Below are 89,945 nucleotides of genomic sequence, written 5' to 3' on the forward strand. Positions count from 1 at the left end.
GGGGTGCGGGGGGGTTCGGGTATCCCGGGGGGCCCCGAAAACCCCCCCCGCCCCGCCGACGTTGATCTTGACGTTGCCGTCGACGTGGATCAGAGAATCGGCGCAGTCACGGCCACAAAGTGGCAGACGCTGCCGCCGATGACGAACAGGTGCCAGATCGCGTGCGAATAGGGGATCGACTCGCGGTGGTAGAAGTAGGTGCCCAGCGTGTAGGACAGGCCGCCAGCGAGCAGCCAGCCCAGTGTCCAGGCGTCCAGCGACGCCCACATCGGCTTGATCGCCACCAGCACCATCCAGCCCATCGCGATGTAGATCAGCGTGGACAGCAGCTTGAAGCGACCGGTGTAGAACAGTTTGAACACCACGCCGAACAGCGCCAGCGCCCAGATCGCGGTGAACATGCCCCAGCCCCACGGGCCGCGCAGGCCGATGAGGGTGAACGGGGTGTAGGTGCCGGCGATCAGCAGGTAGATCGCGCAGTGGTCGAACACTTTCAGCCGGCCCTTGGCGATCGGGTGCTGAATGGCGTGGTAGAGCGTGGAGGCGGTGTACAGCAGCAGCAGGGCCACGCCGAACACAATCGCGCTGGCCAGTTGCCAGCCGTCACCATAGATGGCGGCCAGCGTGATCAGCACCGCGCTGGCGGCGAGTGCGGCGACCGCGCCGAGCCCGTGGGTCAGGGCGCTGGCGATTTCTTCACGTACGGAAACGACTGAGGTCATGGCGATGATCGGGTGCGCGGGGAGGGGGAGCCCGCTCCCCCCTATCATCGCCGCGATGGCGCGCGCTTGCACGCACGCCTGTTCAGCCGTTCGATCAGGCGACCGAGACGCTGTGCGCCGCTTCGCGCGTGGCGGCGAAGCGAACGTCCGGCGCGCGCTCCTGCGCCAGCTGCAGATTGACCCGGGTCGGGGCCAGGTATACCAGCTGGCCGGCGGCATCGATGCCCAGGTTGCTGGCGTTCTTCTCGCGGAATTCTTCCAGCTTCTTTTCGTCGCTGCAGGTGACCCACCGCGCGGTGGTCACGCTGACCGGCTCGAACGTGGCCTCCACACCGTACTCGTCCTTGAGACGATAGGCCGCCACATCGAACTGCAGCACGCCGACCGCCCCCAGGATCAGGTCGTTGCTCATCAGCGGACGGAAGAACTGGGTTGCGCCTTCTTCGGACAACTGCGCCAGACCCTTCTGCAACTGCTTGAGCTTCAGCGGGTCGCGCAGGCGCGCGCGGCGGAACAGCTCCGGCGCGAAGTTCGGAATGCCGGTGAAGCTCACCGCTTCGCCTTCGGTGAACGTATCGCCGATGGAAATGGTGCCGTGGTTGTGGATGCCGATCACATCGCCAGGCCAGGCCTCGGCGGCGATCTCGCGATCGCTGGCCATGAAGGTCAGCGCATTGGCCAGCTTCATTTCCTTGCCGCTGCGCACGTGGAAGGTCTTCATGCCGGCCACGAATCGGCCCGAACACACCCGCATGAAGGCCACGCGGTCGCGGTGCTGCGGGTCCATGTTGGCCTGGATCTTGAACACGAACCCGGTCAGCTTGTTTTCCTGCGGTGCGATCACCCGGCCGGTGGTCGCGCGCGGCTGCGGCGACGGGGCGTGCTCGACAAAGAAGTCCAGCAGTGGCTGCACGCCGAAATTGTTCACGCCCGAGCCGAAGAACACCGGGGTCTGCTTGCCGGCCAGGTAGGCCTCCACGTCGAACGGATGGCTGGCGCCCTGCACCAGCTCCAGTTCGTCGCGCAGGTCGGCCAGCATGCGTTCGCCGATCTTCTCGGCCAGGCCCGGCGAGTCGATCGACGGGAAGATGGTCGAATCCTGGCGGGTGAAGTTGCGGCCCTGCTCGTAGAGGTGCACTTCGCCGCTGATCAGGTGGACCACGCCCTTGAGGCGCTGGCCCATGCCGATCGGCCAGGTGACCGGCGCGCACTGGATGCCCAGCACGCTTTCCACTTCATCCAGCAGGTCGATCGGCTCCTTGCCTTCGCGGTCGAGCTTGTTGATGAAGGTCATGATCGGCGTGTCGCGCAGGCGGCACACTTCCATCAGCTTGATGGTGCGCTCTTCCACGCCCTTGGCCACGTCGATGACCATCAACGCCGAGTCCACCGCGGTCAGCACGCGGTAGGTGTCCTCGCCGAAGTCGGCGTGGCCGGGGGTGTCGAGCAGGTTGACGATCTTGCCTTCGTAGGGGAACTGCATCACCGACGAGGTGACCGAGATGCCGCGCTCCTTTTCCAGCGCCATCCAGTCCGACGTGGCATGGCGCGCGGCCTTGCGCCCCTTGACCGAGCCGGCCATCTGGATCGCACCGCCGAACAGCAGGAGCTTTTCGGTCAGCGTGGTCTTGCCGGCGTCAGGATGGGAAATGATGGCGAAGGTGCGGCGGCGCGCAGCTTCGGTAGCGACTTCGGACATGGCGTGACGCGCCCGCCCGGGGCGCTTTTCAAAGAGATAAGCCGCCGATTATACCGGGCCGCCGGGGTTGGCGGGTCAGGGCGCGGCCCCGTCGCCGCCCGGGGCCACCTCACGGGCGAACTGCAGCTCGCCCTGGGGCGCCACGATGCGCACCGGAATCGAACGCAGCTGCATGCCGGTATTGGCCTGGACCACGAAGTGCAGGTGCGGGGCCGTGCTGTAGCCGGTGTTGCCCGATACGCCGATGCGCTGGCCGGCCTCCACCCGCTGGCCGCTTCGGACCAGCACCCCATTGGCCTGCAGGTGGGCATAGACCGCCATGCTGCCGTCTTCATGCAGCACCCGGATGAAGTTGGCGCGGTCCCGGTCGCGCGCCGGGTCCTGGCCGTTGTCGTGGAAATTGCCCTGCACCTGCATCACCTTGCCGGCACGTGCGGCCAGCACCGGCGTGCCCTCGGGAAGGGCGAAATCGACCGCATCGCGGTTCTCCGCGTCGGTGTGGCTGAAACGCCCCTGGGGCGCCTGGGTTACCTGGAAGCGCTTGGCATCGAACGGCAGCTGGTAGGCCACGTCCATCGGCCGGGCCGCCGGATCGCCCGGTACCGCATCCAGCAGCAGGTTCAGCCGCTGGGTGTCCGGCGGCAACTGCAGACGCGTCACCACCACGCTGGCCGAGCCGGGCAGGACGGTCTGCATCGGCAGCCCGGGCAGCGCCACGGCGCCCGCATCCTGGCGCAGCGCCACCTGCACCGGGCCGGCGAGGTGGTTGTCGACCCGGGCCTGCCAGCGGCTGGCGCCGCCTTCCAGCTTCACCGAGGCCAGCGCGCCGGCGCTTGCGCCCTGCGGCACCCCGGTGGGCTGGACCATGCCCCAGCCCGAGCGCCAGTCCGGCGGCGCGGCCCCGGCCAGCAGGGGGCATGGCAGCAACAGCAGCAGCACGATCCGTCGCATGGTGTCGATCCTATTGAGGTGCGCGGACTCTACGCAATGTGGTCCGTTCAGGAAAGACGGGGCCCAATGCCCTGATGAGAAAAAACTATATCGCTTCATCCCGATGAAGGGATTGACATGCGCTGTGGGGGCTGGCATCGTGGCTCCACCATCGAGACCGGCAGAGGGACAGGCCCTTTGAAGCCGGGGCAGCCCGCAGGCGCGCAAGCGACCTGCGTAGGTGCCAAATCCTGCGGGGACCGTGGCGTCCACCGAAAGATGGTTCGACCCATGCACTGTGCGTGCATCTCGAACGCGAGCTCCGCGAAAGCTCGATGGCCGATTTCCTTCCTGGGATACCGCCATGCGTTTCGCCACCGCTTCAGCGCTCGCCACCGACACCTTCGCCCCTGTCAGCGTGCCCGTCATCGACGGCCGCAACGCCGTGCGCGGCGATATCGCCGCGGTGCTGTCGATGCGCCACGGGGGCGTGCGCCCGGTGCGTCTGCGCTACGAACTGGTCGGACGCGAGGATGCGCCGGTGGTGGTGCTGGCCGGTGGCATCTCGGCCCATCGCCACGTGGCTGCCAATGCCGAGTTCCCCGAGAAGGGCTGGGCCGACGGCCTGGTGGCGGCGGGCCGCACCCTGGACCCGGCCACGCTGCGCATCCTGGCGTTCGACTTCATCGGTGCCGACGGCGCGCTGGACCTGCCGATCGACACCGCCGACCAGGCCGATGCGCTGGCGCTGCTGCTCGACCAGCTCGGCATCGCGCAGCTGCAGTGTTTCGTCGGCTATTCCTACGGCGCCCTGGTCGGACAGCAGTTCGCGGTGCGGCACCGGCAGCGACTGCAGCGGCTGGTCGCGGTGAGCGGCGCGCATCGCCCGCACCCGTACGCCGCGGCGTGGCGCGCGCTGCAGCGCCGTGCGGTCGCCCTGGGGCAGCTGCAGTGCGCTGAAAGCCACGGGCTGTCGCTGGCCCGGCAGTTCGCCATGCTCAGCTACCGCACGCCGGAAGAATTCGGCGAGCGCTTCGATGCCGCACCGGAGGTGGTCAATGGCCGCGTGCGCGTGGCCGCCGAGGACTACCTGGATGCGGCCGGCGCACAGTACGTGGCGCGCACGCCGGTAAACGCCTACCTGCGCCTGTCCGAATCGATCGACCTGCACCGCGTCGACCCCACCGCCCTCCAGGTACCGACCGTGGTCGTCGCCGTCGAAGGGGACCGGCTGGTGCCACTGGCCGACTGCGTCGGCCTGGTCGAAGGGCTGGGCCCGCGCGGCAGCCTGCGCGTGCTGCGCTCGCCCTACGGCCACGACGCCTTCCTCAAAGAAACCGATCGCATCGACGCGATCCTCGCCAACGCCATCCGTTCCCCGGGAGAAACCGCATGAGTCTGTCCGCTGGTACCGAACCGTCCTGTAGCCGCGTCACCGCTGCGGTACGCGCCGGCATTGACCGTGATACCGCCCACGGCGCGGTGACCCCGCCGATCGTGTTGTCCTCCAATTTCAGCTTCGACGGTTTCGGCAACAAGCGTCAGTACGATTACACGCGCAGCGGCAATCCGACCCGCGACCTGCTGGGTGAGGCACTGGCCGAACTCGAAGGCGGCGCAGGGGGCGTGATCACCTCCACCGGCATGGGAGCGATCAACCTGGTGCTCAACGCGCTGCTGCAGCCGGGCGATACGCTGGTGGTGCCGCATGATGCGTACGGCGGCAGCTGGCGGCTGTTCAACGCCCTGGCGAAGAAGGGCCATTTCGGGCTGATCACCGCCGACCTCACGGATCCGCGCTCGCTGGCCGATGCGCTGGCGCAGTCGCCGACGCTGGTGCTGATCGAAACCCCGTCCAACCCGCTGCTGCGCATCACCGACCTGCGCTTCGTCATCGACGCCGCGCACAGGGCCGGCGCCAAGGTGGTGGTGGACAACACCTTTCTGTCGCCGGCGCTGCAGCAGCCGATCGCATTCGGCGCCGATCTGGTGCTGCACTCGACCACCAAGTACATCAATGGGCACAGCGACGTGGTGGGGGGGGCGGTGATTGCGCGCGATCCGGCGGTGCATGAGCAACTGGTGTGGTGGGCCAATGCGCTCGGGCTGACCGGCTCGCCGTTCGATGCCTTCCTGACCCTTCGCGGGCTGCGTACCCTCGGCGCGCGCCTGCGCGCGCACCAGGAGAACACCGCCGCAGTGGTCGATCTGCTGGCCGCCAGCGATGCGGTTGCCCAGGTGTACTACCCCGGGCTGGCGGACCATCCGGGGCACGCGATCGCCGCGCGCCAGCAGAGCGGTTTCGGCGCGATGCTGTCCTTCGAGCTGGCGTCCTGCGCCGGCGATGATCCACACGCGGCCGTGCGCGCCTTCGTCGACGGCCTGCGCTGTTTCACCCTGGCCGAATCGCTGGGCGGGGTCGAAAGCCTGGTCGCGCATCCGGCCACCATGACCCACGCCGCGATGACGCCGGAGGCGCGTGCGCATGCAGGGATCAGTGAAGGGCTGCTGCGCCTGTCGGTGGGCATCGAATCGCCCGAGGACCTCGTGGCCGACCTGCAGGCCGGGCTGGAACGCGCGCAGGCGGTGATCAACCTGCAGGCCCGGACGGCACACCGCAAACAGGTGGATGCATGAGCGCGGTCCTGACGTTGGCCCCGGCCACGGCGCGACGTCTGGCGCTGCTCGGCACCGGCACCGTCGGCACTGCGTTCGTGCAGCGCTACCAGTCGTTGCTGGCACGCGGCGTGGCACTGCCGCAGTTCTCCTGGCTGGCCAATTCGCGGACGGCGCGCGCCTGTGGGCACGCGCCGGAACAGGAGCTGCAGCTGGCCAACCTGGCTGCCCGTACCGCGCCGGCGTTGCAGCCCTGGGCGGACACCGACGGCCTGCAGCGCGGCGATGTGGTGGTGGATGCCACCGCCAGCGACGAGGTGGCCAACCGGCATGAGCAATGGCTGGCTCGCGGCGTGCATGTGGTAACCGCCAACAAGCTCGGCCAGGGCGCGCAGCTCGCGCGGGCGCAGGCCATCGCCGACAGCCGCCAGGGCAGCGACGCGCAGTACGGCGACAGCGCCACGGTAGGCGCGGGCCTGCCGCTGCTGAGCAGCCTGCGCGCGCTGGTGGCCGGGGGGGACCGCATCCACCGCGTGGAAGGCGTGCTGTCCGGATCGCTGGCCTGGCTGTTCCATCACTACGATGGCCAACGCGCGTTCTCCGATTGGGTGCGCGAGGCCGCCCGCGCCGGGTACACCGAGCCGGACCCGCGCGTGGACCTGTCCGGTGAGGACGTACGCCGCAAGCTGCTGATCCTGGCCCGGGCCAGTGGCATCGCGCTGTGCGCCGGGCAGGTGCGGGTGGCCTCGCTGGTGCCGGACGCGCTGGCCGCGTTGCCGGCCGACGCGGCGCTGGGCGCGTTGTCGCAGCTTGATGCGCCGCTGCTGCAGTACTGGCACCAGGCACAGACACAGGGTGGCTGCCTGCGCTTCGTCGGCGGCTTCGACCACGACGGCGCGTCGGTGGGGCTGCGCATCCTGCCGCTCGACCACCCGTTGGCGGGCGGGGCGCAGACCGACAACCGGGTGGCGATCCACAGCGACCGTTATCAGCAGCAGCCGCTGCTGATCCAGGGTCCGGGTGCGGGCGCCGGCGTCACCGCGGCGGCGCTGCTCGACGACGTGCTGGCGATCGTACGGCGCTGATCATTGCCACCCCAGGCGTGGCCAGCCGACCAACGGCCGGCCCCTACCTGCCTGGGTTTTGCAGGGCGTTCAACAGGGCGGCGTTGAACCGTTCCGGGTCCTGCACCTGTGGCGAATGGCCGAGGTCGTCGAACGTCACCAGCGTCGCGCCGGGGATCGCAGCGGCGGCGGCCCTGCCCAGCGTCGGGTAGTCGCCCAGCGTGGCCTTCAACGCCGGCGGTGCGAGGTCCCGGCCGATGGCGGTGCGGTCGGTCTGGCCGATGAACAGCGTGGTGGGCACGGCGATGCGCGGCAGCTCGTATACCACCGGCTGATTGAACACCATGTCCGAGGTGAGTGCCTGGCTCCAGGCCACCGCTTCCTTCCCCGCACCGTCATACATGCGCGATTGCATGCGCACCCACTGTTCGTACTGCGGTTTCCACTGGCCGTTGTAGTACACCTCCCGCTGGTACGCCCTGATACTGTCGGCGCTGGTCTTGAGTTCGTTGGCATACCACGCATCCACACTGCGCCACGGCACGCCTTTGGCCTTCCAGTCTTCCAACCCGATTGGATTGACCAGCGCGAGGTGGCGCAACTGCTGCGGATACATCAGGGCATAGCGCGCGGCGAGCATGCCGCCCATCGAATGGCCCACCAAGTCCACCTTGGCCGCGTCGAGGCCGAGGTGGGCCAGCAGCGCGTGGGTGTTGGCGGCGAGCTGTCCGAACGAATACTGGTAGCGCTCGGGCTTGCTGGATTTGCAGAAGCCGATCTGGTCCGGTGCGATCACCCGGTAGCCGGCGGCGGTGAGCGCGGCGATGCTGTCTTTCCAGGTTGCCGCGCAGAAGTTCTTGCCGTGCAGCAGCACCACCGTACCGGCGAACGCGGTTCCTGCCGGCGGAACATCCAGATACGCCATCTCCAGCGGCTGCCGTTGCGATCCGAGCGGGAAGATCTTCACCGGATACGGGTAGTCGAAGCCTTCCAGTCGCGGGCCATAGGTCTCGGCGGCGAAGGTGGTCAGCGGGAGGCAGGCGAGCAGGGCGGCGGCCAGGATGCGCATGGCGGTCTCCGGAAGGGAAACCCGGACTTTACCGGAGGTGCCGCGCACGTGCCGCGACACCATGACCGGTGCAGCCGACCGTGGGTCGGCGGCCGCGGATCAGCACTCGATGACGTTGACCGCCAGGCCGCCGCGGCTGGTTTCCTTGTACTTGTCCTGCATGTCGCGGCCGGTGTCGCGCATGGTCTTGATGACCTTGTCCAGCGATACCTTGTGCTTGCCGTCGCCACGCATGGCCATGCGGCTGGCGTTGATCGCCTTGACCGCGCCCATCGCGTTGCGCTCGATGCAGGGGATCTGCACCAGGCCACCGATCGGGTCGCAGGTCAGGCCGAGGTTGTGCTCCATGCCGATCTCGGCGGCATTCTCGATCTGGCTGGGGTTGCCGCCGAGTGCGGCAACCAGGCCGCCGGCGGCCATCGAGCAGGCCACGCCCACCTCGCCCTGGCAACCGACTTCGGCGCCGGAGATCGAGGCGTTTTCCTTGTACAGGATGCCGATCGCGGCGGAGGTCAGCAGGAAGTCGAACACGCGCTGTTCATTGGCGCCGGGGCAGAAGCGATCGAAGTAGTGCAGCACGGCCGGCAGCACGCCGGCAGCGCCGTTGGTCGGGGCGGTGACCACACGGCCGCCGGCTGCGTTTTCCTCGTTGACCGCCAGCGCGTACAGGTTCACCCAGTCCAGCGTGGTCAGCGGATCGCGCATGGCCGCTTCAGGCTTGGACGACAGTTCGCGATACAGCGCCGGAGCACGGCGTGAGACATGCAGGCCACCGGGCAGGGTGCCTTCCTGGCGGATGCCGCGTGCCACGCAGCTCTGCATGGCATTCCAGATTTCGCGCAGCTGATCGCGGATCTCGTCCTCGGTACGCCAGCACTTCTCGTTCTCGAACATCATCTGGGCGATGCTCAGGCCACTGCGCGCGGTCTGCGCCAGCAGCTCGTCGCCGCTCTTGAACGGATACGGCAGCGGCGTTTCATCGGGCACGATGCGATCGTCGGCGGCGTCGTCCTGGTTGACCACGAAGCCGCCGCCCACCGAGTAGTAGTCGCGGGTGGCGATGACCTGTTCCTGCGCGTCGTACGCGGTGAAGCGCATGCCGTTGGTGTGATAGGGCAGCTTCTGGCGCTTGTTCAGGCCGAGGTCGCGCTTTTCGTCGAACACGATCTCATGCTGGCCCATCAGCTTCAGGCGCTTGGTGGTGCGGATGCGCTCCAGCGTTTCCGGAATGATGTCCGGATCGATCAGGTTCGGGCGCTGGCCTTCCAGCCCGAGCAGCACCGCTTTGTCGGTGCCGTGGCCGCGACCGGTGAGGGCCAGCGAGCCGTAGACGTCGGCCCGGATGCGCACCACGTCCTGCAGATGCCCCGGGTCGAGCAGCCAGCGGTGCACGAAACGCTCGGCAGCCTTCATCGGTCCTACGGTATGCGAGGAACTCGGGCCAATGCCGATCTTGAACACATCGAACGTGCTGACTGCCATGATTGCCAAACTGCGGGTATCGGATGGAGCGCCATTCTATGCTGTCGCGGGCGCCAGCCATGATTGCGGCGCAACATTTTCCAAGGCGGGTGGGCCGGTGTTTACCTTGTACCAGCGTGATGACTGCCACTTGTGCGACCAGGCCCTGGCGGTGCTGGCGCAGGCCCGGGTGGGCGATCTGGACAGTGTGTTCATCGACGACGATGCGGCGCTGGAGGCCCGTTACGGGCTGCGCGTGCCGGTGCTGCGCGATGCGCAGGGCCGCGAGCTGGACTGGCCGTTCGATGTGGCGGCGCTGCGGGCCTGGATGGGCTGACGCCTGCAGGGCGCCGGCTGGTGGCCGGCGCCCTGCAGGCGATCGATGGGGCGGGGGCCGGCACCGGCCGGCGCGGTCGCCCGCGTTACTTTGCTTTCAGGACGACCTTGGTGCTGATCGCGGTTTCGTTGGGGATGGTCTTGGTGTCGGCCCAGTCGCCGCCGCCCACGCCGAAGTCCAGGCGCTTGACCGTGGCCTTGCCGGTGAGTACCGGCTGGGCGCCCGGGGTCCAGGTGAAGGTCAGCGTGACCGGCTTGCTGACGCCGCGCAGTTCCAGCGTGCCGTCGGCGGCGAACTGGTTGTTGCCCAGTGCGCGGAACCTGCTGGCGCTGTACTTGGCCTGGGCGAACTTGCCGACGTTGAAGAAGTCGGCGCCCTGCAGCGTGGAGTCGCGGTCGCTGTTGCCGCTCTTGGCGCCGGCCAGCGGAATGGTCACTTCCAGGTGCGAGCCGTCCAGCTTGGCCGGATCGAAGCTGAGCCTGGTGTCGAAGCCCGGGAAGCTGCCGGTGAAGACTTCGCCGTCGTATTTGGTGGCAAACACCAGGACCGAACCAGGCGCCTGCACGTACTCGGCGGCAAGGGCCGGGGCGGCGGCCATCAGACCGGCCAGGGCGGCGGCGACCGCTGCGGGGGTGGTGAGCTTGATGTTCATTCTCAATCCTTCTGGGGGGAGGCGAGCCAGCGCTGCGGCATCATGCGCGCAAGGGTGGCATCGCGTTGGTAAAGATGGTGGTAAAGCGCGGCGCCGGCATGGGCCAACACCACGGCGATCAGCAGCCAGAAGCCCCACTCGTGGATGGCATGGGAGATCTGGGTGACCTGCGCGTCCGGCGCGCTGAGCTTGGGCACGTTGACCAGGCCGAACCAGCGGAACGGGCGCAGTCCACTGGCCGAGTCGTACAGCCAGCCCGACAGCGGGATGGCGAACATCAGCACATACAGCAGCCAATGGGTGGTCGAGGCGATGCGCTCCTGCCAGGTCGGTGTGCCGGGCACCGGCCCCGGCGCGCCGGCATACAGTCGCCAGCCCAGGCGGACCACCACCAGTGCCAGCACGGTAATGCCGATCGACTTGTGCATCGTGTAGATCCAGAAGTACTTCGGCGTCTTCGGGAACTCGCCCATCGTCAGGCCGACGATGCCCAGGGCGAGGATCAGCACGGCGATCAACCAGTGCAGGGTCATGCTGACGCCGCCCCAGCGGGCAGCGGTGTTCTTGGCGGTCATGGCGTGGTCTCCTGGACCGGCTGAGGGGATGGGGAATCGGAGTGCGGTGTGGTCGGCGGAGTTCCCGCATCCTCGACGGACGGTGTGTCCTGCGGATCGGCGGCAGTGCGGTCGCGCACCGCCTCGGCCTCGATGCGCAGCTGCACCTCATCGCCGATCATCGACGGCCAGCCATCCACGCCGAATGCGCTGCGGCTGAGCGTGGCGGTGGCCGAGAAACCGGCGGTGCGCCGGAACGGCGGCAGCGGGTGGCGCTTGAGTGCGTTGAGCGTGACCGCCAGCGTGACTTCGCGGCTGACCCCGTGCAGGGTCAGCTGGCCGATGACGTTGGCGTGGGTGGCGTCGATCCGCTCGACCCGCGTGGACACGAAGCGGGCCTCGGGAAAGCGCTCGGCATCGAGCAGGCTGCGCGCCAGCGTGGCCTTGTTCCATTTGTCGTCGCCCAGGTCCAGGCGCTGCAGCGGCACGCTGACGTTGAGCGTTGCCCCGGCCCAGTCCTGCGGATCGAACACGAGTACGCCCTCGCTGCCGGAGATGGTGCCCAGCGCATGCGAGAAGCCGGCGTGTTCGATCGCAAACAGCACCCGTGTGTGGACCGGGTCCAGGCGGTAGCTGTCGGCGGCAAGCGCCAGGCCGGGGGCGGAGAACAGCAGCAGGGCAAGGGTCAGGCGCAGGGACATGGCCGGGCTCCATCGGAATCTGTGCCGATCATACGCACAGGTCTGCGCAGCCATGCAGGCTCATGGCTGCAACAGTTCGTGGTGCCGGTGTGAACGCGCCCGGCGCCGGTTCCGTGCGGGGGCCGGGCGCAGGAGAAAGCGTGTTCCATGCGACAATCCGCGCCTACACGGAGATCGGAATGGCGATGAGCGCGCGCGTCTGGCGGGCTGGCATCGTGGTGTTGGTGCTGTGGCTGTGTGCAGTGCCGGCCGCGTCGTGGGCCACAGGGACATCGGCAGAAACACCGCGCATGCGCCGCTTCGGTGCCGCCGAAGGCATGCCCTCGCGCATGGTGCTGGCGCTGGCCCAGGACCGCCAGGGATACGTATGGGCGGCCACCGATGACGGACTTGCACGCCTGGACGGTGTGGGGCTGCGTGTCTGGCGCCACGATCCGGCCGATCCCGATTCGATTCCGGGCAACGAAGTGGAGACCCTGCTGGTCGACCCGCTGGACCGCGTGTGGGTAGGGACCAACGGGGTGGGCCTGAGCATGCTGGGGCCGGAGCGCCGCCGCTTCGAACGCTTCGCCGATGTGAACGCACGCTGCGAGGGACAGTTCTGGTCGCTGGCCTATGCGGCGCGGTCGTTGTGGATCGGCACCAACCAGCACGGCATCTGCCGGCGCGGCGAAGATGGCCGGCTGATCCGCTACCAGGCCGATCCGGGCGACCCACGCACGCTGCCGGACAACACCATCTATACGCTGCTGACCGACCCGCAGGGACGGGTATGGGTGGGCACCGGCAGTGGCGTGGCGCGCTGGGAAGGCGATCATTTCACCCGCATCGCGCCGGCGTTGCTGGGCGGCAAGAGCGTGTTCCGCCTCACCCGCGAACCGGATGGCACGGTCTGGGCCGGCACCGAGGGCGGGCTGTTCCGGATCGGCGCCGATGACGTGGTCACCCCCGCGCCGTGGACGTTGAGCGCCGACGTGCGCGCGGCCAGCGTGATCCACGACCGCAACGGTGGCTACTGGCTGGGCACGGCCGATGGCCTGTACCGGGGCAACGACCGCGCCCTGCGCCTGCTGGCCGGTGATGCGGGCAGCGGCTTCCTGACGGCCCGCAGTGGGGTGCTGGACCTGCTGCAGGACCACGAGGGCGGGCTGTGGGTGGCCATGCTGACCCAGGGCCTGGCGTACCTGCCGCCGGACTGGAAGCGCTTTTCCAGCTGGTACCAGCTGGACGGCAAGCCGCTGGACAGCGCCTACCTGCTCGGCGTGGCCGCCGCCGGCGAAGCGTTCTACATCGCCGGCGCGCATGGCCTGTACCGGTTGGACGAGGTGGGGCGATTGAGCCAGATCGCCGACGACGCCCGGATCGGGGTAGGCGCGGCATGGTCGGTATTGCCGCGCGCCGATGGCGCGCTGTGGATCGGCCGGGCCGGGCGCCTGAGCCTGTACCAGCCACGCACCGGTGCGTTGCGCGAGTGGAAGATCGGCGGAGGATCGGATGTCCGCCAGCGTATCGACCTGATCCGCCAGGCGCCCGATGGGGAGCTGTGGCTGTCGATCATGAACTACGGAATCCAGCGCCGCGCCGCCGACGGCCGCGTGCTCGATACCATCCGCATCGACCAGGGCCGCGGGCTCACCGAGAACCCGGTCGAGCAGATGGTGTTCGACCCGCGCGGGCAGCTGTGGGTGGTGGGCGACATGGGGCTGCTGCGCTGGCGCAATGATCGGTTCGAGCAGGTGCCGGGCATTTCCCGCGGCAGCATCTACGACATTGCCTGGGACGGCCCGGACCACCTGTGGCTGGCCCGCAAGGGCGCGCTGGAGCGCTATGCGTGGGATGGCTTGAGCATGACCCTGCGCGAACGGGTCGGCGCGGCCCAGGGCCTGCCGCCGGTATCGATGGGCGGCGTGGTGGTGGGGCGCGATGGCCAGGTCTGGGCGACCACCCCGCGCGGCCTGGTGTCCTGGCATCCGCGCCTGCGGCGTGCGCGCCTGTACGGCGAGCGTGATGGTCTGCCCGATGCGGAGTTCAGCGGCCGGCCGCCGGTGCGCAACAGCAAGGGCCAGGTGCTGGCGGTGACCGCCACCGGTCTGGTGGGGTTCGATCCGGATGCGCCGGACATCGTGCTGCCGCCGTCGCAGCTGGTGATCGACAACGTGCAGGTGCGTCGCGACGATGCCGAAGGCCAGCAGACCCTGCCGATCAATGCGCCGATCACGCTGGGCCCGCTGGATCGTGACCTGATCATTTCCGCGCGGTTGTTGTCCTTCGCCAATCCCCAGGGCAACCGGTATCGCTACCGGGTCGCGGGTTATGACCAGAACTGGGTGATGCAGGCCGCCGATGGCGAGCGCCTGTTGTCGCGTCTGCCTGCCGGACAGTACGCCATCGATGTGCAGGCGGCGACGCCGCACGGCGACTGGACCCCCACGCGCACGCTCACCGTGCAGGTCAACCCGCCGTGGTGGCGCAGCAACTGGGCCATCGTCTGTTACGTGCTTGGCACGGTGCTGTCCATCGCCGCCATCGCCCACGTGGCCCGGGTTCGCCTGCGCCGGCGCCAGCAATGGCAGTTGACCCTGCACAAGCAGCAGCTGGCCGAACAGGCCTCGCAGGCCAAGAGCCGCTTCCTGGCCACGCTCGGGCACGAAGTGCGCACGCCGATGACCGGCGTGCTGGGCATGAGCGAACTGCTGCTCTCCACGCCGCTGGACGAGATCCAGCGCGGCTACGCCGCCTCCATCCAGCATGCCGGCACGCACCTGCTGCGGCTGGTCAATGATGCGCTTGACCTGGCCCGCATCGAAGCAGGCCGGCTGGAGCTGGACATCCGCCCGTTCGATCTGATGACGCTGCTTGAGCAGGTGGAAGCCTTGATGGAGCCGATGGCCCACCACCGTGGCCTGGCCTTCGAGCGCAGTTTCAATCTGCCCGGGCCCGTCCAGGTCAGCGGCGATGAAATGCGGATCCGCCAGATCCTGATGAACCTGCTCGGCAACGCCATCAAGTTCACCGAGCAGGGCCACGTCGGGCTGGGCATCGAGTTGGTCGACGACGGCCACGGCGTGGTCTTCGAGGTCTCCGATACCGGACCAGGCATCAGCGAGGAACAGCAGCAGCGCCTGTTCCACCGTTTCGAACAGGCCGACGGGCCGCGCACCGCATCGCGCTACGGCGGCAGCGGGCTGGGGCTGGCGATCTGCCAGGAACTGGCGGTGGCGATGGGCGGGCGGATCGGCATCGACAGCCGCCCGGGCCAGGGCGCGCGTTTCAGTGTGCACCTGCCGCTGCCGTGGACGCTGCAGCGCAGCCGCCATGTGGGGGACGCGACGGACGACACGCGCGCGGCGCTGCCGCCGCTGCGCATCCTGCTGGTGGAAGACGATGCGACCGTCGCCGATGTCATCACCGGCCTGCTGCGCACGCGCGGGCATGAGGTGGTGCATGTGCTGCATGGGCTGGCGGCGCTGTCGGAAGTGGCCTCGGGCCGTTTCGACATCGGGCTGCTGGATCTGGACCTGCCGGCGCTGGACGGCATCGCGATCGCTTCGCAGCTGCGCGCGATGGGCTACGAGCTGCCGCTGATCGCGGTGACCGCGCGATCGGATGCCTACGCCGAGCAGCAGGTACTGGCCTCGGGATTCGACGGCTTCCTGCGCAAGCCGGTGACGGGCGACATGCTGGTGGAGGCCATCGCGCAGGCGCGGATGGCGCGGCAACCTGTGCACTGAGTCCTGCATCGATTGATGGCGCGCGCCTATTCGGCGGAAGTGATCTGAACCTTGATTGCTCGGAACGTGAACTGACGTCGGCTGCAGGCGCGTAGCGATGCTCCCGGTCCCGTAGCGTGCACGCGATGACACTCCTTCTTCCCCGTTAGGCCGTGGCGGCCCGCGCTGCGGAGGCCACCGCGTTCCTCCACGGATGTCGCCTGCTGCTGATGCTGGCCTGGCTGGCCTGGCCCCTGCGGGGCGATGCACAAGGGGGGATGCGCCCGGTGCCGCAACTGCAGGATGCGACCACCGGCTTGCCTGCCCGCGAGGTGCGCGACGTGGTGGAGGACGCGCTCGGCGACGTGTGGCTGGCCACCGAGCTGGGAGTGCTGCGCTTCGACGGGCGCCGCTATCGGCTGCAGCCGACAGCGCGCGGGATGTCGGAGACGGCGTGGGTACGGTTGCATGTCGATCCGCGCGGCCGACTGTGGGGCCTGACCGCTTCGCGACAGCTGATGGCCTGGTCGGACGACCGTGAACGGGTTGACCGCCATCCCGCGCCGCGCGCGCCGGGCGCCGCGCGCCCGCTGCGGATCGATCATCTGTCCAGTGACGTACTCGGCCTGTGGGTGGGCAGTGCCTCCGACGGGGCCTACGTGTGGCGCGATGCCGCCGGCTGGGTACGCGCGCGCGGCCTGCCGTCGCCGCAGATCACCGCACTGGCGCGTGATCGGGATGGGGGCATGTGGGTCGGGACCGCGAAGGGGTTGGCCTATGGTCGTTCGGCGCAGCTGACACCGGTCGCGGCATGGCCGTCCACACCGGTGGTGGGTCTGACCGCCGATCCGCGCGGCGGGGTCTGGGTGACCACCGCAGGGGCCGCCTTCCATCTTGCCCATCCCGATGCCGTGCCCACGCGCACCCACGCGACCGCCGCCCGCGCGCTGCTGCGGGGGGACGCCGGCGAGACCTGGTGGCAGCAGGCTGATGGGCTGGTGCTGACGCAGGCCGCCGAGGTGCGACGGGTTGCATTGCCATCCCCTCCAGGGCTGCCTGCGCCAGTGATTCGGCAGATGCAGGAAGACCGCAACGGCGGCGTGTGGCTGCGCAGCGACGACCATCGGCTGTGGCGCCTGCCGCCGCGCTGGCAGCAGTTCACCGCGCTGGCGTCGGGCGCGGGCCTGCGCGACCCCTACGCGGGCGCGCTGGCGGCGTCAAAGGATGGCCGGATCTGGGTGGCCGGCAGCCACGGCAACCTGCAGCTCCTCGACCCGCGTACCGGTGTGGCGGGGCGCCCGGTGCCGTTCACCGGTGAGCTGGACGAGGCACGCACGCTGGGCATGGCCGAGGATGCGCAGGGCAGGGTCTGGATCGCGACAGGCTCGCGGCTGTTGCGCTACACCCCTTCACACCGGCACTGGCGGCGCTGGTCATTGCCGGTCGACGCCGGGACGGGGCCGCTGGCGGTAACGGTGTGCCGCGATGGCGCGGTGTGGATCGTCGCCAACGACCACGTGCAGCGCCGCGATGCGGACGGTGTGGTGCGGCTGCGAGGCACGCCGGCGGCGCTGGGTTGGATGCCGCCGGCGTCGGCGGTCCCGCTGCTGTGCGCGCGCGATGGCACCCTGTGGGCGGGCGACCGCGGCGGGCTGCGTCGCTGGCTGCCGGCGCAGGAGCGCTTCACACGTGTGTCCGGCGGTCTATCAGGCCGTGTCTCGGCGTTGGCCGAGGATGCGCACGGGCATCTGTGGACCAGCGGTCCCGGCGCGTTGCAGCGCTACCGCTGGGATGGCCAGCGGCTGCACCCGACGCAGCGCTTCGATGCGGCTCAGGGGTATCCGCAGCTGGACGCGCAGGCGCTGGCCGTGGACGGGGCAGGAAGGGCGTGGAGCGGCAGCGCGCGGGGCCTGGTGCGTGCCGATCCGGATACCGGGCGGATCCGCCTGTTCGACACGGGCGACGGCGTGCCCGTGCAGCAGGTCATGCCCCAGCGCCTGCGCACGCTGTCCGATGGCACGCTGGTGGCGGCCGTGCGCGAAGGCGGCGTGCTGCTGTTCGATCCGGCCCGTCTGCGCGATCCGTCACGACGGCGCGGGCTGCACATCGACGCGGTCAGCGTGCACCGGGGGCACGCAATGGTCCCGTTGCCGGTGGCCGGCACCGTGCGGTTGCACGCGAGTGACCGCAACGTACGGGTTGCCGTGCGCCTGGCCGGCAATGCCGATCCCATGCGCGTGCGCTACCGTTTCGCACTGCGTGGCGCGGGCAACGACAGCGTGGATACCGGTCACCTCGGCCAGCGCATGTTCGCGCGGCTTCCGCCGGGCCGGCATGTCCTCGACGTGCAGGCGCTGCCAGATGACGGGAGTGCCGCGTCGCACACCTCCCTTGTGCTGGACGTCGCCCCCGGCGCCGGGCAGGCAATGCGCGGGCGGCTGGCCATCGCCGCGGTGCTTGGCGCGGCCACCGTGCTAGGCACACGTGCGTACCGCCGCCATGCAAGGCGGCGGCTGCGCGCCCGGCGTGGCGAGGAACAGCGGCAACGGGCGGCGCAGGCATCGCGGGCGCGCACCGACATGCTGCTGCGGTTGGGCCGGGATGTGCGGGTGCCGATGAGTGCGGTGCTCGGCTGGAGCGACGCGCTGCAGCACGCGCCGCTGACCGATGCGCAGCGCGACCAGGTGCGCAGCCTGCATCGCGCCGGTGAACACCTGATGCAGCTGATGGACGACGCGCTGGATGTCGCGCAGGTGGAGGCCGGAACCCCGCACCTGCAGTGTGTGGCGTTCGATCTGCCCGCGCTGCTGGACGATCTGCAGGCCCTGCTGCAACCGGTGGCGCAGGCGCGCGGCGTGTCGCTGCGCTGGCAGGTGGACCCGGCAGCCCGCCGCGGTTTCCTCGGCGATCCCGCACGCCTGCGTCAGATCCTGCTCAATCTGCTTGGCAACGCGTTGAAGTTCACGGCGCGTGGGCAGGTGGTGCTGGAGGCGGCGTACACCGGCACTGCGGACGGTGTGTGCCTGCGCGTGATCGATACGGGTCCGGGTCTGGACCCGGTGCAGCAGCGACGCATCTTCCAGCGCTTCGAGCAGGCCGACGGGGAGCGCACGGCGGCGCGCCACGGGGGGACCGGCCTGGGTCTGGCGATCTCGCGGCAGCTGGCCCAGGCGATGGGGGGCGACATCACGCTGGCGAGCGTGGTCGGGGAGGGGAGCTGCTTCACCCTGCAACTGCCCATGCCGCCGGTCCGCATGCCTGCCGACGCCGGCGATGTCGGGCAGCCCGCGCAGCGGCACGCACGCGCGCTGCGGCTGCTGGTGGTGGCGCCAGCCGTCGCCGACGTGATTGCCGCCTTGCTGCGGCACCTTGGCCATCACGTGCAGGTCGTCGACGGCCGGGCGCCGGAGCGGCCGAGGGCCGCGCCGGCATGGGACGTCATCGTGGTCGACCCGGCGCTCGGCGACGCCGCCGGCAGCGTCGGCCTGCGGCTGGCCACGCAATGGCCCGGCGTCCCCCGCCTGGCATTGAGCGCCTGCAGCGCCCCGCAGGCGGCGCGCCTGGCGGAGGCGGGTGGCTACGCCGCCTTCCTGCGGCTGCCTGTGACCGCAAGGCATCTGGCCACGGCATTGCAGCAGTGCGTGGACCGGTGATGAAGGGCCTGGTGCGGCTGTGCCTTGTCCTGCTCTGGGGGCACCTGGTCGTGCCGGGCGCGTGGGCTCACACGCCCGATGCGGTACAGGTTTCCATGCGTCAGGGACTGCCATCGGACCGTGTCTACCAGATCGTGGAGGATCGGCAGGGCTACCGCTGGTTTGCAACCTCCGATGGACTGGCGCGCCACGATGGACGGCGCTTCCGGCTGTGGCGCATTGAACAGGGGCTGCCCGACAACGACATCACCAGCGTGGCGCTGGATGCGCAGGACCAGCTGTGGGCCGGCACGGCCAGCGGCCATCTGCTGCATCTTTCCGCCGACGGCCGCCACCTGCGTCGCGTGGAGGGCGCGCGCGCGCTGGCCGCCAGTGCGATCACCACGCTGCTGCCCCTGCCAGACGGTTCGCTCTGGTTCGGCACGCGCGATGCCGGTCTGTATCGACGCACTGCCGACGGGCGGTTGCAGCGCTTCCTGCCGGGTCCGGCAGGGGCAGGATTGCCGTCTCCCCGCGTGCGTGCCCTTGCGCGCGGTGCGGATGGCACCGTGTGGATCGGCACTGCAGGGGGCCTGGCACGCTGGCGCGGGGAGGCCTTTCTGCCCACCCGCGCAGCGGACCGGGCAGTCCATGCGTTGGCCCCGGCGGGTGCGCACATGTGGGTCGGCGACGCCGGCGGTGTGCAGCGACGCACCGCGACGGAGGCAGTCGCCGCGTCTGCGTCCGTGCCGGGCCTGCGCCTGCTCGGTGTCACGCGCGATGGCGCGCGCTGGCTTGCGCAGGGCCCGCACGTGTGGCGCGAAGACCCGCAGACCGGCGTGCGGCGCGAGGTGGCGCTGACGGCGTCGGACGGACGGACACGCCCCCGTATCGTGGGCATGCACGAGGATCGCGATGGCGGCGTGTGGCTGCTTGCCGCCCAGTTGGGGGTCTGGCGGCTGCGGCCGGACTGGCGTGCGTTCCGCACCATCGCGGGTGCGCCGGGCCAGGACGCGGCACTGCCGGCGGCATGGACCAGTGGACGGGACGGCGGCGCATGGTGGGCACGCACCGACGGTGGGCTGCACTGGATCGACGCGACGGCCGCGCCGCGCTCCCGCCGGGTGGTGCGTGATGCGACTCCACGCGGGGCAGGCCGGCGTGCCGTTGTTGAAGACAGCCACGGCCAGGTGTGGATGGCGGGGCCGGGCCGGTTGACCCGCTGGGACCCGCGCAGCCGCGCAGTGCGTCGCTGGACGGTGCCGGTCCAGCCGCAGGGCGCCGAGCGGGTGCTTCGCAGTTGCGGAGCCGGGGAGCTCTGGCACCTGGACGGCGATTGGCTGCAGCAGCGCGATCGACGGGGACGCCTGCGTGGTCGCTGGTCGCGCAGCGCGGCAGGCCTGCCGGCAGCAGTGGATGCGGCAGCGATGCAATGCGGGGCCGACGGCGCACTCTGGGTGGCGTCGGCGACGCGGGTGTACCGCTGGGCGGCGGAACGCCAGCGGTTGGAGCCGGTGCCGGGCGTGGGCGGAGAGGCGGTGACGGCCTTGCATGTGGATGCGCAGGGCCGGGTGTGGGTGGCCGGGCGCTCGGCCGTGACCGGCTACCGCTGGCAGGGCGGCCGTCTCATCGCCGAGACACGACGGCCGCTCGACCCCGATGCAGGTCCCGTGCGTGGATTGGCCCGTGATGCCGGTGGCGGACTGTGGGCAACCACGGCACGCGGACTGCTGCGGCTGGGCCACGACGGGGCGGCGCCGCGCGTGCTCACGCCGGCCGATGGCCTGCCAGCTGCGGCAATGCGCAGCGGCCGGATACTGCGCGCCGGCCACCATCTGCTGCTGCCACTGGACACGGCCGGCGGGGCAGTGCTGGTGGAGGTGGCGGCGCTGCAGGCACCCCGCGCCGATCCGATACCGGTGCTGGATCGTGTACAGGTGCGTCGCCACGGCGTGCTGGCAGAGCTGCCGGCGGTCTCGCCCGTGCGGCTGCAGCCGGGCGACCGCGATCTGCGGGTGCAGGTGCGCGTGCTGGCCAGCGACGGGCGCCGCCGCGATTACCGCATCCGCATGGCAGGGCAGCGCGCCGGGTGGATCAGCGTCGGACGGCCGGGCATCCGCGAGTTTCCGACGTTGGCATCGGGACGTCATCGTGTGTTCTACCAGGCGCGCAGCGACGGCGGGCCGTGGTCGGCCGTGCAGGTACTGGAGGTGGACATGGCTCCCTCCACGCTGGAACGCACCGACGTCCGCGCCGGCCTGGCTGCCGGCGGCACCGTGCTGGTTGTGGCACTGGCCGGCGGCGGCGTGCGCCGGTGTCGGCAGCGGCGCCGCGAGGCGGCTGCGACGCGTCGCCAGGCGGCCGACGAACGGGCGGGGCGGGCCAAGGCAGACTACCTGGCAACGCTGGGCCACGAACTGCGGACCCCGTTGACCGGCGTGCTGGGCATGAGCGAGCTGCTGCTCGATGGCCGGCTTGGCCCTGTCGAGCAGGACCGGGTGCGGCGCATCCACCGGGCAGGGCGGCAACTGCTGGAAATCGTGAACCGCACGCTGGATACCGCCCGGCTGGAGGCGGGAAGGCCGAACCTGCATCCCCGCGTGTTTGCGCCGCTGGCAGTGTTGCAGCGGGTGGTCACTACCCAGGTGCTCCCGCTGTGCCAGCGTGGGCAGGCATTGGCGGCATGCCTGCGGGTGGGGCCCACCCAGGTCGGGTGCGGTGATCCGGAGCGCATGGCCGAGGCCGTCGTGCTGGCCCTGCAGGCCTTGTCCAGCGGTACCGATGCGCGGCAACTGCTGCTGCACGCCGACCCGTTGCCCGGGCACGCCGGCGTCCGCGTGGAACTGGCCGCGCATCTGCGCGGTGGGCGCAGGACGACAACGGCGACGTTGCCCCTGCCTTCGCCCACGTGCGAGGCGCTGCAGACCGCCCTGTCGCCGGCACGCCTGCGGGTGGAGGCGATGGGCGGGCATATCACCGTGGCCCCTGCCGTCGATGGTTGGCGGGTGCTGGTGCATCTGCCGATGGCCGGTGGCCTGCGGCACCGGAACCTGGACCTCGCCGATGATGGTGGCGGGCGGTCGCCGGTGCTGCTGGTGATGCAGGACACCGCCGCTGCCCGCAGGTTGATGGCCGGTCTGCGCGCGCACGGCCGGCACGTGCTGCATGCGGCGCACGCGCTGGCCGCCCTGCCGGTACTGTCGCGGGGGCCGGTGGAGGCACTGCTGGTGGAGCGCACACTGCCGGGGGTCGACGGCCTGGCGCTGCTCGGTCTGGTGCGCGAGCGACCCGGCGACGGGCCGGCCTGGCTGCTGGACCCGGCGCCGACTGCGGCGCTGTCGTGGCAGGCGCGGCAGGCCGGTGCCGCCGGCGTGGTGCCGCTGCCACTCGGCGCTGCGGCGATCGAGACGGTGCTGCAGGCCGGGCCGGAGGCGACGCCATGAGTCGGGCGGTTTAGTATGTGGGCCGCTGCCCGGGGACCGGGACGGATGCATGCCCACCCGTGGCGGGCGCTGCGAATCGACGGACAGACTCGGGAGATCCATTGGTGTTGCGTCTGTTGTGGTTGCTCCTCATCACCGTGGGCCTGGGCTGCGCCGGCGTGGCCGCCGCGCAACCGGTACCGCCGACGCCCCGCCAGGTGACGGTGTTCGACGGCCTGCCGTCGAACACCGTCAACCGCATGGCCGAGGATCGCTACGGCTACCTGTGGATCGCCACCAACGACGGCCTGGCCCGCTTCGACGGGCGCAACTACCGCATCTGGCGTGCCGAGGATGGGCTGCGCGACAACCATATCTGGACGGTGCATGTGGATCCGCGCAACCGGCTCTGGATCGGTACCGAGCACGCCGGCCTGGTGATGATGTCGGCCGATCGCCGCGAGCTGCGTTTCCACGACCGCCAGAACCATCCCGAGATCGGCAGCAACACGATCTGGAGCGTGGCGTCCACGCCGGATGGCGCGATCTGGTTCGGGACGTTCGAAGGCGGCCTGCATCGCATGGACCGCGATGGCACGATCACCCGCTACATGCCCGAGCGGCACAATCCGCGCAGCCTGCCCTCCGCGTCGGTGGGCAACCTGGCCACCACGCCGGACGGCACCCTGTGGGTCGGCACCAAGGCGGGGCTGGCGCGCTGGACCGGCCACGATTTCGAGCGCGTGCCCGACGCTCTGTTACCGCTGGCGATGATCAATGGGCTCACCCCCGAGTCCGACGGCAGCCTGTGGATCAATACCAACGCCGGGGTCGTGGTGCGACGTCCGGACGGCCGGTTCGAACCGGCGCCCTGGAAGGTCTCCGCGGGTGACCAGATCCTGGGCATGATGCTGCGCGACGAACAGGGCGGGTATTGGCTGGACACCCGCTCGGGCCTTGGTCGCGCCTTTGACAATCAGTTCCAGCAGGTGCCGCTGTACAGCGCGGTGGCGCGCGGGCAGGTGCGGCCGAACTGGACGGGCGCCTATGAAGACCGCGAAGGCGGCATCTGGATGGCCAGCACCAATGGCGGCTTGTGGCATCTGTTGCCGCGCTGGTGGCAGTTCTCGGTGTTGTCGCGCCTGGAGGATGATCCGGCATCGTTGCGCAATGCCTATGCGCTTGGCATGGCCGCTGCCGCCGATGGCGGGGTGTGGACGGTGGGCACGCACGGGGCGCTGGATAAATTCGATCCGGTGAGCGGTCAGATCGAACAGCACAAAACCTGGGTGGATGGGACCCAGTGGCTGCAGTCGGTGGTCGAGGACCCGCGCGGGCAGGTCTGGATCGGTTCGTGGGACGCGTTGACGCGCTACGACCCCAAGGACGGACGCATGCGCCGCTGGGGGCGCGATGCCGCCGTTGACGCCTCGATGGAGGGCGCGATCGAAGCGCTGATCCTGTGCGATGGCAACCGGCTCTGGGTCATGGCCTCCAACGGCCTGCAGCAGCGTGATCTGGATGGCCACGTGCTCAACCAGATCCCGCTGGGCCATGCGGGCATGGCGCCCGGGCAGATGACCCAGGACATCCGCTGCGGCCCCGGCGATCACCTGTGGCAGGCCACCAACCAGGGGCTGATGCGGTGGGTCCCGATGCGCCGTCGTTTCGAACCGGTACCGGGCGGCCCCACCGGCGGTGTGTATGCGATGGCTTGGGCCGCCGACGGCTCGGTGTGGCTGTCCGAAGAGGGCCGCCTGAGCCAGTACCGCTGGCAGGACGAACGGCTGGTGCCCGTCGCGCAGATCGGCGCCGAGCGCGGCTATCCGGAAGTGTCCGCCTCGGGCCTGGTGGTCGATGCGCAGGGCGTGGTGTGGGCGGCCAGCGCGCGCGGCCTGGTGCGCGCCGATCCGCACAGCGAGAACGTGCGCCTGTATGGCGTGCATGACGGTCTGCCCAGCCAGGAATTCCGTCGCCGCACACTGACCATGACGGCCAGCGGCCGGATTGCCGGCGGCACCCCGGCCGGTGTGGTGGTGTTCGACCCGGCGCAGGTGAAGCCCTCCACCCGGCGCGCGCCGCTGGTGATCGAACGGGTGGAGGTACGCCGCGGCGAACGCGTGATCGACCTGACCCATCTGAACCCCCTGGAGATCGCCGATGGCGACCGTGACCTGCGCATCGTGGCGCGGCTGCTGTCCTTCGCCGATTCGTCCTCCAATACCTACCGTTACCGCCTGGCCGGCTACGACCCGGACTGGGTCGAAGTGGGGCCGGCCGGCGAGCGTCTGTTCTCGCGGCTGTCGCCGGGGCGTTACCGGCTGGAAGTGCAGGCCCGGTCGGCCGACCACATCTGGTCGCGGGTGCAGGTGCTCGAGTTCCGGGTGCTGCCACCGTGGTGGCGGAGCCTGTCAGGCCTGTTGCTGTTGACCTCGCTGGTGCTGCTGTCGTTGAGCCTGTTCGCCTGGTTGTACCGGCGGCGGCTGCAACGTCGGCATGCCTATCAGCTGGCGCTGCACAAGCAGGAACTGGCCGAACAGGCGTCGATGGCCAAGACCCGCTTCCTGGCCAACCTCGGGCACGAGGTGCGCACGCCGATGACCGGTGTGCTGGGCATGAGCGAGCTGCTGCTTGCCTCGCCGCTGGACCCGAAACAGCGCAGCTACACCGAATCGATCCGCCACGCCGGCGAGCACCTGCTGCACCTGGTCAACGACGCGCTGGATCTGGCGCGGATCGAGTCCGGCCGGCTGGAACTGCAGACGCAGCCGTTCCCGCTGGACCAGCTGGTGCACGACGTCTGCACGCTGATGAGCGCACTGGCCGAACAGAAGCAACTGCGTTTCATGGTGGACAATGCGTTGCCGCCGGGCACCTGGGCGGTGGGCGATGAAATGCGCGTGCGCCAGATCCTGCTCAACCTGCTCGGCAACGCGGTCAAGTTCACCAGCCACGGCCATGTCAGCCTGCATCTGCGCGCGATCGCGCCCGACCGCGGTGTGTACATCGAAGTGGCCGACACCGGGCCGGGCATCAGTGTCGAACAGCAGCAGCGTCTGTTCAAACGATTCGAGCAGGCCGATGGCGCGCGCACGGCCGCACAGTACGGCGGCAGCGGGTTGGGGCTGGCGATCTGCCGGGAACTCGCACTGGCCATGCAGGGCCAGGTGGACGTGGAGAGCCAGCTCGGCAGTGGTACCCGTTTCAGCGTGACCCTGCCGCTGCCGTTGCAGCACGGCGCCGCCGTCGATGCTTCACCGGGCGCGGCGGCGGTGGCCACGCTGCCGCCGTTGCGCATCCTGCTGGTGGAAGATGACACCACCGTGGCCGACGTGGTGACCGGCTTGCTCGGTGCGCGCGGCCACGAGGTGATCCATGCCGCGCACGCGCTGGCCGCCCTGCGCGAGGTGATGGATACCCCCTTCGACGTGGCGCTGCTGGATCTGGATCTGCCCGGGCTGAGCGGCATCGAACTGGCCGAGCAGTTCCGCAATCAGGGCTACGAGATGCCGATCATCGCGGTGACCGCGCGCACCGATCCGGCGATCGAGGCGCAGGTACGCCAGGCCGGGTTCAAGGACTTCCTGCGCAAGCCGGTGACCGGCGATCTGCTGGTCGCCGCAATCGCCCGCGCGCTGGGGCCCTGGCCGCCGCCCGTGTGAGGGGCGCTACTCGGCCACTTCTTCAACATCGCGCGGTGAAGGGCGCGTATCGGGAAGCTGCCAGAAGATCAGCGTGGAGGTCAGCGTGATCGCACCCACGCAGACGAAGGTGGCATGCAGCGCGGCGGTGGCGCCGTGTGCGACGTCGAGGTGGCCGAACGCGGCCAGCAGGCTGCCGGCCGCCGCAGCGCCGAAGCCGGTGGCGAGCATCATCACCATCGACAGCAGGCTGTTGCCGGGGCTGGCGAATTCGCGGTCGAGATCGCGCAGGGTCACGGTGTTCATGACGGTGAACTGCAGCGAGTTGACCGCGCCGAATACCGCCAGCTGCACCACGCGCAGCCACGTCGGCTGCCCGGGGGTCATGACAATGAAACTGGCCATTGCCAGGCCGACCAGCACAGTGTTGACCATCAGCACACGCCGGTAGCCGAACCGTTCGACCAGTTTGACGGCATAGCGCTTGGAGACCATGCCGGCGGCGGCCACCGGAATCATCAACAGGCCGGCATTCATCGGGCTCATGCCCATGCCGACCTGCAGGAGCAGGGGTATCAGCAGCGGCATGGCGCTGCTGCCGATGCGCGAGAACAGGTTGCCGAGGATGCCGATGCGATAGCTGGGCACATGGAACAGGGCCAGCGAGAACAGCGGCGCGGTGGAGTTGGCCGCGTGCAGCCAGTAACCGACCAGCGCGGCCAGGCCGGCCACCGTCATCAGCATGACCAGCGCATGCGGCGTGCCCATGCCGGAGATGCCGTCCAGCGCGAGCGACAGCACCACCATGCCGAACGCAAGCATGAGGTAGCCGGGCAGGTCGAAGCGGGTGCGGTGCTCGGCGTAATGGTCGGGCATGATCTTCATGGCGGCGATGAAGCCGATCACGCCGATCGGCAGATTGATCAGGAACACCCAGTGCCAGGAGGCGACCTCGACCAGCCACCCGCCGAGGGTGGGCCCGATCAGCGGGCCGATCAGCGCGGGGATGGCGATGAAGCTCATGGCGCGCAGGAAGTCGTCGCGCGGAACCGAACGCATCACGGCAAGGCGGCCGACCGGCAGCAGCATCGCGCCACCAACGCCCTGCAGGACACGCGCGCCCACCAGTTGGTGCAGCGTCTGGGCGAGGGCGCAGGCCAGCGAGCCGAGGGTGAACAGGATGATGGCGACGAGGAACGTGCGGCGCGTGCCGAAGCGGTCGGCGATCCAGCCGGAGGCGGGAATGAAGGTGGCCACCGCCAGCGCGTAGCTGAACACCACCGACTGCATCTGCAGGGGGCTTTCGCCGAGGCTGCGCGCCATCGCCGGCAGGGCGGTATTGACGATGGTCGAATCCAGCATCTGCATGAAGATCGCCAGCGATACCAGCCACAACAGGGGCCGTATCGAAGCGTAGCTGCCGGTCGTCATCGTGCGTGCCTTCCTCAACGAGGCACACATGATCGCCGATGCTGGATCAAGAAACGGTGGAGCCGCGTCGTCGGACCGGGAGGCGCCGGTCTCCCGCCGCGGGGACCCAGCTGTGGCGCGCAGTGCCGGGTGCTGCCCGGCATCTGCCCCTCAGCGCCGGCTCAACCGATGCACCGCGTCCACCAGCACGCCGACATGGTCGGGGTTCATGTCCGGCGACATGCCATGCCCCAGGTTGAACACGTGGCCCTCGCGCGAGCCGCCGTTGCCCTCGGCATAGCTGTCGAGCACGCGGCCGGCGGCACGCTCGATGGCCGCCGGGTTGCCGTAAAGGGTGGCGGGGTCGAGATTGCCCTGCAGTGCGACGCGACCACCGGTGCGGGCCACGGCGTCGGACAGGTCCAGGGTCCAGTCCACACCGAGTGCATCGGCGCCGGTGTCGGCCAGTGCGCCCAGGTGCAGGCCGGTGCCCTTGCCGAACAGGATCAGCGGGGTGCGCTGGTCGCCCTGGCCGCGCTCGAGCGCCTGCGCGATGCGGGTCAGGTAGCGCAGCGAGAACTCGCGGTACATCGAGGGGCTGAGCACGCCGCCCCAGGTGTCGAAGACCTGCAGGACCTGGGCGCCGGCGGCGCGCTGGGCCGCCAGGTAGGCGATCACCGCATCGGTGACCACCGACAGCAGCTGGTGCAGAGCGGCCGGCTCGTTCAACGCCATCGCCTTGATCCGGGCGAAGTCCTTGCTGCCACCGCCCTCGACCATGTAGCAGGCCAGCGTCCACGGGCTGCCGGAGAAACCGATCAGCGGGACCTTGCCATCGAGTTCGCGGCGGATCACGCGCACTGCGTCCATCACGTAGCGCAGTTCGGTCTCCATGTCCGGCACCGCCAGCCGGGCGATGGCGGCGGCATCGCGTACGGGGTGACGGAACCTGGGGCCTTCGCCATCGACGAAGTACAGCTCCAGGCCCATCGCATCGGGAATGGTGAGGATGTCCGAGAACAGGATCGCCGCGTCCAGATCGAAACGGCGCAGCGGCTGCAGGGTGACTTCGCAGGCGATGTCGGGCGTCTTGGCCATCGCCAGGAAGCTGCCGGCCTTGGCGCGGGTGGCGCGGTACTCCGGCAGGTAGCGGCCGGCCTGGCGCATCAACCAGATGGGGGTGCAGTCCACCGGTTCGCGGCGCAGGGCACGCAGCAGTCGGTCATGGCGGGAGGGGCTGGTCACGGAACGCTTCCTTGGAATCTGGTGGCGCAGGGCCGAACGAAAGGGGGCTGGCGGCGCGGTGGCCGCCTAGCGCGGCGGGTCGCCGGGGCCGCGGGTGAGGGTGTAGCCGCGGTGGAGGTGCGCATCGCGCGCTTTCTCGAAGGCGGCCTGCGCCAGGTCTTCCTGCAGGAACAGCTCGCGGCGCAGTTGCCCGCGCCCGCCGATGGAGCCGGACTCGTGCAGCAGCTCCCAGCCGCCGAACAGGTCCGGCTGCAGGGTGAGCTGTAGGTAGCGGGCCGGGTCGGCACCGCGGGCGAGTTGGTGCAGGAAAACGCGCATGTGCCGATTGTAGCCGCGAACGCCGGAGGCGGCCGTGGACGCCGCCCCGGGTGCGGCAGACGGTCGCAGCCTCAGCCGGCGGCAAGCACGCGCAGCACGTCGGCTTCGTCGACGTCGGCCACGACCTCGGCGCGGCCGATGCCACGCCACAGCACCAGACGCAGGCGGCCGGCGATGTTCTTCTTGTCCAGCCGCATCCGCGCCAGCAGGGCGTCGGGCGCCAGTCCCGGCGGAATCGTCACCGGCAGTTCGTAGCGCGCCAGCAGATCGCGCATCTGCACGGTGTCGGCCTCGGTACTCATGCCCAGCTGGGCCGACAGGCGTGCGGCCAGTACCATGCCCACCGCGACTGCTTCGCCGTGGTTGAGGTTGTCATTGCCCGGTGCGCCGTAGCCCTGTTCGGTTTCGATGGCGTGGCCGAAAGTGTGGCCGAGGTTGAGCAGCGCGCGCTCGCCTTTTTCCAGCGGATCGCGGGCGACGATCTCGGCCTTGTGCTCGCAGCTGCGTGCGATCGCCTGGGCCAGCGCGGTGTCATCACCGGCCAGCAGCGCGGCGTGCTCGGCCTGCAGCCACTGGAAGAACAGCGGGTCGCCGATCGCGCCGTACTTGATCACTTCGGCGAGGCCGGCACGCAGCTCGCGCGGGGGCAGCGTACGCAGGGCGGCGGTATCGGCGATCACCGCGCGCGGCGGGTGAAAGGCGCCCACCAGGTTCTTGCCTTCGGGAATGTCCACGGCGGTCTTGCCGCCGACCGAGGAATCGACCATCGCCAGCAGCGAGGTCGGCAACTGCACACAGTCCACGCCCCGCATCCAGCAGGCCGCCGCGAAGCCGGCGAGGTCGCCGGCGACGCCGCCGCCGAGCGCCATCACGCAGGCATCGCGGGTGGCGCCGAGCGCGGCGAGTGCGGTGAGCGCCGCGCCGAAATTGTCCAGGGTCTTGGAGGCTTCGCCGGCCGGCAGCACGAGCGTGCCGATCAGCAGGTCCGGGCGGGCGTCGAGCAGGGCGGTCTTTACCCCGTCAAGGTACAACGGCGCCACGGACGAATCGCTGAGCAGCAGCACATGGCGGCCACGGACGTGGCGGGCCAGCAGGGCACCCTGGCCGAGCAGGCCCGGGCCGATATGGATGGTGTAAGGCGAGTCGCCGCCGACGGCGACGGTGCGGGGAGCGGGGGTCATGCGGGGGTGTCCTGTCGCTGCCATTGCGCGGCCAGGCGCAGCACCAGCTGCGCGGTGGCCTCGGCGGGGGTGTAGAGATCGGTATCCAGGGTGAGGTCGGCCAGCCCGCGGTACAGCGGGTCGCGCAGGGCGGCCATCTCGTGCAGCACCTGTTCGCGGTCCGGGCGCTGCAGCAGCGGGCGGCCGCGGTCACGCGCCAGGCGTTCAAGCTGGGCCGGCACGCTGACCCGCAGGTACACCACAAAGCCGCGCCGGGCGATGGCCGCGCGGTTGTCCGGGTCCAGCACGGCGCCGCCGCCGGTGGACACCAGCTGGTTGCGGCCGGTCAGCAGTGCCTGCAGCACCTGGCGTTCGTGCTGGCGGAAGCCGGCTTCGCCGGCGTGCTCGAACAGGGCCGGAATGCTGGCGCCGGTGGCCTCGACAATGGCCTGGTCGGCGTCGACGAAGTCCAGCGTGAAGCGCTCCGCCAGGCGGCGCCCGATGCAGGTTTTGCCGGCACCCATCGGGCCGATCAGGATCAGGTTCGGAGCGGGATTCATTACCCGCGATCCTAACATCTCCGTGCCACGGCCTTTACGCGCCGGCCCGCATGGTGGGCTGCGCGGAATGTCCCGCGCGCAGCCGGAGCCTGTCCATGTCAGTGGCCAAAATCATCGAGATCAATGCCTCCTCCAAGACCAGCGTCGAGGACGCCGTCCGCAGCGGCCTGAAGAAGGTATCCGAGACGGTGAAGGGCATCCAGGGCGCCTGGATCAACGAGACCAAGGTGGTCACCGACGGCGACGGCACCATCACCGAATGGCGGGTCAACCTGCGGGTGACGTTCCTGGTGAGCTGAGAGGCGCTGCCGGCACGACGCGGCGCTGCTCGTCCAGCGTGATCACCCGGTCGGCCAGGGCCGGCAGCGTGCGCAGCGCCTGCCGGCTGACCCGTTCGTAGTACTGCACGAACCGCTCCAGCTGGGCGCGGCTCATGCTGCTGCGACCGGGCTGGGCGGCCTGCAGGTTCTGTTCCTGCTGCCAGCGCCAGCGCGGGACCACCGAGAAATCCGGCGGCTGCAGGAACCACAGCCGGTTGCAGCGCTGCCACAGGGCCGGATAGTCCCTGGCCAGCGCCTCGTTGCACCAGCGCCGCCAGCGCCCGTCCGGGTCGGCCTCGCGCTCGAGCGCGTTGAGCGGTGCCGCCAGTGCGGCCCCGGTCTCGGGTGGCGTGCCGAGAAACCAGCCTTCGAACACCAGCAGGTCCAGTGGGCCTGCCAGACGTGGCCATGCCCACGCCGGCTCGCGCTCGTCGGCCAGCTTGTCGAAGCGGGGCAGGGTGACCGGCCCGCCGGTGGCGACCGCATCGAGCGTGGCGTGGGCCAGAGGCAGATCGTGGGTGCCGGGCGGACCACGGGTCAGCAGCAGCGGGTGCACCTGCCGTGCCAGGCGCTGACGCTGCGCCCGGGTCAGGTAGACATCATCGATGGAGAGCATCGCCGCGCGCAGGCCACGCGCCTCCGCCAGGGCCACCACCTGGGCGGCCAGCGTCGATTTGCCGCTCCCCTGCAGCCCGCTGATCGCCAATACTGGACGGGCCGCACCACACCCCAGTGCATCGTCCAGCGCCTGCGCGACCAGCGTATCTGGAAATCCTTTTGTGGCGGGCATGTACGCAGGTGCGGGCATGCAGCGACAATAAACCCAAACCGCGCGACAAGAAAACCGCCATGACCGATCTGTATGCCGAAGCGTTGTCCACCTTTGCCGGGCTGTTCGAAGAAGCCAAGGCAAGCCGCGAAGTCGAACCCAATGCCATGACGGTGGCCACCGCCGGCGCCGGCGGGCGGCCATCGGCGCGTACCGTGCTGCTCAAGGCGTTCGATGCGCGTGGCTTCGTGTTCTACACCCACCTGGCCAGCCACAAGGGCCGGGAACTGCAGGAGAACCCGCATGCGGCCCTGCTGTTCCTGTGGCGCAGCCTGCGCGAGGCCGGCATCCAGGTGCGCATCGAAGGTGCGGTGGAGCAGGTGGCCGACGCGGAGGCCGATGCCTACTTCGCGTCGCGTCCGCGCATGAGCCAGATCGGTGCATGGGCCTCGCTGCAGTCGCAGACCCTGGCGTCGCGCGAGGCATTCGATGCGCGCGTGGCGGAGATCGAGGCGCGCTTCGACGGCCAGGACGTGCCGCGTCCGGCGGGTTGGAGCGGTCTGCGCGTAGTGCCGCAGCGCATCGAGTTCTGGTACGGCGCGCAGTTCCGCCTGCATGAGCGCTGGTGCTATGAGATCGACGCATCCGGCCAGTGGAGCAAGCGGCTGCTGTTCCCGTGAGTGCGCCTGCGCCCGTGATCCGGCAGGCGGTGCCCGCCGACGCGGCGGCATGGGCGCGGCTGAGGCTGGGGCTGTGGCCCGACGCCGACGACCCGGTTGATGCGTTGGCGCTGTCGCTGGCCGACACCGACGGGGCGGTGCTGCTGGCGTGTACGGCCGACGGCGAGGCGATCGGTTTTGCCGAGGTGCGGCTGCGCCGCGACTACGTCAACGGCACCGACAGCTCGCCGGTTGGCTTTCTCGAAGGCTGGTACGTGCAGCCGGGCTGGCAGGGCCAGGGCACGGGACGCACGCTGCTCGATGCGGCGGCGGCCTGGACGCGCGCGGCCGGCTGCAGCGAACTGGCCTCGGACAGCGCGCTGGACGCGGTGGCCGCGCATGCGGCGCATCGCGCGTGCGGATTCGAGGAAACCGAGCGCGTGGTGTACTTCCGCATGGCGCTGCAGCCGCTGCCCTGACGCGCGTACCGCGTGGCCGCTAGACGATCGCGGCGGCGCGCAGCCATCGCCACAGCGTGGTGCGCGAAACGCCGAGCTGCGCGCACGCCTGCTCGCGGTTGCCCCCGCACGCGGCGAGGACCTGCTGCAGCGTGACGGCGTCCGGCCGGGCGGCGGCGGCCGCCCCCACCCCCGACGGCGGCGTATCGACCCGGGCAGGCGCGGGCGCGCGGGGCAATCCGTCCAGTTCCGGCACCCACTGCAGCATCTGCGCCAACGACAGGTCGCCTGGCCGGTGCTGCCAGTGGATGCGCAGCCGGTCGACCACGTTGCGCAGTTCCCGCACGTTGCCCGGCCACGGCGCCTCGCCCAGCCGCTGCAGCGCTGCCACAGAAAGGGGCGAGGCGGTCTGGCCGAGCTGCCGGAAGAAGTGGGCCACCAGCAGCGGAATGTCCTCGCTGCGTTCGCGCAGGGTGGGCAGGGCGATCCGCAGCGCCGCCAGCCGGAAGTACAGATCGCGGCGGAAGCGCTGCGCCTCCACCAGCGATTCCAGGCTTTGCAGCGTGGCGGCCACCACACGCACATCCACCGGCGTAGGTTCGGTCGCACCGACGCGCAGCACTTCGCGCTCTTCCAGCACCCGCAGCAGGCGGGTCTGCAGCGGCAGTGGCAGCTCGCCGATCTCGTCCAGGAACAGCGTGCCGCCCTCGGCCGCTTCGACCAGGCCCACGCGCCCACCCCGGCGCGCGCCGGTGAAGGCGCCTTCGGTATAGCCGAACAGCTCGGCCTCCAGCAGCGATTCACTGATCGCCCCGCAGTTGAGCGCCACGAAGCGGCCGCGCCGGCCGCTGGCGGCGTGCAGCTGGCGCGCCACCAGTTCCTTGCCGGTGCCAGTGGCGCCAGTGACCAGCACGGTGCTGTCGTGCGGGGCGTACAGCGCGATGCGATCGCGTACCTGCTGCATCGGCGGACTGTCGCCGAGCAGGGCGTGGTCGGCATCGCGGTGCCGGGCCGGCGGCCGGCGCCGCGGCGACGGGGCACCGGACCGGGCCAGGGTCTGGGTCAGTTCCAGCGCATGCTCGAATGCCTGCCGCACCGAATCGGCCGAGTACAGCAGCACGCCCGGCAGGCCCACCTGCTCGGCATGATCGATGGCCATGCCGGTGCCGACGATCACCTCGATGCCGTTGGCGCGCATGTCGGCGATGCAGTCGCGGGCGTCTTCACGGGTGACAAAGCGGCGGTGTTCGATGTCCAGCCCGAAGCTGTGCTGGAAGCTGCCGAAGGTGGGCACGTCGGTGGCATGGGTGACCAGGCCGATGCGCGGTGCGATGCGCCGCGCGCGCGCCAGCGCTTCCATCAGGTCGAAGCCGTTGGCCTGGATCGGCACCAGCGGCACCTCCAGCCGGCTGCGCAGGTACGCCGCGTTGGAGCCGCCGGCGATCACGACATCGCAGTGCTCGCGACGCAGCCGCTGGCCGATCACGTCCACCGCTTCCTCGAAGCCGAGGTTGATCGGCACGATCCGTGCGCGGCGGTCGAATTCGGGAATCACATCGCCGAGCAGGCCGGTCAGGCGGGAGACGCTCACCGTCCAGATCACCGGCAGGTGGCCGGGGTCCGGGTCGGGCAGGCGAGGGCGCGGCAGGATGACGGACATGGCGTTGTTTCAATGTTTCGGTTCCATCCATGTTACATGTGTTTCATTGGACGGGCATGAAACGTCGCTGCCGTGGTCCAGTCTCAATGAATTCATGGGGTTGCGACTTGGCACGGCCCTTGCGCCTGTCCTCCCGTCACTCACGATGGAATGCCACATGAGCTCCTCTGTTTCCTCCGCGGGCAGCCGCTTCCGCGCTGCGCTGGCCGCCGAATCGCCCCTGCAGGTGATCGGCGCGATCAACGCCAACCACGCCCTGCTGGCCCAGCGTGCCGGCTACCGGGCCATCTATCTGTCCGGCGGCGGCGTTGCCGCAGGCTCGCTGGGCCTGCCGGACCTGGGCATCAACACCCTGGAAGACGTGCTGATCGACGTGCGCCGCATCACCGACGTCTGCGACCTGCCGCTGATGGTGGACATCGACACCGGCTTCGGCCCCAGCGCGTTCAACATCGCGCGCACCGTAAAGTCGCTGATCAAGGCAGGTGCGGCCGCCTGCCATATTGAAGACCAGGTCGGCGCCAAGCGCTGTGGTCACCGTCCCGGCAAGGAAATCGTCACGCAGGGCGAGATGGTTGACCGCGTGAAGGCCGCCGCCGATGCCAAGACCGATCCGGATTTCTTCCTGATCGCGCGTACCGACGCCATCCAGGTGGACGGCGTGGACGCGGCGATCGAGCGCGCCATCGCCTGCGTGGAGGCCGGTGCCGATGGCATCTTCGCCGAGGCCGCCTATGACCTGGACACCTACCGCCGCTTCGTCGATGCGGTGAAGGTGCCGGTGCTGGCCAACATCACCGAGTTCGGCAAGACCCCGCTGTTCAGCCGCGATGAACTGGCCTCGGCCGGCGTGGCAATCCAGCTGTTCCCGCTGTCCGCGTTCCGCGCCGCCAACAAGGCCGCCGAGAACGTGTATGAGACCATCCGTCGGGAAGGCCACCAGCGCAACGTGGTCGACGCGATGCAGACGCGCGAGGAACTGTACGACCGTATCGGCTACCACGCCTTCGAGCAGCAGCTCGATGCGCTGTTCGCCGCCAAGAAGTAAGACCGAAGCACTGTTTTCCTGGAGGGATCATGAGCGAAGCAACCACCGCCCCCGGCTTCAAGCCGAAAAAGTCCGTCGCCCTGTCGGGCACCGCCGCCGGCAACACCGCACTGTGCACCGTTGGCCGCAGTGGCAATGACCTGCACTACCGCGGCTACGACATCCTGGACCTGGCCAACACCAGTGAGTTCGAGGAGATCGCCCACCTGCTGGTGCACGGCAAGCTGCCCACGCGCGCCGAACTGGTCGCCTACAAGGCCAAGCTGAAGTCGCTGCGCGGCATCCCGGCCGCGGTCAAGGCTGCGCTGGAAGAGCTGCCGCCGTCGGCGCACCCGATGGACGTGATGCGCACCGGCGTGTCGGTGCTCGGCTGCGTGTCGCCGGAGAAGGACGACCACAACCACCCGGGCGCGCGCGACATCGCCGACAAGCTGATGGCCTGCCTGGGCTCGATGCTGCTGTACTGGTACCACTGGAGCCACAACGGCCGCGCCATCGACGTGGAAACCGACGATGACTCCATCGGCGGCCACTTCCTGCACCTGCTGCACGGCGAGAAGCCGCAGGATTCGTGGGTCAAGGCGATGCACACCTCGCTGATCCTGTACGCGGAGCACGAGTTCAACGCGTCCACGTTCGCCTGCCGCGTCATCGCCGGCACCGGCAGCGACATGTACAGCTGCATCACCGGCGGCATCGGCGCGCTGCGCGGCCCCAAGCATGGCGGTGCCAACGAAGTCGCCTTCGAAGTGCAGAAGCGCTATGACTCGCCCGACGATGCAGAAGCCGACATCAAGGCGCGCGTCGAGCGCAAGGAAGTGGTCATCGGCTTCGGCCACCCGGTCTACACCGTCAGCGATCCGCGCAACAATGTGATCAAGGACGTGGCGCGTGAGCTGTCGACCGAGCAGCAGAACCTGAAGATGTTCGACATCGCCGAGCGGCTGGAAACGGTGATGTGGGACATCAAGAAGATGTTCCCGAATCTGGACTGGTTCAGCGCGGTGAGCTACCACATGATGGGCGTGCCGACGGCGATGTTCACCCCGCTGTTCGTCATCGCACGCACCTCCGGCTGGAGCGCGCACATCATCGAGCAGCGCGTCGACGGCAAGATCATCCGGCCGAGCGCCAACTACACCGGGCCGGAAGACCAGGCCTTCGTGCCGATCGACCAGCGCAGGTAAGACCGACGTACCGCACCCGTTCGCGGGTGCCTTGCGGAACAGGCCGGCGCGATGCCGGTCTGCTCCGTTGCGGCGTCGCACCTCCTTTTCTGCCGGTGTCACGACGCCCCGGCCCGCCAACAAGCAGCTATCGCCAGCCATGAACAGCAACTACCGCAAGACCCTTCCCGGCACCTCGCTGGATTATTTCGATACCCGTGCCGCCATCGACGCGCTGCAGCCCGGCGCCTACGCCACGCTGCCGTACACCTCGCGCGTGCTGGCCGAGAACCTGGTGCGCCGCTGCGACCCGGCCACGCTGGACGCCTCGCTGCGCCAGCTGATCGAGCGCCGCCAGGACCTGGATTTCCCGTGGTATCCGGCGCGCGTGGTCTGCCATGACATTCTCGGCCAGACCGCGCTGGTCGATCTGGCCGGCCTGCGCGATGCCATCGCCGATGCCGGGGGTGACCCGGCCCAGATCAACCCGGTGGTACCGACCCAGCTGATCGTCGATCATTCGCTGGCGGTGGAGTACCCGGGCTTCGACAAGGCTGCCTTCGCAAAGAACCGCGCCGTCGAAGACCGTCGCAATGAGGACCGGTTCCACTTCATCAACTGGACCAAAAAGGCGTTCAAGAACGTCGACGTGATTCCGCCGGGCAACGGCATCATGCACCAGATCAATCTGGAGAAGATGTCGCCGGTGATCCAGGTGCGCGAGGGCGTGGCCTTCCCGGATACCTGCGTCGGCACCGACAGCCATACCCCGCATGTCGATGCGCTGGGCGTGATCGCGATCGGCGTGGGCGGCCTGGAAGCGGAGAACGTGATGCTCGGCCGCGCCTCGTGGATGCGCCTGCCCGACATCATCGGCGTGGAACTGACTGGCCGCCCGCAGCCCGGCATCACCTGCACCGACATCGTGCTGGCGTTGACCGAGTTCCTGCGCAGGGAGCGCGTGGTCGGCGCCTGGATCGAGTTCTACGGCGAGGGTGCAACGGCACTGACCATTGGCGACCGCGCCACCATCTCCAACATGACCCCGGAGTTCGGCGCCACCGCGGCGATGTTCTCCATCGACCAGCAGACCCTGGACTACCTGCGCCTGACCGGCCGCGAAGAAGCCCAGGTGCAGCTGGTGGAAACCTATGCCAAGGCCACCGGCCTGTGGTCGGACGATCTGGCCCAGGTCGAGTATCCGCGCGTGCTGCAGTTCGATCTGTCCAGCGTGGTTCGCAACATGGCTGGCCCGTCCAATCCGCACAAGCGCGTGGCGACCACCGATCTGGCCGCGCGCGGCATCGCCGATGAAGCCAAGCTGGCCTCGGGCAAGGTCGAGCAGGAACAGGGCCTGATGCCCGACGGCGCGGTCATCATCGCGGCCATCACCAGCTGCACCAACACCAGCAACCCGCGCAACGTGATTGCTGCTGCGCTGCTGGCGCGCAATGCAAACCGTGCCGGTCTGGCCCGCAAACCGTGGGTCAAAAGCTCGCTGGCGCCCGGTTCCAAAGCCGTGCAGCTGTACCTGGAGGAGGCCGGCCTGCTCGGCGACCTGGAGCAGATGGGCTTTGGAATCGTCGCCTTCGCCTGCACCACCTGCAACGGCATGAGCGGTGCGCTTGATCCGAAGATCCAGCAGGAAGTGATCGACCGCGACCTGTATGCCACGGCGGTGCTGTCGGGCAACCGCAACTTCGACGGCCGCATCCATCCGTACGCCAAGCAGGCGTTCCTGGCCTCGCCGCCGCTGGTGGTGGCCTACGCCATTGCCGGCACTGTGCGCTTCGACATTGAAAAGGATGCGCTCGGCCATGACGCCGATGGCAACCCGATCACGCTGAAGGACCTGTGGCCCAGCGATGCCGAGATCGACGCGGTGGTGGCCGCCAGCGTCAAGCCGGAACAGTTCCGCCAGGTCTACGACCCGATGTTCACCTTCAAGGTGGAGCACGGCGCGCCGATCAGCCCGCTGTATGACTGGCGTCCGCAGAGCACCTACATCCGCCGTCCGCCGTACTGGGAAGGCGCGCTGGCCGGCGAGCGTCCGCTGCGTGGCATGCGTCCGCTGGCGGTGCTGGGCGACAACATCACCACCGACCATCTGTCCCCGTCCAATGCGATCCTGGCCAGCAGTGCGGCCGGCGAGTACCTGGCGAAGATGGGCCTGCCGGAAGAGGACTTCAACTCCTACGCCACCCACCGTGGCGATCACCTCACCGCGCAGCGCGCCACCTTCGCCAACCCCAAGCTGATCAACGAGATGGTTGTGGTCGATGGGCAGGTGAAACAGGGCTCGCTGGCGCGCGTGGAGCCGGAGGGCGAGGTGACCCGCATGTGGGAAGCGATCGAAACCTACATGGCGCGCAAGCAGCCGCTGATCATCATCGCCGGTGCCGACTACGGCCAGGGCAGCTCGCGCGACTGGGCCGCCAAGGGCGTGCGCCTGGCCGGTGTGGAGGCCATCGTCGCCGAGGGTTTCGAGCGCATCCATCGTACCAACCTGATCGGGATGGGCGTGTTGCCGTTGGAGTTCAAGGAAGGCGTCAACCGCAGAACGCTGGGCATCGACGGCACTGAAACCTTCGATGTGATCGGCGAACGCGTGCCGCGTGCCGAGCTGACGCTTGTCATCCACCGCCGCAGCGGTGAGCAGCTCAATGTGCCGGTCACCTGCCGCCTGGACACGGCCGAGGAAGTGTCCATCTACGAAGCGGGCGGCGTGCTGCAGCGCTTCGCCCAGGACTTCCTGGAATCCTCGCAGGTCGCCTGATCCACCCGCCTCACGACGGCCCGGCGACGGGCCGTCTTCCTACCAGGACTTCTCATGGCGTTTCTTCCCCAGCTCCGTATTCCCGCCACCTACATGCGCGGTGGCACCAGCAAGGGCGTGTTCTTCCGCCTGCAGGATCTGCCCGTCGCCGCACAGACGCCGGGGGCGGACCGCGATGCGCTGCTGATGCGCGTGATCGGTTCGCCCGACCCCTATGGCAAGCACACCGACGGCATGGGCGGCGCCACCTCCAGCACCAGCAAGTGCGTGATCATTGCCGCGCCGTCGGTGCCTGACCACGACGTCGACTATCTGTATGGCCAGGTCTCGATCGATGCCGCGTTCGTTGACTGGAGCGGGAACTGCGGCAACCTCAGCACCGCGGTCGGCCCGTTTGCGATCAGCAACGGCTTCATCGATCCGGCGCGTGTGCCGCGCGACGGCATCTGCACGGTCCGCATCTGGCAGGCCAACATCGGCAAGACCATCCTGGCGCACGTACCGATGGCAGGGGGGGAAGTGCAGGAGACTGGCGATTTCGAGCTGGACGGGGTGACGTTCCCGGCGGCCGAGATCCAGCTCGAGTTTCTTGATCCGTCCGACGATGGCGAAGGCGATGGCGGATCGATGTTCCCGACCGGCAACCTGGTCGATACCCTCGATGTGCCCGGCGTGGGCCGCTTCGAGGTGACCATGATCACCGCCGGCATTCCCACCCTCTTCCTCAACGCGGCCGACCTGGGCTACACCGGCACCGAGCTGCAGCCGGCGATCAATGAGGACAAGGCCGCGCTGGCACGGTTCGAAGCGATCCGCGCGCACGGTGCGGTACGCATGGGCCTGATCGACAGCGTCGAGCAGGCGGCCACGCGCCAGCACACGCCCAAGGTCGCCTTCGTCGCACCCGCGCAGGACTACGTGTCCTCCAGCGGCAGGCGGATCGCGGCCGGCGACATCGATCTGCACGCGCGCGCGCTGTCGATGGGCAAGCTGCACCACGCGATGATGGGCACGGCCGCGGTTGCCATCGGCACTGCCGCGGCGATTCCCGGCACACTGGTCAACCGCGCCGCCGGCGGCGGCACGCGCGAGGCGGTCACCTTCGGCCATCCGTCCGGCACGCTGCGCGTGGGCGCCCAGGCGGCCTGCGTTGACGGCCAGTGGACAGTCACCAAGGCCATCATGAGCCGCAGTGCGCGCGTGCTGATGGAAGGTGCGGTGCGCGTCCCCGTGTAAACCGCATCGCCTACCCACGTCGAGCGGGGCTCCGCCCCGCTGCCACAGCAGGAGCGACACCATGTCCAGCGGCAGCCCCCCGTCCAACGAGCGCGTCGCCTGGGACGCGGTGATGACCGACATCGTCGACTACGTGCGCGAGTACCCGGTGGAATCGCCCCTTGCGTACACGACCGCGCGGCACTGCCTGATCGATACCCTGGGCTGCGGGCTGGCGGCGCTGTCGTTTCCGGCCTGCAGCAGACTGCTCGGGCCGCTGGCGCCGGGAACCCGGGTGGTCCACGGGGCCAGGGTGCCGGGTACCCGGTTCGAGCTGGACCCGGTGCAGGCCGCCTTCAACATCGGGGCGATGGTGCGCTGGCTGGATTTCAACGACACCTGGCTGGCCGCCGAGTGGGGCCATCCCTCGGACAATCTCGGCGGCATCCTGGCCACTGCCGACTGGCTTAGCCGCAATGCCGAGGCACTGCGTCGCCCCCCGTTGACCATGCGCGACGTGCTCGTGTCGATGATCAAGGCGCATGAAATCCAGGGCTGCCTCGCACTGGAAAATGCCTTCAACCGGGTCGGACTGGACCACGTGGTGCTGGTCAAGGTCGCCTCCACTGCCGTGGTCGCGCACCTGCTCGGGCTGGACCGCGAACGCATGCTCAACGCGGTGTCGCTGGCCTGGGTGGACGGACAGGCCCTGCGCACGTACCGGCATGCGCCGAACACCGGTTCACGCAAAAGCTGGGCGGCCGGCGACGCCACCAGCCGCGCGGTGCGCCTGGCGCTGATGGCGGCCACGGGCGAGATGGGCTATCCCAGTGCCCTGACCGCGCCGACGTGGGGGTTCTACGACGTGTCTTTCGGCGGGCAGCCGTTCCGCTTCCAGCGTCCCTACGGCAGCTATGTGATGGAGAACGTGCTGTTCAAAATCAGCTACCCGGCCGAGTTCCACGGCCAGACGGCGGTGGAAGCGGCCATGCAGGTGCACGCCCGGATGCGGGCGGCCGGCAGGCGCAGTGAGGACATTGAGCGGATCACCCTGCGCACCCAGCAGGCCTGCCTGCGGATCATCGACAAGCCCGGGCCGCTGCACAATCCGGCCGACCGCGACCACTGCGTGCAGTACATGGTCGCCATCGCGCTGATCTTCGGCCGGCTGGTTGCCGAGGACTACGAGGACGACGTCGCCGCCGATCCACGCATCGACCCGCTGCGCGCGCGCATCGCCTGCGTGGAGGAGCCGCGCTTCACCGCCGACTACCTGGACCCGGACAAGCGCAGTATCGCCAACGCGCTGCACGTGACCTTCAAGGACGGCACCACGCTGGAGGAGACGGTCGAGTATCCGCTTGGCCACGCCCGCCGCCGCGCCGAAGGCATTCCGCTGCTGGAGGACAAATTCCGCCGGCACCTGGCCGGCCTCTTCCCGACGGTGCAGCAGCGCCGCATCCTGGACGCCTCGCTCGACCCGGTGGTGCTGGAGGCGATGCCCGTCCACGAGTACGTGGACCTTTACGTGGCGTAGTGCCCGGCGCTGCCCGGCAGGGGGGCGGACCGCGGCGCCGGCAACCTGACCGCAAGGCTCGGTGCCTATAATGGCCTCCTTGATCAAGGAGTGACGTCATGGCTAGCCGCAGTCGGGTCGGGCAATGGGGCTGGAAGGGAATCGCGGGTCTGGCGCTTGCCGCCGGCCTGGTACTGGGCGTCGGGGGCTGCAAGCGCAACGACAGCGGCCAGCTGCCGGCCCCTTCCGGGGCGCCGATCGCGGCCAAGGCCGAGACCGTTGCCGGGTTTACCCTGGTGCGCGCCTTCCCGGACCAGAAGAGCGACGGCCTGTCGCTGGCGCTGGAGTTCTCGCGCCCGCTGGTCGGCACCCAGGACTTCGACACGCTGGTCCGCTTTGCCGAGAAAGTCGGCACCGACGAGAGCAGCTGGACCCTGTCCGATGACGGCAAGACCCTGCGCTACCCCTTCGTGGAGGCGGCCAAGGAGTACACCGTGATCGTCTCGCCGGACCTGCTCGCCGCCGACGGCAGCCGGATCGGCAAGGAGCTGCGACAGAAGGTGTTCAGCGGCGAACTGTCGCCGGCTGCCGGCTTCGCCTCGCAGGGCAGCGTGCTGCCCGCGCGCGACAGCCGTGGCCTGCCGGTGGTGTCGGTGAACGTGCCGGAAGTGGACGTCGAATTCCTGCGCGTGCGCGAGAAGGAGCTGCCGAACTTCTTCAGCCAGTACCAGCGCGGCGGCCGCCGAGGCAGCTGGGAACTGGACAGCGAATACGGCGACAAGACCCCGATGTCCAAGCTGGCCGAGCCGGTGTACGTGAACCGTTTCGTGCTGGGCGGCAAGCAGAACGAGCGGGTGCTCACCTACCTGCCCACCCAGGACATCAAGGAACTGCAGGCCCCGGGTCTGTACTTTGCGGTGATGAAGCGTAGCGGCTCGTTCGACAGCGAGTTCGATACCGCGTTCTTCACGGTCAGTGACATCGGCCTGCACACGCGTGCCTACAAGGACACGCTGTTCGTCCATACCGCCTCCCTGCAGAGCGGCGCGTCGCTCAAGAAGATCGAACTGCGCGTGCTCGATGGCAAGGGTGAGGTGGTGCTCAAGGGCGCGACCGACGGCAATGGCAACGCGCTGCTGAAGTACACGCTGGATGCCAGCCACGTGCTGATCGCCAGCAGCGGCGGCGACACCACCATGCTGCCGTTCAACCAGCCGGCGCTGGACCTGAGCGAGTTCGCCGTCGCCGGGCGCGACAACGCCTGGTTCGACGTGTTCGCCTGGTCCGGCCGCGACCTCTACCGCCCCGGCGAGACGGTGCGCATTTCCGCGCTGCTGCGCGACAACGACGGCAAGCCGGTCGGCGGCCCGGGCAAGGCCGCCCAGCCGGTGTTCCTGCGGCTGAAGCAGCCGGACGGCAAGACCTTCCGCGAAACCCGGCTGCAGCCGGGCGAGCAGGGCTACGTCAGCTTTGAACAGACCATTCCGGCCGAAGCGCCGACCGGGCGCTGGCAGGTGGAGTTCCGCACCAACCCCGCCAGCAAGGAAGCCATCCAGGGCATGACGCTGCGCATCGAGGAGTTCCTGCCCGAGCGCATGAAGCTGGACCTGGACAGCGCGCAGAAGACCCTCAAGCCGGGCGAACCGCTCAAGCTGATGGCCGACGCCGCCTACCTGTATGGCGCGCCGGCCGACGGCAACCGCTTCACCGCGCGGCTGGCGGTGGCCGCCGAACAGTCGCCGGTGGAATCGCTGCCCGGCTACTTCTTCGGCGACCCGACGATGGAACTGCCGCGCGAAGCGCGCGATGTGATCGACACCGAGTTCCCGGCCGACGGCAAACTGCGCCAGGACGTGGTGCTGCCGGCCGAGGTCAAGGCGACCGCCCCGGTGGCCGTGGTGGTGTCCGGCAGCGTGTACGAGACCGGTGGCCGCACCGTCACCCGCACCCTCAAGCGGGTGATGTGGCCGGCCCCGGTACTGGTCGGCGTGCGCCCGTTGTTCAAGCCCGAGGACGGCGCCGACGCCAACAGCAACGCGCGCTTCGAACTGATGCGCGTGGATGCGGCCGGCAAGGCACAGCCGGCCAAGGGCCTGAAAGCCACGCTGGTGCGCGAGCTGCGCGACTACCACTGGAGCTTCAACGACAACCGCTGGGACTACGACTTCACCCGCCGCTTCGAGAACAAGGAAACCCGCACCCTCGACGCCGGCACGGCCGCCACCACGGTCGATTTCCCGGTGGAGTGGGGCGAGTACCGGCTGGACGTGTTCGATCCGGCCACCGGCCTGACCAGCCGCTACCCGTTCCGTGCCGGCTGGAGCTGGAATGACGACAACCGTGGTCTGGATGCACGTCCCGACAAAGTCAAACTGGCCCTGGACAAGACCGCCTACAAGGCCGGTGACACCGTGCGCGTCACCGTCACCCCGCCGCACGCCGGCAAGGGTGTGCTGATGGTGGAAAGCGACAAGATGCTCTACGTGCAGGACATCGATGCCAAGCCGGGCAGCACCTTCGACATCCCGGTGACGGCGGAATGGGAACGCCACGACATCTACATCACCGCCCTGGTGTTCCGCGGCGGCAGTGCGCCGAGCAAGATCACCCCGGCCCGCGCGGTGGGGGTGGTGCATGTGCCGATGGACCGCAAGGCCCGACAGATCGCCGTGGGCCTGTCCGCGCCCAAGCAGATGCGTCCCGAGCAGACCCTGCCGGTGACCGTGAGCGCTCCGCAGCTGGCCGGCAAGGTCGCGCATGTCACCGTTTCGGCGGTGGATGTGGGCATCCTCAACATCACCCGCTTCCCGGTACCCGACGCCGCCGCGCACTTCTTCGCGCAGCGCCGCCTGGGCGTGGATGCTTACGACATCTACAGCCGTGTGATCGAAAGCTTCGACGGCGCCAGCGGCAAGCTGAAATTCGGCGGCGACATGGCGCTGGCGGCGATGCCACAGGCCAAGCGGCCCACCGCGCGCGTGCAGACCGTGGACCTGTTCTCCGGCCCGGTGAAGCTCGATGCCAAGGGTATTGCCCGGGTTGCGCTGAAGGTGCCGGACTTCAACGGCACCCTGCGCATCTCCGCGCTGGTGTATTCGGACGACCAGTACGGCAAGCGCGACATGGAAACGGTGGTGCGCGCGCCGATCCTGGCCGAGGCCAGCATGCCGCGCGTGCTCGCACCCGGCGATACCAGTACAGTGACCCTGGATGTGCAGAACTTCACCGGCAAGCCGGGCGAGTTCAAGGTGCAGGTCGATGGAATCGGGCCGCTGACGCTGGGCGAGCCTACCCGCGCGCTGACCCTGGCCGTCGATGCCAAGCGCACCTTGAGCTTCCCGCTCACCGCGCGCGAGGGCTATACGGTGGCCAAGGTGCGGGTGCGCGTGGACGGCAACGGTTTCAAGGTGGATCGTCGCTACGACCTGCCGGTGCGTGCCGCATGGCCGCAGGTACTGCGCGCGCAGACCCGCACGCTCGATCCGCTGGCGGCGGTGAGCATGGACGCCAGCCTGGCCGATGGCCTGATGAACGACTCGGTGACCGCGCGCATGCTGGTCAGCGCCTTGCCGCCGATTCCGTTCGCCAGTGCGCTCAACGGCGCACTCAACTACCCCTACGGCTGTGCCGAGCAGACCACCAGCAAGGGCTATGCGGCACTGATGCTGGATGAGGCCACCTCGGCCATGCTCGGCGCCGATGGCCTGGATGCCAAGACCCGCCGCGAGCGCATGGAAGGGGCGTTCGGCCGGCTGGCCTCGATGCAGGTGGCCAACGGCAACTTCTCGATGTGGGGCGACGACGGGTACGTCAATCCGTGGCTCACTCCGTACATCGCCGAGTTCCTGCTCGATGCCAAAGACGCGGGCTTTGCGGTACCGGACACGGTGCTGCAGAAGGCGCTCAACCGCCTCAGCGAGGACCTGCTGTCCGGCGGCAACCAGTTCTACGGCGAGGACCGCCGCGAGAACCTGAAGTTTGCCAACCAGGCGTACTCGGGCTATGTGCTGGCCCGCGTCAACCGCGCTCCGCTGGGCACGCTGCGCGCGCTGTATGACAACGAGCGCAGCAAGTCGCTGACCGGGCTGTCGCTGGTTCACCTCGGCATCGCGCTGTCGCTGCAGGGCGACCACAAGCGCGGCGATGCCGCGATCGCGGCCGGCTTCGCCAAGAGCGCGGGTGACCGTCCGGCCTACTTCGGCGACTACGGCAGCGCCGTCCGCGACGACGCCCTGATGATCGCGCTGCTGCACGAACGCAAGCTGTCCAAGCCGGCGTACGACGCGCGGGCCATCGACCTGGGCCGCGCGCTCGATGCACGCCGCAACAGCGGCTATATGTGGCTGAGCACGCAGGAACAGGTGGCGCTGGCGCGCATGGGCAAGGCGCTGGCGGCCAACCAGAAGAAGCTGGTGTCCGGTGAGCTGGCGATCGGCGGTGAGAGCGAGGCCATCTCCGCGCGCCGCATGTTCGGCCGCAGCGTCGACTACGCCGCACTGGCCAAGGGCGTGCGCTTCACCCCGCAGGGCGAGCCGCCGATGTTCGCCAGCCTGGAAGTGGCCGGCATCCCGCGCAACCCGCCCGAGCCGGACAGCCGTACGCTTGGCGTGGAGCGCAGCTGGTACACCACCGACGGCAAGCCGTGGACGCCGCGTGCGCTGAAGGAGGGCGAGGCGCTGATCGTGCGGGTCAGCGTGACCCCGAACGTGGACATGCCCGACGCGCTGCTCACCGACCTGCTGCCGGCCGGCCTGGAGATCGAGAACTTCAACCTGGGCGATGCCAAGCAGTGGGCCGACGTGGTGGTCGACGGGCTGAGCGTGAACGACCGCGGCGATGCGGCCAACGTCAAGCATGAGGAGTTCCGCGATGACCGCTATGTGGCCGCGCTCAAACTCTCGCGCGGCAGCACGGCCAAGGTGTTCTACCTGGTGCGTGCGGTCACCCCGGGCACCTACCGCGTGCCGCCGCCGCTGGTGGAGGACATGTACCGTCCCGACCTGCGCGGCGTGGGCCGCAGCAACCCGACCACGCTGACCGTGGTGCAGCCATAGCCACTGGCCGGGTCGCCGCCCGCGCGGCGGCCCGGCGGTCCGTGTCGTTGATGCCATGACCTTTTCCTTCCTTTCCCGTCTGCGCCGCCAGTTGCGGCCGCTGTGGCCGTGGCTGCGCTGGGGCACGGCGGGCGCGCTGGCACTGCTGCTGGCGCTGGACCTGGCGTTCCCGCCGCCGCTGCCACGCCAGCGCGATACCAGCACACTGGTGGTCGCGCGTGACGGGACGCCGCTGCGTGCCTTCGCCGACGCCGAAGGCGTGTGGCGCTATCCGGCCTCCGCCGACAGTGTGTCGCCGCTGTACCTGCAGGCGCTGCTCGGTTACGAGGACCGCTGGTTCTGGCGCCATCCCGGCGTCAACCCGTGGGCGATGCTGCGCGCCGGCAGGCAATGGGTGGTCGAGCGCCGGATCGTCTCCGGCGGTTCCACTCTCACCATGCAGGTGGCGCGCATCCTCGACCCGCATACCCGTACCCCGTGGGGCAAGGCCAAGCAGCTGCTGCGCGCGGTGCAGCTGGAGGTGCACCTGAGCAAGGCGCAGATCCTGGCGCTGTACCTGGAGCGCGCGCCTTACGGCGGCACCATCGAAGGCGTCGAAGCGGCGAGCTGGGCCTACCTGGGCAAGCCGGCCTCGGCGCTGTCGCATGCCGAGGCGGCGCTGCTCGCGGTGTTGCCGCAGTCGCCCAGCCGGCTGCGGCCGGACCGCCATCCCGAGGCGGCGCAGGCTGCACGCGACAAGGTCCTCACGCGCATGGCCGACCTCGGCGTGTGGTCGCGTGAGGAGGTGGACGATGCGCGGATCGAGCCGGTGGTGACCCGCGCGCTGCAGCCGCCGCTGCACGCCGCCTTGCTCGCGCAGCGGCTGCGGTCGGCGCAGCCGCGCGCGGCGCGGATCCAGAGCACGCTGGACATCGGCCTGCAGCGCACGCTCGAAGAACGCGTGTCCTCCTATTTCTCGCAGCTGCCCGAGCGCACCTCGGCGGCATTGCTGGTGGTCGACAACCGCACCCTCGAAGCGCGCGCCTACGTCGGTTCGGTGGCATTCGGCGACAAACAACGGCTCGGCCACGTGGACATGGTGGCGGCCTGGCGTTCGCCCGGCTCCACGCTCAAACCGTTCCTGTACGGGATGGCGCTGGACGATGGGCTGATCCACTCCGAGAGCCTGATGGTCGATGCGCCGCAGGGCTTCGGCGGCTACCGTCCGGGCAACTTCGATGCCGCCTTCAACGGCCCGGTCAGTTCGGCTACCGCACTGCGGCTGTCACTGAACGTGCCCGCCGTGGACCTGCTGGACCGGGTGGGGCCGGCACGCTTTGCCGCGCGGCTGTCGCATGCCGGCATCACCCTGCGCTTTCCGCGCGGCAGCAGCCCGAACCTGTCGCTGATCCTGGGCGGCACCGGCGCACGGCTGGAAGACCTGGTGGGCGCGTTCGCCGCATTCAACCGCAATGGCATCGCCGGGCGGGTGCGCTACACCGCCGACGATGCGGTGATCGAGCGGCGGCTGATGTCGCCGGGCGCGGCGTGGATCACCCGCGAGGTGCTTGAATCCAATCCGCGCCCCGGCTACGGCACCGGCACCTTCGATGTCACCGGCCGGCCGCGCGTGGCCTGGAAGACCGGCACCAGCTATGGATACCGCGACGCGTGGGCGATTGGCAGCACGCGGCACTACACGGTGGGCGTGTGGGTCGGGCGGCCTGACGGCACCCCGCTGCCCGGCCAGTACGGCGCGGTCACCGCGTTGCCGCTTATGTTCGAAGTGATCGACAGCCTGCCGCGCCAGAGCGGCGATGCCAGCGCGGCGCCGATGCCGGCCAGCGTGACCCGCACCGACATCTGCTGGCCGACCGGTGAGCTGGCGGACGGTACGCCGCCTGACCTGTGCCAGCGTCGCCTGCAGGCGTTCGTGCTGGACGGGGTGGTGCCGCCGACGTTTGCCGAGCGTGATGCGCGGCTCTGGCAACCCGGGCGGCAGCGCTTCGAGGTGGACGCGCGCACCGGCCTGCGGCTGTCGCCTGACTGCAGCGCACCGCATGTGGCCGAAGCGCGCGAGATCGCCCGCTGGCCGGCGCTGGTATCGCCGTGGCTGCCGTTGGCGCAGCGCCGCGCCGCGCAGTTGCCCGCGCTGTCCCCGGACTGCCGCGACGACGGCCGGCAGAGCGGCGGCAGCCTGCACATCGAAGGGCTCAACGACCGTGCGACGCTGGCACGGGCACCCAACGCCGAGCACGGTGTGCGCCTGCAGCTGCGTGCGCTCGGGACAGATGGCAGCATCGACTGGCTGCTGGATGACCGCTGGATCGCGCGCACCGAAGGCGCGCGCCTGTTCCAGCGGGATTTTGACGACGTCGGCGACCACACCCTGACCGCACTCGCCACGGATGGCGCCTGGACCCAGGTGCGCTTCCGCATCCTGCGCTGAGCGCAGCGCAGCGCAGGTGGGTGTCGGCCGCCGGCCGGCCGCCAGTGCTACTCGCCGATCCAGCCTTCCAGCAGGTCGGCGAATTCGTCAGCGTGCTCCTCTTCCTGCGCCAGGATCTCTTCCAGGATGCGCTTGGTCGTGGTGTCCTTGTCGCCGACGAAGTTGATCATCTCGCGATAGCTGTCGATCGCGATGCGCTCGGCGATCAGGTTCTCACGGACCATGTCGCGCAGATCGGTGCCTTCCTTGTACTCGGCGTGCGAGCGCGCGGTCAGCGTGTCCGGATTGAGGTCCGGTTCCCCGCCCAGCTGCACGATGCGCTCGGCCAGCTTGCCGGCATGCGCCTGCTCCTGCTGGGCATGTTCAAGGAACTCGGCCTTCACCGCATCGGCGAGCATGCCCTTGGCCATGAAGTAGTGGCGGTAGTAGCGCAGCACGCACACATATTCGGTGGCCAGGGCGTCGTTGAGCAGCTTGATCACCGCCTTGCGATCGGCGCTGTAGGTGTCGGTGATGGCGCCGTCTTCGATGTCCTTGCGGGCACGCGCACGCAGGGTGGCGGTGTCGCTGATGCCGGCCGGACGTCGGGTGCCGGCGGCGGAAGAAGGGGCGGGGCGGGCATTCTTGGCTGGCTTTGACATGGCTGGCCGGGTTCCTCTGTTGCGTGGGTTCAGCGGGAAAGGTGCTCCAGCACGTACTGCGCGGAGGACACCTCGAATGTGCCGGGTTCTTCGATGAAGGTCTGGCGCACGACGCGGTCTTCGACGTACAGCGCGAAGCGGCGCGAGCGCAGGCCCATGCAGGAACTGCTGGCGTCCATCTCCAGACCCAGGGCGCGGGTGAATTCGCCGTTGCCGTCCGACAGCATCTGCAGGCCATCGGGAACCTGTTGGCTTTCGCCCCAGGCCTTCATCACGAACGGGTCGTTGACGGCCATGCAGAACACATCGATGCCGAGGTGGCGGAAATCGGCGAAGTGCTCGATGTAGCCGGGCAGGTGGCGGGCCGAGCAGGTGGGCGTGAAGGCCCCCGGCACGGCAAACAGCACCGCCTTGCGCCCGTCGAACAGGGCGTGGGTGTCGATGGTCTCCATGCCCTCGCGGATGCGCTTGAGGGTCACTTCGGGGATGCGATCGCCTACGTGGATGGTCATGCGGGCTCCTTGTACATCGGCAGGGTAGGGCGGGCGATGGAAGGGCGGCGTCAAAACGTTGAAAACGCGCCGCCCAGCCCCATTCTGGCCCTCGTCGATGGCGCTGGCATTGCGCAGGATCAAGCCGCGGGCCCGGGGGTGACGGGCGGAAGCGTCGCCAACCGCTAGAATTGGCCGGACGGTGCCCGCCTGCGTGGGCGACCGAACTTATTCGAGGTGTCTGGATGGAATTCAAGGATTATTACGCCACGCTCGGTGTGGAACCGACCGCGGGCGACGCGGAGATCAAGACCGCCTACCGGCGGCTGGCGCGCAAGTACCACCCCGACGTCAGCAAGGAGGCCGGCGCGGAAGAGAAGTTCAAGGCCGTCAACGAGGCCTATGAGGCCCTGCGCGACCCGCAGAAGCGCGCCGCCTACGACCAGCTCAAGGCGCAGGGCTATCGCCCGGGCGAGGAGTTCCACGCACCGCCGAACTATGGCGGTGGCCAGGGCTTTGATTTCGAGGAGGTGTTCGGCGGTGGCGCCGGCGGTGGCGGCTTCAGCGACTTCTTCGAAAGCCTGTTCGCGCGCCAGCGCGGCGGTGGCGGTGGCGGGCGCTCCAGCGGTTTCGCCGGCGCCGGCGCTGGCCCGCAGCCGCTGCGCGACACCCGCGCCAAACTCTCCGTGCCGCTGGAAGCGGCTTATGCCGGCGACTCGCTGCGCATCAACGTCAACGGCCGCCAGCTGGACGTGCGCGTCCCCAAGGGCATCCGTCCCGGCCAGGTGATCCGTCTGACCGGGCAGGGCAACGGCGGTGGCAACCTGCTGCTGGAAGTGGAGTACGCCGAACACCCGCAGTTCGAGGTGGACGGACGCAACGTGCTCTACACCCTGCAGGTGACGCCGTGGCAGGCGGCGCTGGGCACCAGCATCAGCGTCCCGACCCTGGGCGGTGCGGTGGAACTGAAGGTGCCGGCCGATTCGGATGCGGGGCGCAAGCTGCGCCTGCGTGGCCGCGGCCTGCCCGGCACGCCGGACGGGGACCAGATCGTGGAACTGGAGATCGTCGCGCCGGCCCCGACCGAAGAAGCGCAGAAAAAGGCCTACAAGGCGCTGGCCAAGGCCTTCGGCGAGAAGATCTGAACGACGCCCGGTGGGTGCCGACCGCAGGTCGGCACGCGGGTCAAAGAGCCGGCGGTTCCTGGCTGCTGAACACCCGCTCCAGCACCTCGGACAGCTCGTCCTCGGAGAACGGCTTGGTGATGTAGGCCTTGGCGCCCTGCCGCATGCCCCACATGCGGTCGGTGTCCTGGTCCTTGGTGGTCACCAGGATCACCGGGATATGCTTGGTGGCCGCATCGCGCGACAGCGTGCGGGTCGCCTGGAAGCCGTTGAGGTTGGGCATCACCACGTCCATCAGGACCAGGTCGGGCAGTTCGGCCTTGGCCGCTTCCACACCGGCCGCACCATCGGTGGCGGTCAGGATCTCGTGACCGAGCTTCTCGACGATGCGCTGTATCCCCAACAGCTGCGACGGTGAATCGTCGACGATCAGAATGCGTGCCATGTTGTTCCCCATGTGATGCGCGCAGTGTAGTGCGCGCCTCGCATCGGCGTGAAGCATCCGGCGCACCGTCCGTCGCCCGGCTGGCGCGCTCAGTCGATTCGTACCACCGTACGCCCGTGCCCTCCGCCGGCCAGGAGCCGTTCGAACACCCCAGGCAGGCCGTCCAGGCCCACTTCGCCGGTGCAGATGCGCTCCAGGTGGCGTGGCCGCCACTCGCTGCCGAGCTTGTCCCACACCTTCTCGCGCAGCACCCGCGGCGCGCTGGAGGAGGACACGCCCAGCAGCGACACGCCGCGGATGATGAAGGGCATCACCGTCATGTCCAGCGCAGGGCTGGCGGCGAGTCCGGCACTGACCACGCTGCCGTACGGCGCGGTCTGCGCCAGCAGGCTGGCCAGCATCGGGCCGCCGGCGTTGTCCAGGCCGCCACCGAAGCGCGCCGATTCCATCGGCCGGGTGGTGGCCAGCGCCTCGCGCGGCAGCACCTCACGCGCCCCCAGGCCGCGCAGGTAGTCGGCCTGCCCGGCCTTGCCGCTGATGGCATGCACCTCGAATCCGGCCTGGCTGAAGATGTCCACCGCCAGCGAGCCCACGCCGCCGGTGGCGCCGGTGACCGCCAGCGGCCCCAGTTCGGGCGTCAGCCGGTTGTCGAGCATGCGCAGCAGCGCCAACGCGGCAGTGAAACCGGCCGTGCCCAGGATCATCGCCTCGCGCGGGGTCAGGCCGGCCGGCTGGGCGATCACCGCGCTGGAGGCCAGCCGGACATACTGGCTGTAGCCGCCATCGCGGGTCTCGCTCAGCCCGCAGCCGGTGGCCAGCACCGCATCGCCTTCGCGCCAGGCCGGGTCGGTGGAGGCGACCACCGTGCCGGCCACATCGATCCCGCCCACCAGCGGAAAGCGTCGCAGGATCCGCCCCGTGCCGGTGCCGGCCAGGGCGTCCTTGTAGTTGACCGAGGACCAGCCGGCCCGGATCACCACCTCGCCGGGCGCCAGGTCGTCCAGTCCGATCTGCTCCATCCCGGCCCGATGGCCGCCGTCGGCGGCCTGATGGATGCGGAATGCGTCGAAGGGGGCGGAAGGGAGCATGGCCGGGACCTGGCGGGGAAGGGAGGCACACACCTTACCCGCTGGCAGCGGGGGCGGGGCCGGTGCAAGGCTGCATGAATCGCATCCCGCGCCACCTTCCCCCTTCCAATCCTGCCGGTCAGCCCCATCTAGTAGAATCGGATGAGATACACCGGTTGACGTTGCGGGAGTGGCCCGCAGGCAGCCTTACCTTGATGGAGCGTGCATGGCCTGGAATACACCCGGCGGCAACAAGGGCGGACAAGGCCCCGACGATAATCGACGCGGGCCGTTCAAGCCGCGCGGCGGCGGCAATGGCGGTGGTTGGGGCGGATTGCCCGGACCGCTGAAGGAGATGTTCGATGGGAACATCCTGCGCTGGGTCGCGGTGGCGGTGGTGCTGCTGCTGCTGTTCTCCAGTTTCCAGCTGATCGGCGAACAGCAACGTGGCGTGGTGCTGCGTTTCGGCCAGTTCTCGCGGATCCTGGGTCCTGGCCCGAACTTCAAGCTGCCGTGGCCGATCGAATCGGTGACCAAGGTCAATGCCACCCAGATCAAGACCTTCAGCAGCCAGGTGCCGGTGCTGACCCGTGACGAGAACATCGTCAACGTCTCGGTCAACGTGCAGTACCGCATCGCCGATCCGCAGAAGTACCTGTTCGGTTCGGTCTCGGCCGACCAGGTGCTGGAGCAGTCGGCGCAGAGCGCGGTGCGCGAGCAGGTGGGCCGTGCCGACCTCAATACCGTGCTGAACAACCGCGGTCCGCTGGCCGTGGTCGCCGAAGAGCGTCTGCAGTCGGCGCTGAAGGCCTACCAGACCGGCCTGGTCGTGACCGGGCTGACCCTGCCCGACGCGCGCCCGCCGGAAGAAGTGAAGCCGGCGTTCGACGAGGTCAACGGCGCGCAGCAGGTCAAGGAACGCCTGATCAACGAAGCCCAGGCCTATGCGGCCAAGGTCGTGCCCGAAGCGCGCGGCCAGGCCTCGCGTGCCCGCACCACCGCCGAAGGCTACAAGCAGGCGGTGGTGTCCAAGGCGCAGGGTGATGCCGACCGCTTCAGCCTGCTGCAGGTGCAGTACAAGGACGCCCCGGAAGTCACCCGCAAGCGGCTGTGGCTGGAAACGGTGGAGCAGGTGCTCTCGCAGAACCGCAAGATCATCGGTGGCGATGGCCGCCAGCTGATCTACGTGCCGATGCCGGGTGATGCCCGCGCCGGTGCCGCCGGCGCCGCCCCGGCGGTGACCCCGGAAGTGATGCTGCCGTCGTTGCCGGCCAGCACGCCGGTGGATGGGGCGCGCGATGCCGAGCGCCCGACCACCCGACCCACCGGACGACCGACCGGTCGTGAAGGAGCCAGCCGATGAAGAGTTCACTGTGGATCGGGTTGGCCGTGGCCGCCCTGCTGGGCCTGTTGGGGTCGGTGTATGTGGTCCGTGAGGACCAGACCGCGATGGTGTTGAACCTGGGCAAGGTGGTCCGTGCGGACATCAAGCCGGGCCTGCACTTCAAGGTGCCGCTGGTGGAATCGGTACGCGTGTTCGACCGCCGCTTCCAGGTGCTGGACACCGCGCCGGCGCGTTACTTCACCGCCGAGCAGAAGGACGTCAGCGTCGACTTCTTCGCCATCGGCCGCATTTCCGACGTGCGCAACTACTACCGCGCCACCGGTGGCGATGCCGCCCTGGCCAATGCGCGCCTGGCACCGATCATCACCGACTCGCTGCGCAACCAGATCAACTCGCGCACCCTGCAGCAGCTGGTGTCGGGTGATCGCAGCGAACTGATCGCCAACCAGTTGACCGGCATCAACAAGGCGGTCAAGGAACTGGGCATGGAAATCATCGACCTGCGCATCAAGCAGATCGACCTGCCCACCGACAGCCAGGTGATCAACGATGTGTACGAGCGCATGCGCGCCCAGCGCAAGCAGGAAGCGGCCAAGCTGCGCGCCGAGGGTGAGGAGCAGTCGCTGACCATCCGTGCCCAGGCCGACCGCGACAGCACCGTGCTGGTGGCCGAAGCCGAGCGCGATGCCCAGCAGCTGCGCGGTGCCGGTGACGCCGAAGCCGCCCGCATCTACGGCAAGGCCGGTTCGGCCGACCCGTCGTTCTACGCCTTCTACCGCAGCCTGGAGGCCTACCGCGGCTCCATGACCGACGGCAATGGCGTGATCGTGCTCGACAAGAACGATCCGTTCCTGCAGTACCTCAAGAGCGATCGCTGAGGCCGCAGACGGCAGCAACCCACGGGGACCCGGTGCAGACCGGGTCCCCGTTTCATTTGTGATGGTGTGGAGTTCTTCATGAAAGACCTGTTCTCGGCGCTGTGCCTGGTGGCCGTGTTCGAAGGCCTGTTCCTGTTCGTCGCGCCCCGTGCCTGGAAGCGCATGGCCGAGCAGCTGCTGATGCTGCGCAGCAGCGCCCTGCGGACCTGGGGCGGGGTGATCCTGCTGGCCGGCCTCACCACGCTGTGGTGGCTGAAGCATTGAGACGGCCCGGCCCCCGGATGGCGGGCCTGACCGGACGGTGAAGCCGCGTGCCGCCGGGGTGGCACCGGACCCCGGAAACCCGGATAATGCACAAAAGCCGGACGGGCCTCCCCGTTCGGCTTTTTCTGTGTCTGGGCCTTCCATCGCCGGCCGCTCCCCGTTTGGAGCCGCCATCACCGCGCTGGCCAGCCCCGCCACGGTCTACCCGTCCGCGGCCCCGATGGCCGCAACACATTGAGGAGCCCGTCATGGGTCAGTCTGTCGTAGTGCTTGGTGCCCAGTGGGGCGATGAAGGCAAAGGCAAGATCGTCGATCTGCTCACCGAGGAAATCGGCGCCGTCGTGCGTTTCCAGGGCGGTCACAATGCCGGCCACACCCTGGTCATCAACGGCAAGAAGACCGTCCTGCACCTGATCCCGTCGGGCATCCTGCGTGCCGATGCACTGTGCCTGATCGGCAACGGCGTGGTGATCTCGCCGGCCGCGCTGCAGAAGGAAATCGCCGAGCTGGAAACCTCCGGCGTTGAAGTGCGTTCGCGCCTGAAGATCTCCCCGGCCGCGCCGCTGATCATGCCGTACCACATCGCCCTGGACCAGGCGCGCGAACGCGCTGCCGGCGGCAAGGCGATCGGCACCACCGGCCGCGGCATCGGCCCGGCATACGAAGACAAGGTGGCGCGTCGCGGCATCCGCATCGCCGACCTGCACTATCCCAAGCAGCTTGAAGAGCTCCTGCGCACCGCGCTGGACTACCACAACTTCGTGCTGACCAAGTACCTCAACACCGACGCGATCGACTTCCAGAAGACCTACGACGAAGCCCTGGCCTTCGGCGAGTACGTCGAGCCGATGAAGTCCGACGTCGCCGGCATCCTGCACGACCTGCGCAAGCAGGGTAAGCGCGTGCTGTTCGAAGGCGCCCAGGGCGCGCTGCTGGACATCGACCACGGCACCTACCCGTACGTCACCAGCTCCAACACCACCGTTGGCGGCGCACTCGCCGGTGCCGGCGTGGGGGCCGATGCGATCGACTACGTGCTGGGCATCGCCAAGGCCTACGCCACCCGCGTCGGCGGCGGCCCGTTCCCGACCGAGCTGGACGATGAGATCGGCCAGGGCATCCGCGACCGTGGTGCCGAGTACGGCGCCTCGACCGGCCGTCCGCGTCGCTGCGGCTGGATGGACATCGTCGCGCTCAAGCGCGCCGTGGCCATCAACGGCATCAGCGGCCTGTGCATCACCAAGCTCGACGTGCTCGATGGCATGGAGAAGCTGAAGGTCTGCATCGCGTACGAATACCGCGGCAAGCGCACCGAGTACGCGCCGCTGGACGCCCAGGGCTGGGAAGAGTGCACCCCGGTGTACCTGGAGTTCCCGGGCTGGACCGAGAACACCCACGGCATCACCAACTGGGACGACCTGCCGCCGGCGGCCCGTGCCTACCTGCGCGCGCTGGAAGAGCTGGCCGGTTGCCCGATCAGCATCGTCTCCACCGGCCCGGATCGTGACCACACGATGGTCCTGCAGGACCCGTTCGCCTGAGCGGACCGCCGGTCCCGGGCCATGCCCGGCGCCCGGCCGGGTGGCTGACACGGCCCCAATGAAAGAGCCCCGCGCAAGCGGGGCTTTTTCGTGGGTCAAGGTGAATCGGACCCATCCCGGCCCGCGCTCGCCGGTCAAGAACGCGCCGGTCAGCGCCGATAACCGGGCACTCCCCCCGGTTTGGATCGATATCATGGATTTCTTGAGGAACGTCAGCGTCGTCTGGCGTCTAGGTATGGGCTTTGGCCTGTTGTTGCTGCTGGTGGCCGCCGTCGTGGCTACCGGCGCCACCGGCAGCGTGGTGCAGAAGCGCGCGATGCAGGACGTGGCCGAGGTCAGCGTGGCCAAGGTCCGGCTGCTGTCGGACATGCTCGACGCGAACAACCAGATGATGGTCGTGCGCCGTGAAATGCTGATCCGCCAGGGTGAAGCGCGCGAGGCCGACGAGGCCCGCATCGCCGACCTGGTCAAGCGCTACGAAACCAGTTGGACCGCCTACCAGGCGCTGCCGGGCGATGCCGAGGGCAAGCAGATCGGCGAGGAGATCGCCGCCCGGCGCGCCACCGCCCGTCCATTGAACAAGCAGACCAGCGAGCTGATGCAGCAGGGCGACTTCCCGGCCGCCGTCGCGTTGACGCTTGGCGCGGTGCAGGATGCAGCCAACGGCTGGAACAAGGCCCTGGCCAATGGCGTGGCCTACGAAGAAACCCAGAGCCGCGAGGCCGCCGCCGAGGCGATCCGGCTGGGTGAGCGCACCCTGCTGCAGCTGCTGGTGCTCGGCGGTGTGGCGCTGCTGGTCGGCATTGCGGCCTCCGTGCTGATCGGGCGCAGCCTGACCGGCCCGCTGGCCCGGGCAGTGGGCCTGGCCGAGCGCATGGCCAGGGGCGAGCTGGACCAGGACTTCCGCCTGGGCGGCCGCGACGAACTGACCCAGCTGGGCGAGGCGATGGCCAGCGTGCGCCACAACGTGCAGGCGGCGATCACCGCGCAGCTCGACATGGCGGGTCAGCACGAGGCCGGTGCGATCAGCTACCGCATGGACGAAGCGGCGTTCCCCGGCGACTACGGGCGCATGGTGCATGCCACCAACGAACTGGTTGCCTCGCACGTGGCGGTCGAGTTCCACATGGTCGAGGTGATGCAACGCTATGCGATCGGCGACCTGAGCCGCGACCTCGACAGCTACCCCGGCGAGAAGGCGGTACTGACCCGCACGATGGCCACGGTCAAGCACAGCCTGGAAGCGATCAATGCCGAGATCGACCTGCTGGCCCAGGCCGCCAGCGCGGGCGATTTCTCGGTGCGCGGCAATGAGGCGGCCTTCCAGTTCCAGTTCCGCGCAATGGTGGCCAACCTCAACGGCATGATGGCCAGTTCGCAGGCCAGCATCGCCGATCTCTCGGCTGTGCTGCGCGCGATCTCCGTCGGCGATCTGACCTCGCGCATGGACGGCCACTACGAAGGCGTGTTCGCGCAGATGCGCGACGATGCCAACGTTACTGCCGCGCAGCTGACCGGCATCGTAGGCAAGATCCAGCTCGCGGCGGGCAGCATCAACGATGCCGCCCAGGAACTGGCTGCCGGCCACAACGACCTGTCGCGCCGCACCGAGCAGCAGGCCGCCAATCTGGAAGAGGCGGCCGCCTCGATGGAGGAGCTGACCTCCACCGTGCGCCAGAATGCCGAGCTTGCCAGCCAGGCCGACCACGAGGCGCACGCCGCCGGCGCGGCGGTGAAGGCCACCGAGCAGGCCATCGCGCAGATGGCGGCGGTGATGGGCGAGATCGACCAGTCGTCCGCACGCATCTCCGAGATCTCCTCGGTGATCGACGGCATCGCCTTCCAGACCAACATCCTGGCCCTGAACGCGGCAGTCGAAGCGGCCCGCGCCGGCGAAAACGGCCGCGGTTTCGCCGTGGTGGCCAGCGAAGTACGCACCCTGGCCCAGCGCGCCGGCGTCGCCGCCAAGGAGATCAAGGACCTGATCGACGACGCCAGCGCCAAGGTCAAGACCGGCCTGAGCGTCACCGTGGAATCCGAAGCGGCGATCACCCGCCTGACCCAGGCCAGCTCGCGCACCAATCAGTTGATGAGCGACATCGCCGCCGCCACCAAGGAACAGGCGGCCGGCATCGAACAGGTCAACCAGGTGGTGGTGCAGATGGACCAGGTGACGCAGCAGAATGCCGCGCTGGTCGAAGAAGCCACCGCGGCCAGCCGTTCGCTGGAACAGCAGGCCAGCACCCTCACCGACGCGGTGGCGGTGTTCAAGCTGGACACGGGCAGCCTCGCACCGATGCGCCAGGTCGCCTGATCCGACGGGCGTGCATGCGCGGCACCGCAGGACGGTGTCGCGCAAGCAGTGTGTTGACCGCACGGCGGAACGGCTGGCGGAGTTCCCTTTCGCCGCCCGGTTCCAGTACCGTGGCAGGCTCCGCCACCGCGCCAGACTGTGCATGATCATCCGCCCCATGACGCCCGACGACGTCCACGCCGCCAGCGCCATCTGCCTGCAGGCGTTTACCATCGCCGTCGCGCCATCGCTGTCTGCGCAGGGGGTCGCCACGTTCGGTGGGGTCGCTTCGGCCGAGGCATTCACCGCACGCCTGCAGGGCGACAACGTCATCCTGGTCGCGGTCGACGAGGGCAAGGTGCGTGGCGTGGCCGAGCTCAAGGAAGGGCGGCACGTGGCGATGCTGTTCGTGGCGCCGGACTGCCAGCAGCGCGGTGTCGGTCGTGCATTGATGACGGCGCTGTTGACGCATGCGCGTGCGCCGTTGATCACGGTCAGCGCGTCGCTGCCCTCGGTGCCTGCCTATGCCCGCTATGGCTTCGTCTGTGCGGGCGACGTCGCCACGGCATCGGGTCTGGTTTACCAGCCCATGCACACACCGCACCACATCGCGGCACCGGTGGGCTGATCCGGATGCGGACGCTTGCGCTGCTGGAGGGCGGCTGCGCCCTCTGTGGACACGTGTTCGCGCATCCGGCGCTGGGTGACCATGCTTATGGCGAGGCACTCCTGTGCAGTGCCGACGGCCATCACGTCGTGGTGGCCAGTGCGTTCGACCCGGTGCCACAGCGCGTGGCGGCCCTGTTGCCGGCCGGCGCGGACGCACGGTTCTGGCCGGTGCTGGCCGCGCTGGCCGACCCGGTCGGGGGCCAGCCGCTGGTGCACGGCCTGCGTTGCCCGCAGTGTGGCGGAGCGCAGCTGCGCTACCACGACGGCCATCGCCGCGGGACGCAGGCGGTGGCCAACGCGGGATTCGTCGCCGCGACGGCCTTGACCGACCTGGATCTGCAGGCGGCCATCGAGCACCACCTCGCGGCGTAGCGCAGGCTACCCACGGCAGGGCTTTTCAGCGATGCTCTGCGCAGGACAGGGGGCAACATGGACAACAGGGATCAAGGCCGCACCGAGGACAACGTGCCGGCGATCGCGCCATCGGGCGGACACCCCGGTGCCGCGCCAGTGGAGGGGGCACCCACCGACTGGTCGGTGCTGCCCGTGGTACGGGGCAGCGAGGACTCGGTGGTCATGGTGCTGTGGCGGCTGCTGCGGCAGGAACCGGCCTTGATCGTCAGCGCCGGTTACGTGCTGCTGTCGCTGCTCGGCCTGTGGTCGAGCTATTTCTTCTACCTGCGCTTCGAGCTGTCGATCCTCGACTACCTGCAGATCAGCGATTTCCTTGTGGCCGGGCTGCGTGATCCCGCCTACGCCGCGATCCTCGGCGGCGGCATCGCGCTGGCCATTGTGGTGGGCTGGCCGGACACCCTGCGTCGGCGCAACCCGGCGAAGGTGGACGCGCTGCGCGCGCGCCATTGGGGCTGGCGCCTGCTGTTTTCGCGTTCGCCGCTGACCAGTTGGGACATCTCCGGCGTGCGCCCGCTGACCGGACTGTGCATGGCCGTCGCATTGTTCATGGCGCTGGGCGCGGCGATTTATTCGCTGGACAAGGCCGAAGGCATCCGCACCGAAGGGCAGGGCAACAGGGTGACCGTTCATCTCACTGGCGACGTGGCACCGCTGCAGGGTGACGCACGCCTGCTCGGCAGCAGCAGCGCGTTCGTGTTCCTGTGGTGGCCGCAGCAGCATCGCGCGGAGGCCGTGCCGATCTCGGCGATCAAGCGCCTGCAGGCGGCCGTGGTGGCGCCCAAGGCCGTTGCCGCGCCCAAACCGGCGCCTGCGGCGCGATGAGCGCGCCAGGTTCGCATCGTTCACGGCCGCCGTTGTGGGGGTGGCTGGATGGACTGGGCAAGGTGCTGGTGGTGCTGCTGCCGGCCGCGTATCTGCTGGGGCGCACCTGCGAGGCGGCGTACTGGGCTGGCCTGGGGCTTGGCGACGGTCTGGTGGATCGCGGCGTCGAAGCGCTGGTGTATCGCGGGTTCGAGGTGGTCTGGTATACGGCCGCCGAGAGCATGAAGCTGCTTCCGGATACCGGCCTGTCGATGCCCTTGCCGGTGCTGCTGGTTGTCGCTGCGGTGCTGGGAGTGGTCCTCGGCATCGGCACCCTCATTTGCGTTGCTTGGCTGGTGCGGGTCCGCCGCCAGCCCTGGCTGCGTCGCCAACGGGCGCGGCTGCGGATTGCGCGGCGCAGGCTGCGGCGTGAGGTCCGCGGCGAACGCTGGCTGAGCCGGCGTGAGTTCGGCCGGGTGATGGTCGTTACAGATACGCTGGATCGCCGCGTCAGGTGGTTCGGTCTGCTGCTCGTCGGATGGGTGGTGCTGGTGCTGGCTCCGATATGGGGCCACGTGGCAGGCACGCAGCTGGCCCGGCAGACCGACCAGCGCTATCGCCTGTGGAGCGCGCCGGACAACCAGCAGCGGGCGTTCACCCTGGTCCATCTGAAAACGCCGCCGCACCCCGCGCAGGACGCCATGCTGCTCGAGTGCGGCACCCGCTGGTGCGTGTACTTCAACGGCATGGACTTCGTGGCCGTGGCCCCGGAGCAGATCGAACGACTGCAGGGCTGCCTGCGCATCGAAGCGCTGTCGGCCGGCGGGCTGGCGTGCAACAACAAGGCACTGCCCGCACCGCGGTGATCCGTGCTGCGACGACGGCACCCCGCCGTCGCAGCGACATCCTGCGCTAGGCCAGCGTGCGCACCTTGGGTTCGCGCGCCCACTGGCGGGTAGCGGCAACGGCGATGAAGCCGGCCGCATCTTCGGCTTCGACCACGCCGGCATCGTTGCCCACGCGCGCGGCCTTCAACAGCGCTTGGGCCCCTTCATCGGCGGCGATGGCTTTCAGGTGGGCCCAGGCGTCGGCCACGAAGTCGATGGCCGCCGATTCCCTGGTCAGTCGCTTGGCCGCGTCGGCGCTGAGCACCACCGCCACGGCGTCGAACACCACCGAGGGCGTGCCGGCGAGCTGGCCATCGGCCGGCTGCACCTTGCCATCGCTGAGCGCGCCGCCGCCGATCTTGGGGGCGACCAGTTTGACGCTGGCCCCGGCCTTGGCCGCTGCCTTGCGCAGGGCATTGATTACTCCGGCATCCGATCCGGCATCGAACAGGATGCCGATGCAGCGTCCCTTGAGGGTGTCCCGGGTCCGGCCGATCACGCGCACTTCCGGCGCCGCGGGAAGGTCCTGCGCCGGCGTCGCCGTGGCGGCCGGGTCGGGCAGGGCCGGCATCGCCAGGCCCGCTGCCACCCGCTTGGCCAGGCCCTCATCGATGTTGCGCAGGTGGCTCACCGTGCGCTCGCGGATGCGCGCCGTCTCCACCTTGGACAGTTCGAACACCAGCGCCGAGGCCAGGTGTGCCTGCTCCGGTGCCTCCAGGCTGCGGAAGAACATCCGAGCCTGGCTGTAATGGTCGGCAAAGCTCTCGGCTCGCACGCGGCCCTTGCGGCCATCGTCGGGCGCGGTGGCGTGGCTGGGGAACCCGTCGGCGCTTTCGCGCGGGCTGTCGTCCTGCAGCGAGCTCGGCTCGTACGCCACCCGGCCTTTGGGCACGTCCATCTGCATATGCCCGTCGCGCTGGTGGTTGGCAAAGGGGCATTTGGGGGTGTTGATCGGAATCTGGTGGAAGTTCGGCCCACCCAGCCGGCTCAGCTGCGTATCCAGGTAGGAGAACAGGCGACCCTGCAGCAGCGGATCGTTGCTGAAATCGATCCCCGGCGGTACGTTTGCCGGGCAGTACGCCACCTGCTCGGTTTCGGCGAAGAAGTTGTCCGGCCAACGGTCCAGCACCATCCGGCCGACCACCGTCAACGGTACCAGCGATTCGGGAATGATCTTGGTCGGGTCCAGGTGGTCGAACGGGAACGCATCGGCCTCCTCCTCGGTGAACAGCTGCACGGCCAGTTCCCACTCGGGGAAGTCGCCGGCGCTGATCGACTCGAACAGGTCGCGCCGGTGGAAGTCGTTGTCCGCGCCCTGCAGCTTCACGGCTTCGTCCCACACGGTGGACTGCAGTCCCAGCTTGGGACGCCAGTGGAATTTGACGAAGGTGGATTCGCCGGCGTCGTTGAGCAGGCGGAAGCTGTGGATGCCGAAGCCCTCGATCATGCGCAGCGAGCGTGGAATGGCACGGTCGCTCATGGCCCACATGACCATGTGCATCGATTCGGGCATCAGCGAGATGAAATCCCAGAACGTGTCGTGCGCGCTCGCTGCCTGGGGAAAGGCGCGATCCGGTTCCATCTTCACCGCATGGATCAGGTCGGGGAACTTGATCGCATCCTGGATGAAGAACACCGGGATATTGTTGCCGACCAGGTCCCAATTGCCTTCGCGGGTGTAGAACTTGACCGCGAAACCGCGTACGTCGCGCGGCGTATCCACCGAGCCGGCGCCACCGGCCACGGTGGAGAAGCGGGTGAACACGGGGGTGCGCACACCGACCTCGCTCAACACCCGTGCGCGCGTGTAGTCGCCCAGCGAGCGGGTCAGCTCGAAGTAGCCGTGGGCCGCACTGCCGCGGGCGTGCACGATGCGTTCGGGAATGCGCTCGTGGTCGAAGTGGGTGATCTTCTCGCGCAGGATGAAGTCTTCCAGCAGCGTCGGCCCGCGCGGCGTGGCGCGCAGGGAATTCTGGTTGTCGGCCACCGGGATGCCCTGCGCGGTGGTCAACTGGGGATGGCCGCCCCCCGCGCGCTGGTGGAGTTCGTCGCCTGTACCGCGCGCGTCGGTGGAGGCAGGGGCGGGCTTGCGGGGCTTGCTGGTGGCCATGAGGGCTCTCCGGGCTGGCGGGGTGGCAACACCTCACACTGGCAACCCGGGCGTTAACCAGCGGTGCGAAAATGGCCGGCAGCATGCACCTGCGCTTCACGCGACGGGTATCCTTGGCGCGTGTTCCTTCCCAGCCTGCCGTGCCATGCGCGTTGAACCCGCCGACATCGAAGCCCTCTTCGACGCGATCCCGGACGTGTTGTTCTTCATGAAGGACCGCCAGGGCCGCTACACGCACATCAACCAGACGATGCTGCGCCGGCTGGGCCTGAAGTCGCGCAAGGAGGTGATCGGCCGGACCGCCGCGGAAATCTACCCGACCGGGCTGGGCGCCGACTACGCCTCCCAGGACGCGCAGGTGCTGGCCGGCAAGGTGATCGAGAACCTGATGGAACTGCACCTGTTCGCCAACCGCGAGCCGGGCTGGTGCCTGACCTGCAAGCGCCCGCTGCTGGTCGAGGGCCAGGTGCAGGGGCTGATCGGGATTTCGCGCGACCTGGGCCAGAAGGACAGCCTGGGCACCCAGTACGAGCAGCTGCGCCTGGCGCTGGCGCATCTGAACGCGCACTACGCCGAGAATGTACGCATGCAGACGCTGCTGGACATCACCGGGTTCTCGCTGTCCAAGCTGGAGCGGACCTTCCGCAAAGTGTTCCAGATGACCCCGCAGCAGGTGCTGACCCGCCTGCGCATCCAGATGGCGGTCCATCTGCTGCATGGTCCGGACACCATCGCCAGCATCGGCCAGGCCTGTGGCTTCACCGACCAGAGCGCGTTCACGCGCAAGTTCAAGGCCGAGGTCGGGGTATCGCCGCGTGGCTACCGCGCCCAGATCGGCGAACGCGCCGAGGCCTGAGCGCGGCCCCGGCCGACCCGGCCTTCCGGCCTATCCCGTCATGCCGCCGGACGCGGTATCGTGTCGCACTCGTTGCCCGCCAAGCGATTCCGATGCCCGCATCTCCGACTCCGGCTCCTGCCGCTTCTCCCGCCAACGCCCGCCTGGGCCACGCGCTCAAACCCCGCCAGCTGATCATGATGGGCTTGGGCAGCGCGATCGGCGCGGGTCTGTTCCTCGGCTCCGGCGTGGGCGTGCAGGCCGCCGGGCCGGCAGTACTGCTGTCCTACCTGGTCGCCGGCGCGCTGGTGATCATCGTGATGAACGCGCTGGGCGAAATGGCGGCGGCCAAGCCGACCAGCGGCGCGTTCTCGGTGTACGCCGCCGATGCGATGGGCGCCACCGCCGGCGCCACGGTGGGCTGGTTGTGGTGGGTGCAGCTGGTGATCGTGATCGCCGCCGAGGCGGTTGGCGCGGCGGGCCTGCTGGCCACGGTGTGGCCAGTGATTTCGGTGCCGATGGCGGCGCTGGCCTTCATGGTGTTTTTCACCGCGATCAACCTGCTGGGGGTGAAGAACTTCGGCGAGTTCGAGTTCTGGTTCGCGATCCTCAAAGTGGTGGCGATCGTGGCGTTCATCCTGATCGGCGCGGCGCTGCTGCTGGGCTGGCTGCCCGATGTGACGTCGCCGGGCCTGAGCAATTTCACCGCGCACGGTGGCTTTGCGCCCACGGGGCTGGCCGGCGTCGGCGCGGCCCTGCTGGTGGTGGTGTTCGCCTTCGGCGGCACCGAGATCGTGGCGGTGGCCGCAGCGGAAACCGAAGACCCCGAGCGCAGCATCGCGCGCGCGATCCGCACCGTGGCCTGGCGCATCCTGGTGTTCTACATCGGCTCGCTGAGCGTGATCATCGCCGTGGTGCCGTGGACCAGCGAGCTGCTCAAGTCGCCGTTCGCGGCGGTGCTGGAGGTGGCCAGGATTCCCGGTGCGGCCACCGCCATCACCCTGATCGCGGTGATCGCGCTGCTGTCCGCGCTCAATGCCAATCTGTATGGCGCCTCGCGCATGATGTTCTCGCTGGCGCAGCGCCGCGAAGCGCCGGCCGTGCTCGGGTGGACCGATCCGCGCCAGGTCCCCATCATCGCGGTGCTGGCCAGCGTGCTGTTCGGCTTTGCGGCCACGGTGATGGAACTGCTGTTCCCGGAGCGGGTGCTGCCGGTGCTGCTCAACATCGTTGGCTCGACCTGCCTGCTGGTGTGGACGATCTCGTTGCTGTCGCAGTTGATCCTGCGCCACCGCGCCAACCGTGATGGCACCCGCCTGCCGTTCCGCATGGCCGGCTATCCCTACCTGACCGTGCTCGGCCTGGGCGTGCTGGCGCTGATCTTCGGCCTGCTGCTGTCCGAAGCGCACACCCGCCTGCAGTTCCTCTCGATGGCGGCGCTGACCGCAGTGATCGCGATCACCAGTGAAGTGGCGCGCCGCGTGCGGGCCAACCGTCCGGGCGATTGACCGGCACCACGAGGCATCTCCCAACAAAAAACGGCCCGCTTGCGCGGGCCGTTTTTCATTGCGTCAGGGCAGGGAGGTTCAGACCTCCACGCCCTCGTCTTCCTTGTAGGCATCGACCGGGATGCAGGCGCACATCACGTTCTTGTCGCCGTAGACGTTATCCACGCGTGCCACCGGCGGCCAGTACTTCTGCTGGCGCAGGCTGGCCAGCGGGAAGGCCGCCAGCTCGCGCGGGTAGGCATGGGCCCACTCGCTGGCCGAGACCGCCGTGGCGGTGTGCGGCGCATTCTTGAGCGGGTTGTCCTCGCGGTCCAGGCGGCCGTCTTCGATCGCGGCGATTTCTTCACGGATCTGGATCATCGCGTTGATGAAGCGATCCAGTTCGTGCAGCGATTCGCTTTCGGTCGGCTCCACCATCAGCGTGCCGGCGACCGGGAAGCTCAGGGTCGGGGCGTGGAAGCCGAAGTCGATCAGGCGCTTGGCCACGTCCTCGGCGGCGATGCCGGAGGTCTTCTCCAGCGGACGCACGTCCAGGATGCACTCATGCGCCACCAGCCCGTTGCGGCCGGTGTACAGGGTCTTGAAGTGCGGGGCCAGACGCTTGGCGATGTAATTGGCGTTGAGCAGCGCGACCTGGGTCGCCTTGCGCAGGCCGGCGGTGCCCATCAGGGTGATGTACATCCAGCTGATCGGCAGGATCGAGGCGCTGCCGAAGCTGGCCGCGCTGACCATGCCCACATCGCCTTCGCCGCCCAGCACCTTGGGCAGGAACGGCGCCAGGTGCGATTTGACCGCGCACGGGCCCACGCCCGGGCCGCCGCCGCCGTGCGGAATGCAGAAGGTCTTGTGCAGATTCAGGTGCGACACGTCCGAGCCCCACTTGCCGGGCTTGGCCACGCCCACCAGGGCGTTCATGTTGGCACCGTCGGTGTACACCTGGCCGCCGTGCTTGTGGATGATCTCGCAGATCTCGACCACTTCCTCCTCGAACACGCCATGCGTGGACGGGTAGGTGATCATCAGCGCGGCCAGGCGGTCGCTGTACTTCTCGGCGTTGACGCGGATGTCCTCGACGTCGACGTTGCCGTTGGCATCGGTCTTGGTCACCACGACCTTCATGCCGCACATCTGCGCCGAGGCCGGGTTGGTGCCGTGCGCCGAATCGGGGATCAGGCACACGTCGCGGTGGTCGTCGCCGCGCGAGCGGTGGTAGGCGCGGATCGCCAGCAGGCCGGCGTACTCGCCCTGCGCGCCGGAGTTCGGCTGCAGGCTGACGGCGTCGTAGCCGGTGCACTCCACCAGCATCGCTTCCAGGCCGTCGATGAGTTCCTTGTAGCCGGTGGCCTGGTCGGCCGGGGCCAGCGGATGGATGTTGGCGAACTCCGGCCAGGTCACCGGGATCATCTCGGCGGTGGCGTTGAGCTTCATGGTGCAGCTGCCCAGCGGGATCATGGTGCGATCCATCGCCAGGTCCTTGTCCGCCAGCGAACGCAGGTAGCGCAGCAGTTCGTGTTCGCTGTGGTGGGTGTTGAACACCGGGTGGGTCAGGAAGGCGCTGGTGCGCACCAGGCCGGCCGGCAGCGCGTCGGCGGTGGTGGCGTCGAGCGCGTCCACATCGACGTTCACACCGAACAGTTGGCCGAGCGCGACGATGTCGGCACGGGTGGCGGTTTCATCCAGGCTGATGCCGACCGCTTCGCTGTCGATCGCGCGCAGGTTGATGCGTGCGGCGGCCGCCTTGGCGTGGATCGCCCCGGCGTCGATGTCCTTGATGTGCAGCGTATCGAAGAAGTGCTCGCCGACGTTGACGCCGGCGCCGCGCAGCGCGGCCGCCAGGATGCTGGCCAGCCGATGCGTGCGGCGGGCGATGCGGGTCAGGCCGTCCGGGCCGTGGTACACGGCATACATCGAGGCCATCACGGCCAGCAGCACCTGCGCGGTACAGATGTTCGAAGTGGCCTTCTCGCGACGGATGTGCTGCTCGCGGGTCTGCAGGGTCAGGCGGTAGGCGGCATTGCCCTGCGCATCGACCGACACACCGATCAGGCGGCCCGGCATCGAGCGCTTGTACGCATCGCGGCAGGCCATGAAGGCGGCATGCGGGCCACCAAAACCGAACGGCACGCCGAAGCGCTGCGAGTTGCCGACCACGATGTCCGCGCCCCATTCGCCGGGGGCGGCGATCAGGGTCAGGGCGAGCAGGTCGGTGGCCACCGCCACCAGGCCGCCACGGGCGTGCACGGCATCGGCCAGCGCCTTGTGGTCGCCGATATGGCCGAAGGTATCCGGGTACTGCAGCAGCACGCCGTAGGCCTCCGCCTCCAGCGCCTCGGCCGGAGTGCCCACGCGCAGCACGATGCCGAGCGGTTCGGCGCGCGTGCGCAGCAGCTCCAGCGTCTGCGGGTGCACGGCGTCGTGCACGAAGAAGGTGTCGGACTTCGACTTGGCCGAGCGCTTGGCCAGCGTCATCGCTTCAGCCGCGGCGGTGGCTTCGTCGAGCAGCGAGGCGTTGGCGATTTCCATGCCGGTCAGGTCGGCGCACAGCGTCTGGAAGTTGATCAGCGCTTCCATGCGGCCCTGCGAGATTTCGGCCTGGTACGGGGTGTAGGCGGTGTACCACGCCGGATTTTCCAGCACGTTGCGCAGGATCACGTTCGGAGTCAGCGTGCCGTAGTAGCCCTGGCCGATGAAGGTGCGGAACACCTGGTTCTTGTCGGCGATGGCGCGGATCTTGGCCAGTGCCTGCACTTCGGTCAGCGAATCGGGCAGGGCCAGCGGTGCCGGCGACTTGATCCCGGCCGGGACGATCGCATCGGTCAGCGCATCCAGCGACGCGTGGCCGACCACGTCGAGCATCTGCGCGATCTCGGCGTCGTTCGGGCCAATGTGGCGTTCGACGAACGCGTGGCTGTGTTCAAGCTCGCGCAGGGAAGGGGTGTTGTTGGACATGGCTGGCATCTCGGAGAGTGGGCACGCACGTTCGGAAGGCGGCCGGGCCGTGGCGCGAACAGGCGCGAGCCACCGGACCCTGCGGTCTTCCTGGGTGCCCCTCTGTCCTTTTGCCTGAGAGTTTAAAAGCGCGCATCTGCGTGCTCCGTGCCCCTTCGGCGCCGGCACTCGCCGGTCTCTCCAGAGTTGTGGTGCGGGTGGTATCGGGCCTGAGCGATTACGGGCGTTGCGCCTTCGGCAGCGGCTGGCCCAAAACGACCGTCCGCTTCTCCCACCATGTAGCCAGGCGATTATAGCCCAGCGGCCTGATCCGCTGCGTCCCTACGCCACATGAATACGGGGTGGTATGGGCGCCCGATCAGGGCCGTGGCGATGGTGCCCGGCCACACAAAGGCCTATCATCACCGGATCCTCGTATTCATCTGGCGCCGCCCGTTCCGGGCTGGCGCCCGCCGTGCGTTTGCGCATGGCCCAGACGGAAGACCGCATGACGCCCGCCTCGCCCTCGACCCGCCGCCTGGCCCTGCTGCTCGCAGGCCTGGCGATGTTCGGTCCGTTCTCGATCGATACCATCTTCCCGGCCTTCCTGCTGCTGGGTGAACGCATGCAGGTGGACCAGGTCGCCGTGCAGCAGACCATCAGCGTGTACCTGCTTTTCTACGGCCTGATGAGCCTGGCGCACGGCCCGCTGTCGGATGCGTTCGGTCGCAGGCGGGTGATCATCGGCGGGCTGGTGCTGTTCATCGCCGCGTCGGTCGGCTGCGCGCTGTCGCGCGACATGCCCACGCTGCTGGTGTTCCGCGCCCTGCAGGGTGTGACCGCCGGCGTCGGCGTGATCGTGGGCCGCGCGGTGATCCGCGACCTGTACCACGGTGCCGATGCGCAGCGCCTGATGAGCCAGGTGTCGATGATCTTCGGTGTGGCCCCGGCGATCGCGCCGATCATCGGCGGCTGGATCCTGCTCGGCGGCGGCGACTGGCCGCTGATCTTCTGGTTCCTGGTGGTGTTCGCGGTGGTGCTGCTGCTGGCCACCGGCAAGTGGCTGCCCGAAACCCATCCGGTACAGGCGCGCACGCCGCTGTCGATGCGCGCCCTGCTGCGCAGCTATGCGCGCATGGGCTCGCACCCGCGGTTGCTGCGGCTGGCGGCGGCGGGTGCGTTCAACTTCTCCGGCATCTTTCTCTACATCGCCTCGGCGCCGGTGTTTGTGATGCACCACCTGAAGCTGGGCGAGGGCGGGTTCGCCTGGCTGTTCATTCCCACCATCGGCGGCATGACGATGGGGTCGTTCCTGTCCGGGCGCATGGCCGGCCGGGTGGTGGCGCAGCGGCAGATCGCGATCGGCTTCGGCCTGTGCGCGCTGTCGGCGCTGCTCAACCTGGGCTACGTGCTGTCGGTGCCGCAGATCGCGCTGCCGTGGGCAGTGCTGCCGATCTTCCTCGGTGGCGTCGGCATGGCGCTGATCTTCCCCATTCTGGCGCTGGCGGTGCTGGACATGTATCCGCAGCAGCGCGGCCTGGCCTCGTCGATGCAGATGTTCATCCAGCTGATGATCAACACCGTCGTCGCCGGCGTGGTGTCGCCCCTGCTCAGCGGCAATCCGCTGCATCTGGCATTGGGCTATGCGGGCTTCTTCGCCATCGGTGCCACATTCTGGTACTGGGAGCGGCACTGCGAGCGCCGCGACGAGGCCCTGCTGCCGCCGGGCTGACGCCTGCGGCACGCCGCGGCGGCGCAGGGCAACCTCGCCCCGCGGCTGGCTGCCCCCCCAATACCGGCCAGGGCATGCCCTGGGGGCCGCTTGCGGCCGGTACGGTATCCTGTGCACTTTCACGCAGTCCGGAAGTCCCCCGATGTCGACCACCTCCAAACTGCGCCGCGACATCCGCCGGCGCCGCGAAACCCAGGCCGCCAACCGCGAGCAGGCCCAGGCCTCCCCGGTCGAGCCGCATGCCGAACTGCGTGACCAGCAGCGCACGCTGCTGGCCGGGATCGTGCGCCGTGATGGCGAGTGGGTGCTGGGCATGGATGGCCGCATCGCCGGGCAGACCGCCAGCGCGGCGCGCGTACTGGCGCTGATCATGCAGGCGGCTGAACTGCACGAGCGCCAAGGCACCCCTGTGCGGCTGGTGTACTCGGACGCGTTGAAGGATGCCGCCCATGCCGAGGCCAAGGCCGACGGCAAGGATTTCGACCAGTACAAGGTGGACTTCGCCGCCAGTCTGAAGGCATCCGCGCAGGCCTGAGCAACGGCAGACACAACGCGCGCGCTGGACGGTTCCCCGCGCAGCGGCGCATGGGCGGGCGCCGGGCGGCGATGCCCTTGCCGACGAATGTCCCACCGTCTGCGGTACCCCGGAACGGCGCCGCTGTCAGGTGTAACCGGCAGACAGACCCCCCGAAAAAAACCGGCCTTGCGGCCGGTTCTTTTTTTATCGCATTACTGCTCAGTGGGCGGCGGGAGCCGTTGCTGCCGGCTTGGCCGCGGCGGTGGCCGCAGGGACCTGCCAACCGCACATCTGGCCCTGGTTCTGCTGCTTGAGCCACTCGTTGACCGGGCTGAAGTACTCGATCATCGGGCCGGCATCGAGCTTGTCGCCGCCGGTGATTTCCTTCAGCGTGGCCTGCCACGGCTGGCTGGCGCCCTTGCTCAGCATCGCCCAGAACTTCTGACCGGCTTCCTTGTTGCCGTAGAAGCTGCACTGGTGCAGCGGACCCGTGTAGCCGGCCGCGTCGCACAGGCCCTTGTAGAACTGGAACTGCAGGATGCGCGCCAGGAAGTAGCGGGTGTACGGCGTGTTGCCCGGCACGTGGTACTTGGCGCCCGGATCGAAGAACTCCTCGCCGCGTGCGCTGGCCGGGGCCACGCCCTGGTACTTGGCCTTCAGATCCCACCAGGCCTGGTTGTAGTGGTCCGGGGTGATCGAGCCGTCGAAGACGCCCCAGCGCCAGCGGTCGATCATCAGCCCGAACGGCAGGAACGACACGCCGCTCAGCGCCATGCGCATCTGCGCATTGATGGTCGCCTCGCGGCTTTCCTGCGGCTTGTCGACCAGGCCGATCGAGTTGAGGTACTGCGGGGTCATCGCCAGCACGATGGTGTCGCCGATCGCTTCATGGAAGCCATCGTTGGCACCGCCCTGGAACAGCGGCGGCAGCGGGTTGTAGGCCAGGTCGTAATAGATGTGGCCCAGCTCGTGGTAGATCGTGGTGAAGGTCTCTTCGTTCGGCTTGATGCACATCTTGGTGCGCACATCGCCGTCCATGTTCATGTCCCACGCGCTGGCATGGCAGACCACATCACGGTCCAGCGGCTTGATGAACTGGGTCTTGTCCCAGTACGACTTCGGCAGCGCCGGCATGCCCAGCGACACGTAGAAGTCCTGCGCGCGTTCGGTCATCTGCTTGGCGGTCCGCAGTTCGGCCTCACGCTGCGCCTTGAACTGCGCTTCGGCGCTGGCGCCGTTGCCACCGGCCTTGGCCAGCGCGCCGCTCAGGTTGGTCTGGTACTGCTTTTCCAGCGCCGCAGTGATGTCCAGGCTGCCCGCGCCCGGGTAGGGTTCCAGCTGGTCCCACAGGTTGGACCAGTCCTGCTGCCACATGTTGCCGAGCAGGTGCGCGGCGATCAGGCCGCCGTCCACTTCGGCCTTGTCCTTGCCGTAGGTCGTGTCCAGCTTGGTACGGGCGTAGCAGTGCAGCTGCTCGTACATCGGTTTGACCTGCTCCCACAGCCGGTCGGTTTCCGGGCCGATCTGCTCCGGCGGCATGTCATAGCCGCTGCGCCACATCTGGCCCGCATCGGCGAAGCCCATTTCCTTGGCGCCTTCGTTGACCAGACCGACGAAGCGCTGGTAATCGGCACGCATCGGCTTGGTGGTGCTGTGCCAGCCCTGCCAGGCATCCAGCTGCAGGGTGTAGTCGCGGCTGCGCGCCAGCACCTGTTCCAGATCGCCCAGCTGGCGGCAGCTCGCCGGGTCGGCGTCGTCGGTGCAGTACTTGCCCGCGCCGTACGCGCCTTCCATGCGGCTGGCGATGCGGGTCAGCTCGGCCAGCTTGGCCGGGTCTCGCGGAGCCGGCATCGAGGTCATCAGCTTGAGCAGGTGGATGGCGCGCTTGCTGTCCTCGGACATCGGCTGGCCGTCGAATGCCGCCGCCTGCGTGATCCAGCCGTTGAGCACGGTCAGCCAGCGCTCGTTGGCCTTGGCCGCCACCCGCTCGGAGTCGTCGTTGATGTAGGTCGAGGACAGCCATTGCGCCGAGGTCATTTCCGGGTACATGGCCTTGTACTCGGCGTTGACCCGGGCGACGAACTGGTCCGCGGTCTCGGACGGGGTAGCGGTACCCGCCGCCGGCGAATCGGCCGGGGACGGTTCCTTCTGGCAGGCCGCCAGCGTCAGTGCGGCAGCACCGACAGCCAGGGCCAGCAGGAGCGGGCGGTGGTTCACGGGGACATCCTTGGGTGGTGACAGACCGGCGAAGGCTAGTGAAGCGCCCGCCGCACCGCAAGGGGCAGGGCAACAACGCCCACTGCGCGGGGCGCTCTGCCTGCCGGGGCAGACCGGCCGCGCCGTGCGTTACGCCTCGCACCCCGCAAACAGATCCCGCTGCCGCTCATACAGCGTGGTCCTGACCTGCATCAGGCCCAGCACCGAGGGAAACAGGTTGTCATGATCGGTGTAGGCCGTGGCGCGCCGGCGCACGCAGGCCAGGTCCAGCCCACGATTGGCAGCGAACCCGGGCGAGAACCACATCGTCATCGGCACCCGGGTCTGCTCCTGCGGGGCGATCGCGTAGGGCACGCCATGCAGGTACAGGCCCTTCTCGCCCAGCGACTCGCCATGATCGGACACGTAGATCATCGCGGTGTCGTAGTCGTCCATGCCCTGCAGCGTACCGATCGTGCGCGACAGCAGGTGATCGGTGTAGAGCAGCGCGTTGTCGTAGCTGTTGGTGATCTGCTCACGGCTGCACCTGCCCAGGTCCGGCGTGTCGCAGGTGGGCGTGAAGTGGCGGAACCGCGCCGGGTAGCGCTCGTAGTAGCTGGGCCCGTGGTTGCCCAGCTGGTGCAGCACCACCACCCGGTCGCCCGGCCTGGCACGTACCTGCGCCGCCAGGTCGTCGATCAGGATCTCGTCCATGCAGCGGCCGTTCGCGCACAGGGTCGGATGCCTGGCATCGTCCAGTGCCTGCATCTCCAGGCCCTCGCAGACGCCCTTGCAGCCGGACTGGTTGTCGCGCCAGAGCACGCCGATGCCGGCGCGATCCAGTACATGCAGCAGCGACTGGTGCGCGCGGATCTTCTTTTCGTCGTAGTCGTGACGGCCATAGGGCGAGAACAGACAGGGCAGCGATACCTCGGTGCTGGTGCCGCAGGCATGCATGTCCGGGAAGTTGATGACGTTGGTCTGCGCCAGTTGCGGTGTGGTCTGCCTGGCGTAGCCGTTGAGGCCCCAGTTCTGCGCACGTGCGGTTTCACCCATCACGATCACCAGCAGCCGCGGCCGGCTGCCGGCCGCGCGCGGTGTGGCCTTGGCATCGGTGCCGATCGGCAGCTTCGGCGCGCGCTGGATCGGGTTGTCGCCGCGCAGCGCCTTGGGCAGGCCGAGCAGGATGTTGCCCGGCGTGGCCAAGTAGCGCACTTCACGCTGGTTGCGCATCAGGGCCGACATTTCCTGGAACGACAGCATGGCCCCGCCAAATGCCACCAGCGCCGACAGCAGCAGGAAACCGGCGCGCCACAGCAGCGTGCGGCCCCAGCCGCGACGGATCAGCTGCACCCGCCACACCACCACCATCGGCAACACCGCCAGCAGCAGCACAGGCGGCAGCATCGCCGGGGTCATCAGCTCGCGGCTCTCCTTGTGGTCGGTGGCCAGCACGTTGCGCAGCATGTCCGCATCCAGATAGATGTGGTAGCTGCCCATGTAGTGCGCGGCCAGCGCCGTGCAGAGCAGCAGCACGCTGACCACCCCCTTGGCATTCCAGCGCCAGACCAGCAGTCCCATCAACAGGCAGTGTGCGCCGACCAGGAACAACAGCAGCGACAGGGCGAAGCGCAGGCTGCCCGGGTGGGTGGCCATCGCGCTGTGCCAGAACAGGCCATTGCAGGCGACTGCGAAGAACAGGCTGGTCGCCGCGATCAGGGTCTCGGTTGACCACTGCGGGCGCCAGGCCAGCAGCTGTGACAGGGCCGGAAAGCGCTGCGCGCGCGACACCGATGCACTCATGCCCGCTCTCCTTGCAGTTGCAGCGTGCCGCGCGCCTGGCGGCGTGCGGCGATGGCCTGGACACCCTGGTAGAGACCCAGTGACACCATCCAGCAGGTGGTCACAGTCCACAGGTCGTGCGAGAGAAAGTGCGCGCCCCGCAGTTGCTGCGACAGGCCGAATGTCGCGCCGGCCACCAGTCCCACCGACAGACCACGCCACCGCCACGCCGGGCGGACCATCAGCGCGAAGAAGTACAGCGCCACCCAGGCGAAGCCGGCGCTGGAATGACCGGCAGGAAAGCAGATGCCACGCGCCATGTCGTGCGGCCGTGAAGCGAACAGGCCGATGTACTCGCGGGCGCCGCCGTAGCGGGCCAGGTCCCACGGGCAATCCATGTTGGTCAATGACTTCAGCAGCGACACCGCGCCCGTGCCGAGCGCCACCGCCAGCACCAGGTACAGCAGTGGCCAGCGCCAGCGTGCCAGGCGCGGTTGGCGCCAGGCGTGGAAGCACGCCACGATCGCGATCAGCGCGGCCAGGCTGCTGGCCCACTTGCCGCCGCGATGCACCAGGTGGCTGGTGACCCACGCGTTCTGCAGAGCCCATTGCTGGCCCTCCAGCCGATAGAACTGGTCGGCCAGCCACTGGTCGCCACCGGCCCCCATCAGGACCGCGCTGACGAGCAGGGCGGCCAGCAGCGGGGACCACAGATGGCGGCGCAGGAATCCGACCGCCGCGGGCGCGGCGGCAAGGGGGTGCGGCACGGAAGCGGGGAACGCAGAGGACATGGGCGCGGGAGCCGGTGAATGATCCGGCGTCATGGTCATCAGCGCAGTGTCGGAGCGGGGTCGGAGCAATGTTGGCCCAGGGTTAAACGGCGGCCGGATGCGTCATCGGTTCAGTCCGTGTCCGGGTCGGCAGCATCACTGGGCAGGTGCGCGGTGCAGTCGCTGCGCCACGCGGTACCCGGCAACAGCTGCCAGCGGTTGCGGTTGCTGCTGCCGATCTCGATCACCTGGGCACGATCCACGCACGGGCTCATCGCCTCGTCCAGCACCAGCACCCAGCGGGTCTGTGGCGCCTGCGCGAGCCACGGGCCGGCGTCCTGCCACTGCTGGTCCCAGGGCCGCTTGAAACCGAACACGGCGGCCTTGCGATCGGCCTGCAGCAGGTTCTGCTCGCGCCAGGCCACCAGACCCAGTTCGGCGTCCGGTCCGATCCGCTGGCCGACCCGCTGCATCAGCGCCGAGGCCGAGCTGTACGGGTCCAGCGTCGGCATCAGGCCCCAGCCATACAGGTTCCAGAGCAGGACCGCGGTGACCACCACCAGCAGGCCGGCGCGGCGCTGGCGCAGCCACACCACCAGAACCGCCAGCACCACGCCGAAGCCGAGCAGCCAGTTGCCCAGCACCGGCAGCAGGCTGTCGGGCATGTCACGCCGGGCCAGTTGCGCGTGCGCCCACGGGCTGCCGCCGTGCAGGTTCACGGCGATGTACAGCGCGCCCACTGCCAGCAGCGCCACGTAGGCCAGCAGGAGCCAGCGCACCCCGGCCCGGCGCAGCAGGCCGGGCAGCAGCGGCGCGGCGGCCACGCACAGCAGCGGCAGCATCGGGAAGATGTAGACCTCGCGCTTGCCCGGGCTGGCGCTGAAGAACACCAGCACCAGCAGGCACCAGCCCAGCAGCAGCCAGTAGCGGCCGTCCAGCCGCTTCAGGCGCCGCCACCAGCCCGGCAGCAGGGCCGGCAGCAGCAGGCTGCCGGGCAGCCACAACGTCGCCATCACCTGCAGGTAATACCAGGCCGGCTGCACGTGGTGCCACGCATTGGCGTAGCGGGTGCCGGTCTGCTTGAACAGCAGCTCACGCGCATAGGCGTGCAGGCTCGGGTCGGGGTCGCTCAGCAGCGCGATGCCCAGGGGCGCCAGCCACACCGCCGTGCCCAGCAGAAAGGCGGGCAGCAGCCACCACAGCGTACGTGCCGGCACGGCCGGCCGGTCCAGCGCCCGGCCGCGCCAGCGCCACACCGCCCACGGCAGCAGCACCAGCAGCGGCAGAAAGCCCACGCCCTTGGTCACCGTGCCCACGCCGGCGGCAATGCCGGCGATCCACAGTGCGGTCAGGTTGCGGCCTTCCAGCAGATGGCGCAGCAGACCCCACATGGCCAGGGTGGTCATCGCCACCAGCACCATATCGATCTGCGCGCGCTTGGCCATCAGCCCGAACTGCAGGCAGCTGAACAAGGCGAGCACGGCCCACCACGCGACGCGGCGGTTCCACAGGCGCCGGGTCAGGTCCCAGGTCAGCCACAGCGTCAGCAGTGCCGCCAGCAGCGACGGGACCAGGAAGGCCAGGTTCCAGCCGCCGAACACCTGGTGACTGGCGGCCTGCATCCACATGAACACCGGTGGCTTCTCGGCGTACAGCTCGTTGCCCCGGTGCGGCAGCAGCCACTGCCCGGTATCGACCATTGCGCGGGCGGCCAGCACGAAGCGCGGTTCATCCGGGGGCGAGGGCTGGCGCAGGCCGATGCCGGCCGCCAGGGCCAGCAGCATGGCCAGGCAGGCCAAGGGACGCCAGAGGCGTGCCGAACGTGAGGTGTGGTGCATCCGCGGACCCTACAACAAACAGTCACTGTCTCCCCGACAGCGTGGGAAAAGCGTCGAAATGCATCGTATTGCGACCGGATTCCGACGTGGTTCCCGCTACCATGCCGTGATCCTTCACACCGAGTATCCCCATGCGGCTTCTGGTCATCGAAGACAACCGCCAGCTGGTCGCCAATCTATTCGATTATTTCGAATCGCGGGGACATGTGCTCGATGTGGCCCCCGATGGCGTGACCGGCCTGCACCTGGCCGTCACCCACCCCTACGATGCGCTGGTGCTGGACTGGATGCTGCCGCGCATGGAGGGGCCGGAGGTGCTGCGCCGGCTGCGCGCCGACCACGGCTCGGAAGTGCCGGTGATCATGCTCACCGCCCGCGACGAGCTGCCCGACAAGATCGCCGGGTTCCGGGCCGGTGCGGACGACTACCTGACCAAGCCGTTCGCCCTGCCCGAACTGGAGGTGCGGCTGGAAGCGCTGATGGTGCGTGCCAACGGCCGCAACCCGCGCAAGGCACTGGAAGTGGCGGACCTGCGCCTGGACCTGGCCACGCTGGAAGCGCAGCGCGACGGCAAGACGCTGCACCTGTACCCGGCCTGCCGCAAGTTGCTGGAGGTGCTGATGCGTGCCAGCCCGGGCGCCGTGACCCGCCAGCAGCTGGAGTTCGCGCTGTGGGGCGACGAACTGCCCGACGGCGACCTGCTGCGCTCGCACATCTACGAACTGCGCCGCAGCGTCGACGGTCCGTTCCAGCAGAAGCTGATCCACACCCTGCCGCGCGTGGGCTATCGACTCGGCGTCAGCGCCGCAGGGAGCAGCGATGAGATGGCGTAGTGCAACGCGCCGGCCGGCACCGTTGCACCGGCGCATGGTGTGGTGGCTGCTGGGGTATCTGGCGCTGATCTCACTGGCGGTGTTCAGCGTGGGCAACTACGTGCACGAGCATGCCGAACATTCAGCATGGCGCGCGCTGCTCAATTCCGAACTGGACAGCATCGTCAACCACATCGAGCACGAGCCGCACTACCGCTGGCAGGATTCGGACACCCTGCGCCTGTTCTACATCAATGACGCCAGCGACGCGCCGGAGAGCCTGCGCGCGCTGCATCCGGGTCTGCACGACGGGGTCATGGTCGGCGGCCGGCAAAGCGCGGTGATGGTGCGCGAAACGCCCCATCTGGGCCGTCTCGCGCTGGTGCTGGACATCAACGACTTCCACGAGCTGGAGCAGTTCGCCACGCGCTGGGTGATGCTGGCCGGCGTGGTGATGATCATTGTCACCGTGCTCATGGCGTCCTTCGGCGTGGGCCGCCTGGTGCGCCCGCTCAGCTCGCTGGCGCGCCGCATCGACGAACTGCGTCCGGGCGTGCCGGGGCAGCGTGTGGAAGTGGATCCGCGCGGCAGTTCGGAGTTGTATGTCATCGCCAATGCGCTCAACGACTACCTGGCGCGCAACGAGCAGTTCGTCGAGCGCGAACGTGTGTTCATCAGTACCGCCAGCCATGAGCTGCGCACGCCCATCGCGGTGATCACCGGCGCGGCCGAGCTCGCGCTGGGCGAGCCGGACGTGCCCGATCGGGCGCGGCAGCAGATGCAGCGGGTGCGGCGCACCGCGCAGGGCGTGGAGCAGCTGATCCAGCTGCTGCTGGTGCTGGCGCGCGATCCGGCCCGGCTGGCGGCGCTGGGCGAGCGCATCGCGCTGGACCAGCTGGTGCCGGACATCATCGAAGACCATCGCCACCTGATGGGCGACAAGGACCTGCGCATCGACCTCGGTGGACTGGCCCGGGTGGACATCGTGGCGCCACTCGGCGTGGTGCAGGCAGCGATCGGCAACCTGCTGCGCAATGCGATCGAGAACAGCGGGCGCGGCACCATCCGCATCGAGGTCTCGCCGCAGGCCGTGGTGACGCTGCAGGATCCCGGGCACGGCATGAGTCCGGAAGAAATCGCCGCGGTGCACGCGCGCATGGCCCGCGGCTACCGCAATGAGCAGAGCGGGATCGGGCTGGAGCTGATTGCCCGCCTCTGCGAGCACCTTGGCTGGGCGCTGCAGATCGAGCCGTGCGAGCCACGCGGGACGCGGGTGATTCTCGATCTGGGCGCGTCGCTGCCGGATTGGTCGACGTCGTGATCGTCCCGGGCCACGCTGCGCCGCGGCACGGCCCGTCGTGAAGACAATGTTAAGCTCACTACGCGCCGCTACATGCGGCGCTTTTTTTATCCCTTCGATCGACAGAGGATGGCGTCATGCCGACCGAACCCAGTACTGCCCTGATCACCAGCGACATCGTCGGCCTCGGCCTGATTGCCGCCACCCTGGCCCTTGTTTTCTGGGCTGCCAGCGGCCCGACCCCGCTCCTGAAAAAAATCTTCGCCTGGGTCCCGGCGCTGCTGCTGTGCTACTTCATCCCGGCCATCTACAACACTGCCGGTCTGATCGACGGGCACAACACCACGCTGTACAACCCGATCGCCCGTGACGTTCTGCTGCCGGCCGCGCTGGTGCTGCTCACGTTGTCGATCGACATCAAGGGGGTGATCAAGCTCGGTCCCAAGCTGCTGCTGGTGTTCTGCGCCGGCACGCTTGGCATCATGCTCGGCGCGATCGTGTCGTTCCAGGTGATGTCCTGGATCCACCCCGAAACGGTGGCCGGCGATACCTGGACGGGCATGGCGGCGTTGGCCGGCAGTTGGATCGGCGGCGGCGCCAACATGGTGGCGATGCGCGAAGTGTTCGGCACCGACGCCACCACCTTCGGCCAGTTCGCGGTGGTTGATGTGGCCTGTGCCAGCCTGTGGATGGCCATCCTGCTGTTCCTGGCCAATCGCGCCAAGCAGATCGACATCCGCAACGGCGCCGACACCCGCGCCATCGACGAGATGAAAGAACGCATCTCCGCCTACGAGGCGCAGAACGCGCGCATTCCCAGCCTGACCGACCTGATGGTGATTGTCGGCGTGGCGCTGGGCGGCGTGGGTCTGGCCCATGCGATTGCCGCGCCGCTCAGCGGCTGGTTCAAGGAGAACGTCAGCTGGGCCAGCCAGTTCAGCCTGGACAGCCCGTTCGTGTGGGTGGTGCTGCTGTCCACCGCGCTCGGCCTGGGTCTGAGCTTCACCCGTGCGCGCCGACTCGAAGCGGCCGGCGCTTCGCGCCTGGGCACGGTGTTCCTGTATTTCCTGATCGCCTGCATCGGCATGCAGATGGACCTGATGTCGCTGCTGGACCGCCCGTGGCTGTTTGCCCTGGGTGTGATCTGGATGCTCACCCACATCCTGGTGCTGTGGATCGTCGCCAAGCTGGTGCGCGCGCCGCTGTTCTTCTTCGCCATTGGTTCGCAGGGCAACATCGGCGCCGCCGCATCGGCCCCGGTGGTCGCCGCGGCGTTCCATCCGTCGCTGGCACCGGTGGGCGTGCTGCTCGGCACGGTGGGCTATGCCACCGGTACCGGCCTGGCCTATGTGACCGGTCTGATCCTGAAATGGATGGCCGGGGGGTAAGGGACGAAACCGGCCCTTCACCCAGCGCCGGGGAGGGCTGCCCGGACTTTCAGGAGAAAAAGCGCGTCGTCCCGGTGCTGCCGGGCGACGCGCTTGAACACCTTGGTCTTGTTGCGGACGCCCCGACCGACGTCCTTCCGAGATTGTGAAGCTCGCCTACCCGTGATACAGACCCGATGCTGTTCGACTGGGGAGCCGACAGCAGCACGACACATCGGTAACAGGGGGCTGTCCGACTCAATTCAATGAGTGGGTAGGCCGTGGAACGTCAGAAAGGAATCACATCCTATGAAGCCTCTCCTTCGGGCGGCGGGTCGGACCCTGCTGTGCGCCTTCGTACTCCTCACGCAGCCAGTCTGGGCCGCGCAGCCTTGGGAGGAATACTCCAAGCTGATCAAATCGCGCGAGCGCATCACGGCTGAAGGGCCGCAGCGCTTTGGCGACGCCGTAAAGCTTTACACGGGCGAGCTCAGTTTCGCCGTCAGCGACGTCTCCATTCCGGGCAACAACAACTTGCCTGTGGCGCTGGGGCGGAAGTATGCGGTGCCAGGCGAAGGGATTCCCAACCTGCCGATGGGCGACTGGGACATCGACATTCCCTACCTGGGGGGGACCTTCGAGCATTACTCGGGATGGAACGTCCATACCCCCGAGCCGATGGCGCGCTGCTCGTCGGTCACAAGCGTCGCATATGCAGCGCCCTATATTCCCTACGTTCATGGCATGGGGATGGTTGATGCTGGCGAGTTGTGGCATGGCAATCACCTCTTTACCTCCTCGACCGGCCAGCAGGAGATTCTCTTCCGCACGGTGGGCTCGCCCGCGCCACCTACCGACGGGCGCACGTATCCGTGGCTGACATCCAACAACTGGATGCTCTCGTGCCTGCCCAGCTTGAAGAGCGGGCATGCCGGTGAAGGATTCCTCGCCCACGCCCCTGACGGCAGCAAGTACCACTTCGACTGGATGGTAGTGACGCCGGTCGAGCCCTTCGCCAAACCAAAGATCGAGCTGGGGGAGGTCGTGGACCACGTGTTCATGCGTGACCGCATCCGCCTCTATCCGACGCTGGTAGAGGACCGCAATGGCAACTGGGTGAAGTACCACTGGGCCGGAAAACAGCTTTCACGCATCGAGGCCAGTGATGGGCGCCAGATTGACCTGGTATGGGCATCAGGGCGGATCTCGCAGGTCAAGGCAGACGGGCGCACCTGGAGTTATACCTACAACCCCTGGGGCATCCTGTTGCGGGTCACCCAGCCCGACGGCCGGCAGTGGACCTACGACCATTCCGGCGTTGCCGGCATCATCTATGACCCGCGCGAGGAATCCGTCCAGGACCAGTTGGGGCGGCGCCGCCGCTTCGTGCAGGATCAGAGCATTCCATGTGGATGGATGCGGGTACTGAAGGACACGCCGAGCCTGCTGCGGATGACGCATCCCCTGGGCGTCACCGGAGAGTTCACGCTTGGTGCCGTCCGGAATGGCCGCACAGGCTTCATGCCTGACTGCATATTCCCCGCCATCGGGCAGAATGACTTCATCCCCGATCCGCCGGGAGACACGATCACCAGTGGTCTGCCCGCACGATTCGACACACTGGCCTTGCGCGCCAAGCGCATCGTGGGTAGTGGTATCGATCTGACCTGGCGCTACGACTATGCACCGGTGACCGCCGCGCAGATTTACGACTGCCGCTTTGGCGGGTGCAAATATCACAAGACAAGCGCAATTACCGCGCCCGATCAGTCTGTAACCGTCCTTACCTACGGCACCCACTTCTACGAAGATGAAGGAAAGCTGCTGCGTACGGAGGTCAGACAGAATGGCGTCACCGTGCGTACTACCGATAGCACCTACGTGGCGAACAGTGAGATGGGAACGCAGCCGTTCCCGTATCTGGTCGGGGAGAGTCCGCAGCCGCGGCTTGATACCTTTGCCAGTACAACGTGGCGACCTGTCCGGGAGACCCGGATCTCCGATGCGGGAAGCACTTATTCCACAACGATAGAGCAGTTCGATGCGTTGGCGCGACCAGTGCGCGAGCGGCAGCACAACACGCTGGGGATGTCACAGACAACCGTCACCACGCTCCATGATGATCGCCATCGCTGGATCCTTGGGCAGACGGCGGTGGTGACCAATGCAGATACCGGCCTGGAAGTATCGCGTACGCACTTCGACGCGTTGTCGCGTCCAGCGCACACCTGGTCATTCGGGCAGCTGACCCAGACGCTGACCTACAACCTGGATGGTACGGTTGCCACGGTTGCCGATGGCAATGGCAATGTCACGTCGCTTGAGCAGTGGATGCGCTCGATTCCGCGCTGGATCCGCCACGCCGACGGGACGATGAAGACCGCCGCAGTCAACGATGCGGGCTGGATAACGGCTGTATCGGACGAGAATGGCTACATCACGCGCTACGACCATGACGTCATGGGACGAGTCACGCGTGTGCGCTACCCGGAAGATGACAGCGTCGCGTGGAGCGATACCACACAGGCTTTTGAGTACATACAGGTCAGCGAACACGGTGTGCCGGCAGGGCACTGGCGACAGACGGTAGCGACGGGCAATGCCAGGAAGATCACCTACTTTGACGGGCTCCTGCGCCCGGTGATCACCCAGGAGTACGATGCTGCAGATCAGGCGGGTACCCAGCGGCTGCAGATGTTCACCCATGACGCCGATGGGCGCGAGACGTTCGCGTCGTATCCGGCTGGTGCATTCCCCGTGCCTTCGAAGGGAACGTGGAAGAGCTACGATGCGCTCGGGCGGGCGACGTCCAGCGAACAAAGCAGCGAACTTGGCCCGCTGGTCAGCACCACGCACTACCTGGCCGGTGGCCAGGTCAAGACGGTCAATCCGCGTGCGCAGCAAACGCTGACCCGGTATCAGATGTTCGGGCAGCCGTCCTACGATACGCCCGTATCGATTCATTCGCCTGAAGGAGCGGTCACCGAGATCGCGCGCGACCTGTTCGGCAAGCCGCAGGCCATTACCCGTCGAAGCGCCGACGGCAGCCAATCTGTCACGCGGCATTACGTCTACTCGCCCAATCAGCGGCTGTGCAAGACCGTGGAGCCGGAAACCGGCACCACGCTGATGGACTACGACGCTGGCGGCAACCTGGTCTGGTCGGCGGCAGGCATGGACTACCCCAGCCTCGCGACCTGCAACACCGAGGCCATCACCTCCAGCGGTCGTGCTGCATGGCGCGGCTACGACGTGCGTAACCGGCCGGTGCACCTTCGATTCCCTGACGGCAATGGCAATACGGACTGGTCCTATACGCCGGACGGCCTGCCATCACAGCTGATGGTGTTGAACGATGCCGGCACCACGGTGGCGTACAACCACTATGCATATAACAAGCGCCGCCTGCTGACGGTTGAGCGTTCGGCGCAGCCAGGATGGTACGACTGGCCCATCGCGTACAGCTACAACGCCAACGGCCACCTGGCTGGCCAGGTCTGGCCCAGCGGGCTGGCCGTGGACTACGCACCTGATGCGCTGGGTCAGGCCATGCGTGTGGGCAACTTCGCCAGTGGCGTGCGCTACCACGCCAACGGCGGCATCAAGCAGTTCACCTATGGCAACGGCATCGTGCATTCGATGCAGCAGAATGAGCGCCAACTGCCGGCGCGCACCACCGACAGCGGCGTGCTCGATTTCGATACCCGTTTCGACCCGAATGGCAACGTCAGCGACATCTTCGACCTGGCGCTGGGGCCGTTCTACAACCGCCACATGTACTACGACGGCCTTGACCGCCTGGTCGCGGCGGGATCAAACAATTTCGGTGGAGACTCCTGGCATCGCTTTACCTACGATGCGCTCGACAACCTGAAGAGCTGGACGCTGCCGGGTGTCAAGGATCATCACTACTGGTACGACAGTCGCAACCAGCTCACCAATGTGCGCGATGGCGTGGGCAATACCGTGATGGGGCTCACCTACGATCCGCAAGGCAATCTACGGGTCAAGAACGGCATCAGCCACAGCTTCGATCTGGGCAACCGCTTGCGGGAGGTCACGGGTAGTCAAAGCTATCGTTATGATGCGTTGGGACGCCGGATACTGACCTTTACTCCCGGTGCCGGGAGCGTACTTTCCCAGTATGCGCAGGACGGCCGTCTGGTCTTCCAGAGCGACGGACCCAAGGGCTTGGGTCGGGAGTTCGTGCACCTTGCGGGCAGCCTGATCGCGCAGCGTGAGTACAACGCGGCAGGCGCAACCATCACCTACCTGCATACCGATGCGCTGGGAAGTCCGGTGGCAAGTACGAACCAAGCGGGTGTGGTGGTCGAGCGGACGCACTACGAGCCTTATGGAGCGCCGATCAGCAAGGTGGTGGACGGGCCGGGGTATACCGGGCACGTCATGGACGGGGCTACCAGGCTGAGCTACATGCAGCAGCGGTATATGGATCCGCAGATCGGCAGGTTTCTGTCGGTGGATCCGGTGATGGCCTACAGAAATCCTGTTGGGGCTTTCAATCGATATTGGTATGCCAACAACAATCCGTATCGATTTATCGATCCTGATGGGCGCTACGCCTGCACTAATAATGGCGCGACTTGCAGCGTTGGGGATGCCGGCGTCACAGACTCGTTTGTTAAAGCAGCAGCAGTTGCACATGGGAAGATGAGAGACGGCAGTGCTAAAACTCAGTTAGGGCAAGTGCTAGATATGATTGGTACTCCCGGCGACGGCAACGGATTTACGATAAACCTTGCATCATTGGACAAAGGTGTATTGGGGCAATTCTCCAAGGGCGGGATGGATCTTGACGCTCAACAGATTCGTGGAGTAGCTTCAAGAACGGGGCTTAGAGCAGATGTCGTCGGGGGTATGGTTGTTGGTCATGAGGGAGTGCATAAATGGGGCAGCATGCAGCCCGGCGCCCGGCCGAGTTACTTTCCTGCAACAGGCATTGAACGAATGGTGACGGAACTAAATGCTTATGGCATGAGCTCCGCGATGGCGAATGCATTAGGCATTAGGAATGCCTACAATCAACCTGGAATGTCGCTCGCGGATCGACGGCGAGCTATTTGGGATGGTGCAAAGCGCTCTTGGGAAGGAGCCTGTGCGAGTGGCGGCGGCGGTTGCTCTGGATATGAGCCATGAATAAATTCGCCATCGCCTTCGTGGGTCTTTTACTGACCAGTTGCTCGAACTCTCCAATAGAAGATCCCTACTGCAGAGCAGTTCTATCGAGCGTTCCAACGCGCGAGCTGCCTGTGCGGGATGTATACATCTACGGAACACTTGAGCATGGAACAATATTAATAAATCCATCGTGCATGCAGCCCGTCTTTAACTTCTACAGTTTTCAGGGGGCGATTTCTCCCGCAGATGGCGCTGTAGGCCGGATTCGCGAGTTCAACAAGAGGGTGTACGATCAGCCTGCCGCCGCAAGCGGTCTTTTCAAAATTAGCGGAACCCTTGACGTCCATCCAGAATCAAGGCTTGTTGAGCTCAATGATGTGTATGAATTCAACGAAGTTGATGAGGCAGAGGCAAGGCTCGTAATTGGTAGACTTCGCCAAAGTCGCGATGAAACGCCTAGGCCTCCGCCCCGCCGCTCAAACGCTGTCGACTCCCTGTAGTTCACTGCCCTGCTGAGTTGAAGTGGCTTGTTCGTGACTGACCCACCACCTGAAAGCTGGTGCGACGCCTTGTTTGATGGCCGACGTTTCAGGATGCTGACCGTCGTCGACCACTCTACCCACGAGTACTTGGCCACCGTAGTGAACCAATCGATGCGAGGGGAGCATGTGGCTGGCAGGCATGAACTGTCCCAGCCTGGCGACCTGCAACACCGAGGCCATCATTCCCAGCGGGCGTGCTGCATGGCGAGGTTACGACGTGCGTAGCCGGCCGGTTCGCCTTCGATTCCCTGATGGCAATGGCAATACGGACTGGTCCTATGCGCCCGACGGCCTGCCATCACAGCTGATGGTGTTGAACGATGCCGGCACCACGGTGGCGTACAACCACTATGCATACAACAAACGCCGCCTGCTGACCGTTGAGCGCTCGGCGCAGCCGGGGTGGTACGACTGGCCCATCGCGTACAGCTACAACGCCAATGGTCACCTGGCCGGCCAGGTCTGGCCCAGCGGGCTGGCCGTGGACTACGCACCTGATGCGCTTGGTCAACCCACGCGCGTGGGCAACTTCGCCAGTGGCGTATGAGGATCGACATGGGAACGTCACTGAGGTAAAGAGCTTGAAAGGTGGTGGTGTGGCTGACAAACATACAAGCACAAAGAGTGATCATAAAGGTGCGCCAACCATCAAAATCCGTGATTCAGATGGTAAGGTTATTCAAACCACTCGATATGAGAAGAGTTCATGAGTGCTGCTCAGGATGGTGGAGTAAAAGACTCAATCGAGGATCTGTTGAGTTTTTCAGATTTTCCAGGATTTCCATTCAAGGACAAGACGTGGTTGGGGATTTTATTGAATCGTGACCTTTATGGTGCTCCTGGGGTTCCGAGGGCGGTTTTTGATAGTCTTGTCTTCGGACTTGGTTTACGAGGTGCGATGCCGTTGAAGTTTGTACCGGCGCTGACATCGCCAGTTGGGGTCGAGTGTTTCCCGTGGACTGAGTTGGGTGACTGGTGTGACTATGTGAAATTCATTGATCGTATTGATTTTTGCCCGGAGTATTATCTTGTTTCAAGGGATTTCTCCGTTCTTCTATGGTTTGATCCTGAGACGGTTGTTGTGGGTGGCGATGCGTCGCTGATAAGCGAAGTTGCCCAAGCTCTTGGTGGCATGGAGTGTTTGGCGCAGCAATCTGCGAGAGAGTTTGGTGTTGAGTTGGACGACGGCAGGTCTGATGTCGCCGCGTTCATCAGAGAAATTTCGGGCTTGGTGTAATAACAAATCACTTCGGTTGACTGGGGTCTTGCATGCTGTCGATGGATTGAATTAGGTTGGTGTTGTGTTTTTTTTAAGCTGCGGACGAACCCCATCTAAACGCCGGCTCGCATCCTCTCCTGTATTGGCCTTGTCGCCACTTGCACACAGTTCCTCCAATGTCATCCGCGCTCACCAAGCGAATCGTTCTTAATGTTTGAGGCCCGAGATCGTCCCTACGAACTAAGGGCGCTCAGGTTCGAGGCCTTTTTGCCTGCGCGCGGTCGGCGCTGCCGCGAGCGGTCGAGTGTAGGCTGATCGAAACCAGTCCTTTGTTTGGGGGGGGCGTCAGCAACCAGCAGCTAGCCGTAAGGTTGTCCGGTCCACTGTGGGGGCGACGTCCCCCCGGGATTGAGTAGCACGACGGTTTGGAGTCCAATCCTCAACGACAAGGAGATTGGACGTGAAGAAGCGCTTTTCCGAAGAACAGATCATCGGCTTCCTGCGCGAGGCGGAGGCCG

64 protein-coding genes and 2 riboswitches are annotated in these 89,945 nt (G+C 68.1%); of the genes, 39 read left to right on the plus strand and 25 right to left on the minus strand.

Annotated elements, in window-relative coordinates; translation table 11 throughout:
- Nucleotides 1–89: 89 nt before the first annotated feature.
- The 3 genes from OC534_RS14045 to OC534_RS14055 all read right to left on the minus strand — a co-directional run bounded on the left by OC534_RS14045 (nucleotide 90) and on the right by OC534_RS14055 (nucleotide 3,372).
- Complete coding sequence (locus tag OC534_RS14045; protein ID WP_262072016.1) at nucleotides 90–728, minus strand: hemolysin III family protein; 639 nt, start codon at nucleotides 726–728, stop codon at nucleotides 90–92.
- Between the two features lie 88 nt (nucleotides 729–816).
- A complete protein-coding gene (locus tag OC534_RS14050) occupies nucleotides 817–2,421 on the minus strand; it encodes a peptide chain release factor 3 (RefSeq protein WP_136003072.1) in 1,605 nt (534 codons plus the stop codon).
- A 75-nt stretch (nucleotides 2,422–2,496) separates the two neighbouring features.
- Complete coding sequence (locus tag OC534_RS14055) at nucleotides 2,497–3,372, minus strand: M23 family metallopeptidase (RefSeq protein ID WP_153164651.1); 876 nt, start codon at nucleotides 3,370–3,372, stop codon at nucleotides 2,497–2,499.
- A 145-nt stretch (nucleotides 3,373–3,517) separates the two neighbouring features.
- Nucleotides 3,518–3,637: riboswitch (SAM riboswitch) on the plus strand.
- A gap of 78 nt (nucleotides 3,638–3,715) precedes the next feature.
- Between OC534_RS14055 and OC534_RS14060 the strand changes: the two genes are divergently transcribed.
- Genes OC534_RS14060 through OC534_RS14070 form a run of 3 tightly spaced genes read left to right on the plus strand, consistent with a single transcriptional unit; the run spans nucleotide 3,716 to nucleotide 7,052 of the window.
- Nucleotides 3,716–4,747, plus strand: coding sequence for a homoserine O-succinyltransferase (locus OC534_RS14060; RefSeq protein WP_136003074.1), 1,032 nt, complete (start codon nucleotides 3,716–3,718; stop codon nucleotides 4,745–4,747).
- A complete protein-coding gene (locus tag OC534_RS14065; protein ID WP_136003075.1) occupies nucleotides 4,744–5,988 on the plus strand; it encodes an O-succinylhomoserine (thiol)-lyase in 1,245 nt (414 codons plus the stop codon). The genes OC534_RS14060 and OC534_RS14065 overlap by 4 nt, the downstream gene beginning before the upstream one ends.
- Nucleotides 5,985–7,052: a homoserine dehydrogenase gene (locus tag OC534_RS14070; protein ID WP_153164650.1), complete on the plus strand. Its 1,068-nt coding sequence runs from the start codon at nucleotides 5,985–5,987 to the stop codon at nucleotides 7,050–7,052. The genes OC534_RS14065 and OC534_RS14070 overlap by 4 nt, the downstream gene beginning before the upstream one ends.
- Nucleotides 7,053–7,095: 43 nt before the next feature.
- Here the strand turns inward: OC534_RS14070 and OC534_RS14075 are convergent, their stop codons facing one another.
- A complete protein-coding gene (locus OC534_RS14075) occupies nucleotides 7,096–8,100 on the minus strand; it encodes an alpha/beta hydrolase (protein ID WP_262071999.1) in 1,005 nt (334 codons plus the stop codon).
- A gap of 99 nt (nucleotides 8,101–8,199) precedes the next feature.
- Nucleotides 8,200–9,582 carry an L-serine ammonia-lyase gene (locus OC534_RS14080; RefSeq protein ID WP_136003078.1) on the minus strand — a complete coding sequence of 461 codons (1,383 nt, stop codon included), beginning with the start codon at nucleotides 9,580–9,582 and terminating at the stop codon, nucleotides 8,200–8,202.
- A 97-nt stretch (nucleotides 9,583–9,679) separates the two neighbouring features.
- Between OC534_RS14080 and OC534_RS14085 the strand changes: the two genes are divergently transcribed.
- Complete coding sequence (locus tag OC534_RS14085) at nucleotides 9,680–9,898, plus strand: glutaredoxin family protein (protein ID WP_229296476.1); 219 nt, start codon at nucleotides 9,680–9,682, stop codon at nucleotides 9,896–9,898.
- An 85-nt stretch (nucleotides 9,899–9,983) separates the two neighbouring features.
- Here OC534_RS14085 and OC534_RS14090 read toward each other — a convergent pair whose 3' ends face one another.
- From OC534_RS14090 to OC534_RS14100, 3 genes are read right to left on the minus strand one after another with little or no spacing between them, the layout of a single operon-like run.
- Nucleotides 9,984–10,550 carry a YceI family protein gene (locus OC534_RS14090; protein ID WP_136003080.1) on the minus strand — a complete coding sequence of 189 codons (567 nt, stop codon included), beginning with the start codon at nucleotides 10,548–10,550 and terminating at the stop codon, nucleotides 9,984–9,986.
- Between the two features lie 2 nt (nucleotides 10,551–10,552).
- A complete protein-coding gene (locus OC534_RS14095) occupies nucleotides 10,553–11,125 on the minus strand; it encodes a cytochrome b (RefSeq protein WP_136003081.1) in 573 nt (190 codons plus the stop codon).
- Nucleotides 11,122–11,805 (minus strand): YceI family protein, encoded by a 684-nt coding sequence (locus tag OC534_RS14100; RefSeq protein ID WP_262072000.1) that lies wholly within the window; start codon nucleotides 11,803–11,805, stop codon nucleotides 11,122–11,124. Before OC534_RS14100 ends, OC534_RS14095 begins: the two co-directional genes overlap by 4 nt.
- A 185-nt stretch (nucleotides 11,806–11,990) precedes the next feature.
- Between OC534_RS14100 and OC534_RS14105 the strand changes: the two genes are divergently transcribed.
- The 4 genes from OC534_RS14105 to OC534_RS14120 all read left to right on the plus strand — a co-directional run bounded on the left by OC534_RS14105 (nucleotide 11,991) and on the right by OC534_RS14120 (nucleotide 26,231).
- A complete protein-coding gene (locus OC534_RS14105; RefSeq protein ID WP_206147330.1) occupies nucleotides 11,991–15,536 on the plus strand; it encodes a hybrid sensor histidine kinase/response regulator in 3,546 nt (1,181 codons plus the stop codon).
- Nucleotides 15,537–15,688: 152 nt separating this feature from the next.
- Nucleotides 15,689–19,168: an ATP-binding protein gene (locus OC534_RS14110; RefSeq protein WP_262072001.1), complete on the plus strand. Its 3,480-nt coding sequence runs from the start codon at nucleotides 15,689–15,691 to the stop codon at nucleotides 19,166–19,168.
- A gap of 95 nt (nucleotides 19,169–19,263) precedes the next feature.
- Nucleotides 19,264–22,590, plus strand: coding sequence for a two-component regulator propeller domain-containing protein (locus tag OC534_RS14115; RefSeq protein WP_262072002.1), 3,327 nt, complete (start codon nucleotides 19,264–19,266; stop codon nucleotides 22,588–22,590).
- 101 nt (nucleotides 22,591–22,691) lie between these two features.
- A complete protein-coding gene (locus OC534_RS14120; protein ID WP_017357381.1) occupies nucleotides 22,692–26,231 on the plus strand; it encodes a hybrid sensor histidine kinase/response regulator in 3,540 nt (1,179 codons plus the stop codon).
- A 6-nt stretch (nucleotides 26,232–26,237) separates the two neighbouring features.
- On the opposite strand, the gene mdtD is transcribed toward OC534_RS14120, so the two are convergent.
- The 5 genes from mdtD to OC534_RS14145 all read right to left on the minus strand — a co-directional run bounded on the left by mdtD (nucleotide 26,238) and on the right by OC534_RS14145 (nucleotide 30,903).
- Nucleotides 26,238–27,641, minus strand: a complete 1,404-nt coding sequence (gene mdtD, locus OC534_RS14125; protein WP_017357382.1) for a multidrug transporter subunit MdtD — start codon at nucleotides 27,639–27,641, stop codon at nucleotides 26,238–26,240.
- Between the two features lie 150 nt (nucleotides 27,642–27,791).
- A complete protein-coding gene (gene hemE, locus OC534_RS14130) occupies nucleotides 27,792–28,865 on the minus strand; it encodes a uroporphyrinogen decarboxylase (RefSeq protein ID WP_136003084.1) in 1,074 nt (357 codons plus the stop codon).
- Between the two features lie 66 nt (nucleotides 28,866–28,931).
- Complete coding sequence (locus tag OC534_RS14135) at nucleotides 28,932–29,183, minus strand: WGR domain-containing protein (RefSeq protein WP_136003085.1); 252 nt, start codon at nucleotides 29,181–29,183, stop codon at nucleotides 28,932–28,934.
- 71 nt (nucleotides 29,184–29,254) lie between these two features.
- Entirely contained in the window at nucleotides 29,255–30,364 is a 1,110-nt protein-coding gene (gene aroB / locus OC534_RS14140; protein WP_262072003.1) for a 3-dehydroquinate synthase, read from the minus strand.
- Nucleotides 30,361–30,903: a shikimate kinase gene (locus OC534_RS14145; protein ID WP_136003087.1), complete on the minus strand. Its 543-nt coding sequence runs from the start codon at nucleotides 30,901–30,903 to the stop codon at nucleotides 30,361–30,363. The genes aroB and OC534_RS14145 overlap by 4 nt, the downstream gene beginning before the upstream one ends.
- Before the next feature lie 95 nt (nucleotides 30,904–30,998).
- Between OC534_RS14145 and OC534_RS14150 the strand changes: the two genes are divergently transcribed.
- Nucleotides 30,999–31,202, plus strand: a complete 204-nt coding sequence (locus OC534_RS14150) for a dodecin family protein (protein ID WP_262072004.1) — start codon at nucleotides 30,999–31,001, stop codon at nucleotides 31,200–31,202.
- Here OC534_RS14150 and OC534_RS14155 read toward each other — a convergent pair.
- Nucleotides 31,171–32,031, minus strand: a complete 861-nt coding sequence (locus tag OC534_RS14155; RefSeq protein ID WP_262072005.1) for a kinase — start codon at nucleotides 32,029–32,031, stop codon at nucleotides 31,171–31,173. The two genes, OC534_RS14150 and OC534_RS14155, sit on opposite strands and share 32 nt — an antisense overlap.
- Before the next feature lie 41 nt (nucleotides 32,032–32,072).
- Between OC534_RS14155 and pdxH the strand changes: the two genes are divergently transcribed.
- Together pdxH and aac(6') are read left to right on the plus strand one after the other, a co-directional pair.
- The gene (gene pdxH / locus OC534_RS14160; protein ID WP_136003090.1) at nucleotides 32,073–32,672 is read left to right on the plus strand and encodes a pyridoxamine 5'-phosphate oxidase; all 600 of its coding nucleotides are present in this window, start codon (nucleotides 32,073–32,075) and stop codon (nucleotides 32,670–32,672) included.
- The gene (gene aac(6') / locus OC534_RS14165; RefSeq protein ID WP_262072006.1) at nucleotides 32,669–33,130 is read left to right on the plus strand and encodes an aminoglycoside 6'-N-acetyltransferase; all 462 of its coding nucleotides are present in this window, start codon (nucleotides 32,669–32,671) and stop codon (nucleotides 33,128–33,130) included. The genes pdxH and aac(6') overlap by 4 nt, the downstream gene beginning before the upstream one ends.
- Before the next feature lie 19 nt (nucleotides 33,131–33,149).
- On the opposite strand, the gene prpR is transcribed toward aac(6'), so the two are convergent.
- On the minus strand, nucleotides 33,150–34,769 hold the full coding sequence (gene prpR, locus OC534_RS14170) for a propionate catabolism operon regulatory protein PrpR (RefSeq protein ID WP_136003092.1): 1,620 nt from the start codon (nucleotides 34,767–34,769) through the stop codon (nucleotides 33,150–33,152).
- 157 nt (nucleotides 34,770–34,926) lie between these two features.
- Here prpR and prpB point away from each other — a divergent pair, with 157 nt between their 5' ends.
- From prpB to pbpC, 7 genes are all read left to right on the plus strand, one after another.
- Nucleotides 34,927–35,817 (plus strand): methylisocitrate lyase, encoded by an 891-nt coding sequence (prpB, locus tag OC534_RS14175; RefSeq protein WP_051008596.1) that lies wholly within the window; start codon nucleotides 34,927–34,929, stop codon nucleotides 35,815–35,817.
- Nucleotides 35,818–35,846: 29 nt separating this feature from the next.
- A complete protein-coding gene (gene prpC / locus OC534_RS14180; RefSeq protein ID WP_017355921.1) occupies nucleotides 35,847–37,004 on the plus strand; it encodes a 2-methylcitrate synthase in 1,158 nt (385 codons plus the stop codon).
- Between the two features lie 139 nt (nucleotides 37,005–37,143).
- Nucleotides 37,144–39,759 carry a Fe/S-dependent 2-methylisocitrate dehydratase AcnD gene (acnD, locus tag OC534_RS14185; RefSeq protein WP_017355920.1) on the plus strand — a complete coding sequence of 872 codons (2,616 nt, stop codon included), beginning with the start codon at nucleotides 37,144–37,146 and terminating at the stop codon, nucleotides 39,757–39,759.
- Between the two features lie 54 nt (nucleotides 39,760–39,813).
- A complete protein-coding gene (prpF, locus tag OC534_RS14190; RefSeq protein WP_153164643.1) occupies nucleotides 39,814–40,995 on the plus strand; it encodes a 2-methylaconitate cis-trans isomerase PrpF in 1,182 nt (393 codons plus the stop codon).
- A gap of 61 nt (nucleotides 40,996–41,056) precedes the next feature.
- Nucleotides 41,057–42,511, plus strand: coding sequence for a bifunctional 2-methylcitrate dehydratase/aconitate hydratase (locus OC534_RS14195; protein ID WP_017355918.1), 1,455 nt, complete (start codon nucleotides 41,057–41,059; stop codon nucleotides 42,509–42,511).
- Between the two features lie 98 nt (nucleotides 42,512–42,609).
- A complete protein-coding gene (locus OC534_RS14200) occupies nucleotides 42,610–47,544 on the plus strand; it encodes an alpha-2-macroglobulin (RefSeq protein ID WP_262072007.1) in 4,935 nt (1,644 codons plus the stop codon).
- A 55-nt stretch (nucleotides 47,545–47,599) separates the two neighbouring features.
- Nucleotides 47,600–49,972: a penicillin-binding protein 1C gene (gene pbpC / locus OC534_RS14205; RefSeq protein ID WP_166473331.1), complete on the plus strand. Its 2,373-nt coding sequence runs from the start codon at nucleotides 47,600–47,602 to the stop codon at nucleotides 49,970–49,972.
- 47 nt (nucleotides 49,973–50,019) lie between these two features.
- On the opposite strand, the gene OC534_RS14210 is transcribed toward pbpC, so the two are convergent.
- Nucleotides 50,020–50,613, minus strand: a complete 594-nt coding sequence (locus tag OC534_RS14210; protein ID WP_153164641.1) for a ferritin-like domain-containing protein — start codon at nucleotides 50,611–50,613, stop codon at nucleotides 50,020–50,022.
- Between the two features lie 29 nt (nucleotides 50,614–50,642).
- A complete protein-coding gene (locus OC534_RS14215) occupies nucleotides 50,643–51,125 on the minus strand; it encodes a peroxiredoxin (protein ID WP_262072008.1) in 483 nt (160 codons plus the stop codon).
- 224 nt (nucleotides 51,126–51,349) lie between these two features.
- Here OC534_RS14215 and OC534_RS14220 point away from each other — a divergent pair, with 224 nt between their 5' ends.
- A complete protein-coding gene (locus tag OC534_RS14220) occupies nucleotides 51,350–52,249 on the plus strand; it encodes a DnaJ C-terminal domain-containing protein (protein WP_136003096.1) in 900 nt (299 codons plus the stop codon).
- Nucleotides 52,250–52,289: 40 nt separating this feature from the next.
- On the opposite strand, the gene pilH is transcribed toward OC534_RS14220, so the two are convergent.
- On the minus strand, nucleotides 52,290–52,673 hold the full coding sequence (pilH, locus tag OC534_RS14225) for a twitching motility response regulator PilH (RefSeq protein WP_026070786.1): 384 nt from the start codon (nucleotides 52,671–52,673) through the stop codon (nucleotides 52,290–52,292).
- Between the two features lie 89 nt (nucleotides 52,674–52,762).
- The gene (locus OC534_RS14230; protein ID WP_136003097.1) at nucleotides 52,763–53,761 is read right to left on the minus strand and encodes a YhdH/YhfP family quinone oxidoreductase; all 999 of its coding nucleotides are present in this window, start codon (nucleotides 53,759–53,761) and stop codon (nucleotides 52,763–52,765) included.
- Between the two features lie 205 nt (nucleotides 53,762–53,966).
- Between OC534_RS14230 and hflK the strand changes: the two genes are divergently transcribed.
- The 9 genes from hflK to OC534_RS14275 all read left to right on the plus strand — a co-directional run bounded on the left by hflK (nucleotide 53,967) and on the right by OC534_RS14275 (nucleotide 62,811).
- Nucleotides 53,967–55,103, plus strand: coding sequence for an FtsH protease activity modulator HflK (hflK, locus tag OC534_RS14235; RefSeq protein ID WP_136003098.1), 1,137 nt, complete (start codon nucleotides 53,967–53,969; stop codon nucleotides 55,101–55,103).
- A complete protein-coding gene (locus tag OC534_RS14240) occupies nucleotides 55,100–55,963 on the plus strand; it encodes a protease modulator HflC (protein WP_017354822.1) in 864 nt (287 codons plus the stop codon). The genes hflK and OC534_RS14240 overlap by 4 nt, the downstream gene beginning before the upstream one ends.
- A gap of 78 nt (nucleotides 55,964–56,041) precedes the next feature.
- Complete coding sequence (locus OC534_RS14245; RefSeq protein ID WP_026070572.1) at nucleotides 56,042–56,227, plus strand: DUF2065 family protein; 186 nt, start codon at nucleotides 56,042–56,044, stop codon at nucleotides 56,225–56,227.
- 248 nt (nucleotides 56,228–56,475) lie between these two features.
- The gene (locus OC534_RS14250; RefSeq protein ID WP_017354824.1) at nucleotides 56,476–57,768 is read left to right on the plus strand and encodes an adenylosuccinate synthase; all 1,293 of its coding nucleotides are present in this window, start codon (nucleotides 56,476–56,478) and stop codon (nucleotides 57,766–57,768) included.
- A gap of 193 nt (nucleotides 57,769–57,961) precedes the next feature.
- On the plus strand, nucleotides 57,962–60,082 hold the full coding sequence (locus OC534_RS14255) for a methyl-accepting chemotaxis protein (protein WP_136003099.1): 2,121 nt from the start codon (nucleotides 57,962–57,964) through the stop codon (nucleotides 60,080–60,082).
- Between the two features lie 142 nt (nucleotides 60,083–60,224).
- Nucleotides 60,225–60,689, plus strand: a complete 465-nt coding sequence (locus OC534_RS14260) for a GNAT family N-acetyltransferase (RefSeq protein WP_166473327.1) — start codon at nucleotides 60,225–60,227, stop codon at nucleotides 60,687–60,689.
- A 5-nt stretch (nucleotides 60,690–60,694) separates the two neighbouring features.
- Nucleotides 60,695–61,102 carry a hypothetical protein gene (locus OC534_RS14265; protein ID WP_262072009.1) on the plus strand — a complete coding sequence of 136 codons (408 nt, stop codon included), beginning with the start codon at nucleotides 60,695–60,697 and terminating at the stop codon, nucleotides 61,100–61,102.
- A gap of 57 nt (nucleotides 61,103–61,159) precedes the next feature.
- Nucleotides 61,160–61,966, plus strand: a complete 807-nt coding sequence (locus OC534_RS14270; RefSeq protein ID WP_262072010.1) for a hypothetical protein — start codon at nucleotides 61,160–61,162, stop codon at nucleotides 61,964–61,966.
- Nucleotides 61,963–62,811, plus strand: a complete 849-nt coding sequence (locus OC534_RS14275; RefSeq protein ID WP_262072011.1) for a hypothetical protein — start codon at nucleotides 61,963–61,965, stop codon at nucleotides 62,809–62,811. The genes OC534_RS14270 and OC534_RS14275 overlap by 4 nt, the downstream gene beginning before the upstream one ends.
- Before the next feature lie 46 nt (nucleotides 62,812–62,857).
- Here the strand turns inward: OC534_RS14275 and OC534_RS14280 are convergent, their stop codons facing one another.
- Entirely contained in the window at nucleotides 62,858–64,942 is a 2,085-nt protein-coding gene (locus tag OC534_RS14280) for a catalase (RefSeq protein ID WP_136003104.1), read from the minus strand.
- Between the two features lie 145 nt (nucleotides 64,943–65,087).
- On the opposite strand from OC534_RS14280, the gene OC534_RS14285 reads away from it, so the two are divergent.
- Nucleotides 65,088–65,798: an AraC family transcriptional regulator gene (locus tag OC534_RS14285; protein ID WP_017354831.1), complete on the plus strand. Its 711-nt coding sequence runs from the start codon at nucleotides 65,088–65,090 to the stop codon at nucleotides 65,796–65,798.
- Between the two features lie 86 nt (nucleotides 65,799–65,884).
- Nucleotides 65,885–67,285 carry an amino acid permease gene (locus OC534_RS14290; protein ID WP_026070573.1) on the plus strand — a complete coding sequence of 467 codons (1,401 nt, stop codon included), beginning with the start codon at nucleotides 65,885–65,887 and terminating at the stop codon, nucleotides 67,283–67,285.
- Between the two features lie 78 nt (nucleotides 67,286–67,363).
- Here OC534_RS14290 and gcvP read toward each other — a convergent pair whose 3' ends face one another.
- Nucleotides 67,364–70,243, minus strand: a complete 2,880-nt coding sequence (gene gcvP, locus OC534_RS14295) for an aminomethyl-transferring glycine dehydrogenase (RefSeq protein ID WP_026070574.1) — start codon at nucleotides 70,241–70,243, stop codon at nucleotides 67,364–67,366.
- Between the two features lie 83 nt (nucleotides 70,244–70,326).
- Nucleotides 70,327–70,428, minus strand: a riboswitch (glycine riboswitch).
- Nucleotides 70,429–70,721: 293 nt separating this feature from the next.
- Between gcvP and OC534_RS14300 the strand changes: the two genes are divergently transcribed.
- The gene (locus OC534_RS14300) at nucleotides 70,722–71,945 is read left to right on the plus strand and encodes a multidrug effflux MFS transporter (RefSeq protein WP_026070575.1); all 1,224 of its coding nucleotides are present in this window, start codon (nucleotides 70,722–70,724) and stop codon (nucleotides 71,943–71,945) included.
- Between the two features lie 142 nt (nucleotides 71,946–72,087).
- Nucleotides 72,088–72,480, plus strand: a complete 393-nt coding sequence (locus OC534_RS14305; RefSeq protein ID WP_017354835.1) for a hypothetical protein — start codon at nucleotides 72,088–72,090, stop codon at nucleotides 72,478–72,480.
- A 201-nt stretch (nucleotides 72,481–72,681) separates the two neighbouring features.
- On the opposite strand, the gene OC534_RS14310 is transcribed toward OC534_RS14305, so the two are convergent.
- The 4 genes from OC534_RS14310 to OC534_RS14325 form a co-directional block, all read right to left on the minus strand.
- Entirely contained in the window at nucleotides 72,682–74,679 is a 1,998-nt protein-coding gene (locus OC534_RS14310; RefSeq protein WP_262072012.1) for a M2 family metallopeptidase, read from the minus strand.
- A gap of 129 nt (nucleotides 74,680–74,808) precedes the next feature.
- The gene (locus tag OC534_RS14315; RefSeq protein ID WP_166473325.1) at nucleotides 74,809–76,461 is read right to left on the minus strand and encodes a phosphoethanolamine--lipid A transferase; all 1,653 of its coding nucleotides are present in this window, start codon (nucleotides 76,459–76,461) and stop codon (nucleotides 74,809–74,811) included.
- Entirely contained in the window at nucleotides 76,458–77,108 is a 651-nt protein-coding gene (locus tag OC534_RS14320; protein WP_243746375.1) for a phosphatase PAP2 family protein, read from the minus strand. The genes OC534_RS14315 and OC534_RS14320 overlap by 4 nt, the downstream gene beginning before the upstream one ends.
- Before the next feature lie 233 nt (nucleotides 77,109–77,341).
- On the minus strand, nucleotides 77,342–79,048 hold the full coding sequence (locus OC534_RS14325; RefSeq protein ID WP_136003109.1) for a glycosyltransferase family 39 protein: 1,707 nt from the start codon (nucleotides 79,046–79,048) through the stop codon (nucleotides 77,342–77,344).
- A 131-nt stretch (nucleotides 79,049–79,179) separates the two neighbouring features.
- On the opposite strand from OC534_RS14325, the gene OC534_RS14330 reads away from it, so the two are divergent.
- From OC534_RS14330 to OC534_RS14365, 7 genes are all read left to right on the plus strand, one after another.
- On the plus strand, nucleotides 79,180–79,881 hold the full coding sequence (locus OC534_RS14330; protein ID WP_017356899.1) for a response regulator transcription factor: 702 nt from the start codon (nucleotides 79,180–79,182) through the stop codon (nucleotides 79,879–79,881).
- Nucleotides 79,868–81,181: a HAMP domain-containing sensor histidine kinase gene (locus tag OC534_RS14335; protein ID WP_262072013.1), complete on the plus strand. Its 1,314-nt coding sequence runs from the start codon at nucleotides 79,868–79,870 to the stop codon at nucleotides 81,179–81,181. The genes OC534_RS14330 and OC534_RS14335 overlap by 14 nt, the downstream gene beginning before the upstream one ends.
- 116 nt (nucleotides 81,182–81,297) lie before the next feature.
- Nucleotides 81,298–82,548 carry a DUF819 family protein gene (locus OC534_RS14340; RefSeq protein WP_136003111.1) on the plus strand — a complete coding sequence of 417 codons (1,251 nt, stop codon included), beginning with the start codon at nucleotides 81,298–81,300 and terminating at the stop codon, nucleotides 82,546–82,548.
- A 288-nt stretch (nucleotides 82,549–82,836) separates the two neighbouring features.
- Nucleotides 82,837–87,684 carry an RHS repeat-associated core domain-containing protein gene (locus tag OC534_RS19310; RefSeq protein WP_316044086.1) on the plus strand — a complete coding sequence of 1,616 codons (4,848 nt, stop codon included), beginning with the start codon at nucleotides 82,837–82,839 and terminating at the stop codon, nucleotides 87,682–87,684.
- Nucleotides 87,681–88,166 carry a hypothetical protein gene (locus OC534_RS14355; RefSeq protein ID WP_262072014.1) on the plus strand — a complete coding sequence of 162 codons (486 nt, stop codon included), beginning with the start codon at nucleotides 87,681–87,683 and terminating at the stop codon, nucleotides 88,164–88,166. Before OC534_RS19310 ends, OC534_RS14355 begins: the two co-directional genes overlap by 4 nt.
- Before the next feature lie 181 nt (nucleotides 88,167–88,347).
- The gene (locus OC534_RS14360) at nucleotides 88,348–88,755 is read left to right on the plus strand and encodes a hypothetical protein (RefSeq protein ID WP_262072017.1); all 408 of its coding nucleotides are present in this window, start codon (nucleotides 88,348–88,350) and stop codon (nucleotides 88,753–88,755) included.
- 159 nt (nucleotides 88,756–88,914) lie between these two features.
- Complete coding sequence (locus OC534_RS14365; RefSeq protein WP_262072015.1) at nucleotides 88,915–89,445, plus strand: hypothetical protein; 531 nt, start codon at nucleotides 88,915–88,917, stop codon at nucleotides 89,443–89,445.
- Nucleotides 89,446–89,945 lie beyond the last annotated feature (500 nt).

It is taken from the genome of Stenotrophomonas sp. Marseille-Q5258 (assembly GCF_946900935.1).
Classification (GTDB): domain Bacteria; phylum Pseudomonadota; class Gammaproteobacteria; order Xanthomonadales; family Xanthomonadaceae; genus Stenotrophomonas; species Stenotrophomonas nematodicola.

What these genes read in the sequence shown, in the direction of transcription:
- OC534_RS14070 (WP_153164650.1), top strand. Translation starts at nt 5,985, where the DNA reads ATGAGCGCGGTCCTGACGTTGGCCCCGGCCACGGCGCGACGTCTGGCG.
- OC534_RS14195 (WP_017355918.1), top strand. Translation starts at nt 41,057, where the DNA reads ATGTCCAGCGGCAGCCCCCCGTCCAACGAGCGCGTCGCCTGGGACGCG.
- OC534_RS14220 (WP_136003096.1), top strand. Translation starts at nt 51,350, where the DNA reads ATGGAATTCAAGGATTATTACGCCACGCTCGGTGTGGAACCGACCGCG.
- OC534_RS14325 (WP_136003109.1), bottom strand. Translation starts at nt 79,048, where the DNA reads ATGCACCACACCTCACGTTCGGCACGCCTCTGGCGTCCCTTGGCCTGC.
- OC534_RS14280 (WP_136003104.1), bottom strand. Translation starts at nt 64,942, where the DNA reads ATGGCCACCAGCAAGCCCCGCAAGCCCGCCCCTGCCTCCACCGACGCG.
- OC534_RS14240 (WP_017354822.1), top strand. Translation starts at nt 55,100, where the DNA reads ATGAAGAGTTCACTGTGGATCGGGTTGGCCGTGGCCGCCCTGCTGGGC.
- pbpC (WP_166473331.1), top strand. Translation starts at nt 47,600, where the DNA reads ATGACCTTTTCCTTCCTTTCCCGTCTGCGCCGCCAGTTGCGGCCGCTG.
- OC534_RS14075 (WP_262071999.1), bottom strand. Translation starts at nt 8,100, where the DNA reads ATGCGCATCCTGGCCGCCGCCCTGCTCGCCTGCCTCCCGCTGACCACC.
- acnD (WP_017355920.1), top strand. Translation starts at nt 37,144, where the DNA reads ATGAACAGCAACTACCGCAAGACCCTTCCCGGCACCTCGCTGGATTAT.
- OC534_RS14340 (WP_136003111.1), top strand. Translation starts at nt 81,298, where the DNA reads ATGCCGACCGAACCCAGTACTGCCCTGATCACCAGCGACATCGTCGGC.
- OC534_RS14365 (WP_262072015.1), top strand. Translation starts at nt 88,915, where the DNA reads ATGAGTGCTGCTCAGGATGGTGGAGTAAAAGACTCAATCGAGGATCTG.
- OC534_RS14265 (WP_262072009.1), top strand. Translation starts at nt 60,695, where the DNA reads ATGCGGACGCTTGCGCTGCTGGAGGGCGGCTGCGCCCTCTGTGGACAC.
- OC534_RS14145 (WP_136003087.1), bottom strand. Translation starts at nt 30,903, where the DNA reads ATGAATCCCGCTCCGAACCTGATCCTGATCGGCCCGATGGGTGCCGGC.
- OC534_RS14315 (WP_166473325.1), bottom strand. Translation starts at nt 76,461, where the DNA reads ATGAGTGCATCGGTGTCGCGCGCGCAGCGCTTTCCGGCCCTGTCACAG.
- OC534_RS14300 (WP_026070575.1), top strand. Translation starts at nt 70,722, where the DNA reads ATGACGCCCGCCTCGCCCTCGACCCGCCGCCTGGCCCTGCTGCTCGCA.
- prpB (WP_051008596.1), top strand. Translation starts at nt 34,927, where the DNA reads ATGAGCTCCTCTGTTTCCTCCGCGGGCAGCCGCTTCCGCGCTGCGCTG.
- OC534_RS14245 (WP_026070572.1), top strand. Translation starts at nt 56,042, where the DNA reads ATGAAAGACCTGTTCTCGGCGCTGTGCCTGGTGGCCGTGTTCGAAGGC.
- OC534_RS14275 (WP_262072011.1), top strand. Translation starts at nt 61,963, where the DNA reads ATGAGCGCGCCAGGTTCGCATCGTTCACGGCCGCCGTTGTGGGGGTGG.
- OC534_RS14050 (WP_136003072.1), bottom strand. Translation starts at nt 2,421, where the DNA reads ATGTCCGAAGTCGCTACCGAAGCTGCGCGCCGCCGCACCTTCGCCATC.
- OC534_RS14150 (WP_262072004.1), top strand. Translation starts at nt 30,999, where the DNA reads ATGTCAGTGGCCAAAATCATCGAGATCAATGCCTCCTCCAAGACCAGC.
- pilH (WP_026070786.1), bottom strand. Translation starts at nt 52,673, where the DNA reads ATGGCACGCATTCTGATCGTCGACGATTCACCGTCGCAGCTGTTGGGG.
- OC534_RS14135 (WP_136003085.1), bottom strand. Translation starts at nt 29,183, where the DNA reads ATGCGCGTTTTCCTGCACCAACTCGCCCGCGGTGCCGACCCGGCCCGC.
- OC534_RS14095 (WP_136003081.1), bottom strand. Translation starts at nt 11,125, where the DNA reads ATGACCGCCAAGAACACCGCTGCCCGCTGGGGCGGCGTCAGCATGACC.
- prpC (WP_017355921.1), top strand. Translation starts at nt 35,847, where the DNA reads ATGAGCGAAGCAACCACCGCCCCCGGCTTCAAGCCGAAAAAGTCCGTC.
- OC534_RS14065 (WP_136003075.1), top strand. Translation starts at nt 4,744, where the DNA reads ATGAGTCTGTCCGCTGGTACCGAACCGTCCTGTAGCCGCGTCACCGCT.
- OC534_RS14200 (WP_262072007.1), top strand. Translation starts at nt 42,610, where the DNA reads ATGGCTAGCCGCAGTCGGGTCGGGCAATGGGGCTGGAAGGGAATCGCG.
- OC534_RS14155 (WP_262072005.1), bottom strand. Translation starts at nt 32,031, where the DNA reads ATGCCCGCACCTGCGTACATGCCCGCCACAAAAGGATTTCCAGATACG.
- OC534_RS14105 (WP_206147330.1), top strand. Translation starts at nt 11,991, where the DNA reads ATGAGCGCGCGCGTCTGGCGGGCTGGCATCGTGGTGTTGGTGCTGTGG.
- OC534_RS14285 (WP_017354831.1), top strand. Translation starts at nt 65,088, where the DNA reads ATGCGCGTTGAACCCGCCGACATCGAAGCCCTCTTCGACGCGATCCCG.
- OC534_RS14210 (WP_153164641.1), bottom strand. Translation starts at nt 50,613, where the DNA reads ATGTCAAAGCCAGCCAAGAATGCCCGCCCCGCCCCTTCTTCCGCCGCC.
- OC534_RS14360 (WP_262072017.1), top strand. Translation starts at nt 88,348, where the DNA reads ATGAACTGTCCCAGCCTGGCGACCTGCAACACCGAGGCCATCATTCCC.
- OC534_RS14055 (WP_153164651.1), bottom strand. Translation starts at nt 3,372, where the DNA reads ATGCGACGGATCGTGCTGCTGCTGTTGCTGCCATGCCCCCTGCTGGCC.
- hflK (WP_136003098.1), top strand. Translation starts at nt 53,967, where the DNA reads ATGGCCTGGAATACACCCGGCGGCAACAAGGGCGGACAAGGCCCCGAC.
- OC534_RS14060 (WP_136003074.1), top strand. Translation starts at nt 3,716, where the DNA reads ATGCGTTTCGCCACCGCTTCAGCGCTCGCCACCGACACCTTCGCCCCT.
- OC534_RS14330 (WP_017356899.1), top strand. Translation starts at nt 79,180, where the DNA reads ATGCGGCTTCTGGTCATCGAAGACAACCGCCAGCTGGTCGCCAATCTA.
- OC534_RS14080 (WP_136003078.1), bottom strand. Translation starts at nt 9,582, where the DNA reads ATGGCAGTCAGCACGTTCGATGTGTTCAAGATCGGCATTGGCCCGAGT.
- gcvP (WP_026070574.1), bottom strand. Translation starts at nt 70,243, where the DNA reads ATGCCAGCCATGTCCAACAACACCCCTTCCCTGCGCGAGCTTGAACAC.
- prpR (WP_136003092.1), bottom strand. Translation starts at nt 34,769, where the DNA reads ATGTCCGTCATCCTGCCGCGCCCTCGCCTGCCCGACCCGGACCCCGGC.
- OC534_RS14305 (WP_017354835.1), top strand. Translation starts at nt 72,088, where the DNA reads ATGTCGACCACCTCCAAACTGCGCCGCGACATCCGCCGGCGCCGCGAA.
- OC534_RS14320 (WP_243746375.1), bottom strand. Translation starts at nt 77,108, where the DNA reads ATGGGGGCCGGTGGCGACCAGTGGCTGGCCGACCAGTTCTATCGGCTG.
- OC534_RS14335 (WP_262072013.1), top strand. Translation starts at nt 79,868, where the DNA reads ATGAGATGGCGTAGTGCAACGCGCCGGCCGGCACCGTTGCACCGGCGC.
- OC534_RS14230 (WP_136003097.1), bottom strand. Translation starts at nt 53,761, where the DNA reads ATGCTCCCTTCCGCCCCCTTCGACGCATTCCGCATCCATCAGGCCGCC.
- OC534_RS14115 (WP_262072002.1), top strand. Translation starts at nt 19,264, where the DNA reads ATGCGTCAGGGACTGCCATCGGACCGTGTCTACCAGATCGTGGAGGAT.
- OC534_RS14255 (WP_136003099.1), top strand. Translation starts at nt 57,962, where the DNA reads ATGGATTTCTTGAGGAACGTCAGCGTCGTCTGGCGTCTAGGTATGGGC.
- OC534_RS14215 (WP_262072008.1), bottom strand. Translation starts at nt 51,125, where the DNA reads ATGACCATCCACGTAGGCGATCGCATCCCCGAAGTGACCCTCAAGCGC.
- OC534_RS14090 (WP_136003080.1), bottom strand. Translation starts at nt 10,550, where the DNA reads ATGAACATCAAGCTCACCACCCCCGCAGCGGTCGCCGCCGCCCTGGCC.
- prpF (WP_153164643.1), top strand. Translation starts at nt 39,814, where the DNA reads ATGGCGTTTCTTCCCCAGCTCCGTATTCCCGCCACCTACATGCGCGGT.
- aroB (WP_262072003.1), bottom strand. Translation starts at nt 30,364, where the DNA reads ATGACCCCCGCTCCCCGCACCGTCGCCGTCGGCGGCGACTCGCCTTAC.
- OC534_RS14250 (WP_017354824.1), top strand. Translation starts at nt 56,476, where the DNA reads ATGGGTCAGTCTGTCGTAGTGCTTGGTGCCCAGTGGGGCGATGAAGGC.
- OC534_RS14355 (WP_262072014.1), top strand. Translation starts at nt 87,681, where the DNA reads ATGAATAAATTCGCCATCGCCTTCGTGGGTCTTTTACTGACCAGTTGC.
- OC534_RS14270 (WP_262072010.1), top strand. Translation starts at nt 61,160, where the DNA reads ATGGACAACAGGGATCAAGGCCGCACCGAGGACAACGTGCCGGCGATC.
- OC534_RS19310 (WP_316044086.1), top strand. Translation starts at nt 82,837, where the DNA reads ATGAAGCCTCTCCTTCGGGCGGCGGGTCGGACCCTGCTGTGCGCCTTC.
- mdtD (WP_017357382.1), bottom strand. Translation starts at nt 27,641, where the DNA reads ATGACGACCGGCAGCTACGCTTCGATACGGCCCCTGTTGTGGCTGGTA.
- pdxH (WP_136003090.1), top strand. Translation starts at nt 32,073, where the DNA reads ATGACCGATCTGTATGCCGAAGCGTTGTCCACCTTTGCCGGGCTGTTC.
- OC534_RS14100 (WP_262072000.1), bottom strand. Translation starts at nt 11,805, where the DNA reads ATGTCCCTGCGCCTGACCCTTGCCCTGCTGCTGTTCTCCGCCCCCGGC.
- OC534_RS14260 (WP_166473327.1), top strand. Translation starts at nt 60,225, where the DNA reads ATGATCATCCGCCCCATGACGCCCGACGACGTCCACGCCGCCAGCGCC.